The organism is Arthrobacter sp. E44 (genome assembly GCF_041877125.1).
In the GTDB taxonomy this organism is placed as follows: Bacteria; Actinomycetota; Actinomycetes; order Actinomycetales; family Micrococcaceae; genus Arthrobacter.
The window spans coordinates 342847-456928 of the sequence record NZ_JBHDJA010000001.1 but is presented as its reverse complement, the minus strand read 5'-3'; the positions used below and the strand labels follow the sequence as shown (position 1 = coordinate 456928).

At 66.9% G+C, this 114082-nt stretch carries 99 protein-coding genes, 4 tRNA genes and 2 pseudogenes (2 of these 105 running past the window's edge); 32 read left to right on the top strand and 73 right to left on the bottom strand.

The window, feature by feature from the left end:
- The 4 genes from rnc to coaD all read right to left on the bottom strand — a co-directional run.
- Window positions 1-267: the 5' end (the start) of a ribonuclease III gene (gene rnc, locus ACETK3_RS02040; protein ID WP_236798669.1), read on the bottom strand. The gene continues 462 nt to the left of window position 1, outside the view; only the first 267 of its 729 coding nucleotides appear in the window; its start codon is at window positions 265-267; its stop codon lies beyond the left edge, outside the window.
- Between the two features lie 20 nt (window positions 268-287).
- On the bottom strand, window positions 288-491 hold the full coding sequence (gene rpmF / locus ACETK3_RS02035) for a 50S ribosomal protein L32 (protein WP_009356569.1): 204 nt from the start codon (window positions 489-491) through the stop codon (window positions 288-290).
- Between the two features lie 36 nt (window positions 492-527).
- Window positions 528-1010, bottom strand: coding sequence for a DUF177 domain-containing protein (locus ACETK3_RS02030; protein WP_236798670.1), 483 nt, complete (start codon window positions 1008-1010; stop codon window positions 528-530).
- Between the two features lie 164 nt (window positions 1011-1174).
- Window positions 1175-1675: a pantetheine-phosphate adenylyltransferase gene (gene coaD / locus ACETK3_RS02025; protein WP_236798671.1), complete on the bottom strand. Its 501-nt coding sequence runs from the start codon at window positions 1673-1675 to the stop codon at window positions 1175-1177.
- Window positions 1676-1718: 43 nt separating this feature from the next.
- On the opposite strand from coaD, the gene ACETK3_RS02020 reads away from it, so the two are divergent.
- Window positions 1719-2948, top strand: coding sequence for an aminotransferase class I/II-fold pyridoxal phosphate-dependent enzyme (locus tag ACETK3_RS02020; protein WP_237428449.1), 1230 nt, complete (start codon window positions 1719-1721; stop codon window positions 2946-2948).
- Entirely contained in the window at window positions 2948-3736 is a 789-nt protein-coding gene (locus ACETK3_RS02015) for a spermidine synthase (protein WP_237428450.1), read from the top strand. The genes ACETK3_RS02020 and ACETK3_RS02015 overlap by 1 nt, the downstream gene beginning before the upstream one ends.
- Here ACETK3_RS02015 and rsmD read toward each other — a convergent pair.
- The 4 genes from rsmD to thiL are packed head-to-tail and all read right to left on the bottom strand — an operon-like array spanning window position 3733 to window position 8717.
- Window positions 3733-4362 carry a 16S rRNA (guanine(966)-N(2))-methyltransferase RsmD gene (gene rsmD, locus ACETK3_RS02010; RefSeq protein WP_237430515.1) on the bottom strand — a complete coding sequence of 210 codons (630 nt, stop codon included), beginning with the start codon at window positions 4360-4362 and terminating at the stop codon, window positions 3733-3735. The genes ACETK3_RS02015 and rsmD overlap by 4 nt on opposite strands.
- Window positions 4363-4404: 42 nt before the next feature.
- Complete coding sequence (locus ACETK3_RS02005; protein WP_237428451.1) at window positions 4405-6672, bottom strand: ATP-dependent DNA helicase RecG; 2268 nt, start codon at window positions 6670-6672, stop codon at window positions 4405-4407.
- Window positions 6662-7648, bottom strand: coding sequence for a DAK2 domain-containing protein (locus tag ACETK3_RS02000; RefSeq protein ID WP_237430516.1), 987 nt, complete (start codon window positions 7646-7648; stop codon window positions 6662-6664). Before ACETK3_RS02000 ends, ACETK3_RS02005 begins: the two co-directional genes overlap by 11 nt.
- Window positions 7649-7670: 22 nt before the next feature.
- Window positions 7671-8717 carry a thiamine-phosphate kinase gene (thiL, locus tag ACETK3_RS01995; RefSeq protein WP_373992413.1) on the bottom strand — a complete coding sequence of 349 codons (1047 nt, stop codon included), beginning with the start codon at window positions 8715-8717 and terminating at the stop codon, window positions 7671-7673.
- 69 nt (window positions 8718-8786) lie between these two features.
- Here thiL and ACETK3_RS01990 point away from each other — a divergent pair, with 69 nt between their 5' ends.
- A complete protein-coding gene (locus ACETK3_RS01990) occupies window positions 8787-9290 on the top strand; it encodes a DUF3515 domain-containing protein (RefSeq protein ID WP_237428453.1) in 504 nt (167 codons plus the stop codon).
- A 49-nt stretch (window positions 9291-9339) separates the two neighbouring features.
- Here ACETK3_RS01990 and ACETK3_RS01985 read toward each other — a convergent pair whose 3' ends face one another.
- From ACETK3_RS01985 to leuC, 6 genes are all read right to left on the bottom strand, one after another.
- Entirely contained in the window at window positions 9340-10488 is a 1149-nt protein-coding gene (locus ACETK3_RS01985; RefSeq protein WP_373992412.1) for a D-alanine--D-alanine ligase family protein, read from the bottom strand.
- 2 nt (window positions 10489-10490) lie between these two features.
- Window positions 10491-11540 carry an NAD(P)H-dependent glycerol-3-phosphate dehydrogenase gene (locus ACETK3_RS01980; protein WP_237428454.1) on the bottom strand — a complete coding sequence of 350 codons (1050 nt, stop codon included), beginning with the start codon at window positions 11538-11540 and terminating at the stop codon, window positions 10491-10493.
- On the bottom strand, window positions 11537-12307 hold the full coding sequence (locus ACETK3_RS01975; RefSeq protein ID WP_236819897.1) for a 1-acyl-sn-glycerol-3-phosphate acyltransferase: 771 nt from the start codon (window positions 12305-12307) through the stop codon (window positions 11537-11539). The genes ACETK3_RS01980 and ACETK3_RS01975 overlap by 4 nt, the downstream gene beginning before the upstream one ends.
- Window positions 12308-12316: 9 nt before the next feature.
- The gene (murA, locus tag ACETK3_RS01970; RefSeq protein WP_236798680.1) at window positions 12317-13642 is read right to left on the bottom strand and encodes a UDP-N-acetylglucosamine 1-carboxyvinyltransferase; all 1326 of its coding nucleotides are present in this window, start codon (window positions 13640-13642) and stop codon (window positions 12317-12319) included.
- A gap of 146 nt (window positions 13643-13788) precedes the next feature.
- Complete coding sequence (gene leuD, locus ACETK3_RS01965; protein ID WP_142133504.1) at window positions 13789-14391, bottom strand: 3-isopropylmalate dehydratase small subunit; 603 nt, start codon at window positions 14389-14391, stop codon at window positions 13789-13791.
- A gap of 10 nt (window positions 14392-14401) precedes the next feature.
- A complete protein-coding gene (gene leuC, locus ACETK3_RS01960) occupies window positions 14402-15856 on the bottom strand; it encodes a 3-isopropylmalate dehydratase large subunit (protein WP_236798681.1) in 1455 nt (484 codons plus the stop codon).
- A 113-nt stretch (window positions 15857-15969) separates the two neighbouring features.
- On the opposite strand from leuC, the gene ACETK3_RS01955 reads away from it, so the two are divergent.
- On the top strand, window positions 15970-16689 hold the full coding sequence (locus tag ACETK3_RS01955; RefSeq protein WP_009356552.1) for an IclR family transcriptional regulator: 720 nt from the start codon (window positions 15970-15972) through the stop codon (window positions 16687-16689).
- A gap of 43 nt (window positions 16690-16732) precedes the next feature.
- On the top strand, window positions 16733-17293 hold the full coding sequence (locus ACETK3_RS01950; protein WP_306967444.1) for a DUF1697 domain-containing protein: 561 nt from the start codon (window positions 16733-16735) through the stop codon (window positions 17291-17293).
- On the opposite strand, the gene ACETK3_RS01945 is transcribed toward ACETK3_RS01950, so the two are convergent.
- The 4 genes from ACETK3_RS01945 to ACETK3_RS01930 form a co-directional block, all read right to left on the bottom strand.
- Window positions 17290-18906 (bottom strand): GTPase, encoded by a 1617-nt coding sequence (locus tag ACETK3_RS01945; RefSeq protein ID WP_306967446.1) that lies wholly within the window; start codon window positions 18904-18906, stop codon window positions 17290-17292. The two genes, ACETK3_RS01950 and ACETK3_RS01945, sit on opposite strands and share 4 nt — an antisense overlap.
- Window positions 18903-20690 carry a dynamin family protein gene (locus ACETK3_RS01940; RefSeq protein ID WP_373462113.1) on the bottom strand — a complete coding sequence of 596 codons (1788 nt, stop codon included), beginning with the start codon at window positions 20688-20690 and terminating at the stop codon, window positions 18903-18905. Before ACETK3_RS01940 ends, ACETK3_RS01945 begins: the two co-directional genes overlap by 4 nt.
- A gap of 171 nt (window positions 20691-20861) precedes the next feature.
- Window positions 20862-20937, bottom strand: a tRNA-Glu gene (locus ACETK3_RS01935).
- A 127-nt stretch (window positions 20938-21064) separates the two neighbouring features.
- Window positions 21065-21136: transfer RNA gene (locus ACETK3_RS01930), tRNA-Gln, on the bottom strand.
- 302 nt (window positions 21137-21438) lie between these two features.
- On the opposite strand from ACETK3_RS01930, the gene ACETK3_RS01925 reads away from it, so the two are divergent.
- The gene (locus ACETK3_RS01925; RefSeq protein ID WP_373992411.1) at window positions 21439-23001 is read left to right on the top strand and encodes a hypothetical protein; all 1563 of its coding nucleotides are present in this window, start codon (window positions 21439-21441) and stop codon (window positions 22999-23001) included.
- An 80-nt stretch (window positions 23002-23081) separates the two neighbouring features.
- Here ACETK3_RS01925 and ACETK3_RS01920 read toward each other — a convergent pair whose 3' ends face one another.
- From ACETK3_RS01920 to ACETK3_RS01905, 4 genes are all read right to left on the bottom strand, one after another.
- A complete protein-coding gene (locus ACETK3_RS01920) occupies window positions 23082-23819 on the bottom strand; it encodes an HAD family hydrolase (RefSeq protein ID WP_373992410.1) in 738 nt (245 codons plus the stop codon).
- On the bottom strand, window positions 23819-25333 hold the full coding sequence (gene gltX / locus ACETK3_RS01915; RefSeq protein ID WP_236798686.1) for a glutamate--tRNA ligase: 1515 nt from the start codon (window positions 25331-25333) through the stop codon (window positions 23819-23821). Before gltX ends, ACETK3_RS01920 begins: the two co-directional genes overlap by 1 nt.
- Window positions 25334-25413: 80 nt before the next feature.
- A complete protein-coding gene (locus ACETK3_RS01910) occupies window positions 25414-26190 on the bottom strand; it encodes a fumarylacetoacetate hydrolase family protein (RefSeq protein WP_236798687.1) in 777 nt (258 codons plus the stop codon).
- A 5-nt stretch (window positions 26191-26195) separates the two neighbouring features.
- Complete coding sequence (locus tag ACETK3_RS01905; protein WP_306967452.1) at window positions 26196-27020, bottom strand: MBL fold metallo-hydrolase; 825 nt, start codon at window positions 27018-27020, stop codon at window positions 26196-26198.
- Between the two features lie 149 nt (window positions 27021-27169).
- On the opposite strand from ACETK3_RS01905, the gene ACETK3_RS01900 reads away from it, so the two are divergent.
- A complete protein-coding gene (locus ACETK3_RS01900) occupies window positions 27170-27763 on the top strand; it encodes a hypothetical protein (protein WP_236798689.1) in 594 nt (197 codons plus the stop codon).
- Window positions 27764-27844: 81 nt separating this feature from the next.
- Here ACETK3_RS01900 and ACETK3_RS01895 read toward each other — a convergent pair whose 3' ends face one another.
- From ACETK3_RS01895 to ilvD, 10 genes are all read right to left on the bottom strand, one after another.
- Window positions 27845-28957, bottom strand: coding sequence for a branched-chain amino acid aminotransferase (locus ACETK3_RS01895; protein WP_236798690.1), 1113 nt, complete (start codon window positions 28955-28957; stop codon window positions 27845-27847).
- Between the two features lie 112 nt (window positions 28958-29069).
- The gene (locus ACETK3_RS01890; RefSeq protein ID WP_306967455.1) at window positions 29070-30122 is read right to left on the bottom strand and encodes a 3-isopropylmalate dehydrogenase; all 1053 of its coding nucleotides are present in this window, start codon (window positions 30120-30122) and stop codon (window positions 29070-29072) included.
- 80 nt (window positions 30123-30202) lie between these two features.
- The gene (gene metG / locus ACETK3_RS01885) at window positions 30203-31759 is read right to left on the bottom strand and encodes a methionine--tRNA ligase (RefSeq protein ID WP_236798692.1); all 1557 of its coding nucleotides are present in this window, start codon (window positions 31757-31759) and stop codon (window positions 30203-30205) included.
- Between the two features lie 34 nt (window positions 31760-31793).
- On the bottom strand, window positions 31794-32549 hold the full coding sequence (locus ACETK3_RS01880) for an ABC transporter ATP-binding protein (RefSeq protein ID WP_373992409.1): 756 nt from the start codon (window positions 32547-32549) through the stop codon (window positions 31794-31796).
- Window positions 32546-35344, bottom strand: coding sequence for an FtsX-like permease family protein (locus ACETK3_RS01875; protein ID WP_373992408.1), 2799 nt, complete (start codon window positions 35342-35344; stop codon window positions 32546-32548). Before ACETK3_RS01875 ends, ACETK3_RS01880 begins: the two co-directional genes overlap by 4 nt.
- A gap of 234 nt (window positions 35345-35578) precedes the next feature.
- Window positions 35579-37168 carry a phosphoglycerate dehydrogenase gene (gene serA / locus ACETK3_RS01870; protein WP_236798694.1) on the bottom strand — a complete coding sequence of 530 codons (1590 nt, stop codon included), beginning with the start codon at window positions 37166-37168 and terminating at the stop codon, window positions 35579-35581.
- A 126-nt stretch (window positions 37169-37294) separates the two neighbouring features.
- Window positions 37295-38320: a ketol-acid reductoisomerase gene (gene ilvC, locus ACETK3_RS01865; protein WP_373992407.1), complete on the bottom strand. Its 1026-nt coding sequence runs from the start codon at window positions 38318-38320 to the stop codon at window positions 37295-37297.
- Between the two features lie 85 nt (window positions 38321-38405).
- Window positions 38406-38918, bottom strand: coding sequence for an acetolactate synthase small subunit (ilvN, locus tag ACETK3_RS01860; protein ID WP_141160110.1), 513 nt, complete (start codon window positions 38916-38918; stop codon window positions 38406-38408).
- A 2-nt stretch (window positions 38919-38920) separates the two neighbouring features.
- Entirely contained in the window at window positions 38921-40828 is a 1908-nt protein-coding gene (locus ACETK3_RS01855) for an acetolactate synthase large subunit (protein ID WP_236798696.1), read from the bottom strand.
- A 377-nt stretch (window positions 40829-41205) separates the two neighbouring features.
- Window positions 41206-42924, bottom strand: coding sequence for a dihydroxy-acid dehydratase (gene ilvD / locus ACETK3_RS01850; protein WP_236798697.1), 1719 nt, complete (start codon window positions 42922-42924; stop codon window positions 41206-41208).
- A 261-nt stretch (window positions 42925-43185) separates the two neighbouring features.
- Here ilvD and ACETK3_RS01845 point away from each other — a divergent pair, with 261 nt between their 5' ends.
- The 3 genes from ACETK3_RS01845 to ACETK3_RS01835 all read left to right on the top strand — a co-directional run bounded on the left by ACETK3_RS01845 (window position 43186) and on the right by ACETK3_RS01835 (window position 45659).
- Complete coding sequence (locus ACETK3_RS01845; RefSeq protein ID WP_236798698.1) at window positions 43186-44343, top strand: hypothetical protein; 1158 nt, start codon at window positions 43186-43188, stop codon at window positions 44341-44343.
- 40 nt (window positions 44344-44383) lie between these two features.
- Window positions 44384-45469: a PQQ-dependent sugar dehydrogenase gene (locus tag ACETK3_RS01840; RefSeq protein ID WP_373462121.1), complete on the top strand. Its 1086-nt coding sequence runs from the start codon at window positions 44384-44386 to the stop codon at window positions 45467-45469.
- A gap of 114 nt (window positions 45470-45583) precedes the next feature.
- Window positions 45584-45659: transfer RNA gene (locus ACETK3_RS01835), tRNA-Lys, on the top strand.
- A 227-nt stretch (window positions 45660-45886) separates the two neighbouring features.
- Here the strand turns inward: ACETK3_RS01835 and ACETK3_RS01830 are convergent.
- Window positions 45887-46345, bottom strand: a complete 459-nt coding sequence (locus ACETK3_RS01830; RefSeq protein ID WP_236802884.1) for a MarR family winged helix-turn-helix transcriptional regulator — start codon at window positions 46343-46345, stop codon at window positions 45887-45889.
- 96 nt (window positions 46346-46441) lie between these two features.
- On the opposite strand from ACETK3_RS01830, the gene bcp reads away from it, so the two are divergent.
- The 8 genes from bcp to ACETK3_RS01790 all read left to right on the top strand — a co-directional run bounded on the left by bcp (window position 46442) and on the right by ACETK3_RS01790 (window position 56520).
- On the top strand, window positions 46442-46915 hold the full coding sequence (gene bcp, locus ACETK3_RS01825) for a thioredoxin-dependent thiol peroxidase (protein WP_237428468.1): 474 nt from the start codon (window positions 46442-46444) through the stop codon (window positions 46913-46915).
- An 89-nt stretch (window positions 46916-47004) separates the two neighbouring features.
- Window positions 47005-47086 (top strand) — tRNA-Leu (locus ACETK3_RS01820).
- Window positions 47087-47317: 231 nt separating this feature from the next.
- Entirely contained in the window at window positions 47318-48022 is a 705-nt protein-coding gene (locus tag ACETK3_RS01815; protein ID WP_236798701.1) for a fasciclin domain-containing protein, read from the top strand.
- A gap of 162 nt (window positions 48023-48184) precedes the next feature.
- Entirely contained in the window at window positions 48185-49852 is a 1668-nt protein-coding gene (locus ACETK3_RS01810) for an ABC transporter substrate-binding protein (RefSeq protein ID WP_237428469.1), read from the top strand.
- 79 nt (window positions 49853-49931) lie between these two features.
- Window positions 49932-51434 carry a malate:quinone oxidoreductase gene (locus tag ACETK3_RS01805; RefSeq protein WP_236798703.1) on the top strand — a complete coding sequence of 501 codons (1503 nt, stop codon included), beginning with the start codon at window positions 49932-49934 and terminating at the stop codon, window positions 51432-51434.
- Between the two features lie 69 nt (window positions 51435-51503).
- Window positions 51504-54743, top strand: a complete 3240-nt coding sequence (locus tag ACETK3_RS01800; RefSeq protein ID WP_373992406.1) for an efflux RND transporter permease subunit — start codon at window positions 51504-51506, stop codon at window positions 54741-54743.
- Window positions 54744-54937: 194 nt separating this feature from the next.
- Window positions 54938-56047, top strand: a complete 1110-nt coding sequence (locus ACETK3_RS01795) for an LLM class flavin-dependent oxidoreductase (RefSeq protein WP_142133480.1) — start codon at window positions 54938-54940, stop codon at window positions 56045-56047.
- On the top strand, window positions 56047-56520 hold the full coding sequence (locus ACETK3_RS01790; RefSeq protein ID WP_237428472.1) for a MarR family winged helix-turn-helix transcriptional regulator: 474 nt from the start codon (window positions 56047-56049) through the stop codon (window positions 56518-56520). The genes ACETK3_RS01795 and ACETK3_RS01790 overlap by 1 nt, the downstream gene beginning before the upstream one ends.
- On the opposite strand, the gene ACETK3_RS01785 is transcribed toward ACETK3_RS01790, so the two are convergent.
- Complete coding sequence (locus tag ACETK3_RS01785) at window positions 56517-57323, bottom strand: transglutaminase family protein (protein WP_236798707.1); 807 nt, start codon at window positions 57321-57323, stop codon at window positions 56517-56519. The two genes, ACETK3_RS01790 and ACETK3_RS01785, sit on opposite strands and share 4 nt — an antisense overlap.
- 71 nt (window positions 57324-57394) lie before the next feature.
- Window positions 57395-58219 carry a hypothetical protein gene (locus tag ACETK3_RS01780; RefSeq protein WP_373992405.1) on the bottom strand — a complete coding sequence of 275 codons (825 nt, stop codon included), beginning with the start codon at window positions 58217-58219 and terminating at the stop codon, window positions 57395-57397.
- Window positions 58220-58388: 169 nt separating this feature from the next.
- Here ACETK3_RS01780 and ACETK3_RS01775 point away from each other — a divergent pair, with 169 nt between their 5' ends.
- Together ACETK3_RS01775 and ACETK3_RS01770 are read left to right on the top strand one after the other, a co-directional pair.
- Window positions 58389-59066, top strand: coding sequence for a DUF1684 domain-containing protein (locus ACETK3_RS01775; protein ID WP_373992404.1), 678 nt, complete (start codon window positions 58389-58391; stop codon window positions 59064-59066).
- Window positions 59067-59152: 86 nt separating this feature from the next.
- The gene (locus ACETK3_RS01770; protein ID WP_236798712.1) at window positions 59153-59641 is read left to right on the top strand and encodes a GtrA family protein; all 489 of its coding nucleotides are present in this window, start codon (window positions 59153-59155) and stop codon (window positions 59639-59641) included.
- Window positions 59642-59675: 34 nt separating this feature from the next.
- Here ACETK3_RS01770 and ACETK3_RS01765 read toward each other — a convergent pair whose 3' ends face one another.
- From ACETK3_RS01765 to ACETK3_RS01745, 5 genes are read right to left on the bottom strand one after another with little or no spacing between them, the layout of a single operon-like run.
- The gene (locus ACETK3_RS01765) at window positions 59676-60842 is read right to left on the bottom strand and encodes a cysteine desulfurase family protein (protein WP_373992403.1); all 1167 of its coding nucleotides are present in this window, start codon (window positions 60840-60842) and stop codon (window positions 59676-59678) included.
- 7 nt (window positions 60843-60849) lie between these two features.
- Window positions 60850-61767, bottom strand: a complete 918-nt coding sequence (gene nadC / locus ACETK3_RS01760; protein ID WP_373992402.1) for a carboxylating nicotinate-nucleotide diphosphorylase — start codon at window positions 61765-61767, stop codon at window positions 60850-60852.
- Window positions 61760-63550, bottom strand: a complete 1791-nt coding sequence (locus ACETK3_RS01755; RefSeq protein ID WP_373992401.1) for an L-aspartate oxidase — start codon at window positions 63548-63550, stop codon at window positions 61760-61762. Before ACETK3_RS01755 ends, nadC begins: the two co-directional genes overlap by 8 nt.
- Window positions 63550-64854, bottom strand: a complete 1305-nt coding sequence (nadA, locus tag ACETK3_RS01750) for a quinolinate synthase NadA (RefSeq protein WP_373992400.1) — start codon at window positions 64852-64854, stop codon at window positions 63550-63552. Before nadA ends, ACETK3_RS01755 begins: the two co-directional genes overlap by 1 nt.
- On the bottom strand, window positions 64851-65561 hold the full coding sequence (locus ACETK3_RS01745) for an NUDIX domain-containing protein (RefSeq protein ID WP_236798721.1): 711 nt from the start codon (window positions 65559-65561) through the stop codon (window positions 64851-64853). Before ACETK3_RS01745 ends, nadA begins: the two co-directional genes overlap by 4 nt.
- 326 nt (window positions 65562-65887) lie before the next feature.
- Here ACETK3_RS01745 and ACETK3_RS01740 point away from each other — a divergent pair, with 326 nt between their 5' ends.
- From ACETK3_RS01740 to ACETK3_RS01730, 3 genes are all read left to right on the top strand, one after another.
- Window positions 65888-67294 (top strand): amino acid permease, encoded by a 1407-nt coding sequence (locus ACETK3_RS01740; RefSeq protein WP_373462114.1) that lies wholly within the window; start codon window positions 65888-65890, stop codon window positions 67292-67294.
- Between the two features lie 81 nt (window positions 67295-67375).
- The gene (locus ACETK3_RS01735; RefSeq protein ID WP_237428481.1) at window positions 67376-68203 is read left to right on the top strand and encodes an alpha/beta fold hydrolase; all 828 of its coding nucleotides are present in this window, start codon (window positions 67376-67378) and stop codon (window positions 68201-68203) included.
- Between the two features lie 88 nt (window positions 68204-68291).
- Entirely contained in the window at window positions 68292-68939 is a 648-nt protein-coding gene (locus ACETK3_RS01730) for a phosphoribosyltransferase (RefSeq protein ID WP_236798725.1), read from the top strand.
- A 69-nt stretch (window positions 68940-69008) separates the two neighbouring features.
- Here the strand turns inward: ACETK3_RS01730 and ACETK3_RS01725 are convergent, their stop codons facing one another.
- On the bottom strand, window positions 69009-70343 hold the full coding sequence (locus ACETK3_RS01725) for an MFS transporter (RefSeq protein ID WP_236819917.1): 1335 nt from the start codon (window positions 70341-70343) through the stop codon (window positions 69009-69011).
- Window positions 70344-70591: 248 nt separating this feature from the next.
- Between ACETK3_RS01725 and ACETK3_RS01720 the strand changes: the two genes are divergently transcribed.
- Window positions 70592-71326, top strand: coding sequence for an IclR family transcriptional regulator (locus ACETK3_RS01720; protein WP_236798729.1), 735 nt, complete (start codon window positions 70592-70594; stop codon window positions 71324-71326).
- A 57-nt stretch (window positions 71327-71383) separates the two neighbouring features.
- On the opposite strand, the gene ACETK3_RS01715 is transcribed toward ACETK3_RS01720, so the two are convergent.
- From ACETK3_RS01715 to ACETK3_RS01700, 4 genes are all read right to left on the bottom strand, one after another.
- Window positions 71384-72709: an MFS transporter gene (locus ACETK3_RS01715; RefSeq protein ID WP_237428482.1), complete on the bottom strand. Its 1326-nt coding sequence runs from the start codon at window positions 72707-72709 to the stop codon at window positions 71384-71386.
- An 83-nt stretch (window positions 72710-72792) separates the two neighbouring features.
- On the bottom strand, window positions 72793-75918 hold the full coding sequence (locus ACETK3_RS01710) for an AAA family ATPase (protein WP_237428483.1): 3126 nt from the start codon (window positions 75916-75918) through the stop codon (window positions 72793-72795).
- Window positions 75915-77093 (bottom strand): exonuclease SbcCD subunit D, encoded by a 1179-nt coding sequence (locus ACETK3_RS01705; protein WP_237428484.1) that lies wholly within the window; start codon window positions 77091-77093, stop codon window positions 75915-75917. Before ACETK3_RS01705 ends, ACETK3_RS01710 begins: the two co-directional genes overlap by 4 nt.
- Before the next feature lie 68 nt (window positions 77094-77161).
- Window positions 77162-78199, bottom strand: coding sequence for an aquaporin (locus tag ACETK3_RS01700; RefSeq protein ID WP_237428485.1), 1038 nt, complete (start codon window positions 78197-78199; stop codon window positions 77162-77164).
- 166 nt (window positions 78200-78365) lie between these two features.
- On the opposite strand from ACETK3_RS01700, the gene ACETK3_RS01695 reads away from it, so the two are divergent.
- Complete coding sequence (locus ACETK3_RS01695; RefSeq protein ID WP_237428486.1) at window positions 78366-79469, top strand: ADP-ribosylglycohydrolase family protein; 1104 nt, start codon at window positions 78366-78368, stop codon at window positions 79467-79469.
- Here the strand turns inward: ACETK3_RS01695 and ACETK3_RS01690 are convergent.
- Both ACETK3_RS01690 and ACETK3_RS01685 read right to left on the bottom strand, forming a co-directional pair.
- Window positions 79450-79929 carry a DUF4395 domain-containing protein gene (locus ACETK3_RS01690; RefSeq protein WP_236798736.1) on the bottom strand — a complete coding sequence of 160 codons (480 nt, stop codon included), beginning with the start codon at window positions 79927-79929 and terminating at the stop codon, window positions 79450-79452. The genes ACETK3_RS01695 and ACETK3_RS01690 overlap by 20 nt on opposite strands.
- A gap of 122 nt (window positions 79930-80051) precedes the next feature.
- On the bottom strand, window positions 80052-81113 hold the full coding sequence (locus tag ACETK3_RS01685) for an exonuclease domain-containing protein (RefSeq protein WP_237428487.1): 1062 nt from the start codon (window positions 81111-81113) through the stop codon (window positions 80052-80054).
- A gap of 82 nt (window positions 81114-81195) precedes the next feature.
- On the opposite strand from ACETK3_RS01685, the gene ACETK3_RS01680 reads away from it, so the two are divergent.
- Entirely contained in the window at window positions 81196-81990 is a 795-nt protein-coding gene (locus tag ACETK3_RS01680; protein WP_236802886.1) for a DedA family protein, read from the top strand.
- A gap of 74 nt (window positions 81991-82064) precedes the next feature.
- Here the strand turns inward: ACETK3_RS01680 and rdgB are convergent, their stop codons facing one another.
- The 6 genes from rdgB to clpS all read right to left on the bottom strand — a co-directional run bounded on the left by rdgB (window position 82065) and on the right by clpS (window position 86401).
- Window positions 82065-82712, bottom strand: coding sequence for an RdgB/HAM1 family non-canonical purine NTP pyrophosphatase (gene rdgB / locus ACETK3_RS01675; RefSeq protein ID WP_237428488.1), 648 nt, complete (start codon window positions 82710-82712; stop codon window positions 82065-82067).
- The gene (rph, locus tag ACETK3_RS01670) at window positions 82709-83467 is read right to left on the bottom strand and encodes a ribonuclease PH (protein ID WP_272910796.1); all 759 of its coding nucleotides are present in this window, start codon (window positions 83465-83467) and stop codon (window positions 82709-82711) included. Before rph ends, rdgB begins: the two co-directional genes overlap by 4 nt.
- A 61-nt stretch (window positions 83468-83528) precedes the next feature.
- Entirely contained in the window at window positions 83529-84326 is a 798-nt protein-coding gene (locus ACETK3_RS01665; RefSeq protein WP_236819928.1) for an MBL fold metallo-hydrolase, read from the bottom strand.
- The gene (murI, locus tag ACETK3_RS01660; RefSeq protein WP_373462122.1) at window positions 84323-85393 is read right to left on the bottom strand and encodes a glutamate racemase; all 1071 of its coding nucleotides are present in this window, start codon (window positions 85391-85393) and stop codon (window positions 84323-84325) included. The genes ACETK3_RS01665 and murI overlap by 4 nt, the downstream gene beginning before the upstream one ends.
- 65 nt (window positions 85394-85458) lie before the next feature.
- A complete protein-coding gene (locus ACETK3_RS01655; protein WP_236798746.1) occupies window positions 85459-86025 on the bottom strand; it encodes a DUF2017 domain-containing protein in 567 nt (188 codons plus the stop codon).
- Complete coding sequence (clpS, locus tag ACETK3_RS01650) at window positions 86018-86401, bottom strand: ATP-dependent Clp protease adapter ClpS (RefSeq protein ID WP_236798747.1); 384 nt, start codon at window positions 86399-86401, stop codon at window positions 86018-86020. Before clpS ends, ACETK3_RS01655 begins: the two co-directional genes overlap by 8 nt.
- A 38-nt stretch (window positions 86402-86439) precedes the next feature.
- Between clpS and ACETK3_RS01645 the strand changes: the two are divergent.
- Both ACETK3_RS01645 and ACETK3_RS01640 read left to right on the top strand, forming a co-directional pair.
- Window positions 86440-87765, top strand: a pseudogene (locus tag ACETK3_RS01645) (nicotinate phosphoribosyltransferase); the annotation flags it as partial.
- 12 nt (window positions 87766-87777) lie between these two features.
- Complete coding sequence (locus ACETK3_RS01640; protein WP_236798749.1) at window positions 87778-88413, top strand: isochorismatase family protein; 636 nt, start codon at window positions 87778-87780, stop codon at window positions 88411-88413.
- A gap of 4 nt (window positions 88414-88417) precedes the next feature.
- On the opposite strand, the gene ACETK3_RS01635 is transcribed toward ACETK3_RS01640, so the two are convergent.
- From ACETK3_RS01635 to ACETK3_RS01615, 5 genes and pseudogenes are all read right to left on the bottom strand, one after another.
- Entirely contained in the window at window positions 88418-90202 is a 1785-nt protein-coding gene (locus tag ACETK3_RS01635) for a DEAD/DEAH box helicase (RefSeq protein ID WP_237428489.1), read from the bottom strand.
- Window positions 90202-90540, bottom strand: coding sequence for a DUF3039 domain-containing protein (locus ACETK3_RS01630; protein WP_236798752.1), 339 nt, complete (start codon window positions 90538-90540; stop codon window positions 90202-90204). The genes ACETK3_RS01635 and ACETK3_RS01630 overlap by 1 nt, the downstream gene beginning before the upstream one ends.
- Window positions 90541-90648: 108 nt before the next feature.
- A complete protein-coding gene (gene nagB / locus ACETK3_RS01625) occupies window positions 90649-91428 on the bottom strand; it encodes a glucosamine-6-phosphate deaminase (RefSeq protein ID WP_237428490.1) in 780 nt (259 codons plus the stop codon).
- A gap of 18 nt (window positions 91429-91446) precedes the next feature.
- A pseudogene (locus ACETK3_RS01620) lies at window positions 91447-93017 on the bottom strand (transporter).
- Window positions 92999-93793, bottom strand: a complete 795-nt coding sequence (locus tag ACETK3_RS01615) for an ABC transporter ATP-binding protein (protein WP_237428491.1) — start codon at window positions 93791-93793, stop codon at window positions 92999-93001. Before ACETK3_RS01615 ends, ACETK3_RS01620 begins: the two are co-directional and overlap by 19 nt.
- A gap of 50 nt (window positions 93794-93843) precedes the next feature.
- Between ACETK3_RS01615 and ACETK3_RS01610 the strand changes: the two genes are divergently transcribed.
- Window positions 93844-95721 carry a Na+/H+ antiporter gene (locus tag ACETK3_RS01610; protein WP_236798756.1) on the top strand — a complete coding sequence of 626 codons (1878 nt, stop codon included), beginning with the start codon at window positions 93844-93846 and terminating at the stop codon, window positions 95719-95721.
- A 12-nt stretch (window positions 95722-95733) separates the two neighbouring features.
- On the opposite strand, the gene ACETK3_RS01605 is transcribed toward ACETK3_RS01610, so the two are convergent.
- From ACETK3_RS01605 to ACETK3_RS01590, 4 genes are read right to left on the bottom strand one after another with little or no spacing between them, the layout of a single operon-like run.
- The gene (locus ACETK3_RS01605; RefSeq protein WP_306967775.1) at window positions 95734-96012 is read right to left on the bottom strand and encodes a DUF3253 domain-containing protein; all 279 of its coding nucleotides are present in this window, start codon (window positions 96010-96012) and stop codon (window positions 95734-95736) included.
- 28 nt (window positions 96013-96040) lie between these two features.
- Window positions 96041-97138: an NADH:flavin oxidoreductase/NADH oxidase gene (locus ACETK3_RS01600; RefSeq protein WP_237428492.1), complete on the bottom strand. Its 1098-nt coding sequence runs from the start codon at window positions 97136-97138 to the stop codon at window positions 96041-96043.
- Window positions 97138-98130 (bottom strand): tetratricopeptide repeat protein, encoded by a 993-nt coding sequence (locus ACETK3_RS01595; RefSeq protein WP_237428493.1) that lies wholly within the window; start codon window positions 98128-98130, stop codon window positions 97138-97140. Before ACETK3_RS01595 ends, ACETK3_RS01600 begins: the two co-directional genes overlap by 1 nt.
- Before the next feature lie 51 nt (window positions 98131-98181).
- The gene (locus ACETK3_RS01590) at window positions 98182-99948 is read right to left on the bottom strand and encodes a hypothetical protein (protein WP_236802888.1); all 1767 of its coding nucleotides are present in this window, start codon (window positions 99946-99948) and stop codon (window positions 98182-98184) included.
- A gap of 234 nt (window positions 99949-100182) precedes the next feature.
- On the opposite strand from ACETK3_RS01590, the gene ACETK3_RS01585 reads away from it, so the two are divergent.
- Window positions 100183-101502, top strand: a complete 1320-nt coding sequence (locus ACETK3_RS01585; protein ID WP_373462115.1) for an AI-2E family transporter — start codon at window positions 100183-100185, stop codon at window positions 101500-101502.
- Between the two features lie 75 nt (window positions 101503-101577).
- On the opposite strand, the gene ACETK3_RS01580 is transcribed toward ACETK3_RS01585, so the two are convergent.
- Window positions 101578-102375: an alpha/beta hydrolase gene (locus ACETK3_RS01580; protein ID WP_237428494.1), complete on the bottom strand. Its 798-nt coding sequence runs from the start codon at window positions 102373-102375 to the stop codon at window positions 101578-101580.
- A 46-nt stretch (window positions 102376-102421) separates the two neighbouring features.
- Window positions 102422-102775 carry an ATP/GTP-binding protein gene (locus ACETK3_RS01575; protein WP_236798761.1) on the bottom strand — a complete coding sequence of 118 codons (354 nt, stop codon included), beginning with the start codon at window positions 102773-102775 and terminating at the stop codon, window positions 102422-102424.
- Between the two features lie 105 nt (window positions 102776-102880).
- On the opposite strand from ACETK3_RS01575, the gene nucS reads away from it, so the two are divergent.
- A complete protein-coding gene (nucS, locus tag ACETK3_RS01570; RefSeq protein ID WP_236798762.1) occupies window positions 102881-103576 on the top strand; it encodes an endonuclease NucS in 696 nt (231 codons plus the stop codon).
- 307 nt (window positions 103577-103883) lie between these two features.
- Window positions 103884-104087 carry a cold-shock protein gene (locus tag ACETK3_RS01565; RefSeq protein WP_003804766.1) on the top strand — a complete coding sequence of 68 codons (204 nt, stop codon included), beginning with the start codon at window positions 103884-103886 and terminating at the stop codon, window positions 104085-104087.
- A gap of 157 nt (window positions 104088-104244) precedes the next feature.
- Here ACETK3_RS01565 and ACETK3_RS01560 read toward each other — a convergent pair whose 3' ends face one another.
- From ACETK3_RS01560 to ACETK3_RS01520, 9 genes are all read right to left on the bottom strand, one after another.
- Window positions 104245-106803, bottom strand: a complete 2559-nt coding sequence (locus tag ACETK3_RS01560) for a bifunctional lysylphosphatidylglycerol flippase/synthetase MprF (RefSeq protein WP_236802890.1) — start codon at window positions 106801-106803, stop codon at window positions 104245-104247.
- A gap of 32 nt (window positions 106804-106835) precedes the next feature.
- The gene (locus tag ACETK3_RS01555; RefSeq protein ID WP_236798763.1) at window positions 106836-108164 is read right to left on the bottom strand and encodes an esterase family protein; all 1329 of its coding nucleotides are present in this window, start codon (window positions 108162-108164) and stop codon (window positions 106836-106838) included.
- Window positions 108165-108169: 5 nt separating this feature from the next.
- Complete coding sequence (locus ACETK3_RS01550; RefSeq protein ID WP_236798765.1) at window positions 108170-108601, bottom strand: DUF2550 domain-containing protein; 432 nt, start codon at window positions 108599-108601, stop codon at window positions 108170-108172.
- Window positions 108602-108611: 10 nt separating this feature from the next.
- Window positions 108612-108896 carry a F0F1 ATP synthase subunit epsilon gene (locus ACETK3_RS01545; RefSeq protein WP_018760117.1) on the bottom strand — a complete coding sequence of 95 codons (285 nt, stop codon included), beginning with the start codon at window positions 108894-108896 and terminating at the stop codon, window positions 108612-108614.
- 1 nt (window position 108897) lies between these two features.
- The gene (gene atpD / locus ACETK3_RS01540; protein WP_236798766.1) at window positions 108898-110352 is read right to left on the bottom strand and encodes a F0F1 ATP synthase subunit beta; all 1455 of its coding nucleotides are present in this window, start codon (window positions 110350-110352) and stop codon (window positions 108898-108900) included.
- An 83-nt stretch (window positions 110353-110435) separates the two neighbouring features.
- Window positions 110436-111326 (bottom strand): F0F1 ATP synthase subunit gamma, encoded by an 891-nt coding sequence (locus ACETK3_RS01535; protein ID WP_236798768.1) that lies wholly within the window; start codon window positions 111324-111326, stop codon window positions 110436-110438.
- 72 nt (window positions 111327-111398) lie between these two features.
- Window positions 111399-113036: a F0F1 ATP synthase subunit alpha gene (atpA, locus tag ACETK3_RS01530; RefSeq protein WP_018768403.1), complete on the bottom strand. Its 1638-nt coding sequence runs from the start codon at window positions 113034-113036 to the stop codon at window positions 111399-111401.
- Between the two features lie 78 nt (window positions 113037-113114).
- On the bottom strand, window positions 113115-113942 hold the full coding sequence (locus tag ACETK3_RS01525; protein ID WP_236798769.1) for a F0F1 ATP synthase subunit delta: 828 nt from the start codon (window positions 113940-113942) through the stop codon (window positions 113115-113117).
- Window positions 113942-114082: the 3' portion of a F0F1 ATP synthase subunit B gene (locus ACETK3_RS01520; protein WP_142133430.1), read on the bottom strand. Its footprint extends 411 nt past the window's final position; 141 of the gene's 552 nt are visible here — the last part of the coding sequence; the start codon falls outside the window, past its right edge; its stop codon occupies window positions 113942-113944. The genes ACETK3_RS01525 and ACETK3_RS01520 overlap by 1 nt, the downstream gene beginning before the upstream one ends.

Genomic DNA, 114082 nt, shown 5'->3' with positions numbered 1-114082 from the left:
GCTGCGGCCGATGCCGGCAAGCGCACGGGTACTGACGACGGCGGAGCGGCGCTTGGCGAGTTCGCCCTCGGGCAGGTTCGGGTTGTCCCGGTAGAGGGCGTCGGTCACGGAGAACCCCAGGATGGAGTCGCCCAGGAACTCGAGCCGCTCGTTGGTGGGGATGCCGCCGTTCTCGTAGGCGTACGAACGGTGCGTGAGCGCAAGACGAAGCGTCCCGGCGTCAATAGAGACACCGAGACGCTTCAGAAGCTCTTCAGTTGAAGACATCAGTCAGCCTGTTGGGCCGATTAGACGTCAGCGACCTTGCGGCCCTTGTACTCAAGGAACAGCGCGGTGCCAGCAGAGTCGGTAACGACCTTTGCCTGGTGCGGCAGGCTGTAGGTGACCTGGCCGTTCTCAACGGTCTTCACCAGGTGAGGGGCGGTCGCCTTCCACTGCGAGCGGCGGGCGCGGGTATTCGAGCGAGACATTTTCCGCTTGGGAACAGCCACGGCTAACTCATTTCTCTCTAGACAAACACGTACAAATCAATTTTGCCGGTCAGGCTTAGCCATATCAGCTAGGGCAGCCCAGCGAGGATCCAGGACCTCGTGGTGGTGCCCCGGCTCGTCTTCCAGGCGAGCTCCGCATTCGGAGCAAAGGCCCTGGCAGTCTTCCCGGCACACCGGCTGGAACGGCAGATTGGTGACAACCGCGTCCCGCAACACCGGTTCAAGATCGATTACATCGTGCTCGACTCGACGTTGCTCTTCATCTTCTTCTCCGTCCGAGAACTCAGCGCCCTCGTAGAAGAAAAGTTCTTGCACATTGACCTCAAGGTCATACGCAAGGGGATCCAGGCATCGGCCGCACTCGCCGGTTACTTCAGCGACAACGGTTCCTGATACCAGAATTCCTTCGTGTACGGCCTCAAGCCTCAGGTCGAGCTCGACATCCGAGCCTTCCTGAACACCAATAAGCGCCACACCAAGATCACCCGGTGCGGGTACATGTTCCTTCAGCGTCCGCATGCTTCCCGGGCTGCGCCCGAGGTCCTTGACGTCGAACGCCAGGGGCGAACCAGCATCTCTGTTAATGAGAACTCCTGTTGAACATATGACCGACGTACCATCTTAGCCTGAAGAGCCATGGTGACTCAAACCGGCAGGAGGCAGCGCCGAAGTACCGATCCAGCCTACCGCCTTGGCTGCTGATCCGCCGAAGGCTCGCCGGCAACCATACGGCGGTGCACCGACCGGGGCACGTAGTCCGTGACGCTGCCGCCCAGGACCGCCACCTCTTTGATCAGCGTGGAGGACAGGTGGACGTAGCTTGCTTCGGCCGGGAGGAAAACTGTCTCCACTCCGCTCAACTGGCGGTTCATGGTGGCCATCGGAAGCTCGTAGTCGAAGTCCGACGATGACCTCAGTCCCTTGACGATGGCGGACACACCCCGCTGGCGGCAATACTCGGCCAGGAGGCCCTCGCCCACCGGCTCCACCACGATGCCCTTGAGGGACGCGAGGGTTTCGCGCGCCATCTCCAGCCGTTCCTCGAGGCTGAACATGTACTTTTTCGCGTAGTTGGTGGAGATGGCCACGATGACCTCGTCGAAAAGACCCGCAGCCCTTGCAATGACTTCAAGATGGCCGTTGTGGATGGGGTCGAAGGATCCGGGGCACACAGCGCGTCGCATGCTTCGAACCTACCCCATGGAAAGGCCGGGATAACATGACTGAATGCATCCACCACGGGAACTTTCCACCCCCCTGGCACCTGCTCCCTGGCAGCGGACAGCGCTCGGAGCCAACCTCCTCGCTCCGGACGGCGGCCTGGGCGTCACCATCTTCGAGGAGATGACCACCCTGGCCGTCCAGACCGGCGCCATTAACCTGGGTCAGGGCTTCCCGGATGAAGACGGGCCGGCAGAAATCAGGGAGGCCGCCCGGGCAGCCATCGCTGCAGGGGCCAACCAGTACGCACCCGGCAAGGGGCTGCCCCCACTTCGGGAGGCGGTGTCCGCGCACCAGGAACGCTTCTATGGGCTGGCGCCGGACCCCGCAACCGAGGTCATTATCACCACCGGTGCCACCGAAGGGATCGCTGCGTCCCTCCTGGCGTTTGCCGGACCCGGCGACGAGGTCCTGACCTTTGAGCCGTTCTACGACTCCTACGGCGCGGTCATCGGCCTCTCGGGCGCCACGCACGCCACCGTGCCCCTGGCCGCGCCCGACTTCCTGCCCGACCCTGCGGCACTGGAAGCTGCCTTTAATGAGCGGACGCGGGTGGTCCTGCTGAACAATCCGCACAATCCCACGGGCGCCGTTTTCCCTGCGGAGATCCTGCAGCGCGTGGTGGACCTTGCGCAGAAGCACGACACCATCATCATCAGCGACGAGGTGTACGAGCACCTCACCTTCGGCGTCCGCCACACGCCGGTGGCGGCGCTTCCGGGAGCCGCAGGCCGGACCATCACCATTTCCTCCGCCGGCAAGACCTTTTCCCTGACCGGCTGGAAAATCGGCTGGTTGAGCGGTCCCGAGGAACTGGTCTCGGCCGTCCGCACGGTGAAGCAGTTCCTCACCTACAGTTCGGGCACTCCGTTCCAGGCCGCGATCGCCACGGGCCTGGCCCTGCCGGACGATTTCTACACCGGCATCGCCGCCGCCCTGGAACAGAAGCGCGATATCCTCAGCGCCGGGCTCCGGGCCGCGGGCTTTGACGTCTTCACCCCCAAGGGCACCTACTTCGTCAACGTGGACACGGCGCCGCTGGGCATCACGGACGCCCTGGACCTCGCCCGGCGGCTGCCCGCACTGGTGGGGGTGGCCGCCATCCCCGTTCCGGTGTTCTGCCATCCGGAGGGAGCCGAACGCACGCGAAGCCTGCTCCGGTTTGCCTTCTGCAAAAAGACGGAGGTCCTGGAGGAGGCTGCCGCCCGGCTGGCAACGCTGCGCGGCAGGCTCTGATGCCCGGCGGCAGTGGCGGGGCCATCAGCAGGTTCCTCCGGACAACAGGCCAGCATGCCACCATCGAACCTGACGCGTTTACTGATGGCGCTTATGTCCTCGCCATCGGCGGAGCCGAACAGTCCCACGTGAACCTGGACCGCCCGGCGGAGATCTTCTATGAGTACCTCCGCAGGATCGGGCATCTGGTGGATCTCGCGGCACCGCCGGGAGAACCCATCAGGGCCCTGCACCTGGGAGCAGGGGCGCTGACCCTGGCACGGTACATCCAGGCCACCCGCCCCGGTTCCATCCAGTATGCAGTTGAGCTGGAACGTGAACTGCTCGACTTTGTCCTCAGGCACCTGCCCATGCCTGAGGGAACGGACCTCACCACGATCATCGGCGACGCCCGCGAGGCACTCGCCGCGCTTGCTCCGGACCTTACGTTCGACGTCGTCATTTTGGACATCTTTTCCGGTCCTGAAGCACCGGGCCACATCGCCACCAGCGGCTTCTACCGGGAGGCCAGACACCGCTTGCGCCCGGACGGGCTGCTTATTGTCAACGTCGGCGACGAAGCGGCCCTCACGCTGGTCAGGAGCCAGGTGGCCGCGATGCGTGAGGCCATGGCCGATGTCGGCGCCTTCGCCGAAGCGGGGATGTTTGAGGGCCGGTACCCGGGCAACATTATCCTGGCGGGCACGCAGGGCCCCTGGCCGGAAGCCTGGACGGCCGAACTGACCGCGCGGGGCCCGCACCCGGCGCGGGTCCTGGCCGGGGTGGACCTGGACCCCTTCTCGGGCTAGGCCCGCAGGGAATCCGGCCCGTCCGTCCCGGGCAGGTCCTCGGCGGCGATTGCATCGGGCACGAACGGCTCCGCGTACCACAGCCGGGTCTCCCCGTACTTCTTCTCGGCGAACCTGGTCAGGCCCTGCGGCCACCCCGGTTCAGGGGAGCGGGAGGAGCGTTCCACTACGACGACGGCGCCCGGGGCCAGGTGCCCGGCGAGTTTCTCCAGCACCCCGGACAGCCCGGCCTCCTCCAGCGGGTACGGCGGGTCCAGGAACACCAGGTCCCATGCCGTGGCCTCGGGGGCGCGGTCGAGGAAGGGCTCCACCCGGGCGCGGTGCACGGTCACCGCCTTGCGGCCCAGAACACCGTTGATCAGGTCCGCGTTCCGCTGGCACACGCCGCTTGCCTTGGCATCGGATTCCACCAGGTCCACCGTCAGGGCTCCCCGGCTGCCGCTTTCCACACCCAGCGCGCCAGAGCCCGCATACAGATCCAGCACGCGGGAACCCGCGATCACATCGAAGGCATCGAGGCGGGAAAACAATGCTTCCTTAACGCGGTCAGTGGTAGGCCTGGTCAGGGATCCCGGGACCGCTGTCAGCGGAGTGCCGCCCGCCGCACCTGAAATGATCCGGGTCACCGCGACCACCGCGATCCGCCGGCGCCCTGCAGGCATTGGTTGCTAACCGCGTTCAAGGAACGCCTCCTTCTCGGGGTTGAGGTACTTCTCGATGGCATCGGCAAGTTCGGGGTGGGCGGACAGCAGCGGATCCTGGCCGACGATGGCCTGGGCGTCTTCCCTGGCGCGGGCAATGATGTCCTCATGCTCAAGGACCCGCAGCAGCTTCAGAGTTGACCGCCCGCCTGACTGGGAAGCGCCCAGGATGTCGCCTTCGCGCCGGAGCTTGAGGTCCTCCTGCGACAAGACGAAGCCGTCCGTGGTGGCGGCGACGGCTTCGAGCCGTCTCCTGCTGGGGTGGCCCGGTTCCAGGGCAGTGACCAGCAGGCAGGTCCCGGGCAGGCCGCCGCGGCCAACGCGGCCGCGGAGCTGGTGCAACTGCGAGATTCCGAACCTGTCGGCGTCCAGGATGACCATCAGGGTGGCGTTGTGCACATCCACGCCTACCTCGATCACCGTCGTGGAGACCAGCAGCTTGATGCGGTTGGCAGTGAACCCGGCCATGGTGTCCGTTTTCAGCTCCGGGTCCTGGCGCCCGTGGAGCGGGGCCAGGGCAACCCCTGCCAGTGAGGGTTCGGCCAGCAAATAGTCCACGACGCCGGTGACCGATGCGAGCTCCCGTCCCTCCTCCGCCTCCAGGCCCGGAGGCGCAGCCTCCCCCGGGCTGAAGTCGCCGTCGTCGTCCGTTCCGATCTTGGGACAGACCACGTACACCTGGTGGCCGGCGTCGATCTCCTCCCGCGCGCGGGCCCAGATCCGTCCCGCCCAGGCGGGGTTCTCCGCAAGGCCCACGAGGTGGGTAGCGATGGGGGCCCTGCCCTTGGGCAGTTCATCGAGGGTGGAGGTTTCGAGGTCGCCGAACACGGTCATGGCCACGGTCCGGGGAATGGGTGTGGCGGTCATGACCAGCAGGTGCGGCGGCTTCCGGGCCTTGGCCCGCAGGGCGTCGCGCTGTTCCACGCCGAAGCGGTGCTGTTCGTCCACGACGATCAGGCCGAGGTCGTAGAAGGACACGTTGTCGCTGAGCAGGGCGTGGGTTCCGACGATGATTCCCGCCGTCCCTGAGGCGGCATCCAGCAGGGCCTGCTTCCGGGCCGCGGTGGGCATGGAGCCCGTCAGTAGAGTGACCTGCACGGAAGACCCGCCGCCGGCCAGCCCACCCAGGAGTCCGTCGCTGGACAGCGGGCCAAGGGTGCGGCGGATGGAGTCGTAGTGCTGGGCGGCGAGCACCTCGGTGGGTGCCAGCAGCGCGGCCTGTCCCCCGCTGTCCACCACCTGGAGCATGGCCCGGAGTGCCACGACGGTCTTGCCGGAGCCCACCTCGCCCTGCAGCAGCCGGTTCATGGGCGCGTCCTGTGCCAGTTCCGTTGCCAGCGTCTTCCCGACGGCGGCCTGGCCGGCTGTGAGGGTGAACGGCAGGTTTTGGTCGAACGCGGACAGGATCCCGTCGTTGACGGGGCGCCGCGCGGTGGCTTCCTCGGCGGCGAGTTGGGCACGGCGGCGGGCCAGTGCGGACTGCAAAACCAGGGCCTCCTGGTAGCGGAGCCGGTCCCTGGCGCGTTTCCAGTCAGACGCTGTTTCAGGCGCATGGATAAGCCGGTAGGCGTCGGCCACGGGAAGGAAGCCCTCCCGGTCTGCCACTGCGGGGGGAAGCGGGTCCGCCAGAGAGCCGAGGTCAGCGGTCTCCAACAGCGTGGCGATCACCTTCTGGATCTTCCAGCTGGGGAGCTTGGCGGTAGCCGGATACACCGGAATCGGCATGGCTGCGAGTTTCTCCGGATCATCACTGCCCGGCGCGAAGGGGTCCTCGTCCAGGATGAGGAAGTCCGGGTTGGTGAGGCCCAGTTGCCCTTTGAACCGGGTGACTTTTCCTGAGAACAGGGCGCGCCGGCCCTGAAGGAGTTCAGCTTTTGCCTTGTAACCGTTGAAGAAGCTGATCTTCAGCGTTCCCGGCACCTTGCCGTGGTAGTCCTGGCCTCCCACCAGCCGCAGCCCCTGCTGCCCGTCGTCGTCGGAAACTATGACGTCCGTGATGGTTCCGCGGCGTGCCTGCATGTGCCGGGTGCTGCTGGACAATACCCGGGCGATGAGGGTGACTTCCTCGTCAAGCGGAAGCCCGCTGATGGGTGTCAGTTCACCGCGGGTCAGGTAGCGGCGGGGAAAGTAGTTAAGCAGGCCTTCGACGGTGGTGATGCCGAGGTGTTTCTCGATGACCGCGGCGGACCGCTTTCCGATCCGCCGTTCAAGGGCCAGGTCCAGCTCAGCGTTCATGCCCGCCGGTATTCACCGCATCCACGGCAGCGTCCCGGGGAAGCGCCAGCTCGCTGATGCTGATCTGGGATGGTTCACCGAGGGACCGGATGATGTCCACGGCGGGGTTTGGTTCCGGGACGTGGACGTGGACCCGCCACCGGTAGTTGCCGTCGGTGTCCGGGCCGCTGCCCACCTGGCTCATGATGACGGACTCGCCGATCTCGTCGAGCCGCTGCCGCAGGGTGGCGGCGTTCAGGGGCGAAAGGGTGATGGTGCACATGACTTCCACGCCGTCGTCGTCCGGCATGGAAGCGTGGATGTGGGGATCGGAGACGTCGTAGCCGTGCAGTCCGTCGAGGAGTTCGTCCTGCAGTTCCTGGCCCATCACGGCGGAGCGAAGGCAGTCGAGGATCAGCAGCATGCCCACGCCGCCGGCATCCACCACCCGGGCGGACTGCAGCGCATCGAGCTGCTCCTCCGTGTGGACCACCGCGGCCAGCGCTCCCTCCACCGCGGCGTCGAGGGTGAGGCCCAGGGCATGGTTGCTGTCATCGCCGTCCTGGCCGGCGTCGACGGCTGCTGCAGCGCGGGCTGCCGCTTCCATGACCGACAGCATGGTTCCGGGAACGGGGTCGCTCAGGGCGGACCAGGCGCGGATCTGGGCACGGTTGAGGGCCGCGGCGAGGAGCGTGGACGTCATCCTGGTGTGTCCGGCCAACGGCTCGGCCGCGGCGCAGAGGAACACCGAAAAGAGCGTTCCGGAGTTTCCGCGTGCCTCCTCCATGGCTGCCTGCCCTGCGGTGGCGAGGACTTCCCCGACGTCAACCGGGGCGGGCTGGTCTTCGCCAAGCACCAGGGAACGGGCCGCAGCGCGGACGGTGAGGTACAGGTTGGTGCCCGTATCGCCGTCAGCTACCGGGAAGATGTTGATGGCGTTCAGCCGGTCGCTGTGGTTGCCGAGGGCAGTTTCAGCCTTGCCCAGCCACCTCTTCATCGCCAGCGCGTTGGCGGCAACCTTAGTGTGCAAAGTGATCCCATCCCCCGGTGCCCGCGGCCGGACCCGCTGTCAAGACGCCCGGGCCATCGTCGGTACCGAGTGCATGTATCGAGCCTAGCGCAGTGAATCCGGGTGGCAGCTGAACATCGGCAGGGAATGTGGCCAGCAGCCCGTGGTCCTCACCGCCACCCAGCACCCACTGCTCAGGATCGGCTCCCAGCAGGGCGGCCGCAGGAACCAGGACCTCCGCCAGTTCGGCCAGGCGCGCGGGATCCAGGGCGACGGCAACGCTGCTGGCTGCAGCCAGCCTCCTGCCGTCGCGCAGGAGCCCGTCCGAGATGTCGAGCATTGCCGTGGCCCCTGCGGCGCGGGCTGCCGGACCCGCCGCGAGCGGCGGACGCGGGCGGCACTGCAGGTCCAGGAAGACTCTTTCCGCCGGGCCCAGTGTGTCCGCCGGAATATCCGCTTCCAGCAGGGCCAGCCCCGCAGCCGCATGGCCAACCGTGCCGGCCAACGCCAGGACGTCCCCTGGCTGGGCGCCTGACCGGAGGACTGGCCGCCCGCCGTCGAGCGTTCCCAGCACCGCCACCGTCACCGATATTTCACGACCGCGGCCCAGGTCCCCGCCGGCCACGGAACAACGGACTGCTCCGAGCTCCCGGATTCCGGCCGTGAGGCCGTCCGCCAGGTCCTCCACCCAGCTCACGGGCGTGTCGACGGGAAGCGTGAGGCTGACAACCATGGACGTGGCTTGTGCGCCCATGGCATTGATGTCGCTGAGGTTTTGCGCGGCTGCTTTCCATCCGACGTCGAATCCGGTGGTGCGGTAGCCGTTGGGCCACAGGAGCCGGAAATCCTGGTCCTGGACCTGGGTATCGATGCTGATGACCGTTTTGCCGTCCGTGGCGGCGACGATGGCGGCGTCATCCCCAGGTCCCAGCAGTGTGCTGGCGGTGTGCCCGGCCTCCATGCGCAGGCGCGGAAAGATCCGGGCCAGCAGGTCGGCTTCGGAAAGGCCCTCGACGGTGGGCTGGCGGTCAACGCGGTTACGGAGGTCTTCAGGCACGCCACTACGCTACCGCGCCGGACTGACATTGTGTCCGGGCGGGCACTGCGGCGGCGATAGGCTGGAAGCATGCACCACCACCACCTGCCCCTGTCCGCCCGCGCCGCCAGGATGGCGATGGTTGGAGCGGTGGCCGCCCTTTCCCTGACCGCCTGCTCACCGCCAGTGGACGTCACTGCCGCCAAGGACGCGGCCAACCCGGCGTGTGCGCCGATGATGCTGGCGCTGCCTGATTCCATTGGCGATTCAAAGCTGCGGAAGACCAACAGCCAGGCCACCGCGGCGTGGGGGGATCCTTCGCTGGTCATCCTGCGGTGCGGAGTCAACGTGCCGGGGCCCACCACCGACCGCTGCGTGACCGTTAACGGCGTCGACTGGGTCATCAAGGAAGGCGACCCGGTGTGGACGCTGACCACCTACGGCCGGGAGCCTGCCACGGAAATCCTGATGGACCCGGACAAGATCAGCTCCGCGACTGTGCTCGCGGACCTGGCGGCAGCGGCAGCGAAGGTCCCTTCCGTCCGGAACTGCGTGGGCCAGGAAGACCTGCAGAACCTGCCAAAGAGCCAGTAGGTTCCGGCAGGCCACCCACCGTGGGCCCACGCCGGCAGGGTCCCCGGGATCAGCGGAGTCCGGTCTTGCGGTTCAGGGCCAGGTAGATGAGTTCATCGATCAGGTCGGCGTAGCCCAGGCCTGAAGCCGCCCACATCTGCGGGTACATGCTCTTGGGCGTGAAGCCGGGCATGGTGTTGATCTCGTTGATGATCAACTCACCCTCGGGCGTGTAGAAGAAGTCCACCCGGCTCAGGCCCTCGGCACCGACGGCATCGAATGCGGCGGCAGCGAGCTCACGGACCCGGGAGATCGCTTCGGCAGGGATGTCGGCCGGGCAGCTCAGGGCCGCGGCGTCATCCTCGACGTACTTGGCGTTGAAGTCGTAGAACTCGTGCGTTCCCCCGGATACGGAGATCTCCCCCGGCATGGAGGTCCGGGGCGCGTCGGTGCCCCTGCCTTCCAGGACGGCGCACTCGATTTCGCGTCCCACGATCCCGGCTTCGATCACGAGCTTCAGGTCGTGGCGGCGGGCTTCTTCGATGGCGGCATCCAGGTCGTCCAGGGAGTCAACCTTCGAAATGCCCATCGAGGAGCCCGCACGGGCCGGCTTGACGAACACGGGGAACCCGAGCCGGTCCACCTGCTTGCGGACGGACTCGGGGTCCCGGCGCCACTGCCTGTCGGTGACCACGACATAGGGGCCGACGCGGAGTCCGGCAGCTTCGAAAACCACCTTCATGTAGTGCTTGTCCATGCCGACCGCCGAGGCAAGGACCCCCGCGCCGACATACCGGGTGTCGGAAAGCTCAAGGAGTCCCTGGATGGTGCCGTCTTCGCCGAACGGGCCGTGCAGCAGCGGGAAGACCACATCCACGGCGCCCAGTTCCTGCGGCACCTGGTTGGGCGACGCCACAATCAGCTGGTGTTCCCCGCCGATCTCGGCCAGGGTGACGGTCTCCGACGAGGGCACGACCTCGGGGAGGGCTGAGGCCGACAGGGACCACTGGGCCGTTTCCGCCGGGGCCAGGACCCATTGGCCGGTCTTGGCAATCCCGATGGGAATTACCTCGTACTTGTCCTTGTTAATCTCGCCCAGGACACCGGCGGCAGTCACACAGCTCACCGCATGCTCGCTGGAGCGGCCGCCGAAGAGCACCGCAACGCGCGGTTTCCTGTTGGGTGCCGTTTCCCCGGGGGTGTTTGTGTCGTGGGACATGGTCAGTAATCGCCTTCAGGTTTCAATTCCCGGGACAGCAGAACCGGCCCCAGTTGGTCAACGGACAGCTTGCCTGCCAGCACCGCAACCACGGCGGCAGTAATGGGCATTTCGACGCCGAGCTTGCCGGCGAGTTCGTGGACGGCCTGGCCCGACTTGATACCTTCGGCGGTCTGGGTCATCTTGCGGCCCACCTCCTCCAGCGTCAGTCCCTGGCCGAGCAGCCTGCCGGCGGTATGGTTCCGGGACAGTGCGGACGAACAGGTTGCGACGAGGTCGCCCAGCCCGGCGAGCCCGGCCATGGTCTTGGCCTCTCCACCCAGCGCCAGCGCGAGGCGGGATGTTTCCGCCAGCCCCCGGGTGATCACCGAGGCCTTGGTGTTGTCCCCCATCTGCCTGCCCTCGCAGATGCCCACGGCAAGTGCGATCACGTTCTTGACGATGCCGCCGATTTCGACGCCGACGACGTCCGAAGTGGTGTAGGGCCGGAAGTACGGAGCGGTGCAGGTCCTGGCCAGCCAGCCGGCGGTGGCGGAGTCCGTGCAGGCAACGACGGACGCCGTGGGCTCCTCCCGGGCAATTTCCATGGCGAGGTTGGGTCCGGAGACGACGGCGATGCGTTCCAGCGGCAGGTCCAGTTCCTGGCTGATGACCTCACTCATCCGGGCGTCGGTTCCCAGCTCAAGGCCTTTCATGAGGGAGACGACGACGGCACCCGGGGCGATCATGGCCTTCCACTCCCGCAACTGCGGACGCAGTGACTGGGCCGGAACGGCGATCACCACAAGTTCGGCTCCCGCCAACACCTCGCTGACGTCGGTAGACGCTGTGATGTTTTCTGGCAGGACGATGTCCTTGAGGTAGTCGCTGTTGCGGTGGCTGGTGTTGATCTCCTCCACCACTTCGGCGCGCCGGCCCCACAGCTTGATGGCACGAGGCGTTCCCGTGGCGATGGCTGCATCTGCGAGGATTTTCGCGAACGTGGTCCCCCAGGACCCCGCGCCAAGAACGGCGACCGTGCGGGCCGCTCCCGGCTTTGCGTCAGCGGTCACGGAGCTTCCGTTCCTGCACCGTGCTGCTGTCCGCGTTCCACGAACCGCCCCTGCTTGGCCTGCTGTTGCTTGGCCGGGTCCCACCGTTCCGCCGGCGGCTGCTCACCGCGCAGGCTCGCAAGGAGCCCCGTGATCGCAGCCATGATGACTTCCGTGGCCTCCGCCAGCGTTGCCTTGTCCAAGGGACGTCCGTCGAACGCGCTCAGGTCCACAGGGTCCCCCACCAGTACCCGTGATCGCTTCCGCGGGAACAGGTGGAAACGCTTGCCGTACCTGGGGAACACCTCGTGGGCACCCCAGTGGGCGATGGGCACCACGGGGATTCCGCCTTCGAGGGCCAGACGTGCAGCGCCGGTATGCCCCTTCATGGGCCACAGGTCGGGATCACGCGTCAGCGTGCCCTCGGGGTAGATGATGATGGCACCGCCCTCAGCCACGATCTCCTGGGCCACCTGCAGCGAACGGTTCGCTCCCGCCGTCGAACGCTCCACCGGCACCTGCTTGGTGGCTCTCAGCAGCGGGCCCAGGCCGGGGACCTTGAACAGGGACGCCTTGGCGAGGAAGTGCGGGGCCCGTCCCTGGTTGTACAGCATGTGGCCCACCACCAGGGGGTCAATCTCCGTGCAGTGGTTGGGCGCGGCGATGAAGCCGCCCGCGGGAAGTTTTTCGGTTCCCTCCCACGTCTTGGACATCATGAGGTTCAGCAGCGGCCGGGCGATGCCGGCGATGAACACAAATGTGGCCCTGCTCTTGGCAGATTCCTTCACAGTTCCGCTCTACTTCGTGGTGGTGATGTCGAAATCGGCACCGAGGCCGGCAAGCTTCTCGGTGAAACGCTCGTAGCCGCGGTTGATGATGTCGATGCCGGTGACCCGCGAGGTTCCTGTGGCGGCCAGGGCGGCGATCAGGTGGCTGAAGCCGCCGCGGAGGTCCGGAACGTCGATGTCCGTTCCCTTGAGCTGGGTGGGGCCGGAGATGACGGCGGAGTGCAGGAAGTTCCGCTGGCCGAACCGGCACGGAACGCTGCCAAGGCACTCGCGGTGCACCTGGATGCTGGCACCCATGCGGATCAGGGCATCGGTGAAGCCGAAGCGGTTCTCGTAGACCGTTTCGTGGACGATCGAGACACCCTCGGCCTGGGTCAGCGCCACCACAAGGGGCTGCTGCCAGTCAGTCATGAATCCGGGGTGGACGTCCGTCTCGAGGACCAGCGGGCTCAGCTTTCCGCCCTTGTGGTAGAAGCGGATGCCGTCCTCGCCGATGTCCATGCCGCCGCCCACCTTGCGGTAGGTGTTCAGGAAGGTCATCATGTCGCGCTGCGAAGCACCCTCGACGAAGATGTCTCCGCGGGTCACCAGCGCTGCCGAAGCCCAGGACGCGGATTCGTTGCGGTCCGAGAGGGCCCGGTGGTTATAGCCGCCCAGGTCGCGGACGCCCTCAATGCGGATGGTGCGGTCCGTCTGGACGCTGATGATGGCGCCCATCTTCTGCAGGACGGCGATGAGGTCGATGATTTCCGGCTCGGTGGCTGCACCGGAAAGCTCCGTGATGCCCTCGGCGCGGGTGGCGCTGAGGAGGACCTGTTCGGTGGCGCCGACGGACGGGTACGGCAGCGAGATCTTGGCGCCATGCAGGCCCTTGGGCGCGGAGATGTGGATGCCGCCGGGGCGCTTCTCCACCACGGCGCCGAACTGCCGCAGGACGTCCAGGTGGTAGTCGATGGGCCGGTCGCCGATCTTGCAGCCGCCCAGGTCCGGGATGAAGGCTTCGCCGATGGCGTGGATCAGTGGCCCGCACAGCAGGATGGGGATGCGGGAATCCCCGGCATGCGCATCGATGGCGGTGCTGGATGCCGTCTTCGCGGCCTTGGGGTCGAGGGTGAGGTCACCGTTGACCGGATCCTTCTCCACGGTCACGCCGTGCAGCTGCAACAGGGAGGTAACCACCTCCACGTCCTTGATTTCCGGCACGTTCCGCAACACCGACGGTTCGTTGCCCAGCAAGGCCGCAACCATTGCCTTCGGGACAAGGTTCTTTGCCCCACGGACGCTGACGCGGCCTGTAAGCGGGACACCGCCGCGGATTGTCAGAACACTACTCATATACCGGTTTCCTCACGATCACTAGCCCCCAAAACCTTGCAAAGGCTCCAACCAAGCATAGGAGGTCGCGTTACCGAACCGAAATAAGGGGGCACCGGCGGCGGGGCGTGGCGGACCCGCCCCTGCCGCCGGAATGGTCCGGGCAGCTAGGAGAGCTTTGCCGGCAGGGTCTTGGGCTTGAACGCCGGGCGGGTCGCCTCGTAGGCGGTGATGTCGGCTTCGTGCTGGAGGGTCAGCCCGATGTCGTCCAGCCCCTCCAGGAGCCGCCAGCGGGTGTAGTCGTCGATCTCGAACGGCGCCACGATGTTGCCGCACACCACGGTCTTGGACTCGAGATCCACGGTGACCTGGGTCCCCGGAGCGTTCTCGAGTTCCTTCCAGATGAGCTCGATGTCGTCCTGCGCCACCTGCGCGGCCAGCAGCCCCTGCTTGCCGGAGTTGCCGCGGAAGATGTCGGCGAAGCGGGAGGATAGCACTGCCTTGAAGCCGTAGTCCTTCAAGGCCCACACGGCGTGCTCGCGGGAGGAACCGGTGCCGAAGTCCGGCCCGGCCACCAGCACGGAGCCGGCATTGTAGGGCTCCTGGTTGAGGATGAAGGACGGGTCCTTGCGCCAGGCGGAGAACAGGGCATCCTCAAAGCCGGTCCGGGTGATGCGCTTGAGGTACACCGCCGGGATGATCTGGTCGGTGTCAACATTGCTCTGGCGCAGCGGGACGCCGATGCCGGTGTGCTTGGTGAACTTTTCCATGATGTCTGTCCTAGGCTGCGTCGATGCGGATGGCGGCGGGTTCGGGGGCCGGCTCAAGGTCCGACGGCGAGCTGAGCGTGCCGCGCACCGCCGTGGCTGCAGCCACCACCGGGGAGACCAGGTGCGTGCGGCCGCCCTTGCCCTGGCGTCCTTCAAAGTTGCGGTTGGACGTGGAGGCGCAGCGCTCCCCCGGCTCCAGCTGGTCCGGGTTCATGCCCAGGCACATGGAGCAGCCGGCAAAGCGCCATTCGGCGCCGAAGTCCTTGAACACACGGTCCAGTCCCTCGGCCTCGGCCTCAAGCCGGACACGGGCCGAACCCGGTACCACCAGCATCCGCACATTCGGGTCCTTTTCGCGCCCGCGGATGATGTCCGCCGCAGCGCGCAGGTCCTCGATGCGCGAGTTGGTGCAGGAGCCCAGGAAGACGGTGTCAACGCGAATGTCCTTCATGGGGGTGCCGGCTTCCAGGCCCATGTACTGCAGGGCCCGCTCCGCGGCGGCCTTGGCATTTTCGTCGCCGAAGTCCGCCGGGTTCGGGACGGCCTGGGACAGGGAGACGCCCTGCCCTGGGTTGGTGCCCCAGGTGACGAAGGGCTCCAGCGTGTCGGCATCCAGGTCCACCTCGACGTCGAAGGTGGCGTCGTCGTCGGTCCGCAGCGTGTTCCAATATTCGACGGCGGCATCCCAGTCAGCGCCTTCCGGAGCGTGCGGGCGGCCCTTCATGTAGGCGTACGTGGTCTCGTCCGGGGCCACCATGCCGGCGCGGGCGCCGGCCTCGATGGACATGTTGCAGATGGTCATGCGGGCTTCCATGGACAAGGCACGAATCGCGGAGCCGCGGTATTCCAGGACGTAGCCCTGCCCGCCGCCGGTGCCGATCTTGGCGATGACCGCCAGGATGATGTCCTTGGCCGTGACACCGGGACGCAGGGTGCCCTCGACGTTGATGGCCATGGTCTTGAACGCCTTGAGCGACAGGGTCTGGGTGGCCATGACATGCTCCACCTCGGAGGTGCCGATGCCCATGGCCAGGGCACCGAAGGCGCCGTGGGTGGAAGTGTGCGAGTCGCCGCAGACAACCGTCATGCCCGGCTGGGTGAGGCCCAGCTGCGGACCGACCACGTGGACAATGCCCTGTTCTGCGTCGCCCAGGCTGTGCAGCCGGACACCGAACTCCGCGCAGTTGTGGCGCAGGGTCTCGATCTGAGTGCGGCTGGTCAAATCAGCAATGGGCTTGTCGATGTCCAGCGTGGGGGTGTTGTGATCCTCGGTGGCAATGGTCAGGTCCGGCCGGCGCAGCTTGCGGCCGGCCAGCCGCAGGCCTTCAAAGGCCTGCGGGGACGTGACTTCGTGGACCAGGTGGAGGTCGATGAACAGAAGGTCTGGCTGGGCGTTGGCTCCTTCGCCGTCACCTTTGCGCACCACGTGCGCGTCCCAGACTTTCTCGGCCAATGTCTTTGCCATGGCCATCTCCCTTCACTGCTGTTTGGCTGATTAGTCCAACTGAATCAGGACGGCTCCGCGCTGCGCCAGCCGAAAGATTTGCATCTCAGATACTGAGACGGCAATATCATTACATGGACAATTCTAGTGGAGTCGGTGTCATTGATAAAGCGGCCCAGGTGCTCGACGCACTCGAGGCAGGTCCCACCACGCTGGCGCAGCTGGTGGCCGCTACCGGACTGGCCCGGCCCACTGTCCACCGCCTCGCTTTGGCGCTGGTGCACCACCGGCTGGTCAGCCGCGACATCCAGGGCCGGTTCGTCCTCGGCAGCCGGCTCGTTGAGCTCGCCTCGGCAGCCGGCGAGGACCGCCTGATCGCCTCCGCCGGGCCCGTGCTGATGCAGTTGCGCGACGCCACCGGCGAGAGCGCGCAGATCTTCCGCCGACAGGGCGACTGGCGCGTCTGCGTCGCCTCCGCCGAACGCCCCATCGGTTTGCGCGACACCATCCCCGTCGGCACGCAATTGTCCATGAAAGCCGGCTCCGCCGCCCAGGTCCTGCTCGCCTGGGAGGACCACGACCGGCTCCTTGAGGGCCTGCAGTCAGCCCGCTTCACGCCCACCGTCCTGGCAGGGGTACGACGGCGGGGCTGGGGACAGAGCCTTGGCGAACGCGAGCCGGGAGTCGCCTCCGTCTCGGCCCCCGTCCGCGGTCCGTCCGGCAGGGTGATTGCCGCCGTCTCCATTTCCGGACCCATCGAGCGGCTGACCCGCCAACCGGGGCGCCTGCACGCGGAAGTGGTGTGCAACGCCGGCCGGATCCTCACCGAGGCGCTGCGGAAAAACAACGACTAGCAAAGTCCGCTCTCCCGCCCGTTCACGCCGCTAGGCTGTGGCCATGGGCAGCTATGCAGTGTTCCTCCGCGGCATCAATGTGGGCGGAATCAATATCAAGATGGCCGATCTTCGGGACGCACTGAAGAACCGCGGCTTCACCGATGCCAAGACCCTTTTGGCCAGCGGAAACGTGGTGCTCTCCAGTACCCTGGACGCGGCCGCCGTCAAACAGGAATGCGAGCAGTGCCTGCGTGCAGCGTTTGGCTATGAGGCGTGGGTGGTGGTCCTGGATGCCCGGAGGGTGGCCCAGCTGGTGGAAGCCTGCCCCTTCCCCGAAGACGACAAGTCCACCCACACCTACATCACCCTCTCGTCGGATGCCAAGGTGCTGGATGAGCTGGAAGCAGCAGGGTCCGCACTGGAAAAGCATGACCAGCAGCGGCTGGGGCCGGAAGCCCTTGCCTGGCTGGCCCCGGTGGGTGGAACACTGGACAGCCCGTTCAGCAAGATCAGTGCCAAGGCAAAGTTCAAGGCCGCCACTACCACCCGCAACCTGCGCACCCTGATTAAGATCCGCGATGCCGCGGCTGCCCTCGCCACCGCCCAGGCAACAAGCTCCTAGCCTGGCCCTGCCTTCTTCAGGGCCTTGTTGAAGGCTGCAAGCCGGGCAATCCCGGCCTCCACTGGGGCCACCACCAGCTCCTGGGCTGCACCTGCAACGGCACTGTTGAGCCGGCGTCGTGCCCTTGCAGCACGCGCGCGGGCAGCACCTGCCGCAATAAAGCGGCCGGTGACGGCCAGGAAGATCCCCAACACCACGCCCAGCGCAATCATCAGCGTTGGCACCGGCCATCCCTCCACTCGGGGTACCTCCGGTACCGGCAACTGGAGGTACGCCAGCCCGGCCAGCACGCCGAGCCAGCCCAGGCCGCCCAGGACCGTCAGCAGCGCGAGCCACTGCAGGATGTTGAAGAGCCCCCACCACCAGGCTTTGCGGTTGGCTCCCAGGTCGGTTCCGGCGATGGCCTGGTCCAGAGCGTCGGGCAGCCTGTCCCTTCCTGCCCTCGCTGTTCCCCGGATTGCGGCCCGCCAGGGTCCCGGTGCGCCCGCGCTGGCCGAATCCGCAAATTCCCTGACCGCCGCATCCGTCCTGGCCCGTTCCGGAGCACCGGCGGGCGGCAGCGATGTCCTGTTCAGCTCGGCAGGCGTTTCCCGCCGCAGGTTGAGCCGCCGCAGTGGGTCCGGCCGGAAGCGGGAGAGCCAGCGGGTTACAGGCCAGCCCGTCCTGCGCACGGATTCCAGACGGTAGGACTGGCCTACCGCCCGCACCACGGCAGGGACGTTTGCCGCCAGGGCCAGTTCCTCAGCCAGTCTCGTCTTTGCCACGGTCCGCACCCCGGCAGCTTCCCCTTCGCCGGAAACGCGCCGCAGGTCCTCCGCTGCCTTGGTCACATCGGCCTCCAGGCGCCGGGACTGGGCCTGGCGCTGGATGGCAGCCTTGCGGATGGCGGCACGCAGTTCCGGGATTCCCGCTCCCGTCACTGCCGACGAGGCAAGCACCTGCACCTGTCCCAGCCCTTCCCCTGCAAGGATCGCGTGCAGCGAGTCGAGCACCGGTTGCACATCATGGGCAGGCAGCCGGTCCACCTGGTTCAGGACCACGAGCGTGACGGCGCCGTGGGTGGCAAGGGGTGCCAGGAATCCGTTGTGCACGGCGGCGTCGGCATATTTTTGCGGGTCGAGCACCCAGACCAGGACGTCCACCATTCCCACCATCCGCTGCACGATCTCGCGGTTCGCGGCACGGGTCGAATCGAAGTCCGGCAAATCCAGCAGGATCAGCCCGGTCTGTTCATCGGCGAAGCCCTCCACCGGTGCGGCGTGGTGCCGGTTTCCAACCTCCAGCCAGTCCAGCAGCGCCTCGCTCCCCTTTGCTCCCCACACCCCCGCCAGTGGTTCCGATGTGGTGGGACGGCGGGCGGCCGCCGTTGCGATTTCCGCGCCGCTGACGGCATTGAAAAGGGAGGACTTGCCGCTGCCTGTCGCTCCGAAAAACCCCACCACGGTGTGGTCGGCGGACAATGAGCGGCGTGAACTGGCGCGTTCCAGGACGTCGAATGCTTCCTGCAGCGCCTCGTCCGGGACCACGCCCTCCCCCAGTTCGTGGGCGTCCTGGAGGGCCTGGAGCCGGCTGTCCAGCCGCGTTGACCCGCGTGCCCCGCTGTGGCGGCTCACGCCTTTCCCGCCAGCCGCGCGAGTTCCCCGGCCTGGCCGGCAAGCCGCTGCGCGAGGTTGGGATTGTCCTCCGGCAGCCGCTGCAGGAACTTCTGCTGTTCATCCGTCAGCAGTTGTTGGCAGCGAGCCGCCAGGTCCTCACGGGCCTTGTCCGCCATGCGGCGCACCGCGTCCTCGCCGAACACGGCCTCGAGCAGGCGCTGGCCCACGACGGCGGTGCCGCCCGCGACACCGATCTCAAGACCAGTCAGTCCGGCCGTCATCGAAAACACCACGATCATCAGCGCGGCACCGAGCCCGTTGATGCCGAAGGACAACCACCGTGCCTGCGTGCGCCTGCCCTGCCCTTCCGTGCGGATCAGCTCCATTAACGCTTCCTGCCAGGCGCGGATTTCGGCTGCCGCGCGGTCGGCGAAGCCTGGGGCCGTGCCGGACAAATCCTCCCGGCCCAACAGCTGGCGGCCTGCCGGATCTGAACGCCAACGCTGGTCCGTGTCCTCTGCGGCATTGGCTGCTTCGTCGACGATCACCGCCTGCAGCCCGGTCTCAATGGCTGCTTCAACCCGGACCGCGGGCGCCGGTTCACCCCTAAAGAAGGCGCCCATGCGGTCCCTGAACCGGCCCACGTTCTGCTCAAGTGTCCGGAAGAATTCACCGGTGCCCACAAAGTCCTGCCAGCGCGCCAGCACTTCGCCGCGCAGCAGCGCTCCGTCCCTGGTGGCGTCGAGGATCCGGGTGGCCGCATCACCGTAGGCTGCCACGGCGTCCGCTTCGAGCCGTGCAGCTGCCCGTTCCTGTTCGCGGACTGCCTCCGCGATCTCCGTCATGCGCTGGGCCAGGGCGCGGACGGTGCCGTTCAGGGTCCGCCGGGCGACGTCGGCCCTGCCGGCGGCGTCAGCGGCCAGCGACGACAGCCATCCGCGCAGCTCGTCGACTGTTCCCGCGGGCAGCATGCCGCCCTGGTCCAGGGCGGTTTCCCGGATGACGAAGAGGCGGCTTCCGGAGAGTCCTTCGCGGTCGAGGAGTCCGCGAAGGTCCTGGCTCACTTCGGCCTCAGCGCCCTGGGGCACGCGGTCCAGCACCACCGCCACGGTGATGTCCCGGGAGGCGGCGTCCAGGAGGAGCTTCCAGGGAACGGCGTCCGCGTACCGATTGGCGGTGGTAACAAACACCCACAGGTCCGCCGCCGCCAGCAGCTGCCCTGCCAGCAGGCGGTTCTGGTCGGAAATGGAGTCGACATCCGGTGCGTCAAGGAGCGCGATGCCCGCCGGCACCGCCGGATCGGCCAGCAGGACCAGCGAGTCGACCGCGTTGTCCGGAGCGCCGGCCGGAGCCATGGGCACTGGACCGGCCGCCAGGGTGCCCCGGATCCGGCTCAGTCCCGGCAGGACGCGCTGGCCATCAAACCAGCTTGCCTCAGCGGGGTTGTGCAGCAGGATGGGTTGGCGGGTGGTAGGACGGATGGCGCCGGCGCGGGTCACAGGGTGGCCCACGAGGCCATTCACCAGGGTGGACTTTCCCGCTCCGGTGGAACCGCCGACGACGGCGAGCAGCGGGGCGTCCAGGCTGCGGTACCGGGGAAGGATGTAGTCATCCAGCTGGGCTCTCGCCGCGGACGTCTCCCGCCGCGCCTGCTCGGCACCCGGCAGGGCCAGCGGCAGCGCGACATCCTCCAGGCCGGCACGGACCTCTTCCAGCAGCGTCACCGCCGCCGCGGCCTGCGGCGCCGTCTGGGGGGCGCGGTCCGTCTGTGCGGACCGGTGGTAATCGTTGTGGGAGGTCACAGCAACATCATGCCAGTTCAGTCCATTTGCCTGGCCTGCCGCGGCGCGTCGGCCAACCTTGATCCGCGGCGGCGTGCGCCGTTTTACCGCAGACGTGATGGCGCGCCTTGGCCGTGCAGCCATAGTGGGGAAACAAAAATGGTCCCGGGCTGATGCCCGGGACCATTTCGATGGTGACCCCAGCGGGATTCGAACCCGCGTTACCGCCGTGAGAGGGCGGCGTACTAGGCCGCTATACGATGGGGCCGCGTACTTCCGGCAGCGTTTCCGCTGCTCAAGCTCAGTGAGTATTTCACACACTTCGCTCAGGTTTCAAATCGGCGAACCGGGTGGAAACCTTCTGTTTGCGGCTGAAATCAGCCCTCAAACCAGAGCTGGGATACCAGGACTCGAACCTAGAATGACGGTACCAGAAACCGTAGTGTTGCCAATTACACCATATCCCAATGATACTTTCGGGCCGGTTTTCAGGGCGTTTTCCCTGCTCCGTGCGCCTCAGCACGAGAAATTACTTTACCTGAGACTTTCAGCTCGCACAAATCGACATCCCAAGTGCGCCCAGCCTCCCGCCAAAAGCATTCCGACAAAACCCTTGCCCACAATCCAGCCCTGTGGTTACTCTCGAGTAAGTTACCCATCGGTAACAACCTCCCCGCCCTACCCATCGGGCACCCATGAGGAAAACGGGAACGCCTTACCAACCACGGTTCACACCGCCGGGCAGCGTCGTCCGGCGGAGAGATAGGAAGTGTCAGCGTTGACAACCCGCACAGCATCCATCGCAGCAGCCAGACCCAGACTCCGCTCCCAGTCCATCGCGATCATCGCCCTGTCCCTTTTGTTGGCACTCTTTCTTGCCTTCTACACCTATCTCACAGGCCAGATCTCCAACGGTGCCGCCCAGCTCATGGATGGAGCGGAGCAGGCCGCTGCCGGAGCTGCCCAGCTCAAGGACGGTTCGGGCCAGTTGGCCACAGGCGCGGGCGCAGCCAACAAGGGAGCGGCGCAGGTGAAGGACGGCGCCGGCAAAGTAAAGGACGGCAGCGCCGCGTTGAACGCGGGCGCGGCGGAACTGCAGACCGGCGCCGGGAAAATCTACTCCGGAGTCCGCGACCAGCTGGCGCCGGGGGTGGACAAGCTCCATGCCGGTACCACCAAACTGCAGAATGATGTCCTGAACAAACTCGTACCGGGCGTCTACCAGGTGGACGACGGCGCAAAGAAACTCCAGGCCGGCGCCGTGGCCCTTTCAGCGGCCCTGACCCCGACGGCCGCCGGAAACGCGCCGAACAATCTCGCCGACGGCGCCGGGCAGTTGGCTGCAGGCACGGACCAGCTGGCGGCGGGAGCCGGCCAACTGGATGCCGGCGCCGGCCGCCTCAGCGCCGGAACTGCGGCCCTGAAGAGCGGAACAGCCCAGTTGAAGGGTTACCCGGGTGCAGGCAACGATCCCACCAAGGGTGATGGGCTCGCTGCGCTCAGCCAGGGCCTCGACCAGCTTGAGGCGGCGGCGAACGGTCCTCAGGGCCTGGTGCCGCTGGCAGTGATCAAGGACCAGATTGCCAAGCTGGCCGACGGCGGGCGCCGGGCCTACGCAGGGGCGGGCCAGCTCGATGCGGGTGCGGCGAAGCTGAACGACGGCGCCGCGCAGCTGAAGGCCGGAACGGACAAGCTGGGCACGGGAGCCGGCCAGTTGAACGACGGCGCGGGCCGGCTGAAGGCAGGCTTTGCCACCTTGGCCGAGAAACTCAATGCGACGGACCCGCAGAACCCGGGAGTGGTGCTGGGCACCACCATGCTGGCGGAGGGCACCACAAAAATCCGGGTTGGCATGGACGGGGTTCCGGGCGACCCGGACCGCCCCGGCCTGATCTACGCCGCCAACAGCCTGCAGGACGGCACCACCAAACTCAGCGCAGGAGTCAACGGCGATGGGGACCCCGCCAACCCTGGCCTGCTGGCCGGGACGCAGGCGCTCTCCGACGGCACGGTCACCCTAAGCAAGGGCACGGGCCAGCTGCAGTCCGGCTCCGCCCAGCTGGCCGACGGCACGGGAAAACTGGCTGACGGCAACGGCAAACTGGACGATGGATCGGGCAAACTCGCCGATGGCGCCGGCAAGCTGGCGGACGGCAACTCGAGGATCGCGGCCGGGACCGAGGAACTGCATACGAAGGTGGCGGCCGTATCGCCGTCGTCGTGGCTCAACAGCCCCGCGGTCGCGCTGCTGCTCGTGGCACTGCTGGTGGCTGCCGCCGTCGCCGCCTACCTGGTCCTTCGCCGACGGGCTGTCGGCCTGGAAACCGGCTGACGGCGGCCGGAACCGCACCTGCGGCGGCCGCAGTCCTTCGCGAAGGGCTGCGGCCGCCGCACAGGCCCTGTGCAGCAGGCCTACTGCAACAGCTGGTTCAGGGAAGCCACCATGCCACCGTCGAAATCCTCTACGACCTCGCCCGAGCGGTTGAGCCACACGCCCATCAACCCTGCCGCCGTGGAGCCCTCCGCGTCCAGCAGCCGGTTGTCGCCCACGTAAAGCGTCTCAGCGGGGGCGGTTCCCAGCAGCCGGACGCCTTCCAGGTACATTGCCGGATGCGGCTTGGCCACGCCAAGGGTGTCGGTACCCACCAGATGGGTGACCCGTTCAAGTCCGGCCCCGTCCAGCTTGGCCCGCTGGTAGTCGTGCACGTTGTTGCTCACGGCACCGTAAGGAATGCCCGCCGCGTCCAGGACATCCAGCAGCGGCAGCACGTCCGGAAACGGTTTGACGTACGCAGGCTGCTTCTCCATATAGGCACTCAGCCATCGGTGCGATTCCTCGCCATCGGCAAGTTCCACTCCGAAGTGCCCCAACGCGGCCCGCCCCCGGAGCAGGCGCTGTTCATTGAACGTCAGCTCCCCCGCAAGGTAGCGGTCGTAGTAGTGCGTGGTTTCGTGGGTGAAGATACGCCCGAAGCGTTCCCATCCGGCCTGGTCCAGGCCTGGCAGGAGGTGTTCACTGACCTCCCGCAGGGCGGTGGTCATGGAGTACTCAAGGTCCACCAGGGTGTCATCAATGTCGAACAGGACGCCCCGGATAACCCCGAACGGTGTGGTCAGCGCGGCGGCATGTGCCTGGCTGGGAGCGGACATCAGCCGCGGAAGGCGCGGAGCCGGCGCAGCGAAGACTCCTTGCCCAGGATCACCATGGACTCAAACAGCGGCGGCGACACGCGGCGGCCGGAAACAGCCGTCCGCACGGGGCCGAAGGCCAGCCGCGGCTTGATGCCCATGTCCTCCACCAAGGCCTGCTTGAGGGCAGCCTGGATGTCCTCCGCCGTCCAGTCAGCCAGCGGTTCGAGGGCGGCGATGGCGGCATCCAGCACCTCGGGAAGGTTGGCCGGAAGGCCCTTGCGCGCGTCATCGGCGATATCGATGGCGTCGTCCGCCTTGAACAGGAACGCCAGCATCTCCGGCGCCTCGCCCAGCAGGGTGATGCGCTCCTGGATCAGGGGTGCGGCTTCGGTGAGGATCTCTTCCTCGCGGTCGGTCAGGATCTCCCCCACCAGGCCTGCTTCGCGCAGGTAGTGCGCCACGCGGTCTCGGAACACCTTGGGCTCAAGCATGCGGACGTGGGTGCCGTTGATGGCTTCGGCCTTCTTCAGGTCGAAGCGCGCGGGGTTGCCCAGGACGTCGTGGATGTCGAAGTGCTCAACGAGCTGCTCCACCGTGAAGATGTCCTCGTCGGCGCTGAGCGACCAGCCCAGCAGGGACAGGTAGTTCAGCAGCCCTTCGGGGATGAAGCCCCGCTCGCGGTGCAGGAAGAGGCTGGACTCGGGGTCGCGTTTGGAGAGCTTCTTGTTGCCCTGTCCCATGACGTAGGGCAGGTGGCCGAACTCCGGCATGTACTCGGCAACGCCAATGGCGTACAGCGCCCGGTAGAGAGCCACCTGGCGCGGCGTGGAGCTGAGCAGGTCCTCGCCCCGCAGCACGTGGGTGATGCCCATCAGCGCGTCATCCACGGGGTTGACCAGGGTGTACAGCGGCGCGCCGTTGGCCCGCACCACCGCGAAGTCGGGCACGGATCCGGCCTTGAAGGTGATCTCGCCGCGCACCAGGTCATTGAACGTAATGTCCTCATCCGGCATGCGCAGGCGGAGGACAGCCTGCCGGCCTTCCGCCCGGTACTGGGCCAGCTGCTCCTCGGTCAGGTGCCGGTCAAAGCCGTCGTAGCCAAGCTTCGGGTCCCGGCCCGCGGCACGGTGGCGTGCCTCGATCTCCTCCGGAGTGGAGAAGGACTCGTAGATGAACCCGCCCTCATGCAGCCGCTTGATGACGTCCTGGTAGATGTCGCCGCGCTGGGACTGACGGTAGGGCTCGTGCGGGCCGCCCACCTCAACGCCCTCGTCCCAGTCGATGCCAAGCCACTTCAGTGCATCCAGCAGCTGGTGGTAGCTTTCCTCGCTGTCCCGTGCCGCGTCAGTATCCTCGATCCGGAAGACCAGCGTGCCCTTGGTGTGGCGAGCGTAGGCCCAGTTGAACAGGGCAGTGCGGATCAGTCCGACGTGCGGGGTTCCCGTGGGTGAAGGGCAGAAACGGACCCGGACGGGCGTTTCGGCGGTGACGGGCGGGATGGAGGCGGCAGGTGACGAAGAAGCGATACTCATAGTGGCTTCAACTTTACCCGCCTGGCTGGGCCCGGCCTTCCGCCCGGCCAGACCCTGGCAGGCCGGGGCCCGGGAGGGCGCTAGCGGCGGACGATGGGGTTGGACAGGCGCCCGATGCCCTCGATTTCCACCTCGAACCGGTCACCTTCCTTGACCAGGCCCACGCCCGCGGGCGTCCCGGTCATAATGACATCGCCAGGCAGCAGGGTGAAGGCCTGCGACACGAGCGACACCAGCTCGCGCACGCCGCGGATCATCTGGCTGGTGCTGCCATCCTGGCGCACCTCGCCGTTCAGCCTGCCAGTAATCTGCAGGTCCTCCGTGTCCAGGTCGGTCTCGATCCACGGTCCCAGCGGGGCTGAGGTGTCGAAGCCCTTGGCACGGGTCCACTGCAGGTCGGTCTTCTGGACGTCACGGGCAGTGAGGTCGTTGCCGCAGGTGTAACCAAAGATGACGTCATCCACGCGCTCTTCCGGCACGTCCTTGCAGATGCGGCCGATGACCACGCAGAGTTCGGCTTCGAACGAGACCTCTTCGGAGAACTCGGGCAGCACCACGGGATCATTCGGGCCCACGACGGCCGTGTTCGGCTTGAGGAACAACAGCGGCTGCGCCGGTACTTCGTTGCCCAGCTCCTTGGCGTGCTCCACGAAGTTCCGGCCCACCCCGATCACCTTGCTGCGCGGAATGATCGGCGCCAGCAGCCGGACGTCCTCCAGCTTGTGGCGCACGGAAGTGCGCTCCACGCCGTTGAAGAAGGGGTCGCCGTGGATGACAGTGATTTCCTCACTGCCGGGTTCACCTTCCACGACGCCGTACAGGGGATCGGAATCGACTACAAACCTGGCAATACGCATGGGTCCTACCCTACCGTCCCGCCGCCGTCGTCCTGCCCGCCATTGCTGCCGCGCAGGTAGGAAAGCTGCGCCGCCACGGACAGTTCCGCAGCGCGGCGGACGGAAGGGCCGACGTCGGCATAAACGGCGTCAGCCACCTCCCCGACGGTCGCGTCCCGGCCCAGCCGGTGCAACGCCGCGCGGATCTGCGCCAGCCGTTCCTCCCGGTGGGTCCGGTAGCCATGGACGATGGCTTCGAGGGACGGCAGCACCGGCCCGTGCGCCGGCAGGACGGTTGCAGGACCCAGCGCCGCCAACCGGTCCAGGGACGCGAGGTAGTCACCCAGCGTGCCGTCCGGGTAGTCCAGGACGGTGGTCCCCCGCCCGAGCACGGTATCGCCGGTCAGCACTGCACCGGACTCTCCGTCTGCCGGGAGGTGGAAGCAGACGGAGTCCGAGGTGTGCCCGGGCGTGGCCAGCACGGTGATCTCCAGCCCTGCCGCCCGGATGATTTCTCCGTCCAAGAGCGGCGCTCCCCCACCATGGCAATGGAGCAGGTCCGCGGCGCGGACCGGTGCCCCCGTCAGCTGATGCAGGCGGGCAGAACCGGCCGTGTGGTCCGCGTGGCGGTGGGTTACCAGGACGAGCTCGACGGCGCCGGCACCGGCGAGTGCCGCCAGGTGCGTTTCGTCGTGGGGTCCCGGGTCCACCACCACCGTGCTCGAGTGGCCGGAGGCGCGCAGGATGTAGGAATTGGTGCCGTCCAGGCTCATGGGTCCGGGGTTGGGGGCCAGGATGAACTGGGTGAGGCCGGAGCTGCGTTGCATGGTGGGGCCGGAATCAGTGGTCACGAACCCATCCTTGCACGCGGGCCTCTTTCCAATTGGGCAGCCGTTCCCCAGTCGGCGCCCGTCACCACCGGCGGAATAGAACGTCCGCAGCCCGGAGTTGGCACACAGTGACAGCACTACGATCACCACCAGGAAGCCGGATACCTCCCATGAGCACAGCAACACTTGCAGACCTTCTCGCCCAAGCGGACGCGGACGGCCACGACCACTCGGCAACCGAGAAGGCCACCGGCCTCCTGCACATCCACAACCACGCCACCGGCAGCATCGTCTGGTTTCCCACCTGGAAGAAATTCCGTGACACGGCGGACTGGACGGAAGCCGTTTCCGGGATCACGGCGGAACTGGATGCGGCCCCCGCACCTGCGGAGCAGGCCGGCGCTGCCATTCTCGCCGCAGACCTGGAAGCCCTGCTGGACCAGGCATCCCGGTCCAGCGACGCCAACGTGTTCGTCCAGGAAAACCTGACCCGCCACCTGACCCGTGCCTGGGCAGTGGCTGACGCCGTGGCCAAGGCCAACAGCCAGGACCTGTTCACTGGCGGCGCTACGCCCTCCGTCTACGCCGGCTACCCCTATGACGTCTACGCCCAGGACGGCGGCGTTTTTGCCACCACGCTCTGGAACGACATCATCGACGCCCGCCGCAACCGGGCTCTCGCCGAGGAAGCTGCCCGCAAGGCACTCAAGCCGGTCTCGCGCAAGGCGATGAAGAACGCCGCCCGGAAGGCAGCGCGGCGCTGACCGCCCGCCGTCGGCTGGAAGGCAGAACGGCGCCTGCCGGACCAAAGTCCGGCAGGCGCCGTCGTACTTGAAGACTCCCGGCTATGCCAGGCGGGTCAGCCAGCCGTGGGTGTCCGGTTCCACGCCGGTCTGGATGCCCAGGAGCCTTTCGCGGATGGCCATGGTCACCTCGCCGGCCTTGGCGTCCTCGGAGCCGATGAACTCGGTGTCGTCCTTGAGGACCCCGATGGGGGTGATGACCGCGGCCGTGCCGCAGGCGAACACCTCGGTGATCTCGCCGGAGGCTACGCCGTCGCGCCATTCGTCCAGGGTGATCTTGCGCTCGGCCACTTCGCGGCCCATGTCCTTGGCCACCTGGATCACGGACATGCGGGTGACGCCCTCCAGGATGGTGCCGGTGAGCGCGGGCGTGGCCAGGGAACCGTCCTTCAGGACGAAGAACACGTTCATGCCGCCCAGTTCTTCGACGGCGTTGTCGTTGGCCTGGTCGAGGAACAGCACCTGCTTGCAGCCGTTGGCTTCCGCTTCCTGCTGTGCAATGAGCGAGGCTGCATAGTTGCCGCCGCACTTTGCATCACCGGTGCCGCCGCGGCCGGCGCGCGCGTACTGGCGGGAGATCCAGATCGAAACCGGCTTCAGCTCGCCGCCGAAGTAGTTGCCGGCAGGCGAAGCGATGACCCGGAAGGACACCTCACGGGCAGCCCGGACACCCAGGAAAGCCTCGGTGGCGATCATGAAGGGCCGCAGGTACAGGGCTTCGCCGTCGCCGGAGGGCACCCATTCCTTGTCGACGGCCACCAGTTCACGGATGGCGGTGAGGAAGTATTCGGCCGGCAGTTCGGGCAGGGCCAGGCGGCGGGCGGACTTGTTCAGGCGTGCCGCGTTGGCCTCCGGGCGGAAGGTCCAGATTGAGCCGTCCGCGTGCCGGTAGGCCTTGAGGCCCTCGAAGATCTCCTGGCCGTAGTGGAAGACGGCGGCCGAGGGGTCCAGGACGATCGGACCGTAAGGTTCGATCCGGGCATCGTGCCAGCCGCCGTTGCCGTCCGCGTCCACGCTGTAATCGACGATGGCGGTGTGGTCGGTGAAGTAGTTGCCGAATCCCGGGTTCGCCAGGATGGCTGCACGCTCTTCGGCGGACTTCGGGTTCTCCGAGGGCTGCCGGGTGAATTCGACGCCATGGGCGGTCTGAGTCATGGTTCCTCCACGATCGGCCGCCCGGGGCTCAGCGCTGAACAACGAGGCGGCATTTGGTGATTCGAGACAAGCTTACGCCCGAAGCCGGCGGCAACCCGCCGGGGCAGTACAGCTACAGGCCGGCGGTGATGGCGTCGCCCACGGCGCTGGTGCTGCGTGCGGTGCCGTCGCGCTTTTCGACGTCGGCAACCACCGCCGCTTCGATCTTCCGGGCGGCATCGGTGTAGCCCAGGTGGTCCAGCAGGAGTGCCGCGGAGAGGATGGCCGCGGTGGGATCCGCCTTGCCCTGGCCCGCGATGTCCGGTGCGGAACCATGGACCGGCTCGAACATCGACGGTGCGGTGCGGTCCATATTGATGTTGCCTGATGCCGCCAGGCCGATGCCGCCGGTGACGGCTGCGGCAAGGTCGGTGATGATATCGCCGAAGAGGTTGTCGGTGACAATCACGTCGAAGCGGGACGGGTCCGTGACCATGAAGATGGTGGCGGCATCGATGTGCAGGTAGTCGTGGGTGACCTCGGGGAATTCCCGGGCGACGGCTTCGACGGTGCGCTTCCACAGGTGCCCGGCGTAGACCAGGACGTTGTGCTTGTGCACCAGGGTGACGTGCTTGCGCTCCCGTGCACTGGCGCGGCGGAACGCGTCGCGGACCACGCGCTCCACGCCGTGGGCGGTGTTCATCGAGACCTCGGTGGCTACCTCATGCGGCGTGCCGGCCCGCAGCGTGCCGCCGTTGCCGACGTAGGGGCCTTCGGTGCCTTCGCGCACCACGATGAAGTCGATTGTCCCGGGGTTGGCCAACGGGCTGCCCACTGTGCCGTAAAGGCGTGACGGCCGCAGGTTGACGTAGTGGTCCAGGCTGAAACGGAGCTTGAGCAGCAGTTCGCGCTCGATGAGACCGGACGGGATGCGGGTGTCGCCCGGGGCGGCCCCCACGGCGCCGAAGAGGATCGCGTCGCGCTTTTTCAGGTCTTCCAGGACATGCTCGGGGAGGGTCTCCCCCGTGGCAAGCCAGTGTCCGGCGCCGAGTTCGTAGTGCGTCGGCTTGAGCTGCACGCCCTCGGCGGCCACCGCCTTTTCCAGGACTTTGAGGGCCTCGGCGATGACCTCGGGGCCGATGCCGTCGCCGGGAATTACTGCCAGATCGATGGAGGATGCGCTCATGTTTTCAGGGTAGCCAAGACATCCATATGGTGGTCAAGCTGTCTCAGCTTTTGGACACGAGCGCATCGCTCCTGCTTTTGCTACTCCGCGGGTTCCTCGAACTTGGGGAACACGGGGGTGGGAGCGGGCAGCCCAGTTCCCGGCACGATTGGGGTGGCAATTGCTCTGAACAGCCGCGCGTCGCCTTCCGGCTGGCCGAGCGCGTCCAGGAGCTTGGCCGTGGCGTTCGGCATCACCGGCTGGGCCAGGATGGCCACAATCCGCAGCACCTCCAGCGTCACGTACAGCACGGTGTTCATGCGTTCGACGTCGGTCTTCCGCAGCACCCAGGGCGCCTGCTCGGCGAAGTAGGCGTTGGTGTGGTGCAGCACACCCCAGAGGGCTTCGAGGGCGCGGCTGAATTCCTGCTTGTCGAAGGCGGCGCGGGCCGCCTCCAGCAGCCCATTGGCCTGGGCCAGGATGGCGTCGTCCTCCGCGGTGAACGCACCGGGCGTGGGCACGGAGGCGGCGCAGTTCTTGGCCACCATGGACAGCGAACGCTGGGCCAGGTTGCCGAAGTTGTTGGCCAGGTCGGAGTTCATCCGGCCCACGATGGCCTCGTGGTTGTAGCTGCCGTCCGCCCCGAACGGGACCTCGCGCAGGAAGAAGAACCGCACCTGGTCCAGGCCGTAGCGGGCAACGAAGTCCGCCGGGGCCACTACGTTGCCCAGGGACTTGGACATCTTGACCCCGTTGTTGTGCAGGAACCCGTGGATCATGACGCGCTTGGGCAGTTCAAGCCCGGCGCTCATCAGGAAGGCGGGCCAGTAGATGGCGTGGAACCGTGAAATGTCCTTGCCGATGATGTGGACGTCGGCAGGCCAGTACTTCCGGAACTTCTCCGAGTCCACGTCCGGGTAGCCCACACCGGTGAGGTAGTTGGTCAGCGCATCCACCCAGACGTACATCACGTGCTTGTCGTTGCCCGGGACAGGGACGCCCCAGTCGAAGGTGGTGCGGCTGATGGACAGGTCCTCCAGGCCACGCTTGACGAAGCTGATCACCTCGTTGAACCGGTACTGCGGGGCGCCGAACTCGGGGTGGGACTCGTAGAGGGCCAGCAGCTTGTCCTGGTAGGCGGACAGCCGGAAGAAGTAGCTCTCCTCCGCCGTCCAAGTCACCTCGGTGTCCGTCTCTTTCGAGTAGCGCACGCCGTCGTCCTTCACCACCGTCTCGTCCTCGGCGTAGAACGCCTCGTCCCGGACGGAATACCAGCCCTCGTACTTGTCGAGGTAGATGTCGCCGTTGGCTTCCATCTTCTTCCAGATGGCCTGCGACGCAGCGTAGTGGTCGGCGTCCGTGGTGCGGATGAACCGGTCGTAGCTGATGCCCAGGGCGGAGTGCGCCGCCTGGTAAATTCCGGCGTTCCGGTCCACCAACTCCTTGGGCGTGATGCCTTCCTTTTCCGCCGTCTGGGCAATCTTCATGCCGTGCTCGTCGGTGCCGGTCAGGAACATCACGTCATAGCCGTCCAGCCGCTTGAAGCGCGCCATGGCGTCGGTGGCAATGTACTCGTAAGCGTGTCCAATGTGCGGCACGCCGTTGGGGTAGGTGATGGCCGTGGTGATGTAGAACGGCGTTTTCTCTGGAGCAGTCACGGTTGGACGGTTACCTTCGGTGCGGTGGAGTGGGCTAGATCAGTTCTGTCAGGGTATCGCTCAGGCGGACCAGTTCGTGGTCGTGTGAGGCCACCAGGACGGCGATCCCGTCCGAGGTGGTGTCCTTCAGGATGCTGATGATGCGGTTGGCGGAGGCACGGTCCAGCGAGGCGGTGGGCTCGTCCACCACCAGCACCCTGGTGCCCAGGATCAGTGCGCGGGCGATGGCCACGCGCTGCCGTTCGCCGCCGGACAGCTGGGCAGGACGGTGCCGCATGCGCCGGCCCAGGCCCACCAGGTCCAGCAGGTCCTTGGCCATGTCGCGCCGCTGGTCCACCTCGCCGTCGGGGACGGCGGGCAGGAGCACGTTCTCCAACGCGCTCATTCCGTCGATCAGGGCGCCGCCCTGGTCGACGTAGCCAATGAGGGCGCGACGGCGGTCGGCGATTTCGTCGTCACCCATGCTTTCGAGCGAATCGCCTTCCCAGAAGACGCGGCCCGACGTCGGCAGGGTGAGTCCCGCGCCGACGGTCAGGATGCTGGTCTTGCCGGAGCCGCTTCGGCCGGCGACGCAGTGCATCTCCCCCGCGTGCAGGGTCAGGTCGAAGCCCTCCACCACGCTCACCGCTTCGGCGCCGCCCTTGCCGCCGCCGTAGCGGATGGTGATGTCGCGCATCTCCAGCGGGGTGGCGTGGTCTGCCGACTTGACGATGGTGTTGGCCCGGGTCTGCAGGGGGACCTCATTGGCGCCGCTCCTGCGGCTGCGCTGGACGTTCGTCGGGTTTGTCATTGGACCACTTTCGTTGCAATCGGTATCCAGCAAATTACAGCCACAAGCCCGGCCACGGCAGCCCAGATGGCTGCATAGGGGGCCAGCAGCAGGCCAATGCCAAGGGCGCCCAGCACGCCCAGCGGCAGGGCCACGGTTCCCACCAGCGCGTTTTCGAACAGCCGGACCTGGCGGAGCATATCGGGGTTCCAGCCCATGGCCTGGAGGATGCCAAGGTACTGCCGCTTGGCGTTGAGCTCGAACCGGCCGGTGACCAGGGTCAGCACCAGGCCCACGGCCACGCCCGCAAGCGCCAGCAGGATGCTGGGCAGCGTCACGCTGGCTGCGGCCAGGCCGCTGAGGGCGCTGGCGCCGGCTGCCCGCGGAATGTCGATCAGCAGTGCGATCAGCCCGCCGACTGCGGCACCGAAGACGCCGACGGCGACAGCCAGGGACAGGGTGTTGAACTTGTTGGTGCTCAGCTGCCGGTTGGCGAAAGTCAGCGGGGAATCGACCTGGATGAGCCGTTCGTCATGCTGCGGCTCCTGGTCGATCACATCGCGGTGGCGCAGCTGCTGGGCGGCAAAGAAGGCCGCGCCGCAGTAAAGCACCAGGACGGCGGCACACACCAAAGCGGTGGCAAGGCTCCAGCTCAGCAGGCTGAGCACGAGCCCGGCGGCGGCGAGCAGCACGGCCCCCACGCCGAATTCCTCAAGCACCCAGCTGCGGATCCGCCGCTGTGTCCAGCCCATGGCCCGCAAAGTGCCCGCTTCGCTGCGGCGCTTCCGGATGTAGCTGACGGTCGATGCACCGGTCAGCAGGGCTGCCCCGCACAGTGTCAGGAAGAGCAGGGTGGTGTTGGTCCCGGACAATGCTCCGGTGACGGCCTCGGCCGCGTTCTGCCGGACCCAGGACTGCTGGACGGTGCCCAGCGCCGATTCCTTGCCCGCTCCGTCCTTGGAGTAGCCGGGGACGAAGATGCTGGTGTCCTCGCGGGCCGAACCGGCCACTACGGTGGCGTCCAGGCCCATGTCCCGGATCTCGGCGGCGAGCTTCTCCACCTCGGGCTGGGCGTCCTTCCAGCTGCCCGGTGCCTTGGCCCGGACGCGGACGGCGTCGATGACGGCCGCGTTCTGCTTGTAGCCACGTGCTGCGGCGAGTCCGTAGTAGTCGGTGATGGCACCGGCGGACTGGCTGGCGAGTCCCGTCGCGCTAAGTGAAGGCTTCAGCTGTGCTTCGGGAACGTCCTTCCCGGCAGCGTCCTTGACCAGGGTGAACGGGGTGGGGTCGTACCCGCCCAGCGGAAGTTTGTTGACATCGCCCGAGGCCGCCTCTACGGCAGCGGGGTCGAATGTGCCGTAGACCATGGGCAGCGGCTGCGCAGCCTGCTGCTGGCCGGTGGGCAGGTTGTCACGGTAGGACCGCTCGTCCACCGGGTTGCGCTGGGTCTGGTCCACAGGTGCGCCGTTGGACGCCTTGTCCGGCAGGCGGTTGACCGTGACCCATTCGCCCGGCACGGCCGTCTTGTCCACGGCCCCGTTGGAGGCGGTGCCGCCGTCGGTGTACTTCGGGGCGCCGGCGAAATTGGTGCTCCACTTGGCCGGCGTGTAGAGGCCCGGGTTGAAGTTGCCGTTGGCGCCCAGCAGCGAGGAATGGTCGGTCGAACCCGGCCACGACAGCGTGAACGGATCCTTGGAGACGAACGGCAGGTAATCCTTGCCCAGGGACTTCGAAACGGTCCCGACGTCCTTGACCACCTTGCCGGCGTCGTCAATTTCCTCGATCTTGACGTTGTACTTCAGGTCCAGCGAAGTACCGGAACGGACGATCAGCGGGACGGCCTGGGAGGCGCTGGTCAGCTGTCCGGTGCGCTTTGCCTGCTGGTACTGGGTCATCAGGGGCGCCCAGTACTTGAGCTTGACGCCCAGGAAGTCGGGGCCTTCCTTGAGCTGGTCCATGCTGATGCCGCTGGTGAAGAGGCCTTCCAGGTAGCGGCCCACGCCGCTGGCGCCGCGGGCGTCGGCGGGCGGCGCCTTTTCCAGCGGAGCCAGGAAGTCGCCGGCCGAGCCAAGCAGGGACCGTTCGGCGGCGGGGTCAACGGCCACCACGGATTCAGTGACCTCAGGGGCAAGCGGGAGTGCCACCGAGAGGTTGAAGAGGTTGTGCTCCGAGCCGCCGGCCGGGGCGGGGAACTTGATGCCGGTCTCCCCCGCGGGTGCGGCGATGCGGATGCTGCTGCCGCCGGCCGCCTTCTCCTCCACGAGCTTGGCCTTGCCCAGCGTTCCTTCGGCGGTGGTCTTGAACAGCGTCTGTTCGGAGCTGCCGTCGGAACTGACGGCGCTGGCCGTGAGACGGTACTTCTTTGCCGAGTCCGTCAGCACGGATTCGGCTGCGGGCCACTTGTCCGGGGCGGTGGCGCCGGCGGCCTGGTCGGACGTGGCGGTGCCGGCCAGGCCGGCGTTGTAGCCCAGGTAGTCCATGGCGTCCAACCGGGGTGTCTCAAGGTTCTGGGTGACGCGCGAGACCAGGCTGATCGGGGCGGCGACAGAGGTGCCGGACAGCTTCCGGATGGAGTCCAGCTGGTCGAAGCCGATGCCGCCGGCGCCGTTGGCGATCTCCGGCTGCAGGAGTGCCCCGGAGGGAGCCTTGGCCTGGACCAGGATGTCGTAGAGCCCCCTTGAGTTTTCATCGACCGTCCGGTGGAGCGCAGCCTGTGACTGGCTTTGGACGAGGACCGACAAGCACATGGCTGCGATCAAGATGGCCGCGGTCAACAGCAGCACCCTGCTTCTGATGAACCTCTGGACGGCGTTCATGGAACTCCCTGAAACCTGGATTGCGTGCGCACACGTCCATCCGCCCGGGCAGACGTGGACAATGACGGACGGATGTGCAAAAGGTATTGGCCGGTCTGCCGGCTACGGTCCTGAATCAGGACCTAGCCATTGTAAGCAGACCGGCCAATCATATGTGGCTCCGTTTGGGCGTGCCCTTGCGGAGGAGGAGCGGCTTCGGCGTTTCGGCCGGTGTGTCGCGCTGGTCCTGCGGCGCTAGTCTTCCAGATCCACTTCCCGGACCATTTCAGCGCCGATCCCGGCCTTGATGGCGTCCAGCACCTGCTGGGGCACGGAGCTGTCGATGGTCAGCAGCGCCAGGACCTGGCCGCCCTCGTTGGAGCGCGCCACCTGCATGCCGGCAATGTTGATGTTGTTCATGCCCAGGATGTGGCCGATGGTTCCGATGACGCCGGGACGGTCGGTGTAGGCAACCACCACCAGGTGCTCGCTGATGGGGATCTCGACCTCGAAGCCGTTGATGCCCACCAGCTTCTCGATCTGCTTGGGTCCGGTCAGGGTGCCGGACACGGAGATCTGGCTGCCGTCGCTGAGGGCGCCGCGCAGGGTCAGCACGTTGCGGTAGGACTCGGTGTCCGGGGTGGTGATCAGGCGGACGTTGATGCCGCGCTGCTCGGCGATGACCGGAGCGTTGACGTAGGACACCTGCTCGGTCACGACGTCGGCGAAAATGCCCTTCAGCGCCGCCAGCTCCAGGACTTTGACGTCGAGGGTGGAAATCTCTCCCGCCACTTCCACGTCGAACTGGGTCAGGGATGCGTGGGTAAGCGCGGTGAAGATGCGCCCCAGCTTCTCGATCAGGGGGATGCCCGGGCGGACGTCCGGGGCAATGACGCCGCCGGCGACGTTGACCGCGTCCGGGACCAGCTCGCCGGCGAGGGCCAGGCGGACCGATTTGGCCACGGAGACGCCGGCCTTTTCCTGGGCTTCGTCCGTGGAGGCGCCCAGGTGCGGGGTGACCACGACGTTGTCGAGCTTGAAGAACGGCAGGTCGGTGCTGGGCTCCTTGGCAAAGACGTCAACGCCGGCACCGGCGATTTCGCCGTCCTGCAGTGCGGTGAAGAGTGCTTCCTCGTCCACCAGGCCGCCGCGGGCCACGTTCACCACATAGGCGGTCTTCTTCATCTTCTTGAAGGCGTCGGCGCCCAGCATGCCCACCGTCTCCGGTGTCTTGGGCATGTGGATGGTGATGAAGTCGGACTGGGCCAGCAGCTCGTCCAGGGTGACCAGCTGAACGCCCAGCTGCGCTGCGCGGGCCGAAGTGATGTAGGGGTCGTAGGCCAGGATCTTGGTGTCGAAGCCCTTGAGCCGGGCCGCCACCAGGGCGCCGATGCGGCCAAGGCCGATGATGCCGATCTTCTTTTCGAACAGTTCAATGCCGGTGTACTTGGAGCGCTTCCATTCGCCGTCCTTGAGGGCGGCGCTGGCCTGCGGGATGTGGCGGGCCAGGCTGAGGATGTGGCCCACAGTGAGCTCCGCGGCGGAAACGATGTTGGACGTCGGGGCGTTGACCACCATCACGCCGGCCTGGGTGGCGGCCTTGATGTCCACGTTGTCCAGGCCGACGCCGGCGCGGGCGATGACCTTGAGGTTCTTGGCCGCGGCAATCGCTTCGGCGTCCACCTGGGTGGCGGAGCGGACCAGGATGGCGTCTACGTCACTGATCGCCGAGAGCAGCTGGGAACGGTCGGCGCCGTCGGTCTGGCGGATTTCAAAGTCCGGGCCGAGGGCCTCGACGGTGGCGGGGGAAAGTTCTTCGGCGAGCAGTACTACGGGTTTTGACACGGCTGATCCTCTGCGTTGCAGTCCTGGGGATGGAAACAAGTCTAGGCCGACGGAAAGGCCGGGCTCACATTGTTAAGTGTGAGCCCGGCCTCACCGGTGGCGTTCTATATGGTTGGGCGGCCAGCTTTAGCGGGCAGCGGAACCTTCCACGTAGTCGACGTCCTGCTGCTGCCAGGAGAACAGGGAGCGCAGTTCGCGGCCCACAGCCTCGATGGGGTGCTGCTCTGCCTTGGCGCGCAGTTCCTTGAACTCCACGCCGCCGTTGTCCTGGTCCTCGATGAAGCGCTTGGCGAAAGCGCCGGACTGGATGTCGGCCAGGACGGCCTTCATGTTTTCCTTCACCTCGGGGGTGATGACGCGCGGACCGGAGACGTAGTCGCCGTACTCGGCGGTGTCGGAAACACTCCAGCGCTGCTTGGCAATGCCGCCTTCCCACATGAGGTCGACGATGAGCTTGAGCTCGTGGAGGACCTCGAAGTAGGCGATCTGCGGCTGGTAGCCGGCTTCGGTCAGGGTTTCGAAGCCGTACTGGACCAGCTGGGACACGCCACCGCAGAGGACAGCCTGCTCGCCGAAGAGGTCGGTTTCGGTCTCTTCGGTGAAGGTGGTCTTGATGACGCCGGCGCGGGTGCCGCCGATGGCCTTGGCGTAGGACTTGGCCAGGTCCCAGGCGGAACCGGTGGCGTCCTGCTCGACGGCGATGATGTCCGGGATGCCGCGGCCGGCTTCGAATTCGCGGCGCACGGTGTGGCCGGGAGCCTTCGGCGCGACGAGGATGACGTCAACGCCTTCCGGCGCCTGGATGTAGCCGAAGCGGATGTTGAAGCCGTGGGCGAATGCGAGGGCCTTGCCCGGCTTCAGGTTGTCCTTGATGGAGTCGTTGTAGATCGAGCGCTGGTGCTGGTCCGGCGCGAGGATCATGATGACGTCGGCCCATTCGGCGGCGTCGGCAACGTTCTTGACCTGGAAGCCGGCGTCCTCTGCCTTGGCGATGGACTTGGAGCCTTCCTTCAGGGCGATGACGACCTCGACGCCGGAATCGCGCAGGTTGAGCGCGTGGGCGTGGCCCTGGGAACCGTAGCCAACAATGGCAACCTTGCGGCCCTGGATGATCGAGAGATCGGCGTCGTCGTCGTAGAACATTTCAGTCACTTGCGTAACTCCTCTTGAGTGGTGTGTAGATAGTGGTCTTGCGGTGCTGCGGTTACGGGCGCGGGTGCCGCCGCGGGCTTGACGCCTAGGCGGAGCGGAGCGCCCGGTCACTCATGGAGCGGGATCCCCGTCCAACGGCCAGGGTGCCGGACTGCACAATTTCGCGGATGCCGAAGGGCTCCAGCACTGAAAGCAGGGCTGTGAGTTTTTCGGGATGGCCGGTGGCCTCAATGACGACGGAGTCGGTGGATACGTCAACCACTGAGGCGCGGAACAGGTCTGCGGCCTGGGTTACCTGCAGGCGTGTTGCGGCATCCGCACGTACCTTGACCAGGATGTGGTCGCGCTGTACGGAAGATTCGGGGGTGAGCTCAACGATCTTGATGACGTTGACCAACTTGTTGAGCTGCTTGGTGACCTGCTCGATGAGGTCGCCGTCGGCGTCGACCACCACGGTCATGCGGGAAACACCCGGAACTTCGGTGGGGCCAACGGCCAGGGAGTTGATGTTGAAGGCGCGGCGGGCGAACAGGCTGGCCACGCGGGTCAGGACGCCGGGCTTGTCCTCAACCAGGACGGAAAGTGTATGGCGGGTCATGCTCAGTCTTCCTCTTCCCATTCCGGGGTCATGTTGCGGGCAACCTGGATCTGGTCGTTGCTCACGCCGGCGGGCACCATCGGCCACACCATGGAGTTGGGGCTCACCACGAAATCGATGACCACGGGACGGTCGTTGATCTCGAGGGCCTTCTGGATGGTGGCGTCGATGTCTTCTTCGCGTTCAACGCGGAAGGAAGCGCAGCCGTAGGCCTCCCCCAGCTTGACGAAGTCCGGGATGCGGACGGTGTCATGGCCGGTGTTGAGGTCGGTGTTGGAGTAGCGGCCCTCGTAGAACAGGGTCTGCCACTGCCGCACCATGCCCAGGGAGGAGTTGTTGATAACAGCAACCTTGATGGGGATGTTGTTGATGGCGCAGGTGGCCAGCTCCTGGTTGGTCATCTGGAAGCAGCCGTCGCCATCGATGGCCCAGACCACACGGTCCGGCTCGCCCACCTTGGCGCCCATGGCCGCCGGGACGGCGTAGCCCATGGTTCCGGCGCCACCGGAGTTCAGCCAGGCGTGCGGGCGCTCGTACTTGATGAACTGCGCGGCCCACATCTGGTGCTGGCCAACGCCCGCCACGTACACGCCCTCGGGACCGGTCAGCTCGCCGATCCGCTTGATGACCTTCTGCGGGGCGATCAGGCCGTCGTCCGGCTCGGTCCAGCCCAGCGGGTAGGTTTCCTTGAGGTTGTTGAGGAACGCCCACCACGTGGTGAGGTCCGGGGTGCCCGATGCCTCGAATTGGCTGCGCACGGCCTCGGTCAGCTCCGGGATGATCTCCTTGACGGACCCCACGATGGGCACATCAGCGGTGCGGTTCTTGGAGATTTCGGCGGGGTCGATGTCAGCGTGGATGACCTTGGCATTCGGCGCAAAGGTCTTCAGCACGCCGGTGACGCGGTCGTCGAAGCGGGCACCGAGGGTGATCAGCAGGTCGGACTGCTGCAGGGCCGTGACGGCGGAAACGCTGCCGTGCATGCCGGGCATGCCCACGTGCTGCGGGTGCGAATCCGGGAACGCGCCCTTGGCCATCAGGGTGGTCACCACGGGTGCGCCGGTTGCTTCGGCGAGGGCGAACAGTTCGGCCGAGGCGTGGGCTTTGACCACGCCGCCGCCCACGTACAGGACCGGTTTGGTCGAAGCGGCAATGAGCTTCGCAGCTTCCCGCACCTGCTTGTTGTGGCCGCGGGTCACCGGGCGGTAGCCGGGCAGGTCGATCTTTGGCGGCCAGGAAAAGGTCATCTGGCCCACCTGGGCGTCCTTTGCGACGTCCACGAGAACGGGGCCGGGACGGCCCGTGGAGGCCAGGTGGAAGGCTTCGGCCATCACGTGCGGGATGTCGTTGGGGTCGGTCACCAGGAAGGAGTGCTTGGTGATGGGCATCGTGATGCCCACGATGTCTGCTTCCTGGAAGGCATCGGTGCCGATGACGCCGCTGGATACCTGGCCGGTGATGGCCACCAGGGGAACGGAGTCCATATGGGCATCCATGATGGCGGTGACGAGGTTGGTGGCACCGGGTCCGGAGGTGGCGATGCAGACGCCCACCCGCCCGGTGACCATGGCGTAGCCTTGCGCGGCGTGGCCGGCTCCCTGTTCGTGACGGACCAGCACGTGGTTCATGGTGGAGGCCATCAAGGGGTCGTAGGTGGGCAGGATCGCGCCACCAGGCAAACCGAAAATGTCGTCGACGCCGAGTTCTTCGAGCGAGCGGACGATTGCTTGCGAGCCGGTCATCACCGTCGGGGGTACGACGTTGTTCGGCCCAAGGACAGGAGAGACGGCAGCAAGGTCGGCGACGACGGCGGCATGGTCAGCCGTCCGGTCGGCGCGTTCCGGAGCCTTGGCGGCTCCAGCGGACTTGGTGGCCATCAGCGAGGGGCTGATGGGCGATCCTTTGCTCATCGGACTCTTCCTTGTGGATCTTCTCTGGTTTTGGAACTGGTAAAGCGGTGGGAATAAAAAAACCCCTCGGCCTGGCGGCGTTTGAGGGGTTTGCGCGTGACGGTTCGTTACCAGGGGGCTAATGTGCCACGCGCTTGCTAAGGACGACGACGGTGCCGGCGGTAACGAAAGTCATGCGTTCAGTTTTCCCTCTTGGCAAGATGGGTGTCAACGAGAGACAACCCTATCTCACCATGTGGACGTCATTGTCCACGGAATGACCCTACCCCAAACTTCCGGCGCGAGCGCCGTTAGCCCGGGGCCCCTCGGGTCACCCCTTATTAAGCCCTGCCGCCTCAAGCGGGCAAGTTCCCGACGGGCGGCCTGAGGACCTAAAATCAGCCGGTCCAGGCGCCCTGGCTCGCGCTGTGCACCAGCTTGGCGTACTTTGCGAGCACGCCCTTGGTGTACCTGGCAGGCAGCGGCTCCCAGCCCACCTTGCGGGCCTCGAGCTCCGCTTCGTCCACCAGCAGGTCGAAGGTGCGTGCGGCGATGTCCACCCGGATCCTGTCCCCGTCCTTCACGAAGGCGATAGGGCCGCCGTCGACCGCTTCCGGCGCAACGTGCCCGATGCACAGGCCCGTGGTGCCGCCGGAGAACCGACCGTCGGTGAGGAGCAGGACGTCCTTGCCCAGGCCGGCACCCTTGATGGCGCCGGTAATCGCAAGCATTTCGCGCATGCCCGGGCCGCCCTTGGGACCTTCATAACGGATCACCACGACATCACCGGCGTGGATCTGGCCGTTGTCGAGGGCGTCCAGCGCGCCCTGTTCGCGCTCGAAGACCCGGGCTGTTCCTTCGAAGACATCAGCGTCGAATCCGGCGCTCTTGACCACGGCGCCTTCGGGAGCCATGGAACCGTGCAGGATGGTGATGCCGCCCGTCTTGTGGATGGGGTTGTCCAGGGCGCGCAGGATCTTGCCGTCGACGTCCGGCGGGTTGATGGCGGCGAGGTTTTCCGCGACCGTCTTGCCCGTGACGGTGAGGCAGTCGCCGTGCAGCAGGCCGGCGTCGAGCAGTGCCTTCATGATCACCGGCACGCCGCCGATGCGGTCCACGTCGGTCATGACGTACCGTCCGAAGGGCTTGAGGTCGCCCAGGTGCGGAATCCTGTCCCCGACGCGGTTGAAGTCGTCGAGGGTCAGTTCCACCTCGGCTTCGCGGGCGATGGCCAGCAGGTGCAGGACGGCATTGGTGGAGCCGCCGAAGGCCATGGTGACGGCAATGGCGTTCTCAAAGGCTTCCCGCGTCATGATGTCGCGGGCGGTGATGCCCAGACGCAGCAGGTTAACCACCGCTTCGCCGGACTTGCGGGCGAATTCATCACGACGGCGGTCTGCCGAGGGAGGGGCTGCGGAGCCGGGGAGGGACATGCCCAGGGCCTCGCCGATGCACGCCATCGTATTGGCCGTGTACATGCCGCCGCAGGCGCCTTCGCCCGGGCAGATGGCCTTTTCAATGCGGGTCAGGTCCTCCATGCTCATCTTGCCCGCCGCGCAGGCGCCGACGGCTTCGAATGCGTCGATGAGGGTGACTTCCTTTTCGGAACCGTCCTCGAGCTTGACCCAGCCGGGCATGATGGACCCCGCGTAGAGGAAGACGCTGGCAAGGTTTAGCCGGGCCGCAGCCATCAGCATGCCTGGCAGGGACTTGTCACAGCCGGCCAGCAGGACGGAACCGTCGATCCGCTCGGCCTGCATCACGGTCTCGACGGAGTCGGCGATGACTTCGCGCGAGACCAGGGAGAAGTGCATGCCTTCGTGGCCCATGGAGATGCCGTCGGACACGGAAATCGTGCCGAACTGCATGGGAAAGCCACCGCCTGCGTGGACGCCTTCCTTGGCGCCCTGGGCAAGCCGGTTAAGGGAAAGGTTGCAGGGGGTGATCTCATTCCACGAGCTCGCGACACCCACCTGGGGCTTGGCGAAGTCGTCATCACCCATGCCGACGGCCCGGAACATGCCCCGCGCGGGGGCTGCGTGGATTCCGTCAGTTACGACGCGGCTGCGGGGCTTGATGTCAGGCTTGGTATCGGTTGCGAACCGGCTCTCACTCATACGGGAAAGTCTAGGGCTCGGGCAGTGGCGGAAACGACAGCGGCGGCCACATTTTCGCGAAAACGCGGCGGATCGGTGCCCAACTAGTGGACGTTCGTCTCATATTTCGAGACGAAGGTTGTTTCCAGCCCGCCCGCTTGCCCGGCGGCAGCGGCGGCCGGCACGTGTATCACTGCTCCGCGCGGCGTCTCTGGACAGCGGTGGTGACCCGACGTAGCGTCGGGGCAGGACACCCATACACCTTGGACCGAAAGGCCTGCAATGGACATTATTTTCTGGATCATCCTCATCGTCATCGTCGCCGCCATCATTCTGTGGCTGCTGAACCGCAACAGAAAAGCCAACCCGCCCGGCGGACCGTCAGCCGGAGCCGGGACAGGCGGGACCCGGACCGACGGGGCCCTTGGGGGCGGCAGCGCCGCGGCGTCCGCCCAGGCCGCTGGAACCACCGGCATCCCCACTGCAGCGGGATTCGGCCGGCCGGCTGAACCGGCAGCCCCTACAACAGCCCAGGAGCCGGCGGACTCCGCGGCCACGTCCACGCCTGAAACGGCGGCAGGCGCCGCAGGATCCGCGGACCGCGCCACGGCCAGCGAGGGCACTTCGGGCAGCAGCGCCGGGCGGGAAGAACACCGGCGCCAGGACGAGGCCGCTGACCTTGCCGCCGACAAGGCGGAGTGGGAAACCCAGTGGTCCGAGGCCGGGACCGGATCCCGCTCCGGCTCCTCCACCACAAGCGGGACGGCAACGCCGCCCTCCTCCCCAGGTACCACCGGCCCGGAAACGCCCGCACGTCAGGGTGCAGCGGCAGAGGCTCCCGCAGCCCAGCCCTCCCCCGCCACGGCACGCCCCGTGCACCATGACGAATACACGGCGCCCCACGCCCCCACGCTTCCGGGCGCGGAAACGGCAGCTGTGGAAAGCGTGGACGACGGCGGCACACCGGCTGCCGGACCCGCCGGCGGGCAGGCACCCCAGCACCGGGCAGACACCTCCGGCTCAGCAGGCCCACAGGGCGGGGCTGCTGAGCCAACCTCCTCCGGCGCGGCCCCAGGCGGCACCGGCGCGGCGGAAACGCTGGAACGAGCACATTCTTCCGCACTGGTAGAGAACGGGGCCGACCACCACCAGCCCTCCGGCCAGGGGCAGGAATCGACAAGCACCCCAGGGCAGTACACGGCCGTCCCGGAACCTTCCGGACACCTCGCAGCCGACGAGCCCTACGGTGCCGGCTCAGCAGCACCGGGTCCCGACGGGAGCGGCCCCGAGGACTACACGGTCAAGGGTGACGCCTCCGCGATGGTCTACTACGAAGAAGGACACCCCGACTATGAGCAGGCCACGGCGGAAGTCTGGTTTGAATCCGCTGCCCACGCCGAGGCCGCGGGCTTCCGCACTCCCCGGCGCAAGCGGCTCTAGCAGGACAAAGGCCCGTCGCTTTGCGGCGGGCCTTTCCTGGCTGGTCACCTGCCTTGTGGTGGCTGCCTGTACAGGAACCCCGGCGCCGGCACCTGCCACAAGCCCCGCCGGCTCCGGCACTCCGGCGGGAACCGGCGTCGTCCCCATTCCACCTGGTGCGCCCGCTCCTGTGCCCGAAGTCCAAGAGCGCCTTGACGTGCAGCTGGACACACCCTGGGCTGCCGTCTTCCTCCCGGACGGCACAGCCGTCGTCTCCGAGCGCGGTACAGCACTGCTGAAAGCCGTTCGGGACGGGAAGGCCACCACCACCGGGAAGGTTCCTGGCGTGGTGGCCGGCGGCGAAGGCGGCCTCCTGGGCCTGGCGCTCTCCCCGCGGTTTGCCTCGGACCGCTACCTGTACGCATACCTGACCGGCCAGGAGGACAACCGAATTGTCCGGCTTGTCCTCGACAGTGCTCCCGACGGCTCCCTGGTACTTGGCCAACCCCAAACGGTGTTCCCGGGAATACCCAAAGCCAGCACCCACAACGGCGGCAGGATCCGCTTCGGTCCAGACGGGTTCCTCTATGTGGGCACCGGCGACGCCCAGCGCCGCGACCAACCCCAGGACCGCAATGCCCTGGGCGGGAAGATACTTCGGCTCACGCCCGAGGGTGGTCCCGCACCGGGCAATCCGTTCGGCAACGCCGTCTACAGCCTGGGCCACCGCAACGTGCAGGGCCTGGCCTGGGACAGCGCCGGCAGGCTGTGGGCCAGCGAGTTCGGACCGGATGTGGACGACGAACTGAACCTGATCCTGCCGGGTGCCAACTACGGCTGGCCTGAAGTCACCGGCGCACCTCACCGCTCCGGCTTCCAGGACGCAAAGGTCGTATGGCCCTCCACCCGCGAGTCCTCCCCCAGTGGGCTGGAAATCGTTGATGGCGTCGCCTACCTGGGAGCCCTCCGTGGCGAGAGGTTATGGGTGGTGCCGCTGTCGGGGACAGAAGCAGGAGTTCCTGTGGCCTATTTCACAGGGCAGTACGGGCGGATCCGGGACGTAGTCCGCACTCCGGAGGGTGGCTTTTGGTTGCTGACGAACAACGAAAACCCTGATTTCGTGCTGGTTTTGCGGCCTTCGAGGTGACACGGAGACCTCCGGCGGGGCCGATTTCACTTGCACCAAAAGTTCGTGTAGAGTTTCATGTCGTTGCGGAGATCAACGGGAAAGAAAAAGCCCGAAGATGGAAGCAAAGAAGATGCACCTCTAGCTCAATTGGCAGAGCAATTGACTCTTAATCAATGGGTTCCGGGTTCAAGTCCCGGGGGGTGCACCACTGGGAAAACAGCCCCGGTTTGTGGAAACACAAACCGGGGCTGTTTTGTTTTGCCCGCCCCCCTATCGATTGCTGAGTACCTGTCGTTTTCACGCCTCAGAACGACAGGTACGGAGCAATCGATGGTGGGGTGGAAAAGTACGACGGCGGGCGGCTGCGGGGCACAAAAAAGCGCGGCCCGGTCTGTGAGACCAGGCCCGCGCTTAGGCTGCCGAATGCGGCAGCGGCTACTTTGCCATGTTGTCCATCAGGGCTCCGGCGTTGCTGGGGGTGGTGGAGAACTGGCTGGCGAGTTCACGCACAACGGCTTTGAGTTCCTGGCGCAGCAGCTCAGGGTCGATCGACGCCGATGCCAGCACCGAACGCTCCATCTCCACGGCCTGGGCAACCGCTTCCTTGCCCTGCTCGGTCAGCGACACCACATGGCTCCTGCGGTCCGAGGTGCTGCGAACCCTGGCGATGTGGCCGTGGGACTCAAGCCGGCTGAGCGTCTTGCCCATGGTCTGGGCCTGGACGCGGACGTATTGGGCTAGTTGGGCCTGGGTCATGGGTCCCTGCGCGGCAAGGACTTCGATGGCGATAACACCGGCGTGGGTGAGTCCGATGGCGCCAAGTTTTTCGTTCCATGAGTGTTCGACGAGGCGCGCAGCAGTGGACAGAAGGCGCCCTGTGGGCCAGTGATCCATATCAGGCATAGCAGCAAGTATAACCAAGTGCCGATTAGCACTCGCTCCACCTGCTTACTAGGCTGTTGTGTCCCGCCCGCAACAAGGAGAAAAACAATGGCTGAAAGACTCGTTACCGGCGACAATGCACCCGCTTTCACCCTGCAGGATTCAACCGGCAAGGACGTCAGCCTGGCCCCCCGGCCGGGACGCTCCACCATTGTCTACTTCTACCCGGCCGCCTCCACCCCCGGCTGCACCAAGGAGGCCTGCGATTTCCGCGACAGCCTGGCTTCCCTGCAGGCCGCCGGCTTCGATGTCCTGGGTATCTCACCCGACCCCGTTGAAAAGCTCGCAAAGTTTGCTGAGAAAGAGTCCCTGACGTTTCCGCTGCTCTCCGATGCGGACCACGCGGTGGCCGAGGCATACGGCGCCTGGGGCGAAAAGAAGAACTACGGCAAGACCTACGAGGGCCTGATCCGGTCCACCATCGTGGTGGACCCGGAAGGAAAGGTGGCACTGGCCCAGTACAACGTGCGGGCCACGGGCCACGTGGCGAAGCTAAGGCGGGACCTCAACCTGGACGCCTGACCCGGCCCCGGCTGCCCCGGCCACCGCCGGGGCGACGCTACAATGGGATCTGTCATCCGCCGTCGTACTTTTGTCACGACCGATGACGCGCGCGAGTGGTGAAATTGGCAGACACGCAGGATTTAGGTTCCTGTGCCTTCGGGCGTGGGGGTTCAAGTCCCCCCTTGCGCACCCGAGGAATCCCCCGGCCCCGGCCGGGGGATTCCTGCGTTAAGCAGCCGCCGGTTTTGCGCCGGTTCCTGCTTCGATTCGAAAAACTCCAAAGATCCACCCATCCGCCGCTGCCCATCGGCCGAATAGCCATTGAGACACCAGCCAAGGGCAGGTGCTTACCGCAAGGCAGACCGCACGCCGACAGCACGATGTCGGACCGCGGCAGGCAAACGATCAAGGAGAACTGAAATGCAGACCTTTAAGCGCACCACTTTCACCGTCGCAGGCGTTGCAGCGGCCGCTCTGCTCAGCCTCACCGCATGCGGCGGCTCGGGCAGCACCTCAGGATCCTCGGCGTCGTCGGCGCCGATGTCATCCGCCCCCAGCTCCAGCATGGCATCCCCGTCCAGCTCCGCCATGGCGTCCCCCTCCGCCAGCTCCTCGGCCGGCATGATGGACCCGGCAGCCAACCTGGTTGGGCCCGGCTGCGCCGCCTATGCCAAGCAGGTTCCCACCGGTGCAGGCTCGGTGGAGGGCATGGCCCTTGACCCGGTGGCCGTGGCAGCGTCCAACAACCCCATCCTGACCACCCTGACTGCGGCGGTCTCCGGCAAGCTGAACCCGAAGGTCAACCTGGTGGACACCCTCAACGGTGGCGAATTCACCGTCTTCGCTCCGGTGGACGACGCCTTCAAGAAGATCGATCCCGCCACCATCGAGACCCTGAAGACGGACGATGCCCTGCTGAGCAAGATCCTGACCTACCACGTGGTCCCCGGCCAGATCACCCCTGACAAGATCGCCGGCACCCATGCCACGGTCCAGGGTGGTTCAGTGACTGTGACCGGCAGCGGTGACAACCTCAAGGTGGACAACGCCAACGTGATCTGCGGTGGCGTCAAGACCAAGAACGCAACGGTCTACCTGGTCGACTCGGTCCTCATGCCCAAGTAAGCCCCCTTACGGCCCCCCAACACCAGGCCGGGTCCGCTGGCAACAGCGGACCCGGCTTTGGCGCGCCGGGTGTCCTTCCGGGACCGGCTCCGGCTCGTGTCCCCTAGACTGGATCCCGGCCCGCACGCGGCGGAGCCGGCAGCATCCAGAGGTGATAAACGAGTGCCCAGCAGTACTTCGCGGCGTACGGTCATCAAGGCCGGTGCCGTCCTCATGGCGCTGGGCGTGACGTCATGCACAGGCATGCCGTCGCCCTCCCCCACCTCCGGCACCCCCAGCACCAAGGCAGCAGAACCTGCAGCGACCTTCAACTTCGGTACGGCCGCCCAGCCCCTGGGCCTGGACCCGGCGCTGTCCAACGACGTGGAGTCGCAGCGGATCACCCGGCAGATCCTCGAAGGCCTGGTGGGCGTGGACCAGACCACCGGCAAGCCCACCCCGCTGCTGGCCACCGAATGGAATGAGTCCAACGACGGCCGGACCTACACGTTCAAACTCCGCACGGGAGTCACCTTCCAGGACGGCACCCCCTTCAACGCCGACGCCGTCTGCACCAACTTCAACCGCTGGTTCAATTTCCCCGTTGCACTGCGGAAGCAGGCACCGGGCAGTTCCTTCAAGGGCGTGTTCAAGGCACACTCGGACGAGCCCGGCCTCTCCATCTTCAAGAGCTGCACGGCGCCTGCCCCGGACACCGTGCAGATCGACCTCACCCAGCGCTTCACCGCGTTCCTCCAGGCACTGACACTGCCGGCTTTTGCCATCGCATCGCCTGCGGCCCTTGCGTCCGGAAAGGCCGATGTCCTGGACCAGAACCGCGGCGGCCAGGCCATGTCAGCATTCGCCACAACCCCCGTGGGCACGGGCCCCTTCACCCTCGCTGCCTGGGGCAATGACAACGTGACCCTGTCCAGCAACCGGAACTACTGGGGCGACCGCGGGCAGATCGCCACCATCAACTTCCTGGCCTACAACCACCCGCAGACCCGGCTCCAGGCGCTGCTGGATGGCACGATCGACGGCTACGACGCCGTGACCGTCGGCAACTTCGACCAGCTGGTGAAGCGCGGCAAGCAAATTGTCCAGCGCGACCCGTTCTCGGTGATGTATGTGGGCATGAACCAGGACATCCCGGTACTCCAGAACCAGAAGATCCGGCAGGCGGTGGAGCTTGCCATCGACAAGGAAACCCTGATCCGGAAGTTCTTCATCGACAACACCGCCAAGGCCACACAGTTCGTCCCGCCCAAGATCAGCGGCTTCAACAACGAAGCTCCGGCACTGGGCCACGACCCGGTAAGGGCCAAGGACTATCTGAAGGAAGGGGGGTACGCGGGCGAGGAACTGAAGTTCTACTACCCCCTGAACGTCACCCGGCCGTACCTGCCCACCCCCGAGAAGGTCTACGCCGAACTCAGCCGCCAGCTCACCGCCGTAGGCTTCAACATCCGGCCCGTCCCGGTGGACTGGTCCGACGGGTACCTGCAGAAGGTCCAGTCCGCCGGCGACCACGCATTCCACATCCTCGGCTGGAACGGCTCCTACTCGGACGCGGACAACTTCGTGGGCCCGCTTTTCGGGGAGAAAAACGGCGAGTTCGGGTACCAGGATCCACAGGTCTTTTCCAAGATCAACCGCGCCCGTGGACTGCCCGACGGCAAGGAGCGGGATGACCTTTATCACACCATCAATGCCCAGATAGCGGCGACCGTACCGGCCGTTCCCGTCGCCTTCCCCATTTCCGCGCTGGCCCTCTCGGACCGGGTGCAGAGCTACCCGGCATCCCCGGTCTTAAACGAAGTTTTTACCAAGGTCCAGCTGAAGTCTTGACGGGCCGGGCCAATTTCAGTATGCGGCCCGCGCGGGGATATTCTGTGACAGCCAGAGCCGCTGCAATCGGAGACTGATCGTGACCTTCATTTCCAAGACCCCACACGCCGACGTTGTCCTTATAGGCGGCGGCATCATGAGCGCCACGCTGGGGGCATTCCTCAAGCAGCTGGAGCCGGACTGGACCATCTCCCTGTTCGAGCGGCTGGACCAGCCGGGGCTCGAAAGCTCGGATCCCTGGAACAACGCAGGAACGGGCCACGCCGCCCTCTGCGAGCTCAACTACTCCCCCGCAGCCAAGGACGGCTCGGTCAACCCCGCCAAGGCACTGCTCATCAACGAACAGTTCCAGCTCTCCCGCCAGTTCTGGTCCCACCTGGTGGACAACAACCTCATCGGGTCACCCAAGGGCTTCATCAACACGGTCCCGCACATGAGCTTCGTGATCGGCGAGGACCACAGCCGGTTCCTGAAGACCCGCTACGAGGCACTGAAGCCGCACACCCTGTTCCGGAGCATGGAGTTCTCCGAGGACCACGCGCAGATCGCCAAGTGGGCCCCGCTGATCGTCAAGGGGCGCGACCCCCAGCAGCGCATCGCCGCCACCCGCGCTGCCGAGGGTACCGACGTGGACTTCGGTGCGCTGACCCGCGAACTGATCACCTACATGGGGAACAACGGCGTCGAGATCAACTACGGCCACGACGTCACCGGCATCACCCGCGCGTCCGACGGCGGCTGGGACCTGACGCTGAAGCACCCCAAGTCCGGAGAACACGGCAAGATCCACGCCAAGTTCGTCTTCGTCGGCGCCGGCGGCGGTGCCCTGCACCTGCTCCAGGCCTCCGGCATCCCCGAGAGCAAAGGCTACGGTGGATTCCCCGTCTCCGGCCAGTTCTTCCGCTGCACCGATGAGGCCATCGCCGCCCAGCACAGCGCCAAGGTGTACGGCCAGGCATCGGTGGGCGCTCCCCCCATGTCCGTTCCGCACCTGGACACCCGCTATGTCAACGGCAAGCGCTCCCTCCTGTTCGGACCGTACGCGGGCTTCTCCACCAACTTCCTCAAGAACGGCTCCTACCTGGACCTGCCCCTGTCCATCCGCCCGGGCAACATCATCCCGATGCTTGCCGTGGCGAAGGACAACATGGACCTCACCGCGTACCTGGTGAAGGAAGTGGTTAAGAAGCACGACCAGAAGGTCGAAGCGCTTCGCGAGTACTACCCGGAGGCAAAGGGCGGGGATTGGGAACTCATCACCGCCGGCCAGCGTGTACAGATCATCAAGAAAGACCCGCAAAAGGGCGGCATCCTTCAGTTCGGAACCGAAGTGATCGCCGGCCGCGACGGCTCCATCGGCGCGCTCCTGGGCGCTTCGCCCGGAGCCTCGACCGCTGTCCCCATCATGATCGAGCTGCTCCAGAAGACGTTCCCCCGGAACTTCAAGGGCTGGCAGTCCAAGCTCAAGGACATGATGCCCGGCTACGGGGTGAAGCTGGATGAGAATCCGGACCTCGCCGCGGAGCTGGAACGGGCCACGGCCAAGTCCCTCCAGCTGGAGAGCGTTTCCGCCAGCCACTGACCCTGCCGGGGCCAGTGGCTGGCACCCCCAGGGCATGTACCAGTCACTTAGACCCCCAGGAGACCACCCATGTTCCGGCTGGCACACCTTTCCCTGGCGAACCGGGCCCTGATCGCGCTGATCACCGTCTTCGCCTCGGTCTTCGGCGTGATCACGATGTCATCGCTGAAGCAGGAGCTCATCCCCTCCATTGAGTTCCCGCAGATCACGGTGCTCAGCTCCATGCCCGGCGCATCGCCCGAGGTGGTGGACAAGCAGGTCAGCGGCCCGCTCGAGAAGGCGCTGAACGGTGTGGAGGGGCTGGAATCCACCTCCTCCACGTCGCGCACCGGCGTTTCCCAGATCACCATGGTGTTCACCTACGGATCGAACCTGGACCGGGCCCGGAACCAGATCGACCGGGCCATCTCGAACGCAAAGCGGACCCTGCCCAGCGACGTCCAGCCGCAGGCCATCGCCGGCAGCATCAGCGACTTCCCCATCGTCTTCCTGGCCGTCTCCTCGGACAAGCCGCTCAGCGACCTGAACGCGGACCTGCAGCGCCTCAGCGTGCCCCGGCTGCAGAAAATTGACGGTGTCCGCAGCGCCGATGTGACCGGTGGCGCCACCCAGCACATCGAGATCCTCCCCCGGGCTGACGCCATGGCGGCGGCAGGGACAACCCTCACCGCCATCCGGGATGCCCTGTCCAACAACGGCGCGCTGATTCCTGCGGGCACCCTCGAGGACCAGGGCAAGACCCTCTCGCTGCAGATCGGCAGCCCGGTGGATTCCCTGGATGCCATCAAGGCGCTGCCCTTGGCCGGCGCCAAAAATGCCGCGACCATCGGCTCGGTGGCCGACGTCTCGATCAAGGACGACGAACGCACCTCCATCACCCGCACCAACGGGGCAGAGACCCTGGCTGTCTCCGTGACCAAGAAGCCCGAGGGCGACACGGTGGCAATTTCGCACGCGGTGCGTAACTCGCTGAACGAGCTGGAAGCGGAACTGGGCTCCAACGCCAAGTTCACCCCCGTCTTCGACCAGGCACCCTTCATCGAAAAGTCCATCAAGGACCTCACCACCGAAGGCCTGCTGGGTCTCGGGTTCGCCGTCGCCGTCATCCTGCTGTTCCTGATGTCCGCCCGCTCCACGCTGGTCACGGCGGTGTCCATCCCGTTGTCCCTGCTGATCACCTTTATCGGGCTGTCGGGCACAGGCTACTCCCTGAACATCCTGACGCTGGGCGCGCTGACCATCGCGATCGGCCGCGTGGTGGACGACTCGATCGTGGTCATCGAAAATATCAAGCGGCACCTTAGCTACGGTGAGGAAAAGTCGACGGCGATCCTCACCGCCATCCGGGAGGTGGCCGGCGCCATCACGGCGTCCACCCTGACCACGGTGGCGGTCTTCCTGCCCATCGCCTTCGTCGGCGAGCTTGCCGGCGAGCTGTTCCGGCCGTTTGCCCTGACGGTGACCATGGCGCTGCTGGCCTCGCTGCTGGTTTCCCTCACCATCGTTCCGGTGCTCGCCTACTGGTTCCTCAAAAACCCCAAGACCGGCTGGGCGCCCGCAGGTTCCGCGGATGCCCGGCGGATCGCGGAAGAGGCGAAGGCAAAGGCCCACGACGCCGAACAGCGCAGCCGCCTGCAGCGCGGCTACCTTCCCATCCTTCGGTCAACCCAGAAGCACCCGGTCATCACCCTGGTTGCCGCTGTCCTGGTACTCGGTGCCACCGCTGCCATGACCCCGCTGCTGGCCACAAACCTGCTGGGCAGTTCCGGGCAGAACAGCCTGACGGTCCGCCAGGTGCTGCCGGCCGGAACGAGCCTCGGGGACACGAGTGCCGCCGCCATCCGCCTTGAGGAGGTGCTGCGCGGCATCGACGGCATCAAGGACGTCCAGGTGACCTCGGGCAACGCGCAGGCCGGCTTCGCTGCCCTCACCTCCACCGGATCCTCCAACTCCACCTTCACCGTGGTCACGGATGAAAAGGCCGACCAGGAACGGCTCCAGGACACCGTGCGCTCGGAGCTTGCCAAGGTGCCCGACGCCGGCAAGGTTTCCGTAGGCACCCAGCAGGGCGGCTTCGGCACCTCCTCCACCGTGGACATCACCCTGAAGGCTGCCACCAGCGGCGACCTGCGGGCCGCCAGCGACACCATGGTCGCCGCCATGACCGGTGTGCCCGGCACCAGCGAAGTGGCCAGCAACCTTGCCGCCAGCAACCCCGTGGTGCAGGTCAAGGTAGACCGGGCCAAAGCCACGGCCGCCGGCCTGAATGAGGAACAGGTCGCCGGGGTCCTGGCATCCACCATCAGCCCCATCCCGGCCGGGACCGTGCGGATCGACACCAACGACTTCCCCGTCCGGATCGGCCAGGGCACCAAGTTCACCAGCATTGACGCGGTCCGGAACATCCCGTTGCCTGCCGCCGGCCGTCCGGTGACGCTGGGCAGCATCGCCACCGTGGAGCAGGTGGACGTCCCCGTCTCCATCACCGCCAGCAACGGTGAGCGCACCGCCAAGGTGTCCATCACGCCGTCGGGCTCCAACCTGGGCGCGGTGAACGGCGAAGTCCAGAAGCGCCTGGCCGATGTCCAGCTGCCGCCGGGGGTCACCGCCACGATCGGAGGCGCCACCACCCAGCAGGCCGAATCCTTCCGGCAGCTGGGCCTGGCCCTGCTGGCCGCCATCGCCATTGTGTACGTGATCATGGTGGCCACCTTCAAGTCCCTCATCCAGCCGCTGATCCTGCTGGTCTCGGTTCCGTTCGCGGCCACCGGTGCCGTGGCCCTGCTCCTGCTCACCGGAGTGCCCCTGGGACTGCCGTCGCTGATCGGCATGCTGATGCTGGTGGGCATCGTGGTCACCAACGCGATCGTGCTGATCGACCTGATCAACCAGTACCGGCAGCCGCGCGACGGCCGGCCCGGCATGAACGTGGAGGATGCCATCACCAACGGAGCAAGGCAACGCCTGCGGCCCATCCTGATGACGGCGCTGGCCACCGTGTTCGCCCTGACCCCCATGGCCTTGGGCCTCACCGGCGGTGGCGGCTTCATCTCGCAGCCGCTGGCGGTGGTGGTCATCGGCGGCCTGGTGTCCTCCACCGCCCTGACCCTGATCCTGGTCCCCGTGCTGTACCGCCTGGTGGAGGGGCGGCGGGAGAAGAAGGCACTGCTGAAGGACCTGCAGGCCCGTCCGGAGGCCAGCGTGAAGACGGGCCCGGGTTCCGACGTCGACGCGGAGTTCCGGGACTGGACCACCGGCCAGGTTCCCAAGGTCAGCGGCCGCCGCGCGGCCCCCGGCGGCGCCGAATAGGGCCCGTCCCGCCAAAGCATGCCCGTACCGCCCTGCGGTGCGGGCATCGCTCTTTAACAAAGGATCCGATGCTGGACTTGGGCCGGGAATAATCACCGCGGCCTGACGTTACAGAAGGCGATAGATGCAAATGCATCTAAATTGGTCTAGAGTGGAACCAAGCCCAGCAAGTCCAGGAACGGAAAGGCATTGTCATGCAGATCGGTGTTTTCAGCGTCAGCGACATCACCACGGACCCCACCACGGGCCGCACCCCCACCGAGCACGAACGCATCAAGGCCTCGGTGGCCATCGCCAAAAAGGTCGAGGAAATAGGCATGGATGTCTACGCCCTGGGCGAGCACCATAACCGGCCCTTCTTCTCCTCCTCCCCCACCACCACCCTGGCGTATATCGCAGCACAGACCGAGCGGATCATCCTCTCCACGGCCACCACGCTGATCACCACGAACGACCCCGTGAAGATCGCCGAGGACTTCGCCATGCTCCAGCACCTCGCGGACGGGCGCGTGGACCTGGTCCTGGGCCGCGGCAACACCGCCCCCGTGTACCCCTGGTTCGGCAAGAACATCCAGGACGGCGTGGAGCTGGCCATCGAAAACTACAGCCTCCTGCGCAAGCTCTGGGATGAGGACACCGTCAACTGGTCCGGCAAGTTCCGCACCCCGCTGCAGAACTTCACCTCCACGCCCCGGCCGCTGGACGGCGTGGCGCCCTTCGTATGGCACGGTTCCATCCGTACCCCGCAGATCGCCGAGGTTGCGGCCTACTTTGGTGACGGTTTCTTCGCCAACAACATCTTCTGGCCCAAGGAGCACTACCAGCAGCTGATCGGCCTGTACCGCGAGCGGTACGAACACTACGGCCACGGCAAGGCGGACCAGGCGATTGTGGGCCTCGGGGGCCAGTTCTTTATGCGGAAGAACTCCCAGGACGCCGTGAAGGAATTCCGGCCGTACTTCGACAACGCCCCCGTCTACGGCCACGGGCCGTCCCTGGAGGACTTCACCTCGCAGACCCCGCTGACCGTGGGCAGCCCCCAGGAGGTCATCGAAAAGACCCTGACGTTCCGCGAGTACTTCGGTGACTACCAGCGCCAGCTGTTCCTGATCGACCATGCCGGCCTGCCCCTGAAGACCGTACTGGAACAGCTGGACCTGTTCGGCGAGGAAGTCCTGCCCGTCCTGCGCAAGGAGTACGCGGCCCTCAAGCCCGCACACGTCCCGGAGCCGCCCACCCACGCCGGCCGCGTGGCGGCCCTGCTGGCATCGCAGGATGCCGCAGAAGCCACCTCGGAGGCGTAATGGCCGCGGGAGGATCGGAATCGCCGGTGCGGCTTGCGGCCGAAGCCTGGGAATCACTGTTCCGGGCCCAGGTTGCCGTGATGCGGAAGCTGCAGTCCGCGCCGGCATTCCGGAAGGTGGCACTCAATGAGTACGACGTCCTGTTCACGCTCTCCCGCTGCCCGTCCGGCTGGCTGCGGCTCAACGAGCTCAACGACAACGTCCTGTTGAGCCAGTCCAGCCTGAGCAGGCTGGTGGAGCGGCTCGAAAAGCGGGGGCTGGTAGCCAGGATGCCCGCGCCGGAGGACGGCCGGGGCGTACTGCTGAAGCTGACCGACGAAGGGCGGGAGCTGCAGAAGGAGATCGGCCGCGAGCACGTGCGGGACATCTCGGCGCTGGTGGGTCCCGCCCTGACGGCCGCCGAGCAAAAGGAACTGATGCGGCTTACGGACAAACTGCGGAACTCGCTGGGGCCCCTGCCGCGGAAGCGCTAGCCGAGCTGGACCAGCCGGGCGGGATCCTCGGCCGGCAGGTCACCGTTGACCACCGCGGTGACGCGCAGCTGGTTCAGCACCAGGCTGCCGCCCACCGTGGACAGGAAGGCCGTGTCCGACGAGTCGCGGCCGGCAGTGATGCGCAGCATCGACTCCCGCGGGGCCAGCCCCGTGGGGTCGATGATGTGCCAGGCGCCCTCCACATAGGCTTCCGCCACGGCATGGAAATCCATGGGATTCAGGCCGGGGGCGTAGACGGCCGCCAGGCGGGCGGGGATGTCCTTGGAACGGAGCAGCGCGATGGCGAGGTGGGCGAAGTCCCGGCAGACACCACGCCTGCTGAGCAGGGTTTCCACCGCACCGTCGGTGCCGCGGGAGGAGCCGCTGATGTACCGCAGTTCACCGTTGACCCAGTTGCGGACGGCGTGGACCAGGTCCGCGCCCTGAACGCCCTCGAACTCGGCGTACGACGTGGGCAGGAGCCGGTCCGATTCGGCGTAGCGGCTTGGCCGCACGTACCGGATCCGGTCTGCCAGGCTGGCCTCTTCCGGCACGCCCCGCCCGGTCACCGTGGCGGAGTATTCCACGGTGACATCGGTGGGCTCGGCGAACTCCATGTAGTGAAACCGGCCGCCGTGGTGGTCCGAAACATCCGTGAGCGGAACGTCCGCTCCGCCTGCAGTCACGGACAGTGATTCCTCGAATGACGAGTAGCCGCTGTTCCTCGCTACGGCGATGGCCATGGCCACCTTGGTGTTGGCGATGGTCCTGAAAACCAGGCGTGCGGAAACAGAGCGTTCCATGTCTCTCCAGGGGTGTTGGGGGCGGACGGAAAGTCGCCTGCCCCGGCACCTGGTAAGTGCGGGCAGCGGGACTAGTTCTTGACCTTCAGCGACATTAGCATCCGCTGCACGTTGGCGAAGTCACTGCTCTCGTTGACGTACTGTGCGGCCTGGCCCAGGGTGTCGAAGGCCTTGGCCGGAGCCACCTTCTCGTCCGGAGCGAAGGCCCTAAGCGCCACCAGGTCGCCGAAGGAGTAGTCTCCCTTGCCTGCGGGGCCGCGCACCACATTCCGCAGCTCGCAGGCCTTCCCGTCCGCTCCGCCCACCAGGTTGGTGATGCCATAGGAACCGAAGTAGCGGTAGCCCTGGATCACCCGGTAGACCATCCGCGGCGGGATGGTTCCCTCCCCGCCCTGCGCGGCGAACTCGAAGGGTACGCTGCTGATCACCGTATACGAGTGCTTTGCGCTGTCCGGGCAGTCACCGGACGACGGCGGGAGTCCCGTCCTGAGCGCGGCAACGAATGATCCGTCGGGCTTCTTCACGTCAACCTTCAGGCCGCCGGGAAGGACGCCCTCCTCCGGTGCTACGGACTGGGCGATCCAGTCCGCCGGCAGGTCGAAGCTGACCGTCTTGGCGGAATCGGAGAACGTCTTCCAGGCAGCGGCGGTGGCAGCGCCCTGCGGCCCGGCAGGCGTTGTGGAGGTGGACGCGGGGCTGCTGCCGCTGTCTCCTGGTGCCGCTTCCTGCGTTGGGCTGCCCGGCGTCGCCGCCCCGTTCGCAGCCGCTCCCGATGATGCCGGCTGCGCTGTCCAGCCAGGACTTCCGGCCGGTGTCCCGGAGCAGGCCGCCAGCAGGATTGCGGCGGCAACAAGTGATGCGCCGGAAAGAAGGGTGGACGCTGCCTTGCCTGTCATGGAAGCCAGCCTAGCGGCGCTCCGTCCGCTTCCCTGCGCATACGCGGGGGTGTTTTTCGCATTGCTGGCGCCCCTCCGCCAACCACCTGGGCAGCCCCAAGCCCTGGCACCTGCCCGGCGTGCCGCCGTCGGACATTTACCACCCCGGGCTGGGACTAGGCTGGAAGCTATGGCGGAAGAGCAGAACGGCGCAGCTGAAGACAATCCCGCGGACACCTCCGCCCTGAACATGTCCGCCGTGGACGTCGCCGACTGGCGCCTGCGGACCTTTGCGCTGTACGACGCCGTCCGCCGGATCTCCGCGGAGAGCCCGTCCGAGGCGCACTCATACTGGCGCCACCAACGGGACCTGATGTTCGCCACGCACCCCGCATCCGCGCTGACCGCCGCGGACAAGGCGCACTTCTCCGGCCTGAAGACTGCCGACTACGATCCCATCTACCGATTCCACGTCCCGTTGACCAAGGAAGGCACCGGCCGGGAATTGAGCGTAGACACGGGGACCGACGGCGTGGTCCACCTTGTCCGTCTGGGCACCTTCGATCTTCCGGAAATGGGCCAGCTGGGGGTATGGAAGATCCACGGCTACGGCGGCGGCATCTTCGTCCCGTTCCGGGATGCCACGGCCGGGCAGCCGGGTGGAAGTTACGGGGCCGGCCGCTACCTGCTGGACACCATCAAGGGTGCCTTCCACGGTGTCAACGGCAGCGGTCCCGACGCCACCTTCGTCCTGGACTTCAATTTCGCCTACAACCCATCCTGCGCCTACAACGAGGCATGGGCCTGTCCCCTGCCCGGACCGTCCAACCGGCTGGCAGTGGACATCCCCGTGGGCGAGCTGTACTGACCTGTGGCGGGTCTTTCCCTGCGCCCTGCGCGCCATCCGTCCGCGTTCAAGGCCTGCTGCACTGACCATGCTGCGGGTGCGGCCGCGTGAGGGAGGAAACGTCAGCACCCCCAGGACCGGAGACCACCACCCGGCGCCTTCCCGCCACCAGGCACTACCGGGGGATCCTGCGCTTTCCGGTCGTCCGCCAGCTGATCCGGTTCTCCGGTGTAGGCGTCATCTGCACGGCCGCATCCCTGGGGATCTACGCGCTGCTGCGGCCCTGGCTTGGCGCCCAGCTGGCCAACGCGGTGGCGCTGATCCTCACATCCCTGCTGAACACGGCACTGAACCGGCGGCTGACCTTCAAGATCGCGGGCCAGCAACGCCGCACGCGGGACCACCTCAACGGCCTGGTGGTGATCGGCGTGGCCCTGGTAATCACCGGCAGCAGCCTGGGCGTACTGCACTGGTTCAACCCGGCCGCCACGGTAGGGGACGAACTCGTGGCCACCACGCTGTCCGGGTTCCTGGCCACGGCGGTGCGGTTCAGCATGCTGCGGCACTGGATCTTCCGCCGGGCACGGCACCGCTGATTGCACGGCACCGCTAACCCGGAGGCCGGGACGGTCAGGAGCGCTGGCCCGTGCCCAGGGTCTTGACGCTGCCGACTGCCGCCTGGACGGCAACCGCTGCAGCGTCCAGGTCCTCCTGCGTCACTGAAGCATCGAAACTGAATCGGACAGCGGTCTGGGCCACCTCGGCGGAAATCCCCATGGCGGTGAGTACGGGCGACGGCGCATCGGACCCGGCAGCGCAGGCCGAGCCGCTGGAGCAGACCACGCCGCGCCGTTCCAGTTCCAGGAGAACCGACTCACCGCTGGTTCCGGGAAAGCAGAACGAGGCCACCGACGGGAGGCGTTCCGAGGGGTGGCCGGTGAGGACGGCGTCGGGCACTCCTGCCAGCACGGCGCCGATGAACCCGTCACGCAGTGCTTCCACCCGTGCCTGCTGCTCCGCTTGGCGGTCCTGGGCAAGAGTGAGGGCAGTAGCCAGCCCCACCGCCCCTGCCACATTTGCGGTGCCGGAACGGCGGCCCCGCTCCTGGCCGCCGCCGTGGATGACCGGTTCCAGCCGGGTGCGGCTTCGGACGAACAGTGCGCCGCAGCCTTTCGGTGCGCCGAGTTTGTGCCCGGAGATGCTCATGGCGTCCACGCCCAGGAATCTGGTGTCCAGCGGCAGCCAGCCGGCGGCCTGGACGGCGTCGGTATGGAACGGGATGCCCCGGACATGGGCGAGTTCCTTTAGCGCGGGGATGGGCTGGACGGTTCCCACCTCGTTGTTGGCGTACATGATGCTCACCAAGGCGGTTTCCGGACGCAACACGGCTGCCAAGGCCTCCGGCGTGACCCAGCCGGCGGCGTCCACCGGCACCACGTCCACGGTAAAGCCGTGGAAGCGTTCCAGGTACCGCGCGGATTCCTCCACGGCAGGATGCTCGACGGCGCTGATCACCACCCGGTCCAGCTGCGGGTTTTTCGCCTGCCGGGCCAGGGCGATTCCCTTGACGGCCAGGTTGTCCGCCTCGGTACCGCCGGAGGTAAACACCACCTCGCCCTGCCGGCAGCCAAGGACCCCCGCCACGGTTGACCGCGCCCCCGCAAGCGCCGCGGCGGCCGACTCACCGAGGGTGTGGTGGCTGGACGGGTTCCCGAACCCGCCGGTGAGGTGGGGCCACATGGCGTCCAGCACTTCCCGGCGGACGGGGGTGGTGGCGGCGGCGTCAAGGAAAATCACGGCAGCCTCACCCAGCGGTCAATTCAACGTCAAGGCCCAGATCGAGGGCGGCCACAGTGTGGGTGAGCGCGCCCACGGAGATGACATCCACGCCTGCCGCGGCAATGGCGGCAACCGTGTTCAGGTTGACGTTGCCGCTGGCTTCCACGCGGGCACGTCCGGCCACGAGCGCAACGCCGTCCTTCAGCTCCGGCACCGAAAAGTTGTCCAGCATGATGGTGTCCACTCCCGCGGCCAGCACGGGTTCGATCTGGTCCATGCGGTCCACTTCCACCTCAAAGTGCGTGGTGTGGCCCAGCTGCGCCTTGGCCGCCAGCAGAAGCTCCGTGAGCTTTGCAGGGTCTCCCCCGGTCATCACAGCGAGGTGGTTGTCCTTGGCCAGGACGGCGTCGGAGAGGCTGTAGCGGTGGTTTGCTCCGCCGCCGCACCTGACCGCGAAGCGTTCCAGGATGCGCAGGCCGGGGGTAGTTTTCCGGGTGTCGGTGATGCGGGCCCTTGTGCCCTCGGTGAGCCGCACGAATTCTGCAGTCTTCGTGGCGATGGCGGACATCCGCTGGACCAGGTTCAGCGCCACCCGTTCTGCCATCAGCACCGAGCGCGCGGCGCCGCTGACCCGCGCGAGATGCGTGCCGGCGTCGAACCTTTCTCCGTCCGCCACCAGGAGCTCCACCCGGGTGTCGGGGTCCACCAGCTGCATGGCGTCGCGGAACACGGTGGCGCCACTAAGGACACCGGGGACGCGGGCGTTGAGGACGGCGATGGCACGGGCATGCGTCGGTATGAGCAACTGCGAGGTGATGTCGCCGCCTGGCGCATCCTCGGCGAAGGCCCGTTCGAGGATCTCCCGGACGGGGGCCGAGGGGAGCGTGAGGTCCAGTGCCGGACGCGCGGCGGGAGCGAGGTCGATCACGGCGGATTCAGTCATGGAGCAGGCTCGCTTTCAGGCGCGGTGGGTAGGAAGGTTCTGTCTGGTCGGGGCCGTCATCGCGGTAGTGCGCCCCCAGGGATTCACGGCGGTTGAGGGCAGCGGCCACAAGCAGCCGCGCAGCCAGCAAAAGGTTTCGGTCCTCAAGAACCCCAGGGTCAACAGGGGAGGGGTCAGCAGAGGAGAGCGGACGGACGACGCCAGCCCACCGGTCAAGCGTGCGGCCGGCCTCAGCCAACAATTCCCCGGAGCGCAGCACCCCGGCGTGCGAGGTCATAAGGCGCCGAAGTGCATCGCGCGAGAACGGCTCCCCGGACTCCTCTCCCCCACCGGAGCTGAACAGCCGACTCCCGGCTGACGCACCTGAGCGGTCCGCCGCGCCTTCTAACACAGCCGGGACGGTGACGTAGGCACTTGCGTTTCGCGGCAGGGGTGCGGAAGCGTGCGTCAAGGGGAGGCCGCCCGCGGCCGAGCCAGCACGCGGAGCATCGCTGACGCGGCGCGCATCCCAGCCCCGGTCACCACAGAGGAAGTCTTCTACAGCGCGGCGGCCGAAGACGAGTCCCTCAAGGAGGGAGTTGCTGGCCAGCCGGTTTGCCCCTTGCACGCCCGTGCAGGCAACTTCCCCGGCGGCGTAGAGGCCGGGAACGGTGGTGCGGGCGGAGAGGTCGGTGCGTACCCCGCCCATCCAGTAGTGGGCGGCGGGGGCGACGGGGACCAGTTCGCGGGTCCAGTCGATGCCGGCGTTGAGGGTCTTGCGGGTGAGGGTGGGGAACCGCTGCTGCAGGAAGCCTTCCCCCCTGGCCTGCTCGATGACGCGGGCGTCGAGGTAGACGTGGCCTGTGGGGTCGCCGAGCTTGGCCAGGTGGAGGGCGATGCTGCGGGAGACGACATCGCGGGGCGCCAGCTCGGCATCGGGGTGGTAGGCCTGCATGAAGCGGCGGCCGCCGGAGTCACGCAGGATGGCGCCTTCGCCGCGCACCGCTTCGGAGATGAGCAGCGGGCCGTCCAACCGGTCAGGGAGGGCGGTGGCGGAGCTGACCAGGCAGGTGGGGTGGAACTGGAAGAATTCCAGGTCTGCGGTGGCTGCCCCGGCGCGGACGGCGAGCGCCAGTCCGTCGGCGGTGGCCACGGCGGGGTTGGTGGTTTGGGCGAACAGCTGGCCCGCTCCCCCGGTGGCGAGCAGGACGGCGTCCGCGTCCAGCCTGCTGGTCCGGCCGTCCTTCAGGTACTCCAGTCCGGTCACCCTTCCGCGGTGGGTGACGAGGGAGGTGGCGCGGGCATGCGCGAGGAGGGTGAGCTTTCCTTCGTCCCGCCGGGACAGCACTGCCTGGATCAGCGCGCCGGCGACCCGCGCACCCGTGGCGTCTCCCCCTGCATGCAGGATGCGCGGGGCACTGTGGGCCGCTTCGAGCCCAAGGGCCGGGCCGCCGTCGTACGTTGCTTCAGCCTGCGTTGCCCCCGCCTGCCCTGCATCGAAGGCGACCCCGTAGCGCTGGACGCCCTCGATATCGCGGCGTGCTTCCGTGCACATCAGCCGGACGGCGGCTTCGTTGCAGTGCCCGGCACCGGCACGGAGCGTGTCCGCGATGTGCGCAGCCACGGTGTCCCCGGGCGCGGGCGTGGCCAGTACAGCGGAAATGCCTCCCTGCGCGTACCAGGTGTTGCTCTGGTCCAGCGCGCCTTTGGTCAGGAGCACCACGTCAGCGCCGGCATCGGCGGCGAGGAGCGCTGCGTACAGGCCGGCGATGCCGCTTCCGATGACAGCGAGGCGGCTTGCCATCAGGGCCTCGCCGCGAGCATGCGTTCGAGCGCAATCCTGGCGTTGGCCTGTACCTCGTCGTCAACTGTGATGCGGTTGACCACGCGGCCGGCCACCAGTTCCTCCAGCACCCAGGCCAGGTAGCCGGGGTGGATGCGGTACATGGTGGAGCATGGGCAGATCACCGGGTCCAGGCAGAAAATGGTGTGCTGCGGGTACTCGGCGGCAAGCCGGTTCACCATGTTGATCTCGGTGCCGATGGCGAACGTGGTGGGCTCAGTGGCGGCGGCGATGGCCTTCTTGATGAAGTCCGTGGAACCCGAGGAATCCGCTGCGTCCACCACCTCCATGGGGCACTCGGGGTGGACGATGACCTGGACGCCGGGGAACTCCGCCCGGGCCTTCTGGATCTGCGCCACGCTGAAGCGCTTGTGCACGGAGCAGAACCCGTGCCAGAGGATCACCCGGGAGTCCAACAGCGCCTGTTCGTCGTTGCCGCCCAGGTCCTTGCGCGGGTTCCACATGGGCATCTGCTCCAGCGGCACACCCATGGCCTTGGCGGTATTGCGTCCAAGGTGCTGGTCCGGGAAGAACAGCACGCGCTGGGCCCGCTGGAAGGCCCACTCCAGCACCGTTTTCGCGTTGGAGGAGGTACAGACAATGCCGCCGTGTTCGCCGCAGAACGCCTTGAGGGCTGCGGAGGAATTCATGTAGGTGACGGGGATGACCGGAACCCGGCCTTCGGCGTCGGGCTCTGTCCCGAAGATGTCTTCGAGCTGCTCCCAGCATTCCTCCACCGAGTCCGCGTCCGCCATGTCGGCCATGGAACAGCCGGCGGCGAGGTTGGGCAGGATCACGGCCTGCTCCGGTGTGGAGAGAATGTCTGCCGTTTCAGCCATGAAGTGGACGCCGCAGAAGATGATCGCCTCCGCGTCCGGGCGGGTGAGCGCGGCGTTGGCCAGCTGGAAGGAGTCGCCCACGAAGTCCGCGTACTGGATGACTTCATCCCGCTGGTAGAAGTGGCCCAGGATCACCGCCCGGTCTCCCAGGGCGGCCTTGGCAGCTTTGATGCGCTCCCCGAGCTCGGCGTCGCTGGCCAGCTTGTACTCTTCCGGCAGCTGGCCCTGGCGCGGTGTGGTGGCCGGTGCCGGGTCGGCGCTGGATGCACCCGGGCCATAGGCCGGGACCCCTGCGAGCGCCTCGGCCAGGTCGTAATCCCACGGGCCCTTGGCCAGCGCCGGGCTGCAGGTGCTGCGTTCAGCGGCTGCGCCTTTTTCGGCCTGTTCGCGCGTGATCAGCTGGATTGCCGTGTTGACGCTGCTCATGGTGTGCTCCTGTTGTCTGGGTCAAGGCCTGGCCGGCCGGTAAAGCGGTAGAGGCGTGGCGGGCGGTGCTTGCCGCCCTGGAGGTATTCCCCGGTTTCTTCGATTTCCGGGGTGGCTTTGAGTTGCCGCCGGAAGTTGGCGGGATCCAGTTGGCGGTCGAGGACGGCTTCGTAGACTTCGCGGACCTGGGCCAGTGTGAAGTATTCCCCCAGCAGGTGGTACGCCACCGAGCCGTACGCCAGCTTGTTGCGCAGGCGCCAGAGCGCGTAGTCCACGATGGCGTTGTGGTCGAAGGCCAGCTCGCCCAGGCGGTCCGCGCGGAACCACTTCACGTTTTCGGACTCGTCCGCGAGCGCTGCTTCCGTGGGCTGGACCAGGGCCCAGTAGACGATGGAGACCACGCGCTGGGTGGGTGAACGGTGGAGGCCGCCGAAGGCGTACAGCTGCTCAAGGTAGCTCGGTGCAAGCCCAGTGGTTTCCCGCAGGTTCCTGGCGGCGGCGTCCTGGAGTGACTCGTCGTGGCTGAGCGGGCCTCCCGGGAGGGCCCACAACCCCTTGAACGGTTCCCGGATGCGGCGCACCAGGGGAAGCCACAGGGTGGGACGGCCGGAGGTGGCGCTGGGCCGGAGGGCGAAGATCACCGTGGAGATGGCCAACGACGGCGGCGCGGCCTGCCGCTCGGAAACATTAGCCGAGCTGTAGTACACCCGTCCCACCGCCTTCCGTCATCCTCGACTGCCCGCTTTGGGGGTGGGCATCGCTAGTTATGGTCATCTTGACCAAAACTAATTCTACGGCCGGGCGTCCCGAAAGGGAAATGTTTCTGCCCGCACATTTCCAGGCCACCCCGGGCATAGAGCCTTCACATCAGGTGCCGGTTGCGCTTGGACTGCTGCAACGGGCGCGGGCAGCCAGCTGCGGACTTCGCCCTCCGGTTTCCGGGCAGCCTTTCAGAAGCGGTAAATTCAATAGGTCCCAAAAGGACCCCCGGGCCTCCCCCCGGACCCAACCACCCCAGAAGGTGCACCTGCCCATGACGATGAAGTCTGCCCACACGCCATCGACCACCACGTCCAGCCCCCCATCCAAGGCCTCGGCCGTCCACAGCATGAAGCCCCGCCAGCTGACCATGATGGGGCTCGGCAGTGCCATCGGGGCCGGGTTGTTCCTGGGGTCGGGCGCGGGTGTCCAGGCGGCAGGGCCGGCAGTCCTCATCTCCTACCTGGTGGCCGGAACGCTGATCATCCTGGTCATGTGGGCCCTCGGCGAGATGGCGGCGGCACATCCGAACAGCGGAGCCTTCTCCGTCTATGCGCAGCGCGCGCTGGGCCGCACGGCAGGCGCCACCATCGGCTGGCTGTGGTGGCTGCAGCTGGTGGTGGTGATCGCAGCCGAGGCCCTGGGCGCAGCCGGGCTGCTGTTCTCCGTCTGGCCGGTGGTCCCGGTCTGGGCCCTGGCGCTGCTGTTCATGGTGGTCTTCACCGCCATCAACCTGGCCGGGGTCCGGAACTTTGGCGAGTTCGAGTTCTGGTTCGCCATCCTCAAGGTGGCCGCCATCGTCCTGTTCCTTGGAGTCGGTGCAGCGCTGCTCCTGGGCCTGCTCCCCGGCGTCGACTCCCCTGGCCCGCAAAACCTCACCGGCAACTTCGCGCCGCAAGGCCTGGGCGGCGTTGCTGCGGCCCTGTTCGTGGTGATCTTCGCATTTGGCGGCACGGAGATTGTCTCGGTGGCGGCAGCCGAGACCGAGGACCCGGAACGCAGCGTGGGCAAGGCCATCCGCACGGTGGTGTGGCGGATCCTGGTCTTCTACATCGGCTCCGTCTTCGTCATCGCCGCCGTCCTTCCCGCCACTTCCAAAAGCCTTGCTTCCCCCTTCGCCGGCGTTCTGGATGCCGCCCGGATCCCTGGCGCCTCCACCGCCATCACCCTGGTGGCCGTCGTCGCACTTCTCTCGGCGCTGAACGCGAACCTTTACGGCGCCTCCCGCATGGTTTACTCCCTGTCCCAGCGGGGCGAGGCCCCCCGCGTCCTGACCCGGCTCAACCGTGCCGGCGTGCCCGTGCCCGCGGTGGCGGTCTCCGTGGCCTTCGGCTTCGTGGCCACCGTCCTGGAACTCCTGTTCCCGGACCGTATCCTGCCCGCACTGTTCCAGCTGGTGGGATCGACGTGCCTGGTGGTCTGGGGCAGCGCCCTGGTGTCCCAGCTGGTCCTCCGGCGGCGGGCGGACCGGGACGGGACCCCGCTGCCCTTGCGGATGAAGGGCTTTCCCGGCCTGACCATCCTGGGGCTGGTGCTGCTGGGACTCATCTTCGCCGTCGGGTTCAGTGCTGACGCCAGCCGCGTGCAGCTCTTCAGCACCTTCGCCCTGATCGCCGGCATCGCACTGGCCTGCGCCGCAGGCGCCCGCCTGACCGGCAGGAAGCAGGCCGTCAACAGGTAGAGTGGTGCCTACCTTTCCACAAAAGACGCACCGATGCGCCGGGCCCGCCCAGGCGCCGTACCTGATTGGGGAACTGACACCATGACCGGCAGGCACAGCGGCCAGCAGCAGGCGCACACCGTCGAAGGCACCGACCCGCAATTGTATGTGGCGGTCCATGAACCCGCGGCTGACGCAGGCCTCCGGCCGGTCCTGCTGCTGCACGGCTTTTCCTCCTCGTCCAAGCTCAACTGGGAGGACACGGGATGGGTCTCTGCCCTGCTCGACGCCGGACGCCGCGTGATCACCGTCGACCTGCCGGGCCACGGCCGCAGCGGTGCCCCCGAGGACATGGATTCCTACTCCCCCAGCCGGATCCGCGCGGACCTGTTGCAGGCAGCCTTCGACGCCGGCGCGCGCCCCTTGCAGGACGGGGATCCTTCCAGCGGGCTGGACGTGGTGGGCTATTCCCTGGGTTCCCGGCTCGCCTGGGAGTTCGCGGCAACCCAGCCCGAACTGGTGCACCGGCTGGTGCTCGGCGGCCCCAACGATTCTGATCCGCTGGCGGCCTTCGACCTGGTAGCCGCCCAGGACTACCTCGCCGACGGCACTCCAATCAAGGACGAGTCCACCGCCCAGCTGCTCAAGATGGCGCTGCTGCTGCCCAGCAACAACGTCTTCGCGCTCCTGTCCCTCGTGGAGGCCATCAAGGCCGAACCCTATGACCCGGCCGAAGCGGTCCCCCGCGTTCCGATGCTGCTGGTTGCGGGAGACAAGGACGAACGCGCTGCCACGTTGCCCAAGCTTGCCGAACTGGCCCGCGGCGCAGGGGCGACGGCTGAGCAAGTGATCCTCCCGGGCCGGAACCACACCAACGCCATCACCAGCCGGGCCTTCAAGCAGGCCGCGATTTCGTTCCTGGCTGCCTAAGCGGCACGCGGGCTGCCGACGGCGGCCTTGGGAACGGTACGCCGACGGCAGGCCGCAGCGGTGAGGGACAGAGCGCCGGAAAGGACACATGGGGACGCGTTTCGAAGACCGTACGGAGGCCGGACAACGCCTTGCCGCTGCCCTGGCCCAGTTCCGGGAACGCCCTGACACCGTGGTCCTGGGCCTGGCCCGCGGGGGCATTGCCGTCGCGGCGGCCGCGGCAACGGAGCTGCGCCTGCCCCAGGGCACCGTCCTGGTGCGGAAGCTGGGGATCCCCGGGCACGAGGAGACCGCGTACGGTGCCTTGGCCCTGGCTCGAGGCCGCACGGTCCGGCTGATCAACAAGCCGCTGCTGGAGCGGGTCCTTGAACACGGGGTTCGCCAGGAAGCGCTGGACGCCGTGGAAGACCGCGAGCGGGCCGAACTGCTTCGCCGGGCGGAGCTGTACCCGAGAGCCGGCATGGACGTGGCGGGCAAGACCGTGCTCCTGGTGGATGACGGCCTGGCCACTGGCGCTACGATGCGCGCCGCCGTCGAGGCCCTGCGGGAAGGCGGTGCTGCTGCGGTGGTTGCTGCCGCCCCCGTGGGTTCGGTTGACGCACAGGCATCGCTTGAGCGGGTGTGCGACGCGGTGATCTGCCTGCACCTGCCCGGCAAGTTCCGGGCCGTGGGCAGCTACTACCGGCACTTTCCGCAACTGAGCGACGCCGACGCGGTCAGGCTGCTGGCTACCTGACCGATCAGGATACGAAGCAGGCCCGGACCCAAAGGGGTCCGGGTCTGCTTCAGTTGGGGACGGCGGGGACTAGTGGTGGCTGCTGACCCCCAGCGGACGGCCCTTGGTTTCCTTGGCCAGCACCACGCCGACGGCGGAGATGACGCAGAGGATCATGATGTAGATGCCGATCGAGCCGGTCCACCTGGTGGCCTGCAGCAGCGATTCCGCGATGGTGGCCGCGAAGGCTCCGCCCAGGATGGCGCCGAAGGCGTACCCGATGGAGATGCCGGAGTAGCGCACGTTGGCGGGGAACATCTCTGCGTACATGGCGGACATGGGTCCGTAGGAAAGGCCCAGGCCCACGGTCAGGACGAACAGGGCGATGCCGTAGAGCATGATGTTCTTGGTGTCGATCAAGGCGAACATCGGAATCATCCATGCGAAGACGATGGCGTAGCCGATCAGGAAGGTCTTGACGCGGCCAATGCGGTCGGACAGCCATCCGCCCACCAGCGTGAAGATCAGCCAACCGAAGGACGCCAGCGTGGTGGCCAGGAGGATCTGCGGGGTGGGCATCTTCAGGGTCTTGGTGGCGTAGGAGATGAAGAACGCAATAAGCAGGTAGCCTGCCGCGTTGTTGCCGATGAAGATCAGGGTGGAGTACAGCACCGGCAGCTTGTGGTTCCGGATCAGCTCGCCCAGGGGCGCCTTGCTCTCCTTCTTGCGCAGGGCCATTTCCTGGAAGACCGGGCTCTCTGCGACGGCCCGGCGGATCAGGTAGCCAACCACGATCAGGACGATGGAGAGCAGGAACGGCACCCGCCAACCCCAGGCCGCGAAGTCTTCCTTGGACATGCCCGTGTTGAGGAAGAACAGCAGGCCGGTGGCCAGGATCATGCCCACGGGCACGCCAATCTGCGGGTAGGCGCCAAACAGGCCACGACGGTTGATTGGTGCGTGCTCCACGGCCATGAGGGCTGCACCGCCCCATTCACCGCCGGCGGAGAAGCCCTGGATGACCCGCAGCAGGATCAGCAGCACAGGAGCCCAGGCGCCGATCTGCGCATAGGTGGGCAGCATGCCGATGAGGGCAGTGGCCGCGCCCATCATTACCAGGGTGAAGACCAGCATGGCCTTCCTGCCCAGGCGGTCGCCCAGGTGCCCTGCGATGACGGCGCCGAGGGGGCGGAACAGGAAGCTGATGCCGATGAGGGCGAAGGAGAGAATCTGGGCCAGGCCGGGGTTTGATTCGTTCAAGGGTGCGAGGAACAGCGGTGACAGCAGCGTTGCGGTCAGCTGGGCAAAGATGAAGAAGTCGTACCACTCGATAGTGGTGCCGACCAGGGTGCCGGCGAGGACCTTGCGCTCCTCACGCCGGCTGCTGGGACCAGCGAGGGTATCCACCTTGGAAGGTGTGGTCATTGAAACTCCATTGTTTATTGGGCAGCAATGCCACCCGGACGCCTTCAGAATTACCGACAGAACGGTCAGTTAGTTAGTAGGGTACTACGAGATTGTGATGCGGAACACGAACTCCGGGGATTTTAACGAGGCATGCGCACTCGAAATAGATGTTCTATATTTGAACTGCGAGTTCGTATACAGGACAATACCGCTTCACGCGAAGTGAGACAAGGGTCACCCGGTGGCCCGCAACCTAGGATGGACACATGACTCCTCCAGCAGCCGCAGCACAGGCCGGAGCGGTGCCGCAGGCTTCGCCCTCCCAGACTTTGTCGCGCGGCATCCGTGCGCTGGAAATCCTTGCAGCTGCCTCCGGACCGCTGACCATCGCCGAGCTGGCCGAGGCCATGGGCGTCCACCGTTCGGTGGCATACCGGATCCTGCGCACCCTCGAAGACCATTCCCTCCTGGTCCGCGACGACGCCGGCCGGGTCCAGCCTGGACCCGGCCTGGCGGTCCTGGCCCGCGGCGTCTCCCGCAACCTTCAGAGCGCCGCCCTCCCGGAGCTCACCCAGCTGGCAAACTCGCTGGACATGACGGCTTTCGTGGCGGTGTGGGACCACCACGATTGCATCACGCTCGTTACGGTCGAACCGAGGCACTCGGGGGCCAGCGTGGCCCAGCGTCCCGGCACGCGCCACCCCATCAACGCCGGGGCGCCCGGTATTGCCATACAATCGGCCCTTACCGAGCCGGAGTGGGACCGGCTGGACACGGGGATCCCGTACCGGCCGGAGGCGGTGGAAGCGCGGAGGAAGGGCTACTCGGCCAGCCACGACGAGGTCATTGCCGGGGTCTCCTCACTCGCAGCCCCGGTCCGGGTGCCCGGCGGACGTCCGGCCGCACTCGCCGTCGTCTATATCCGTTCCGCCCAGGACCCGGAAGCCGTGGGCGCGGCCATCGCCGAAAGCGCGGCACGGATCGAGAGCCAGCTCGCGTAGCAGAACAGGTCGAACCAGCGGCCGGACGGGCCGGGATGCGCCGTGCCGGGTGTGCTGTCAGGCCTTTCGGCGGAGCACGACGGCGGCTGCCGCACCCAGCAGCGCCAGCGCCAGCGCGGCGCCGACCGGGACAAGGAACGCGGCACCGTGTCCGTGCAGCTGCGCCAACTGCCCGCCAACAGAGGATCCAAGGGCGGTTCCGGCGACAATCCCGCTGGCCAGCGCGGTCATGACGGTGCCCAGCATGCCGGCGGGAGCCACCCTTCCGCCCACGGCAAAGACCGTGACCATCACCGGGCCCACGGGCAGCCCGAGAAGCAGCAGGACCGCCGCCATCATGGAAAGCGACGACGGCACCAGCAGCAGGACGGCCAGTCCCGCCATCAGGACAGCACAGAGCACCCAGCGCAGCGCGAGCCCGGCGCGGCGCGGCCAATAGGCAACCGAGAGTGCCGCGGCAGCCGAGCTGAGCCCCATGACGGCGTACAGCAGCCCCGCGATTTCGGTGCCGGCGAGCCCAGCGGAGAAGGCGCTGAGGGCAGTCTGGGTAGAGCCAAAGAAGGTCCCCATGCACACCATGGCAAAGACGGGCAGGGCCACCACCCACGGCAGCTTTGCTGCGCCCCGGCCCGTTTCAGCATGACGCTGCCCACGGCGGTACCGGCGGGCGGCCGGAACCGCGCGGTGGGTGGGATGGACTGCGAAGGCCGGTACAAGCGTGATGGTCATGGCCGCGGCCAGTGCCAGCGGAAGCCAGGGCGCAACGAGGCTGGCCAGGATTCCCACCAGTGCCGGTCCCAGGACGAACGTCACCTCGTCCGCGGTGCTTTCGTAGGAGAGGGCCGTATCCAGGTCACGGACAGGATCGGGGCGCGGAGCCGTAGCGTCCGCGGTGGCCGTCAGGGACATCCACCGCACCCGCGCCAGGGGGCCCACCTGGGGACTGGTGGCGCCGGCTGCGAAGGCAACTGCCAGCACAGCAAGCGGAAAACCTTCGGCTGCCGCAGAGGCATTGGCGGCGAGCACCAGGGCCAGTACCGCCAGGGTATTGAGCGCAGCTGCGAGCAACAGGACTGGACGCTGTCCCCTCGTGTCTGCCAAGGATCCCAGCAGCGGCGCGCCAAGCGCCGAGCCGATGCCCACCGCGCCCGCGGCTGTTCCGCCCGCGGCAACGGAGCCGCTGACGGAAGTGACGAGGGTGAGTGTGCCCATGGTGAGCATCGCCAGGGGAAGCCGGGCGAAGAGTCCCAGGGGGATGAAGCTCCGGCCTGCCAGCTGCGGGAGGCGCGAAAAGCGTCCGCGCGCTTTCCCTTCCGCCGGGTTCGCGGCGGTGACGCGGGCAGGGGTGTCGCTGGTGCTTGAAGGAGTAGATTGTGTAGTCAATTCCGGGCTCGTTCAGTCGGTGCGCACCGTCCCTCCTCCCGATGCGCGCAACCCGGTAACGCGTTATAGTATATCGGCCCCGGTCAGACGAGCGCGTCCAGGCTTTCGGAGATCCGGAGCGTGGAGCCGTTCCGGCTCTTGAGTACCTGCAGCTGCGTGCCGATCCGCTGTTTCATCTCGGCTACATGGCTGACAAGGCCCACTACCCTGCCGCCGTCGCGAAGCCCTTCAAGGGCATCCATCACCTGTTCCAGCGATTGTTCGTCCAGGCTTCCAAAGCCCTCATCCACGAACAGGGTCTCGATTTCAACTCCTCCGGCCTCTTGCTGGACAACGTCCGCCAGGCCCAGGGCCAGGGACAGCGACGCCATAAAGGACTCGCCGCCGGACAGGGTGGACGTATCCCGGCGGAAGCCCGTCCACTGGTCCACCACTTCAAGCCCCAGCCCTGACTTGGCACCGCGGGCGGCTTTGGCGTCTGTGTGCTGGAGCAGGTAGCGACCATCGCTCATGGCCACCAGCCGTTCCGACGCGGCGAGGGCCACCTGTTCCAGCCGGGCGGCCAGGACGTAGCTGTTGAGGCTCATACGGTAGGTGTTCTCGCCCCGACCGGACGCCGCATCAGCCAGTCCGGCGAGCATTTGTGCCTTCTCCGCGGGCTCCCGTGACGAGCAGACCAGCGTCTCGTATTCAGCAGCAATTGACGTCAGCGAGGCCAGGCAACGGTCCGCCAGACCCGCCGCCAAATCCGCCTCCCGTGCGTCGTTCTGGGCAGCCGCCGCTCCCGCACGCATTTCTGCCAGCCGTTCCTCGTCCATCTGGAAGCCCTCCGCGGCTTCAGCCATTGCCAACACGATGTCCTCGGACTCGAACAATCCGGCCACCCGGGCGGCTTCGTCCTGGAAAGCACGGATTGCGGCGTCCAGGGCCGCGGCTTCAGAGGCTCCGAGGAGCTGGCCACGGACGTCGGCGACTGTGGCGAAGCCGGCCTCCGGCAGGGCACGCTCAAGGTGTTCGCGCGCTTCAGCAGCCTGCAGCAGTGCAGCATCCAGCCGCGCCTGCGCTTCGACCGCTTTATCGAGGACCGCTACGGCTTCCTCAAGTACCCGCAACCGGCGGTCCAGGCTACGGTGGCCGCCGCGCAGCCCTGCCAGGCCTTTGTCCAATGAAGCAGCCTGTTCAGCCAGTTCGGCAAGGGAGGCAGCGACCCGGGAGAGGTCCGCCTCGGCTTCGGCCATGCCGGACCGGGCCTGACCAATGCCCGCATCCAGTACTTCGAGCCGTTGCCGCCTGCCCTGGAGTTCCTCCGTTGCCTGCTCGGCGTCGTTTGCCGCAGCGAGGGCACCGTCCGCGGCAGCGCGGGCTTCTGCCTCGGGGGTGTTTCCGCCTTGTCCGGCGAGGACAGCCACCGCCTGCTCAGCCTGGGTAAGTTCGGCGGTAACCGAGGCGTGGGCTGCCTCCGCAGCCTCGTAAATGTCGTGGGCTTTCTCCTCTTCCTGGGCCAGGCCGGGGCCTCCGCTGCCGGCATCTGCGGGGCTGGGATGGTGGCCGCTGCCGCAGACGGCGCAGGGTTCTCCATCAACCAGCTTCGCGGCCAGTTCGGATGCCGCATTGGCCAGGCGTGCCTCCCTCACGTCCAACCAGCGGCGCTTGGCCTCCAACAGGTTCTCCCGCGAGTCTCCGTGACGGCCCCTGACGAGGCCCAGGGCCCTAACGGCGGAACCGTGGCGCCGGACCACGTCCAGCAGTTCCGCGGCGGCGGCAGCTTCCTTGCGGCGAAGTGCGGCATCGGTGGACCGGGTTTCCAGCCGGTCCATGCCGTCCACCAGCTGTTCGCGTTCCACCAGCAGCTGCGAGACGGTGTTGCCCAGCGTCTCCGCGGCCTGCTGGAGTTCTGCCTGCTTCCCGGACAGTGCCTGGTGCCGCTTTCGGAGGTCCCGGAGCTTGTCCTCGTCCGGCAGCCGCGCCTCGACCACCGCCAGCAGCGAACGCAGCCGGCCGAGTTCTTCCGCGGCCCCGGGCATGCCGTCCTTGGCGGCATCGCCACATTCACCGGCTCCGGCGGTTTCGGCGGAAGTGAAGGACTCCAGCACCGCATCGGCAGCTTCCGCCGCCGTTTCCAGGCCGAGCTGGGCCAGTTCCCCGCCATCGCCAACGGCGAGCCGGAGCAGCGTCATGGCGGATTCGGCGCCGGCTGCAGCACTGCGCACCTTGGCCGATGCGGCGTCCACCACCTGCAGCTGTCCCTGGAGGACTTCGGCCTGGCGGTGGCGCCTGAGCCGGGACAGAAGCTCCTCCTGCCGTTGGGCCCCTTCCTTCACGGCCTCCTGCCGCTCCATGGCAGCTTGGAGTTTCCGGTTCCTCCCCTGCCGCGCGGCCTCCTGATCCGCCTGGTTGCGGCGGTCCTGGCTTGCGGCCTCCGCGGCAGCGGCGCGGTCCCTCAGTTCCTCAAGGCGCCGCGCGGCGGAAGCCTGCAGCCATGCAAGGCGGCGGGGAACATCTTCGGCGGGCGGTGCGTCGTCCTCCGGAAGCTGCAACGGGGCGGCTTCGGTTTCCGCCCGGGAGGCCAGGAGTCCGAGTTGCCCGGACAGTGCCGCCACGTCCTCGCGGGCGGCAGCGGACTGGCGGGACAGTTCCTGTTCCAGGGCCTCAAACCGCTGGGTACCAAAAAGCTTCTGCAGCAGGTCCAGTCGGTCGGCAGCCTTGGAGCGGAGGAAGGCAGCGAAGTCACCCTGGGGCAGCATTACCACGCGGGTGAACTGTTCACGGTCCATGCCCAGGAGCGCCATGATTTCGGCACCCGCTTCATCGTTGCGGGCCGACTTTTCCACCCACGTTCCGTCCACCCGCTCCCGGAGCAGTGTTTTGGCCTGTTGAACCGTGAAGCCGTTCTTACCCCTGGCACTGGGCTTCTCCCAGGCCGGGGAGCGTGTCACCTCGAAGCGGCGGCCCTGCGCGGAAAACTCACACGTGACGGCCGGTTCCTGCCCGGGCTCTGCGTGATCGCTGCGCAACCGCTTGCCGTCCTGCCGGGCCCCGGGAACAGACCCGTACAGTGCAAAGCAGATGGCATCCAGCACGCTGGTCTTTCCCGCACCCGTAGGCCCGTTCAGCAGGAAAAGACCATGGGCACTAAGCCGGTCGAAGTCGACGTCCTCGGTGCCCGCGAAAGGGCCGAACCCCGAAATGCGCAGATGGTGGATCCTCACCGCGATGCCTCCAGCAGCCTGACGTTTTCCAGGGCGGCGGCAAGCGCAGCCTTTTCCGCCTGGTCCGCGCTCCGTCCCCGTACGTGTTCAAGGAAGCCGCAGCAGAGAGACAGGTCATCCGGTGCCCCGGCAAGCCTGCTGCTATAGCTGGCCTGCGCGGTGGCCGCCCCGCCCTGCGGATCGAATGCCAGGACCAGCGTGTCCGGAAACCTGGTGCGGAGCCGTTCCATCGCGCGGGCGGGACGCTGGGCGTCGGTCAGGGTGATCTGGCAATAGGCGGCTTCGGCCCAGGTATGGGCGGGTTCAGCCAGGAGGTCCTCCAGCTCTCCCCGCAGTACAGCCAGGGCGCGCGGGGCTTCCCATTGGACCTCCGACACAGCGGCGACTCCTTCCGGACCGATGTCCACGAGCCATGCCCCCTTCCGGTGGGTGGACTCGGAGAAGGAATAGGCCAGCGGAGAGCCCGAATACCTGACGGAGCCGGACAGTTCCTGCCGGCCGTGCAGGTGACCCAGCGCCGTGTAGCTGAAGCCGTTAAACAGGTCCAGCGGCACTGCGCCGACCCCACCGATGCTGAGGTCCCGCTCGCTGTCCGAACTGATGCCTCCGCTGGCGAACGTGTGGGCCAGGACCACCGAGTGGACGGTGGCGGACTCCGACCGGCGGGCAATGTCCTCCCGGATCCGGGAGGTTGCTGCACGGGTGACCTCGAAATGGCTCGCCGTCTCCACCCCGAGCTGCTCACTGACGAGCCGGGGCTCCAGCCACGGAATACCGTAGAGCGCCAGCACGGCGTCCTTGCCGGCCGCATCGGTTCCCAGCGGAAGCAGGAGAGGCTGGGCCAAATCTTCCACCCTGGTGCGCAGGTGCACTCCCCCACGCTCCAGCAGCCGGGACGCGAAGCCGAGCCGGATGGCGGAGTCGTGGTTGCCGCTGGTGAGGACCACTTTGGCACCTGCGGCAGTGAGCCGGACCAGCGCGTCGTCAAGCAGGTGGACCACGTCCACGCCCGGGAGGGCGCGGTCGTATACGTCCCCGGCAATCAGGACGACGTCGACGCCGTCGCGCTGGACCGCTGCCACCAGCTGGTCAACAAAGGCACGCTGGGCGTCCAGCATGCCAACGCCGTGGAACGAACGGCCAAGATGCCAGTCCGAGGTGTGAAGTAACCGCATGTTCCTAAGCTATCGGCAGCCACTGACACTTCAGAAAATAGCCGCGACGCAGTGCCGCGGTGCAGCGTTCAGGACCGTTTGCCGTCAAAGAATTCCTGGGCCTCGCTGACGCGGATCCTTTCCTGCTGCCGGGCGCTGGCCTGGCGCTGGGCCGTGGCGGGCGTACCGGCACCTGTCCTGGGGGCCGCGGCGCCGTCGTCGTCATTGCCCGTGAGGTCCCCGTCCAGGCCGTCCGGGTTTACACCGTCGGCGTCGAGGCCACCGGCGTCGACGTCGCCCGCCTCTGTCACGTCGGTGCCTTTCCGGTTGCCACCGGCCTTGCCGTCGTCGGAGGCCTGGTGCGCAGCGGCCGCGGCAGGCTCAGCGCCCGTGGTGATCCGGAACGCCAGGCCGGCGATGGCAGCGCCGGCCAGCGGCGCCACCAGGAAGACCCACAGCTGCTCCATGGCCCAGCCCGAGCTGAATACGGCTGAGGCCACGGCACGGGCGGGGTTGTACGGCAGGTTTCCCACCGACTGGCCCACCTGGAGCAGGGCCGCGAAGGACAGGCCGACGGCGACGGCGGCCACGGTGCGGTTGCCGCTGCGGCCGGCTGCGCCGAGGAAGACTGCCACGATGATGGCGGCGCCCAGCAGTTCCAGGAGCACGACGGCGGCCAGCGGCGCCTGGATGATGGAGTGCGCAGCGAAACCGGCTGCCACGGTGTCGAAGGCCGTGCGGCTGTCCGGGATGCTGGGAAGCGTCCGGAGGATCCCGAACAGGGCAAGGGCGCCTACCAGGGCACCCACCACCTGGGCGGCGGCGTATGCCGCGGCGGCACCGGCACGGATCCGGCCGGCGAGGAGGTGCCCCAGGGTGATGGCCGGGTTGAAGTGGCCGCCGGAGACATGCCCGAAGGCGAGCATGGCGGCGGTGATGGCCAGGCCGGCAGCAAGCGCGGCAGGAACTGGGCTGGACTGCGGAATGCTGAACAACGGCACACCCAGCCCGGCCACGGCGAGGAAGAGGCTGCCGAAGGCCTCGGCCACCAGGCGGGGCAGCAAGCCGGGGGCGGTGTCAGTACCGCCGGGCTGCAGTGCGTCGCGGGCTGGGGCTGGGGTGCTCATGGGGAAACCTTACGTGTGGGAGGCAGGTGCGTGCCGGCGGTCTGGCCACGGCAACCCGAGCAGTATTCCAGCCCAGGCTGTACGTTTGCTGGGCACCAGCTGTTGGCGGCGCCCCGGGACCCCTTGGGTTGGGCGGAGTTTGTACGGGGGACGGTACATTGACAGCATGAGCACTGACCCCGGCATTCCCGCGCCCACCCTCAAGTCCCGGATCCACGGCTGCCTGCTGGGCGGGGCGCTGGGAGATGCGCTGGGCTACGCGGTGGAGTTTGATTCCATCGACGACATCCGGGAACGCTTCGGTGCCCGGGGGCTGACCGGGCTTGGCGAGCTGTCCGGCCCCCGCCACTTTTCGGATGACACGCAACTGACGCTCTACACCGTTGACGGCCTGGTGGAGGCACTGGAATGGGCCAACGCGGGGGTTGGCGCGGACGTGAACGCCTGCCTTTGGCTGGCCTACCTGCGCTGGCTGGCGACGCAGGGCGAGGACGCCGGGGCGTCTGCGCCGGCACCCCAGCCCCGCTGGATCGACGGCAACGAGGTGCTCCGGCAGCGCCGGCACCCCGATAGGGACTGCATCAGCGGGCTGGCCACCGGCGAAATGGGAACCGCGGTGCGCCCCGTTAATGCCGGCGCAAAGGGCCCCGGTACGGTGATGCGTTCAGCGCCCTTTGGGCTGATTCCCCACATCACGCCCGACGCCGTCTACAAACTGAGTGCCGATGCCGCCGCCCTGACGCACGGGCATCCCGCGGCCCACCAGAGCGCCGGAATCTTCAGCCTGCTGATCCACCGGCTGGTGACCGGGGAGCCGCTGCGGGGCGCTGCGGCCGCAGTCGCTGCCCACGCCGCCACCCTTCCGGAGGCCGCACCGGAACTGCCGGAGCGCCTGGAGGCCGCCATCCGCCTGGCGGAGAAGTCACCTGGTGCCCTGGGGAAACTGGCCGGCCCGGAGGAACTGGTCCAGGCACTGGGCGGGGGCCGGACCGCGGAGGAGGCCCTCGCCGTCGCGCTTTACGCCGTCCTTGCCACGCTCCCGGCCGGCGCTGCCGACGGGCAGCCGGACCAGCATTTCCGGGATGCCCTGGCAGTGGCCGTGAACCACAGCGGCGGAAGCGATACGGCAGGCTCCCTGGCGGGAAACATCCTGGGCGCCCTGTACGGGGAGGCCTGCCTGCCGGCGGAATGGCTTAATGGCCTCGAAGCACCGGAGGTCATCCGGGGCATGGCCGATCAGTTGGTAAAGGTTACGACCGGCGAAGGCTGATGTTGTTGCAGGCTTCGCAGACATCCTCCGGAATGAGTCCACGGCGCTGCAGGAACCCGAAGATGGTGCAGCCCAGGCAGAATCCGGCGAAGGCTTCCAGCGACGCTGCGACCACCAGGACGCCGAGGAGCGTCCAGGCTGCCGGTGCCGCGCCTGCAGCGAACAGGAGCAGGGCGGCGGTGGACACTGCCGCACCGATCCCCTGGGCAAAGCGCTTGGGCGGCCCGGGAACCAGCCGCACCTTTCCCAGCCGGGGAGTGATGACCTTCACTGACAGCAACGCCAGGGGTGAAATCCGCGGGCCGAAAAGCAGCCGGAGCCAGAACCCGATGGCAATGGCCAGCAGCCCCCACGCGGAACCTGCCACGGCGGTGACGACGGCGAGCAGCACCACCAGCGCGGCGGTGACCCTGGCGGCGTACTCATTGACGGGATTGGGAAAAGCGAACAGGGAGGACATGACGCAAGGTTAGGAGCCTGTTGCCCGGGCGGCCAAGCTTTGTTGCGCCGCGTGACTGCAGGCAACGGAGGGCATGACGGGTCAGGGCAGATGCTCAGGGGGCTGAGGTCAGGGCATGGGGCTCAGGCGCTGACCGCAGATGCCAACGCGCCCTTCCAGCTGTCCGCGCCGGCACCCTGCGGGCCGCCGGGAATGTCCCCGCCCACCATCTGGAGGAACTCGCCCTCGGAGAGCACCTCGATGGCCTGTCCCCGCTCGTGGAGTTCCAGGACGCGCCGCGCCTTGCCGGTGAGCCTGCCCGAGCGCAGGTCCGAGGCAACGAACCCGTCCCCCACCACCAGGACGGTAGTCCGGGCGGTGACGCGGCTTTCGGTGCGGGCGCCGCACCGGGCCGAGCGGAGCTTCGCCTCCGGGCGTTCGATGGAGAGTTGCCCGGTGAACACCACCGTCTGCGCGTACAGGGGGTGGCCGGGCTCGGCATCCGCGTTCGGCTCGGGGTTGGCCCCTTCCTCGGGCCAGCCGGACTGGAACCGGCGGACCAGCGCGGCGCCGTTCCCGGAAGCACCGGCCACGGCCGCGAGGCTGGGCTTGGACAGCTCGCCCGTGGCGGGATCGAAGGCCTGCTGGCGGGGCATGTCCAGGCCCAGGGAGAGATAGAGTTCGGCGATGCTGTTGGCGCCGTTGCGGGCGGCGATGTCAATGAGGATGCCGGCGCAGGCACGGGCGTCCTCCGTGGCGTCATGGTGGTTGACCAGCGGGACGCCCGCTTCCTCGGCGGCAAACGGGAGCGAATTGGAGACCAGCGAGTAGCAGCGGCGGGACAGCATGACGGTGCACACATAGTCGTAGGCTGGGCCGGGCAGGCCGGACACCTCCAGCGCCGAGCGGATCACGCCCAGGTCGAACGCGGCGTTGTGGGCTGCCAGTACATCCCCGCCGATGAAGGCACCGATCTCAGGAAACAGCTCACCGAAGCGGGGCATACCGGCAACGTGGGCAGGAGTGATCCCGTGGATCCTGACATTGTGATGGTCAAAGTGGTCGTACCCGGAGGGTGGGCGCATCAGCCAGGAGGCCTCCTCGACGATCCTGCCGCCCCTCACCTTCGTCAGTCCCACGGAGCAAGGGGAGCCGCGGAAGCCGTTGGCCGTTTCGAAGTCGATCGCCGTAAAGTCCAAACCCACGGCCCCTACCTTACCGCCGCACGCGCCCCACCCTGGGCGGGACAGGCCCGTCAAGTACCCTTGAGGGGTGAACTTTCCTGTGATGAATGACCTCGCTGTGTCCATGCTGGGCGGTGCGGGACCGGTCCAGCCGAAAATGGCGTCGTTCCTGCCCGATTGGCTGAACCCCCAGGTCTTCCTGGCCGATCCGGCCCTCGCCCCCTGGGTGGTCCTGCTGGTATGCGGAATCGTCTTCGCCGAGACCGGCCTGCTGGTGGGGTTCTTCCTGCCGGGCGATTCCATGCTGTTCACCGCCGGCCTGCTGGTGGCCACGGACACCATCAAGTTCAACATCTGGCTCCTGGCCCTGCTGATCGTGGTCTCGGCCATCATCGGCAACCAGACCGGTTACCTCATCGGGTCCAAGGCGGGCCCTGCCATCTTCAACAAGCCAAACTCCCGGCTGTTCAAGCGGGAGAACGTGGAGAACGCCCACGCCTTCTTTGAAAAGCACGGCGGCAAGGCGCTGATCCTGGCCCGGTTCGTGCCGATCATCCGCACCTTTGTTCCCGTGATCGTCGGTGTTGCCCAGATGAGCAAGCGGAAGTTCTTCGTGTTCAACGTCATCGGCGCGGTGCTGTGGGGCGGCGGCGTGACCCTCCTCGGCTACCTGCTGGGCGACAAGGTGCCGTGGGTCCGCGACAACCTGGACATTATCTTCATCGCCATCGTGCTGGTCTCGGTGATTCCCATCGGCATCGAAGTCCTGCGCGGCCTGTCCGCCAGGCGCCAGGCGCAGGCCTACGGCACCGATGCCGTGGATGAGTTCATCGAGGAACACGGCCCGGAAGAGGATCAGAAGACGCCCCGCAACATCCGCGGCAGCCGGCCGGAGTAGCAACGCTCCAGCCTCCAGCGGCAGCAAAAAAGGTGCGCACCCACGCGGGTGCGCACCTTTTTTGCGTGTTTCTCCTAGCCCGCCGCTTCCAAAGCTGCCACGATCGACGGCAGCAGCGCCCGGAACGCCTTGCCGCGGTGGCTGATGGCGTTCTTTTCCTCAGCAGACAGTTCGGCGCAGCTGCGGTCCTCGCCGGCCGGCTGCAGCACCGGATCGTAACCGAATCCGCCGCCTCCCCGCGGTTCGCGCAAGAGGATGCCTTCCAGCTGCCCGTACTCCACCACTTCCCGGCCGGGGCCATCCGCGTCCGCTGGCAGGGCCAGGGCGGCAGCGCACACGAACGCGGCCCCACGGTGTTCGTCCGGGACATCCGACAGCTGGTTCAACAGGAGTTCCAGGTTGGCGGCATCGTCACCGTGCCGTCCGGCCCACCGGGCGGAGAAGATGCCGGGGGCCCCGCCCATGACGTCCACGGCCAGCCCGGAGTCATCGGCGATGGCCACCAGGCCGGTGGCGCCGGCCACCGCCCGCGCCTTCAGCAGCGAATTCTCGGCGAACGTCACGCCGGTTTCGACGACGTCCGGCGCACCTGCCGCGGCGGCATCCACCACCTGGGTGTCGACGTCGAGCCCTGGCACCTGCCCGCGCAGCAGTTCGCGGAGCTCCCGGAGTTTGCCTTTGTTGTGCGTGGCGAGCACCAGGCGGGGCGCCACGCTGCTCACAGGGTGTCCGCCAGGGTTTCGCGCTGGATGGCAGCGAGCTGGGCCGTACCCAACAGCGCCAGGTCCAGGAGCTGGTTCAGCTCGTCACGGTCGAAGGGGGCGCCCTCCGCGGTTCCCTGCACCTCCACGAATTTGCCCGAGCCCGTGACCACCACGTTCATGTCGGTCTCGGCCCGGACATCCTCCACGTACGGCAGGTCCAGCATGGGGACGCCGTCGATGATGCCCACGGAAACGGCGGCGATGGTATCGATCAGCGGCTGCGCGTTCCGGGCGATGAGCTTGTTGTCGCGGGCAAACCGGATGGAATCCGCCAGGGCAACATAGGCGCCGGTGATCGCTGCGGTGCGGGTGCCGCCGTCGGCCTGCAGGACGTCGCAGTCCAGAACGATAGTGTTCTCGCCCAGGGCCTTGGTGTCGATGATGGAGCGCAGCGAACGGCCGATCAGCCGCGAGATCTCGTGCGTGCGGCCGCCGATCTTGCCCTTGACGGACTCGCGGTCGGAGCGGGTGTTGGTTGCGCGGGGCAGCATGGCATACTCCGCCGTGACCCAGCCTCTGCCCTCGCCCTTGAGCCAGCGCGGGACGCCTGGTGTCAGCGATGCCGTGCAGAGCACCCTGGTGTTGCCGAATTCGATCAGTGCCGAACCTTCAGCCTGGTTGGACCATCCGCGGGTGATGCTGATGGGCCGGAGCTGGTCGGGGGCACGGCCGTCGGCGCGCACGATGGGCACTGCAGTTGCTTCAGATGTCATGCCTTTAGCTTATCGAGTGCCGCTCCGCCGGACGTCCCCAGCACACAGACGGCAGGTGCAGCTAGATGGTGTAGTGCACGCCCGCCACGGCGACGGCAACGTCGCCCGGGAACACCGGGCGGGCTTCAGCCATGACGGTGGTCTGCGACGTCCATACCGGGATGTGGGTCAGCAGGAGCCGCCGCGCACCGGCAGCTGCTGCCGCCTCGCCGGCCCGCTTGCCGGTGAGGTGGACGTCGTTGATGCCGTCGTCCCGGCCCTCTTCGAAGGCTGCCTCGCACAGGAACAGGTCTGCGTCCTTGGCAGCTTCCTCAAGCCCCGCGCAGGAATCGGTATCGCCGGAATAGGTCAGGACGCGGGACACCGGGGTGCCGTCCTTGCCGGGTTCAACCACTTCCACCCGGAGGGCGTAGGCCTCCTCGATGGGATGGTTGACGGAGAATGGGGTGACGGTGAAGGGGCCCACGGTCACCGGTTCGCGTTCGGTCCAGTTAGTGAAGTCGAACTCTTCGTGCATGCCCGGGTCCAGCTCAAGCCCGTAGGCGGTGGCCATCCGGTCTGCCGTGGCGGCGGGGCCCCAGACGGGGATCCGGCCGCGGCCCCAGCCTCCGGGCTTCCAGCGGATGGCCACGTGCAGCCCGCAGAGGTCCATGCAGTGGTCCGGGTGCAAATGGGTGAGGAAGATCGCGTCGATGTCCTCCAGGTCCGTGTAGCGCTGGATCGCCCCCAGCGCACCGCTGCCGAGGTCCATCACCACCTTCCAGGTCCGGTCGCCGTCGGTGGCGGTCAGGAGGTAGCACGACGCCGGGGAGCCGGGCCCGGGGAACGAGCCCGTGCATCCCACGATGGTCAGCTTCACAGGCCGGGACCTCCGGTGCGCCGCGCGTTGGCAAATCCGCCGCCTACGAAGTTGGAGATCCTGGGCCGGTTCCGTGCGCTTTGCGCGGCGGCGATCATCTCCGGGGTGATGCGGGCCAGGCTGCCGGTGGGGTACTGCGCCGCGACGTGGTCCACGTGGCGTACGGACAGCACCTCCGGGCCCAGGAACCGCCGGGCGAGCGCCTCGAACTGCCCGGCGTCGCCGGTGGCCACGAAGTGGTGCTCGGGAGGGGTATCAGAGGTCCGCTGCAGGTTGTGGGTGGCCAGGGCGCGGTAGACGTCCTTGGCGGTTTCCTCTGCGCTGGAGACGAGGGTGACGTCGGCGCCCATGACGAAGGAGATAACGCCTGTCAGCAGGGGGTAGTGCGTGCAACCCAGCACCACGGTGTCCACGCCGGCCGCCTTCAGCGGCGCCAGGTATTCCTCCGCAACGGCGAGCAGCGCCGGTCCTGTGGTGATGCCGGCTTCCACGTAGCTGACGAACTCGGGGCAGGCCACCGAGGTGATGTCCAGGTCCGGAGCTGCTGCGAAGGTGTCCTCGTACGCCCGCGAGCCGACAGTTGCGGAGGTTCCGATCACGCCGACTTTCCCGCTGCGGGTGGCGGCAACGGCGCGCCGCACCGCGGGCTGGATGACCTCGATGACCGGAATGCCGTACTTGGCGGTGTACCGCTCACGGGCATCCCGCAGGACAGCGGCCGACGCCGAGTTGCAGGCGATGGTGAGCAACTTGACGCCGGAGTCCACGAGTTCGTCCATCACACCCAGGGCGTTGGCCCGCACCTCTGCGATGGGCAGCGGCCCGTAAGGGCCGTGCGCAGTGTCCCCCACGTAGAGGATCGACTCGTTTGGAAGCTGGTCGATGATGGAGCGCGCCACGGTGAGGCCGCCAACGCCGGAATCGAAGACGCCGATGGGCCGGGCTTCGGGGGCGGCGGCCGGCAGGTCACTTGCGGCGGCCGCGGGCTGTGTTTCCGCCGACGGGTCCGCGCTCGAGGCTGTTGTCATGGTTATTCGAGGATAGGCGGTGCCGGAAGCGTCAGTCATCATCTTGTGTCCAGCGACTCGTGTCTGCTCTGTCACAAGGACGGCCTCCCCCTGGCCGCCGTCGCTCACCGGCGGGATTCCATCGATTGCAGCATGGCCTGGACCAGGGACTCCTGCAGCCAGGTGGTGAAGTTGTACACCAGCGCCAGGTAGCTCTCCACGTCCTCGGCCTGGGACCAGTCCTGCATGCGGTGGACGTGCTCGGCGTCGGCCTCATCCCTGATATCCAGCCGCTCTGCCAGCACAAGGCGGACGTCATTCAGCGCCATGGACCAGTGCCTTGCGCCCTCGGGCGTCAGCACGATCTCGTCCTTGTCCAGGTCCAGCGCCGCCGCACGCAGCGCCCCGATCTTTGTTTCCCGCAGTGAACGCTCGGTGAGCTGGCGGAACTCAAGGGACGCACCGCCGTCGTCCTTCACCACGTTGGGCAGCAGCCGCTTGACGGCACGGTCGGTGGGCTCCGCGACGTCCATGTCGAGTCCGATCAGGGCCGCCAGCGGGTCCTGCCCGGCACGGTCCTCCGGCTGGAGCATGGAAATGACATCGTCAATCAGGCTGCGCAGCAGGTCCCGTTCGGCCGGTTCCAGGTAACCGGTGATGCCTTTGAGTCCGTACTTGAATGCCTTAGCCACGCTTCCCCTTACCCTGGCCCGAACCGCCGGACCTGCCCGAGTTGCCGCCGGAGCCTCCGCTGGCCTTTTCCACCGTGGCCCAAAGCCCAAACCCGTGCATGGCCACGGCGTGGCGCTCCACCTGTTCCTTGCTGCCCGAGGCGACGATGGACCTGCCCTTCTTGTGGACCTCCATCATCAGCTTGTTCGCCTTGGTCTCCGAGTAGCCAAAGTAGCTTTGGAACACGTAGCTGACGTAGCTCATGAGATTGACGGGATCGTTCCAGATCACCAGGTTCCAGGGGATGTCCGGCGCGGTCAGGGAGTCGGTGGACTCTGCTGTGCCGGTCCGGATGCCCTCCTGTGTATCAGGGCCGGGCGCAACGCTTATGGTCATCTGTCCATTCTATGGGGCTGGCTACTAGAGTGACTTTCGTGAGCACCTCAGCCGGCTGGGACCATCCCCGCACGTCCTTTTACACCGACCACTATGAGCTGACCATGCTGCAGGCAGCCCTCCACTCGGGGGCCGCGCACCGCAGGTCCGTGTTCGAGGCTTTCGCGCGGCGGCTGCCCGACGGCCGGCGCTACGGCATCGTCGCCGGCACCGGGCGGCTCCTGGAGGGCATCGCCAACTTCCGGTTCGGCGAGGCCGAACTGGAATTCCTGGAGCGTACGCACGTGGTCAACCGGGAGACGCTGGACTACCTGGCCAACTACAAATTCTCCGGCGACATCTGGGGCTATGCCGAAGGCGACGCGTACTTCCCCAACTCCCCCATCCTGATCGTGGAGGCGTCATTCGCGGAGGCCTGCATGCTGGAGACCTACCTGCTGTCCGTACTCAACCACGACACCGCCATCGCCTCCGCCGCTTCGCGGATGGTGAGCGCGGCGGGTGGCCGGCCCTGCATCGAAATGGGTTCACGGCGCACCCATGAGGAAGCCGCCACCGCATCGGCGCGGGCCGCCATCATCGCGGGCTTTGACAGCACCTCCAACCTTGAGGCGGGCATCCGCTACGGCGTGAAGACCGTGGGCACCGCCGCCCACTCCTTCACCCTGCTGCACGATACCGAGCGGGAGGCGTTCGAGGCCCAGATTGCCTCGCTGGGCGAGGGAACGTCCCTCCTGGTGGACACGTACGACGTCGAAAAGGCAGTCCGCACGGCCGTTGACCTGGCAGGGCCGCGGCTGGGCGCCGTCCGGCTGGACTCGGGCGACCTGGTGGCCCAGGCGCAATGGGTGCGCCGACTGCTGGACGACCTCGGCAACGAGCACACCAAGATCGTGGTCACCTCCGACCTGGATGAGTACGCCATCGCGGCGCTGCAGTCAGCCCCCGTGGACTCCTATGGGGTAGGCACCTCGCTGGTGACCGGTTCGGGCGCCCCCACGGCCAGCATGGTCTACAAACTTGTCAGCCGCACGGACGATGACGGCAACTTCGTGTCCGTGGCCAAAGCGGCCAAGAACAAGGCAAGCGTGGGCGGGCGCAAGTACGCACTGCGGAAGTTGGACGAACGCGGCAGGGCCACCGCCGAGGTGGTGGGCGTGGGCCACCGCCCGGAGGACGACGGCAACGACCGTCCACTGCTGCAGCAGTTCATGAAAAATGGCGAGCTGATTCCGGGCTGGACCGGGCACGAGGGCGTGCTCCGCGCGCGGCAGCGCCATGAGGACTCCATGGCGGAACTGCCGCCCGTGGTCAACCGCCTGCAGCGCGGCGAAGCCGCAATTCCCACTCTCTATGAAGACAACCGAGGAGCACTGATGGCCCGCGCTTTGATCATCGTGGATGTCCAGAACGATTTCTGCGAGGGTGGCTCGCTCGCCGTTCCGGGCGGGGCGGCCGTCGCCGGGGCCATCAGCGAGTACCTGGACGCCCACCACAGGGAATTCGACTATGTGGTGGCCACCCAGGACTGGCACATTGATCCCGGCAGCCACTTCTCGGAGACGCCGGACTACAAGGACAGCTGGCCACGGCACTGCGTGGCAGGCAGCCGCGGAGCGGAGCTCCACCCGGACCTGGACACCGAATATGTGGACGCGTACTTCCGGAAAGGCCAGTTCGCTGCCGCCTACTCAGGATTCGAGGGCCTGCTGGCTCCCGAAGACGCCGTCCCCACCGGGGAGCGCAAGGCCGGTGGCGCCGCTGACATGGACGCCGAGTCGCTGGAGCCGGATGACGACGCCGTCGGCCTTGATGACTGGCTCCAGAGCCACGACGTGGAGGACCTGGTGGTGGTTGGCATCGCCACCGACTACTGCGTCAAGGCCACCGCCCTTGACGCCGTCCAGGCAGGCTACGGCGTCACGGTGGTGCGGTCGCTGACCGCCGGCATCGCCGAGGACCTGGAGGACACCGTTGCCGAACTGGAACTCGGCGGGGCCGATATCGCCTGAGCCGCTACTTGCGGCCCACGAACCAGTCCTGAAGCTTGCGCAGCCGGGACTTCAGCTGTTCCTCGTTGGCCTGGGCCACGGGAGGGCCGCCGCAAACGGTCCGTAGCTTGGTATGCACCACGCCGTGTGGCGTTCCGGTCCGGGCAGACCAGGCGGCCACGTTCTTGGCCAACTCGTTGCGCAGGTCCATCAGCATCCTGTGGTCAGGCACGGCCGGCACCGAACTCTCGGCGGCCGCGGCAGGAGCCTTCCGGTTCCTCCGGTTCAACTGCTCGTGCTGGCGTTGGCGCAGGAGCATCCCCACCTGCTCCGCGTCCAGGAGCCCCGGGATGCCCAGGAAGTCCATCTCGTCGTCGGACCCCACCTCGCCGCCGGTGCCAAACTCGCCGCCGTCGAACAGGACCCGGTCAAAGGAGGCCTGCGAGTCGAGCGCCTCGAACTTGCCCTTGGTCAGGTTGTCCGAGGCCTTCTCCTCCCGGTTGGCCTCGTCCATCAGCGAGTCTTCCGGGTTGAACAGGCCGTCGCCGTCCTCCTTTTCCGGCCGGTCCAGCGCGTGGTCCCGCTCCATCTCCATGGAGTTGGCCAGCGCCATCAGCTGCGGGACAGAAGGCAGGAAGACCGACGCCGTCTCGCCCCTTTTGCGGGCACGCACGAAGCGGCCCACGGCCTGGGCGAAGAACAGCGGAGTGGACGTCGAGGTGGCGTAAACACCGACGGAGAGCCGGGGCACATCAACGCCTTCGGACACCATGCGCACGGCCACCATCCAGCGCTTGTCGCCGGCGGAAAATTCCTCGATCTTGCTGGACGCCTTGGCGTCGTCGGAGAGGATGACGGTGGGTGATTCGCCGGTGATCCTCTTCAGCTGCCCGGCATAGGCGCGGGCGTCCTCGTGGTCGGTGGCGATGACCAGGCCGCCGGCGTCGGGCACGGTCCGCCGTACCTCGCTGAGCCGTTTGTCGGCGCCGGCCAGGACGGCGGGAATCCACTCCCCCGCGGGGTTCAGCGCCGTCCGCCAGGCGTGGGACGTGATGTCCTTGGTTACCGCCGCCTCGCCAAGCGACGCCGCCATTTCCTCGCCGGCGCTGGTGCGCCAGCGCATCTGGCCCGAGTAGGCCATAAACATCACAGGACGCACCACGTGGTCCCGGAGGGCGTTGCCGTAACCATAGGTGTAGTCGGCCTTGGAGCGCCGGATGCCGTCCCGGTCCTCCGCATACTCCACGAACGGGATGGGCGAGGTGTCCGAGCGGAACGGCGTACCGGTCAGGGACAGCCGGCGCACGGCGGGATCGAACGCTTCGCGCAGTCCGTCACCCCAGGACAGGGCTTCGCCGCCATGGTGGATCTCGTCCAGGATCACCAGGGTGCGGGCAGCCTCTGTCTTGGCGCGGTGCAGCATTGGCTTGCTGGCTACCTGGGCATAGGTGACGGCGACGCCGATGAAGCCACGGCCGTGCTGGCCGTCGGAGTTCTTGAAGTTGGGGTCGATGGCGATACCCACCTTGGCGGCCGCGTCGGCCCACTGGCGCTTCAGGTGGTCCGTGGGCGCAACGATGGTCACGCGGTTCACGGCACCCGAATCGATCAGGGTGGAAGCGATCCGCAGCGCAAAGGTGGTTTTACCGGCACCGGGGGTTGCCACCGCGAGGAAGTCGCGGGGACTGTTCTTCAGGTAGACGTCGAGCGCTTCCTGCTGCCAGGCACGGAGTTTCGGGGCGGTTCCCCAGGCTGCACGTTCCGGGTAGGCCGGAGGCAGGGTGGGGCCGCCAAAGAGCGTCTCCGTCACTACTTGTCGTTGCCCGAGCCGCCCGGACCCTTTCCGCCGTCGTTGCCCGGCCGGAGGCCTTCATAGACTTCCTTGCACTCGGGGCAGACCGGGAACTTCTTCGGGTCCCGGCCCGGGGTCCAAACCTTGCCGCACAGCGCAATGACAGGTTCCCCGGTCATGGCGGACTCCATGATCTTTTCCTTCCGCACATAGTGTGCGAAGCGCTCCCGGTCGCCCGGCTCCACTTCCTGGCGCAGTTCCTCGCGCTCAATGGTGGCCGTGGACGTTCCAGCCCCGGAAAGCTCGCGCATCGGGTCGTTTTCGAGAGGGTCCGTCATGCTAGTCATGCCATCCATCTTAGCCGTTCCGTCGGCCGGACGTTCGACGGCGGCACGCCCGCAGCGGGGTCCGGCACCGGCCGCCGCCGTACTTTTTGCTCCCTGGCGGCGCACCCGCAGGCGTTGCTACAGTCCCTGCCAGGCGGGCTTGTTTTCGTAGGTGTGGCGGTAGAAATCCGCCAGTTTCAAGGCCGAGGCAGCGGCTTCGTCCAACAGGACCGTGGCATGCGGATGGAACTGGAGCACGGATGCCGGGCAGATGGCAGCCACCGGCCCCTCCACGAAGTCGCGGACGGCCTGGGCCTTCTGCGCGCCGGTGGCCACGAGGACCACGTGGCGCGCCGCCATGATGGTGGCCAGGCCCTGGGTGATGACGTGGTGGGGCACTTCGGCAAGGCTGTTGAAGAACCGGGCGTTGTCCCGGCGTGTCTGCTCGATCAGGCTTTTGATCCGCGTCCGGGAGGCGAAGGAAGAGGCCGGTTCGTTGAAGCCGATGTGCCCGTCGGTGCCCACGCCGAGCAACTGCAGGTCCACTCCGCCTGCCGAGATGATGGCCTGTTCATAGGCTTCGCAGGCAGCGGGGATGTCGGCCGCGGTTCCGTCGGGGCCATGGACGTTCTCCGGCGCGATATTCACCCGGTTGGTGAATTCCCGGCGGACCACCTCGCGGTAGGACTCGGGGTGGCCGGCGGGCAGGCCCACGTACTCGTCCAGCGCATATGCCGAGGCCCTGCTGAAGTCCAGGCCCTGGTCATGCCGCGCCGCGAGCTCGTTGTAGACGGGCAGCGGTGACGAGCCCGTGGCCAGGCCCAGGACAGCGTCGGGTTTTCTCCGGATCAGCTGTTCAATGGCGTCGGCAGCGAGCTTTCCGATCTGCCTGCTGCCGCCAAGGATCACAATCTCCATGGTGTTCCTTCCTTGAAGTCAGCGGTTGACGGTGACTTGTGCCAGAAGCTCGGGTCCGCGCGCGTCCAGCCACTTGCCGCCCAGCCGGACACCGGCCAGGAAGAGGACCAGGCCCAGGACGATGCCTGCCGCCAGGGTGAGCCAGCCGAACAGGATGTTCCCGGTCACTGCGTTTGCCACCAGCAGCGCGGCCTCGGGCAGGACCAAAACGATCAGGACCAGCATGCCGACGAACTGCACGGCCATGGTCTGCCCCACGTTTCCGGGAGGCTTCTTGAACGGGCTGTCCCCGGGCAGCGGGACGATGACTGCATAACGGGCAGAGACCACCGAGGACAGGCCCAGGCCGGTGAAGAGGATGCCCAGGCTGAGCCCAGCTGCCCGGGCAACGCCGCCCAATTGCCGGTGAACGCCGCGTAGCCCACCGAGAACACCAACACCACCGGCAGGGCGAACGCCAGGCACGCCAATGCCCTGCCCAGCCTGTCGGCCACGCCGCGGACGCCAGTGGCCAGGTGCAGCGCGAAAGCGGTGTTGTCGTAGGAGACGTCGGCGGAGATTGACCAGGCCAGGATGAAGGCGGCCAGCGGCGCCAGGAAGGCTAGGCTGCCGTAGCTTCCGGTTTGTGTCCCTTGGAACGCCAGCACCACGGGAAGCAGCGGGATTACCACCAGGGAACCTGAGTAGCGCGGGTCCCGGAACCAGTAGGTGAGCGACCTTGCCATCACGGCACCGGCAGGGGTGGCAGGCAGCACACCGAACAGCCCCAGCCTGCCGCTCCTGCGCTTCCCTGCACCGGCATAGGGCGGGGTGACCAGGGCGCGCTCAAGCAGCAGCTTCCAGCACCAGGCGAGGGCACCCAGGACAGCCACCGAAAGCAGCAGTTTCACCCCGGCCTCACCGGGCCGGGCCGACGCAATATCACCGCCGAGCGCCCACGGGGCGCCCAGCGGTGTCCAGGACAGGGTCCGGGCGAACTCCGGCAGGAACCCCGTGGATGCGGAGATGCCGCGCCCGACGCCGGCCACGATGGGGCCCAGCAGGACCAGGGGCACCATGAACGCGATGGCGCTGATGTCCTTGAACCGGCGGGAAGCAGCCAGGCTTGCCGTAGCTGTGGTCACCACCTTGGCGAGGACCACGCAGGTCATGACGCCAAGGCATGCGCCGAGCAGGGCTGCGAGCGCGGGCAGCACCCCGCGGGACCAGGTGACCACGGTGGACAAGGCCACGAGCGCGGTGGCCAGGCCGGGGATGCCAATCAGCCCGCCAAGTGCCAGGCCGGCGAGCAGCTGCTTCATGGGTATGGCGAAGGTGGTGAAGCGGGCCGGGTCGAGGGTCATGTCCGTGGCCGAGGCCACCACCGGAACCACACCCCAGCCCAGCACCGCTGCGGAACCGCCCAGGACCACCGCCGTATGGGCGGTCGCTGGTCCGGCGCCCCGGAGCAGGATGAGGGCAAGGACCAGCGTTGCCACGACTCCCAGCGCGTAGAGCCCGGCGATGGCCATGCCCACCAGCTGCCAGGGGCTGCGGCGCAGGCCGTTGCGCAGCAGCGTGAGCTTGAGCCTCAGAAGGTGCGCAACCATTCCAGCCCCTCCGTGTGGCTGTGTCCGCCGACCAGCTGCACGAACCGGTCCTCAAGGGACATGCCGGCCCGCACTTCGTCAACGGTTCCTGCGGCCAGGAGCCTGCCCCGGGCCACCACCGCGACGTGGTCGCACATGCGCTGCACCAGGTCCATCACGTGGCTGGAGACAATGACGGTTCCGCCGGAGGCCACATACCGGTCCAGGATGGAGCGGATGTTCGCGGCCGAAACCGGATCGACGGCTTCGAAGGGCTCGTCCAGCACCAGGAGCCGCGGCGCATGGATCAGGGCCGACGCCAGGGCAATCTTCTTGGTCATGCCTGCGGAGTAGTCCACCACCAGCGTGCCGGCATCCTGGGTAAGGTCCATGGCTGCCAGCAGCTCGCCCACCCGGGCCGCCACCACCGCCTTGTCCATGCCCCGCAGCAGCCCGGCATACGTGATCAGCTGCTCTCCGCTGAGCCGGTCGAACAGGCGGACGCCGTCAGGCAGGATGCCCATGAGCCGTTTGGCTTCCAGCGGGTGCTGCCACACGTCCACGCCGTGCACCACGGCGGTGCCGAAGTCCGGACGCAGGAGGCCCGTTGCCATGGAAAGCGTGGTGGTCTTGCCTGCACCGTTGGGTCCGACGATGCCGAAAAACGAACCGGCAGGCACCTCCAGGCTGATGCCGTCCACCGCGATTTTCCCGCCGAACCGTTTGGCCAGCCCACGGAGGGAAAGGGCCGCCGTTTGGCCGGAACTCGGCGCCGGGCCAGGTGTCGGAGCAGTCATGGTGCCAGCCTAGTCCGCGGGCCAGCTCCGCGGGGTGCGAGACTTACGGAATGGACATCGCGTTGGGTTTGCTGGTGATCGTTGCCGTGGTGTGCGCCGGCAGTGCCTTGGGCCGCAAACTGAATATCCCGGTTCCCCTGGTGTTGGTCCTGGCCGGGGTGGCGGGATCGTTCCTGCCGCTCATTCCGCCGGTTGTGCTGAACCCGGAGCTGGTGCTGGTTGGCCTGCTGCCGCCGTTGCTGTACGCGGCCGCCTTCCGCACGTCGCTGTTCGACTTCAAGACCAACCGCCGCTCCATTGGGCTGCTGTCCGTGGGATACGTCATTTTCGGCACCCTGGGCGTGGGGTTGGTGGTGTGGTGGCTGTTTCCGGAGATCCCGTTGGCGGCCGCCTTCGCCCTGGGCGCGGTGGTGGCGCCTCCGGATGCAGTGGCGGCCACCGCCATCGCCCGGAAAGTGGGAATGCCGCGCCGGATCGTCAACATCCTGGAAGGCGAATCGCTGGTCAACGACGCCACAGCGCTGGTGTGCCTGCGGGCGGCAGTGGCCGCCATCGCGGGCTCGGTGTCCGCGCTGGACGTGGCCGGCGGGTTCGTGGTGGCCGCGGGCGGCGGCCTGGCGGTGGGCCTCGCCGTGGCGTATGTCCTCACCGAAATCCGGAAACGGGTGCACAACGTGGCCATCAACACCTCCACATCGCTGATGGCACCCTTCGTTGCATACCTCCCGGCCGAGGCCATCCACGCCTCCGGTGTGCTCGCCGTCGTCGTCACCGGCCTGGTGATGGGCACCAAGGCGCCGTCCATGCCCAACGGCGCCGCGCGGCAAAGCGCCAGGAGCAACTGGGACACCATCCAGTTCCTGCTGGAGAACTCCGTGTTCCTGCTCATCGGTCTGCAGGTACGGACCATCGTCGAGAGCGTCCAGGACGATTCGCTCGGCGCGGGCCGCGTGTGGTTCGGCTGCGCGGTGGTCCTGCTGGCCGTGCTGGTACTGCGGCCGGTCTGGGTCTTCCCCGCGACCTACCTGCCCCGCCTGATCCCTTCGGTACGGCGGTCGGACCCGGCGCCGCCCTGGCAGTTCCCGGCCATCGTGTCGTGGGCAGGAATGCGGGGTGTGGTCACCCTGGCCGCGGTACTCACGCTGCCCGACGACCTGGAGCACCGCAACGTGTTGGTCCTGGCGGCCATGGTGGTGGTGGGCGGCACGCTGGTACTGCAGGGATTCACGCTGCCGGCCCTGGTCCGGGCACTGGGGCTGCCGGGGCCGGACCGGCGGGAGGACGCCCTGAACCAGGCCTCGCTGATGCAGCTGGCTACAGCTGCGGGGATGGAGCGGCTGGAGCAGCTGCGGCGCGAGAGCGACCCGCCGGAGGTCATGGACATGCTGCGGCGCCGGACGCAGGAACGCGGGTTGGCAGCCTGGGAGCGCCTGGGCAGGCCGACGGCCGAGGCGGCCACGCCCAGCCAGCGCTATGCCCAGCTGCGGATGGCGATGCTGGAGGCTGAGCGGGACAAGGTGCTGGAGCTCAGGCGCGGCGGGGAATTTGCCCATGAGGTCCTCAGCGAAGTCCTGGAACGGCTGGACGTGGAGGAGTCCATGCTCGACGCCTCCCTCAATGAGCTCGATTCCGCCGCCGACGGTGGCGGCGGCGAGGGGCTGTCCCAGCCGGGCGGTGTGTGCGACCACCTGACGGCTGCCATGCCGGCGCCGGTCCCCGACAACCCGGCCTGTTCCGGGTGCGAGCGGGAGGGCACCTCGCCGGTGCACCTGCGCATGTGCCTTGCCTGCGGGACCGTCGGCTGCTGCGACTCCTCCGCTGGGCGCCACGCCAGCCGGCACTTCAAGGACACGGGCCACCCCGTCATGCGCAGCGCAGAACCCGGCGAAGACTGGCGCTGGTGCTACGTGGACGAGCTGCTGGGCTGACAGGGTGGTGTCTCAGGGCGCCTTGCGGATGCGGATCGGTCCCTTTGCCGTGGCGGGATCGACGACGGATCCGCCCTGGGTGATGTGCACCTGACCGGCGTCCACCAGGCGCCGGGCAGCCTCCCGTGCCGGCTCCATGAGGTGGCGCCAGTCGTCGCCGCCTACGGCCCTGGCAGCATCGGACGGGCAGATGGTGGAGGTTGCCGCCCTTGCCGCCAGGAGTTCCAGGATCTTCGCTTCCAGCTGCCCTTCAACCGGGTTTTGCTGATCATGCCTGCTGCTGCCGGCCAGGCCGGTCTCCTCGGTCAAAAGACGAGGCTTAGAACGTGCGCCGCGGGACAGCCCGCTCGTACTGGGGCGGCCAGGGAAGGTCGTAGCCCAATTCGAAGGCGGCGCGAAGCCACCAGTGCGGATCGCGCAGCGCGGCCCGGGCGATGAAGACGCCGTCGGCCTGTCCGGTGGCAATGGCGTGCTCCGCCTGGCCGGGAGTGGTCACCAGCCCCACGGTGCCGGTGGCGACGCCGGCTTCGTCCCGGATGGCGGCCGAGAAACCGGTCTGGTAGCCCAGCCCCGGCTTGATCTGCTGGTGCGCCACGGCTCCCCCGCTGGAGACGTCCACCAGGTCCACACCGCGGGCGGCCGCTTCCCGGGCCAGCCGGACGGACGCCGCCTGGTCCACGCCGCCCGGTGCCCAGTCGGTGGCCGAGACCCGGAGCAGCAGCGGCATGGAATCCGGAATCACGGCCCTGACTGCATCTACAACGGACAACATCAGCCGGTTCCGTCCGGCTTCGTCCCCGCCCCATTCGTCCTCGCGCTGGTTGATCAGCGGGCTCTGGAACTGGTGCAGCAGGTAGCCGTGCGCCCCGTGGATTTCCATGGTGTCAAAACCCGCATCCACCGCGCGGACAGCGGCGGCGGCAAAGTCATCGATGACGCCCTGTATCTGCTCCACGGTCATGGCCGCAGGCGCCGCGTAGCCCTCAAAGGAAGTGGTGGACGGGCCCACAGTTTCCCAGCCGCCCTCGGACGCCGGAACGCTGCCGTGCTTGCCGGAAAAAGGCCAGTACGTGGAGGCCTTCCGGCCGGCGTGGGCCAGCTGGACACCGATCTTGGTGCCGGCCACGCCGTTCCGGTGGACGAAGGAAATGATCCGCTCCCACGCCGCCGCCTGCTCGTCGTTGTAGAGGCCTGCGTCGCGGGGGCTGATGCGGCCCTCGGCGTTCACTGCCGCGGCCTCGGTGAGGATCATCGCCGCGCCGCCCACGGCGAAGCCGCCCAGGTGCACCAGGTGCCAGTCGTGCGGGACGCCGGGGGCGTCGTCGGGATCGCAGCTGTACTGGCACATGGGCGACACCCAGCCCCGGTGCTGCAGCTCCATGGACCGCAGGGCCAGCGGCTGGAACAGGGCCGGCATTAGAACAGCACCCGCGCGAGCGCCTGGCGCGCCTTTGCCACACGCTCATCACCGGCGCCCACCACGTCGAAGAGTTCCAGCAGCCGGACGCGGGCGGTCTCGCGTTCGGGGCCGAAATTCCTGCCAATGAAGGCCACCAGGCGGTTCAGTGCGTCCTCCACGTGCCCGCCGGCCACGTCCAGGTCCGCCACGCCAAGCTGCGCGTCCAGGTTGTCCGGCTCATTGGCGGCAAGCCCACGCAGTGCGTCGCTGTCCTGGGCGGACAGCGACTGCAGCCGGTCCATCAACTCCACCTGCGCCAGCCCGGCCTTGGCTTCATGGTCCGACGGCATTTCCTTCAGGGCCTGGCGATAAGCTTCGGCGGCTGCGGCATAATCGCCGGCCTCGATGGCGTCGAACGCCGCCTGGTGCAGGGGCGGCAGCGGCGCAGTCTCCTGGGCACCGGCGGCACCGGCGTCCAGGCTGCCGGTGACCCCGTTGGCCGCGGCAACCTTGAGGAGTTCGTCGAAGAGGCTGCGCACCTGCTGCTCATCCGCCGCGCCTTGGAAGAGCGGCACCGGCTGTCCCTTGAGGACGGCAACGGCAGTGGGAACGGCCTGCACCTGGAAGGCCTGGGCAAGCTGCGGGAAGGCTTCGATGTCGGCTGCCCCAAGGACCAAACGGCCGCCGTAGGAGGCCACCACGCGGTCCAGGGTGTCAAGCATCCTGCTGGACTCCGGCGAGTAGGCGGCCCACAGGGCAAACACCACCGGCACCTGCGCGGACAACTCCACCAGCTGCTGGAAGTTCGCTTCAGTGACGTTGACCGTGAGTTCGGGTCCGCCGTCGGGTCCGCCGGGCTGCGCACCCTGGTCCGCCCCAGCGGCGGGACCGGAAGGAGCCGGGCCGGATGGGGATGCGGGGCGCTTCAGCGAGGAAAGGTCGACGGCGCCGCGCAGGTTAAGCAGGTTGGCAGCGGCAGGAGGGACTGGGCGGGAAGCTGGCGAACTCATGTTTCCCACTCTAGCCACTCCGGCCGCTGCCGGTGGTAATACAGCCAGGCGCTACTTGAAGCTGGCGCCGACCAGGCCGCGGGTGGCGGCAACGAGCTTCATCGGGTCCGTGGATCCTGCCGGGGGCACGTAGACCGCCATGGATTCGGCGAAGCTCAGGACCATTCCCGTGGTGGTTTCCTTGCCGCCGGCCAGGGCAGCGGCGTCGTCCCCGATGCTGAGCTTGTCGCCGGCCGCCTTCGGTGTGCCTTCGAAGCCGAAGTTGATCCGGCCCAGGACCAGCGCCCCGCCGTCAGCGGTGCGGAACACCACGGTGTTCTCCGGAACCACCTTGTGCGTGAAGGAGAAGTTGCCGTTCTGGCCGGACTTCACCACCTCCGCCTGGTAGGACAGGGTGTCGGCGATGTACGGCGAGGACTGGCCCTCGACGAGCTTGTCCTTGAAGGGCGAGTCCGCCGACGTAAGCCGGTCGGCGAGTCCGGACATCGCTTCCTCGCCGCTGTAGAGCAGGCCGGACTTGTCCGACGCGGCAAGGGTCTCAGTGCCCCCGCGGCTGATGTTGGGGAACGTGGTGCCCGGCTGGAGGGGCGTAGTTTCCGTCAGCTTGTAGTTTTCGCGCGGCGACTTCTGGACCAGCGTCAGGATCTGCGGAACCACGTTGCCTTCACCCTGGGTCACGGCCAGCACCGAACGCGGCCAGTTCCGGTCGCTGGTGACCACGTAAGTCAGCAGCTTGGTGGAGCGCACCGGCATCCGCGGTTCGTAGGAGCCGACCTGCGAGCGGATCTTGTAATTCTGCGTGCGGATCTCCAGTTCAGGTCCGCCCACCCGGCCGGCAAGTTTCGCCGCGTCCTTGGCTGCGTCTCCGGCATCGGTGGCGCTGGAGACCTGCTCCAGGATCCGCCGGAACTGGGCATCGAGCAGCACCGGCAGACCGGATGCTTCCTTGGCCGGTGACGAGGCACTGCCGGAAGGCTGCGGGCTGGGGGTGGCCGCCTGGGCGGCGGTGGCGGAACCAGCCAGCACGGCGGCAGCAACAGCCGCTGCCACCATGGTCACCTTGGAGGAGGACGACGACGGCGCCTGGTTTTGGTTGCCGGCGTTCGATGTGTCCGGGTTCAGTGAGCCTTCGTTCTGCGAGCCGGCATCCGCCGACTTGGCTTTGCGTGCACGGGCCCGGCGCGCATAGCTGCTGCTGCCGCCGTCGCTGATGTCACCGTCGGTGCTGTCACCGGCATCTTCTCCGTTCTTCCTGCGCGCGGCGAGCAACGCCAGGACGATTCCGGCGACGATCAGCAGGCTGCCCAGGACCATCAGCGGCACCGCCCAAGGCGTGGAAGTGTCGTTCGGGAACGTCATGGACACAGAGGCGGGTGCCGGCTTGGTGCCGTCGGAGGCCAGCAGGAGGGTCCACTCGCCGTCAGCCGGCGGGGTCCAGGTGTACTCAAGCTCGCCGCCCGCGTTCTCGCTGGACACCCACAGATCGGAGCCGGCCGGGTTGGGGGCGGCAGCATCGCCGTCAGTGTGGTCAACCTGGAGGGACTTTTCGTCCTCGGAAACCCCGCTGATGGTGTTGTGGGCCGTCTTGCCGACCCAGGCATTGACGTCGTCGGGGCGGCCCGATGCCAGCATGAAGTTGCCGTCACCCTGGATGTTGATCTTCACGGTTCCGCCGTGCAGGGTGCGCAGCTTCTGGTCAATGACCGTCAGCGGCGCCGCGGCGGCATCGGCCGGCGCGGAAGCGGTAAACGTCTCGGATGGAGCCCAGATGGTTCTCTGGCCGATGCCGGCCAAAAGTGTCAGGAGGCCGAGCAGCACAAGTGCGGCTGCAGTCTTTAAACGCAAGGGAAACACCTATCATCAGCGGGGGTTTACCTTCAATAGTAACCTTTCTGTTATCAGGGGCCCCTGTCAGGCGGTTCCCCGCCTTTCCCAGTGGGCACCCGGGCAGCGCCTTAGGCAGGCGGTGGCAAGCCTGCTGATAGTGTTTGCGATGATCATCACACCGGCCCGCGAAGGCGGAGCCACGCACGGAACAGGCCCCTAGAACCAGTGACAGACAAGACGGACCCGTCCTCGGCGGCAGCCGCAAATCCCGGGGATCCCAGGGACCCTGTCCCTGCTCCGGTGCCTCCCCTGGGCATGGCGGCAACCGCCCGCCGCAGGGGTACTGCCGCCGCCGCCCTTGGCCAGGTGGTCCGGCGGCTTCGCCAGCCCCTGCCCGGGGCGCAGCCCAGGCTCCGGTTCGAGATGCCACCCGAATACACGGGGCAGGCCCCGGAAACGGAGCACGGCGGTGACGAGGAGCCGCAGTTCGGCCACCCTGGTCCGCGCATGTCCCCGCAACACCCGCTGTACATGGGCTTCATGGGGACTGTGGGCGTGGGCCTGGCGCTGCTGGTCTACTGGATCGGCTCCCACACCACGCAGCTGCTGCTGTGGATCGTGGCGGCGCTGTTCATCGCCCTGGGCCTGGAGCCCGTGGTGGGCTGGCTGGAGAGCCGCAAAATTCCCCGGCCCGCCGGAATCCTGGTCTCTGTGGCGGTCCTGATGGGCGCCGTCGTCGGATTCTTCGCCACGCTCATTCCCACCATCGTGGAGCAGGTCTCCGAGATCGTGCGGCAGGCACCGGACTGGATGCGCAACTTCATGGACTCGGATTTCTTCCGCAGCCTTGACGACCAGTTCGGCGTGCGCGACCGCATCACGGAGGAGGTCAACAAGTTCGTCAACGACCCCGCCGCGATGGGCGGTATTTTCGGTGGCGTGCTGGGCTTCGGGTCCACCGTGGCCAACGGCCTCTTTGGCGCCCTCATCGTCCTGGTTCTGAGCCTGTACTTCCTGGCAGCGCTGCCGGCCATGAAGAAGTGGGGCTACCGCCTGGCGCCGCGCTCCCGCCGAAAGCGCGTGGCCGCCCTCTCGGAGGAAATCACCCGGTCGGTGGGAAACTACGTGATCGGCCAGGCGTGCGTGGCCCTGCTCAACGCCACCTTCGCCTTCGTGGTGATGTCCATCGTGGGCGTCCCCTTCGCGCTGCTCCTGGCGTTCGTGGTGGTCCTGCTGGCATTCATCCCTTTGGTTGGCGGGATGATCGCAGGCATTGTAGTAACGCTCGTGTCCCTTACCGAGGGCTGGCAGGTGGCGGCCATCTACGCCATCTGCTACTTCGCCTACCTGCAGTTCGAGGCCTACTTCATCTCACCGCGCATCATGCAGAAGGCAGTTGCCGTGCCCGGTGCGGTGGCCGTGATCTCGGTGATCGCCGGCGGCAGCCTCCTGGGCGTCCTGGGGGCCCTGATCGCCATCCCCACCGCCGCTGCCGTGCTGCTGCTGCTCCGGGAGATTTACATCGTTCGGCAGGACCAGCACTGAGGGTCCGGCAGGACCAGCACTGAAACGGGTCGTCCCTTGGCGCCTGCCTTTGGCGCTGCGCCCGGGGCTTGACCGCTAGGCCCCGGCAGTCGCCGTCGGACCGTCCCACTCCTGCGGCAGTTCCGCGTCGGCCTGGACGGGAGTGACCTGCGCCACGATGTCGTTCAGGACCCTGGCAGCATACTTCTCCCCCACCCACAGGTGCTTGGCCCCGGCCACGCCCACCACCCGGGCCTGCGGCACCACGCTGAACCGGGCGGTGGCCTCCGACGGCTGCAGGAAGTCGTCGTGCTCCGGTACCAGGACCGTGAGCGGCTTGCCCGATTCCGCCCACAGCTGCAGGTGCTTGTCCGTTGCGCGGTGCAGCGGTGGCGACAGCAGCACCGCGCCCTCGATCTGGGGCGCCACGGGCTCGATGGCGCCGTACATCAGCGCAAGTTCGGTGCCGAAGGACCAGCCCACCAGCCAACGGTTGGGCAGGTTCCGTTCCACGGCGAAACGGACGGCCGCCTCCACGTCATAGCGTTCGCCGATTCCTTCCTCGAAGCCGCCGCTGCTGGTGCCGCGCGGAGAGGCGGTACCGCGGGTGTTGAAGCGCAGAACGGCGATGCCCGCCAGCGCCGGCAGCCGGTATGAGGCCTTGCGGTAGATATGGGAGTCCATGAAGCCGCCGTGCGTCGGCAGCGGGTGGAGCGTGATCAATGTGGCCTTCACTGGCCCCGATTCAGGCAGTGCCAGCTCCCCCACCAGCGTGTGGCCGTCCTCCGTCTGCAGCTCGATGTTCTCCCGCCGGGCCGGCAGGACTGTGGAGGCACGGATGGGAACGGGGCCCTGGCCCTGGGTGAACTGGTACGACGCCGGATCAAAAGTCATGCCTGCCAGCTTAGCGACAGTGGGGGCATCCGCCGTTCCCGGCCGGTCAGCGGTAGCGGTAGCTGCGCGTCAGCCAGCAGTTGGTGTGCCAGTGCCGGCGTTCGGCAAGGCCGGCGGCGGCGCCAAAGAGGTGGTCGTCCTTCCATACCACCAGGTGTGCGACCCCGGGCAGCACCGCCGTGGAGCACTCCGGGCAGATGTAGGTCTTCTCGGCGTTTTTGGCAGTCATGGTCCGCACCATCCACTCACCATCGGGGGCGCTTTCCCGGCGGGCAATTCCGGCCCGCGCACGCTCCAGGTCCAGTTCGGGGACGTCCCCGTTCCTTTTCCGCCCTGCACCTTTGCCGGAAACGGGAGCCCTGCCGGAAACGGGACGGCGGGGACGGTTGGAGCGCGGCATGTATCCATTCTGCCCCAGCCTGCCCGCTGACCCGCGCCGCTTCCCCCAAGGTGCGTCCCGCCGTCGGGCATAACCTGCCGGAGCCCACGCGATAGTCTGTACGGCGTGCGACTTGTCATAGCCCATTGCTCCGTTGATTACGTTGGCCGGCTCAAAGCCCATCTCCCCCTCGCCACCCGGCTCCTGCTGGTCAAGGCGGACGGCTCCGTGCTGGTGCACTCCGATGGCGGTTCCTACAAGCCGTTGAACTGGATGAGCCCGCCGGCCACGCTCCGGGTTTCGTCCCCTGACGAGGTGGACCTGGAGCTTGGGGTGGTGGAGCAGTGGACCGTGCAGTCGGCCAAGACCGATGACCGGCTCATCATCAACATCCACGAGAAGATCAGTGAGTCCTCACACGACCTTGGGGTAGACCCCGGCCTGATCAAGGACGGCGTGGAAGCGGACCTGCAGCGACTGCTGGCCGAGCAGATCGAAACGCTGGGCGAGGGCTACTCGCTGATCAGGCGCGAGTACTTCACCGCTATTGGTCCCGTGGACATCCTGGCCCGGGACGCTGACGGCGCCACGGTGGCCATTGAGCTCAAGCGCCGGGGGGACATCGACGGCGTGGAGCAGCTCACGAGGTACCTGGAACTCCTTAACCGCGACCCGCTGCTGGCACCGGTGCGGGGCATCTTTGCGGCCCAGCAGATCAAGCCGCAGGCAAAGGTGCTGGCCAACGACCGCGGGATCGACTGCGTAACCCTTGATTACGACGCCATGCGCGGAGTTGACGACAGCGAATCGCGGCTCTTCTAAGCGACTTTCCTTTGTTGCTTCAGGCACCTAAATGGCTGCGTTCAGGCCAGACCTCTTCGTCACCTGTTTTTTACCTAAATTTTCGCTTTTTTGCTGTCCGGGCCGTTGACCTGCGGGAATGGGCATGAAATTCTTATCTCAGTCTTTGTGTAGGTGTTTTTCATGCTCGCAAGACATGTTGCGAGCGCGAAGCTCCTGCAGCGCCGGACCCCTCCCGGGGAAGGCAATCCAGGATTCTTCTCGCGGAGTGACCAAGGGCGGCACGAGGTGTGCCGTTCTTAAAAAGTTCCACAATGAGGAGAAATAAATGGCACAGGGAACCGTCAAGTGGTTCAACGCTGAAAAGGGCTTCGGCTTCATCACCCCGGACGACTCCGATGGCGATGTCTTCGTTCACTACTCCGAAATCCAGACCGGCGGCTTCAAGACCCTCGACGAGAACCAGCGCGTTCAGTTCGAAATCGGCCAGGGTGCCAAGGGCCCCCAGGCCACCGGCGTAACTGTCGTCTAAGTAAACCGCCCGGCCGCTTTCCGTGGCCGCCAGCGACAAATGGTCCCCGGCAATTTTCGCCGGGGACCATTTTGTTTTGTCCGGAATTACGCAGCCTAAATGCAGGATTTCTCCCGGGGTGCTTTACAGCGGCACAATTTTGGCAGCCTATCCGGCGTCAGGTGACCAATTTACGGACCAGCCGGGCGCCCTGCGCCAGGGATAGGCCGGGGAGGTAGGCCCGGGTCAGCGCCCGGCCGATGGCGGGCAGGTGCAGCGGGTCCTGGTAATACAGGTAGAGCGCCCGGTACTCCGGCTTGAACCGGGACTTGAAGGCCGCCAGGGAACGGAAGCCGTAGACAGGCTCCAGCGCGTGGCCTACCAGATCCAGGATCCTGACCAGGTTCTGCGCTCCCTCGTCGGTGGCACCCGCGTCCTCCTGGCCCTTAGCCGCGGCCGTATCCTCTGCAGCGGCTCCAGTCTCGGGCTCGATGTCCGGACGGCTGGCCAGCGGCGAGCCGGACAGGGAAATAACGTCCACGGAATCCCGCAGCTCAAGGACAGCCGAGGCGATCAGGAATTCCATTACCCCAGGGAATCCCTCGCTGCCCCGGCGCATGACGTCCAATGTCCGGCTGACCAGCCGCCCGCCGTCGTACACGGGCAACCAGCTTGTCACGCCGTGGACCGTGCCGTTACCGTCCACAGCCAAGCAGCAGAGGACTTCCTCGTCATCAAGTTCGTCCACTCCCCCAAGCGTGAAGCCCATTTCCGGCACCGACTTGGTGGCCGCCCACTCCTCGGACACTTCGTTCAACCGCGACCGCAGCGCCGGCGGCAGCGAGTGGTAGGAGCCCCAGACCGCGTGGACCCCCAGCTTGGCGGCGCGGTTCAGGGCTGTCCGGACGTTCTGCCATTCCTTGCCCTTGAACTCGAGCTCGTTCAGCGCCAGCCGGGTCTCCTGGGCAACGGCCACGCGGGAAAACCCGCGTTCCCTGAGCATCGGCCACATGGTGTCGTCGCAGGAATACAGCGCGGGGACCAGGGCCTGGCTGCGGCAGTAATCCAGGAACCCCTCGGTCACCCGCTGCTCAGCCGCCCGGTCACCGATGGCGCCGCCCAGGGTCAGCGCCACCGTCCCATGCTGCTGGAACGCCATGGCACCGGCACCGTCCGGGCTGAACCAGTAGGTGTTGGGCTCCCAGAGTGCCATCCAGGACAGGGGCCCGCCGCCCCGGTGGAGCAGCTCCCGGGCGCGGTCCCGGTCCTGCCGCCCGAAGTTGAGGCCGTGGTGCCGGCCCACCAGCACCCACCACACGGCCACCAGGGCTACAAGCCAGAACACCGGACCCGAGTAGGCGAACAGCATCGCCTCAGCGCTGTCCTGCTCAGGAAAGACCCGGCGGAAATGTTGTGGAATGGGCACCGGAACGTACTGCCGGGCCAGCTCGGCGAAAAGACCCAGCAGACCGCCGTCGCGGGCCAGTCCCCCGGACCAGAACCAGGCCACCGTGTAGGAGCTGGCCAGGGCAAGCCAGGTTCCGCAGACCACCGCACCGAGCACGCGCCGGGCGCCTGGCCGCGTCTGCACGCGGAACTGCCGCCGGTTCAGCCACAGGACGACCGCCAGCAGCAGCGGGACAACCACGAGCGGAAGCACGTGCGCGAAGGCCGAGGACAGCGGCGTGGCATGCGTGCCCTGCAGGCGGGACGGGACAAGGGCGAACAAGGCAAGGTAGACGGCGGCCAGCGCGGTAACAGCCAGCTGGATGGCCAGGGCGATGTTAAGGGCCAGCCGGCGGCCGCGCCGCATGCCGTCCGCGCAGATCAGCAGCAGGATGACCGGCACCACCGCCAGGGCCAAACCGAACGGCCCGGCAAATCCTGCCCTTCCGGTCTCCAGGCAGGACGCGTCCACCGTGGCGCCGCAGTTGAACACAAGCTGGCTGAGGGTGGGCATCGGGCTGAGCACGACGTCGCGCAGCAGGGCCAGCGGGCCCGTGGGCGCCCGCGTGATGCCGGTCAGTATAGGCCCCACGGCAAAGACGGCAACAGTGAGGGCCAGCAGGTTCCTGGTCTCGCGCCCCGTGGACCGGTGGCGGTGGAGGCGCCCCTGGTCCCCCTGGATCCACCAACCGGCCAACAGGCCAAGGAGCGCGCCGATAAGGCCGATGACCGTCTCTGCGTGCCCCACATAGAGAACCAGGAGCAGCGAGATGGACAACACCACCGTACGGAGCCGGCGCTGCCACAGGAGGGTGATCCGTGCGCTGGCGGCCAGCCCGGCCGTCAGCACCGGGGCGTAGGGTCCAATCAGGTTGTCGTCGGCCATGGTGTCCAACCAGCCGTCACCCACATATCCCGCCAACTGGGTCACCAGGAGGAACACGGTGACGGCCGCGAACTGGCCGCCGAAGAACAGTCCGACGGCGGCCCGGCGGCCCAGCCTTCGTTCGGCGAGTCCCAGCAGCAGGACAATCATCAGCGATGCGGTGATGTACGCAAGCGGGTTGGTGGCGAAGAAGAGGCTGGTAAACAGCGACCACCACTGCCCGCCCCGCAGGCCAGGGCCACTGACGGACGCAAGCCCCAGCAGCTGCTCCGGCGGGCCGTCCAGGAAGCTTCCGGTCAGGGCAGCGGTGGCGAGGAAGGCAACAACCACGCCGAGGGTGAACGGCATGGACTTCAGCGTGCGCAGGACCTGCTGCACTGCGGGGCGTCCGACGGAGGCCCACATCAGGGCGGCCGTGCGGTTGGGTTGCCTGGTGGTCACCACTGCAACCCCCACTGGTCGCCAAGGAACTGCAGCGCGTCGGCAAAACGCTTGGATGAGGTGTCCCAGGAATGGCCGGTGTGTTCCACCACGTGTGCCTGCACCGTAAAGCCGGCATTCTGCGCTGCCGCGGCAAGCGTCTGGAGGTTGGCCACGAACTCCGGATCGTTTTGCCCTGCGGTGAGGTACATGCCGTGGGTCTCGAACCGTTGGTGTTTCATAATCTCCAGTGGAGTCTGACGGGTGAATTCGTCGGGGTTCCCCGGGAACGCCGCGTCGATGGTCTTCTGCCGTTCCTTGGCAATTGCCGGTTCCGCTTCGCTGGAGAAAGCCAGCACGTCGGCGTAAATGTCGGGATGCCTGGTCCCCATTTGCACCGCACACGTGCCGCCGAAAGAGAAACCTCCGATGGCCCAGTGGCTGTGGTTGGTGTCCACCGCCAGGGTGGAACCGATCCATTGTGGAACGTCCTGGGAAAGGTACGTGTCCGCTTTGGCGATCCGGCTGTCCATGCACATGGTGTTGGCGGACTGCGAGCCGTTGGGATCGGGGATGACCACCACCGGAGACACCCCGCCGTGGGCAGCGGCGAAAGAATCCATATGGCCGCGGATGGCGCCGCCGGTAAGCCAGTCGGCAGGGCCGCCAGGCTGGCCCGCGACCAGGACCAGCACCGGCAGGGCGGGGCGGTTGGCTGCGAAGTAGGCGGGCGGAAGGTAAATGTAGGCGTCGCGGGTGTTCATCCCGGACAACGTTCCGGGGATCGCGGACTTGCGCAGGACACCTCCGGCAGGCAACTCCCCCTGCGGCTTCCAGCCCCGCAGGGGCAGGCCGTCGGGTTCCCCGGCATGGCGCATGAGGTCCTGCTCCAGCGCGGGAATGCGGGCCAGGGCCGTACCCAGCAGGTCACTGACGGTCCTGTTCAGGCCAAAGTAGGCGTTGATCTGGATCGCCGAGAGCAGCACCACCAGCAGCGCAGCGAGGATCCCTCCCCCGCGGCCGCTCCAACTCGTCCTGGGCAGCCGGAGCAGGCACAGGAGCAGGGCCGCCACACCCGGCACCAGCCACAGCAGGACGGGGTCGGGCAGGTCCTCGGGGAAGATGGTGAAGATGTTGATGAGCGCCCAGTGGACCGTGCCGACCAGGGCAAATGCGGCTGCTGTGGCCGTGAGGATACGGACCGCCCACGCCCGGACGCGATGGACCGGAACCATGGCGGCGCGCCAAGGCGGCACCAGGAGGTAGGCGGCGCCGCCCATTCCCAATACCAGCACGGTTCCATAGAGTGGACCGTCGGTGAGCCGGATGTCTAAAAGCCAGTCCACGTTGGCTAGCGCCAGGTCCCCACGCCAATGACAGGACCTGCTTCCAGCCAGGATGACAGTCCGGTATAGGCGTCGAACTTCATGGCCAGGTGCAGGTCCTGCCCCTCGTAGCGAAGTTCGACGATCACCACGTCCGGCTGTACCTTCACCGCCTCCGCTTCAGTAGGCTTCCGGCGGCCGAGCAGCTCAAGGGAGCTGCGTTTGAACGTGTACTTGGGGCGGACACTCAACGAGATGAGCTTGAACCATTCAAGGTCGTTGTCCTGATAACGACAAACCCCCATCTGCCAGCTGTTTCCAGCTACGCAAATGGAGGCGTCCACCGTGCCGAGGGCACGCCGCAGGTTGAAGCGGCGCACCCCCGAAAGGCACAGTGCAAAAATAAGCAATCCGAACACGACTGCCAGTGCGATGAACGTAATACCCGGTGCGTCCATCAAGGTCGTGCTAGCGGATCCCAGCGGTAGCCGAGCCGCCCAACTGGGCGTTGTCAGCAACGATCACCACGCGGTTGTTGTCGACGGAGAAGAACCCGCCGTCGACGTCCACCGCAATACGGTCTCCGGACACCGGCTGGATTGCCAGTTCACCCTCGGCCAGGATCGCCAGCAGGGGCGAGTGGCCGGGCAGGATTCCGATTTCACCATCGCTGGTGCGGGCCTTGACCATCTTGGCCGCTCCGGACCACACGAAGTGGTCCGCTGCGACAATCTCAACCTCAAGCTCAGCCATATTACTTGGTCTGTTCCTGGATCTTGGCCCACTGGCGCTCGACGTCATCAAGGCCACCGACGTTGAAGAACGCCTGCTCCGCGATGTGGTCGAGTTCACCGTCGCAGATCGCCGCGAAGCCTTCAACGGTGTCCTTGATGGAGACCGTGGAGCCTTCAACACCGGTGAACTGCTTGGCGGTGTAGGTGTTCTGCGAGAGGAACTGCTGGATGCGGCGTGCACGCGACACGACGATCTTGTCTTCCTCGGAGAGCTCATCGACACCGAGGATGGCGATGATGTCCTGGAGTTCCTTGTTCTTCTGCAGGATCTGCTTAACACGGACGGCCGTGTTGTAGTGGTCCTTGCCGATGTACTGGGGGTCCAGGATTCGGGAGGTGGACGTCAGCGGGTCCACGGCCGGGTACAGACCACGGGAGGCGATTTCACGGGAGAGTTCCGTGGTCGCATCGAGGTGCGCGAAGGTGGTGGCCGGTGCCGGGTCGGTGTAGTCATCCGCGGGAACGTAGATGGCCTGCATCGAGGTGATCGAGTGGCCCTTGGTGGAGGTGATGCGCTCCTGCAGGAGGCCCATCTCATCCGCAAGGTTGGGCTGGTAACCCACGGCCGAAGGCATGCGGCCGAGGAGGGTGGAAACCTCGGAACCTGCCTGGGTGAAGCGGAAGATGTTGTCGATGAAGAGCAGCACGTCCTGGTTCTGCACATCGCGGAAGTACTCCGCCATGGTCAGCGCGGACAGGGCCACGCGCAGGCGCGTTCCCGGCGGCTCATCCATCTGGCCGAACACAAGGGCGGTGTCCTTGAGGACGCCTGCCTCTTCCATTTCAACCCAGAGGTCGTTGCCCTCACGGGTACGCTCGCCAACACCGGCGAATACCGACGTACCACCGAAGTTGCGCGCAACACGGGTGATCATTTCCTGGATCAGCACGGTCTTGCCCACGCCGGCGCCACCGAAGAGGCCGATCTTTCCACCCTTGATGTACGGGGTGAGGAGGTCGATGACCTTGATGCCGGTCTCCAGCATCTCGGTGGAACCTTCGAGCGAAGCGAAGCTGGGAGCCTTGCGGTGGATGGGCCAGCGCTCGGTGATTTCCAACTCTGACTCGGCAACGTCCAGGGGCTGTCCCAGGACGTTGAAGATGTGGCCCTTGACGCCGTCACCGACGGGAACGGAGATGGGGGCACCAGTGTCCACCACGGACGTGCCGCGGACGAGTCCGTCGGTGGCCTGGAGGGAGATGGCGCGAACGAGGTTGTCACCCAGGTGCTGGGAGGTCTCGAACGTGATGGTCTTGGTGACACCGTTGAGGGTGATCTCGGTTGTCAGAGCGTTGTAAATGGACGGGATTGCGTCAGCCGGAAATTCGACGTCGACAACCGGGCCGATTACGCGCGCAATACGGCCGGATGCACCGGACGTTGCGGCTACGTGTTCGGTAGCAGTGGCAGTCATCTCTCTCACTTCATTCAGTAGATGGCGTGGGGTTAAGTGTATCTGTGGTGGTGCAGGTTCCGCGGGAACCGAGGCAGTGGAGGCTAGGACGCGAGGGCGTCGGCACCGGCAACAATCTCGGAGAGTTCCTGCGTGATTTCAGCCTGGCGGGCCGTGTTGCGCAGACGCGTGTACTTCTTGATCAGGTCTGTTGCGTTGTCGCCCGCGGACTTCATCGCCCGCTGGCGCGCGGCGAGCTCGGAGGCTGCTGCCTGCAACATGGCCGCGAAGATACGGGATTCGATGTAGCGCGGCAGGAGGGCGTCAAGGACCCGCTCCGCTTCCGGCTCGAACTCGTACAGCGGCAGAAGGTCAGACTCAGATTCGGCCTGCTCTTCCACGACCTCCAGCGGCAGCAGGCGGATGACCGTCGGCTCCTGGGTGACCATGGACTTGAAGCGGGTGTAAACAACGTGGATCTCCTCCACGCCGCCCTCTTCGAACTCAGTTGCGAATTCCGACAGCAGTGCTTCGCCGATCTCGCGTGCCGTGGCGAACTCAGGCGCATCGGTCCCTCCGGTCCAGACCCGCGCATACTCGCGGTTCCGGAAATCGAAGTAGGCCTGTGCCTTGCGTCCGACGACGTAGGTCTTGACTTCCTTGCCCTCTTCGTGAAGAAGCTCGATGAGACCTTCCGCCTGCTTGAGGACGCTGGCCGAGTAGGAGCCGGCAAGGCCGCGGTCCGAGGTGATTACCAGGACGGCGGCACGGCGGATCTGCTCGGGCTCAGTGGTCAGCGGGTGGTCGATCTCGCTCTGGCTGGCGACAGCAGAAACGGCGCGTGTGATCGCGTTCGCGTAAGGCAGTGAAGCTGCTACACGTGCACGGGCCTTGCCGATGCGCGAGGTAGCGATCAGTTCCATCGCCTTGAAGATCTTGCGCATCGACGTGGTCGAGCTGATCTTCTGGCGGTAGACCCGGATCTGGGCTCCCATACTTATCCTTTCCTAGCGTTCCGTGAACCGGGTGTGCCGGACCCGTGGGCCCGGCACACTCGGCCAGTGGAACTAGCGCTTCTGCCTGACGATTTTTTCCTGGTCAACCTGGGCCTCGTCGATGGGGGCATGCTCTTCATGCCCGGCACCGACCAGCAGGTTGTCGCCCTCGCCGAAGAAGCCCTTCTTGAAGTCCACAATCGAGGACTTCAAGGCTGCAACGGTGTCATCGTCCAGCACGTTGGTCTGGGCCAGCGTGGTGAGGATCGAGGACTTGTGGCGCAGGTGCTCAAGGAACTCAGACTCGAAGCGGCTGATGTCCTCGACCGGAACGTCGTCCAGGTAGCCGTTGGTACCGGCCCAGATGGAGACGACCTGGTCCTCGACCGGGAACGGCGAGTACTGGCCCTGCTTGAGCAGTTCCATCAGGCGGGCACCACGGGTCAGCTGCTGGCGGGACGCTGCATCCAGGTCGGATGCGAACATCGCGAACGCCTGCATGTCGCGGTACTGGGCCAGGTCCAGCTTCAAGGTACCGGAGACCTTCTTCATGGACTTCACCTGAGCGGCACCGCCAACGCGGGACACCGAGACACCCACGTCAACAGCGGGGCGCTGGTTGGCGTTGAAGAGGTCGGACTGCAGGAAGATCTGGCCGTCCGTGATGGAGATGACGTTGGTCGGGATGTAGGCGGACACGTCGTTCGCCTTGGTCTCGATCAGCGGCAGTCCGGTCATGGAGCCGGCGCCGAGCTCGTCGGAGAGCTTGGCACAACGCTCCAGCAGGCGGGAGTGCAGGTAGAAGACGTCGCCCGGGTAAGCCTCGCGTCCCGGCGGGCGGCGCAGCAGCAGCGACACGGCGCGGTAGGCTTCGGCCTGCTTGGACAGGTCATCGAACACGATGAGGACGTGCTTGCCGCCGTACATCCAGTGCTGGCCGATGGCCGAGCCGGCGTACGGTGCCAGGTACTTGAAGCCAGCGGGGTCAGAGGCGGGAGAAGCCACGATGGTGGTGTACTCCAATGCGCCGTTGTCCTCGAGGGTCTGGCGGATGGCGGCGATGGTGGACGCCTTCTGGCCGATGGCAACGTAGATGCAGCGGACCTGCTTGGTCACGTCACCGGAGGCCCAGTTGGCCTTCTGGTTGATGATGGTGTCGATGGCAATGGCGGACTTGCCGGTCTGGCGGTCGCCAATGATCAGCTGGCGCTGGCCGCGGCCGATCGGGATCATCGCGTCAATGGCCTTGAGGCCGGTCTGCATCGGCTCGTGGACCGACTTGCGCTGGGTTACGCCCGGGGCCTGAAGCTCCAGTGCGCGGGTGGTCTCGGCCTTGATCTCGCCGAGGTCGTCGATGGGCACGCCCAGCGGGTCGACAACGCGGCCAAGGAAGGCATCGCCCACGGGCACGGACAGAACCTGCCCGGTCCGGTGGACTTCCTGGCCTTCTTCGATGCCGGTGAAGTCGCCGAGGATGATGACGCCGATTTCGCGGACGTCAAGGTTCTGGGCCAGGCCCAGGGTGCCGTCCTCAAAGCGCAGCAGCTCGTTCGCCATGACCGAGGGAAGACCCTCAACACGGGCGATGCCGTCACTAGCGGTGGTTACGCGGCCGACCTCTACGCGCTCTGCGTTCCCGGGTTCGTAGGACGCCGCGAACTCGTTCAGCGCATTACGGACGTCGTCGGCGTTGATGGTCAATTCGGCCATCTGCAGTCCCTGCTCTCCTGTTTGTGATCACCGCAAGCGGTGACCGGGGTTTCTATCAGTTGTATTGTGCTTGTCCGGCTAGCCGGCCAGCTGGCGCTGCAGCTCACCCAGCTTGGTGAGGACCGAAGCGTCAAGCACTTCGTCACCAACCTGGACGCGGATGCCGCCAATGAGTGCCGGGTCAACATTGAGGTTGACCTTCAGTTCCCGCCCGTACATGGCATTCAGGCCAGCCTGCAAGCGGGCAAGCTGTGTCTGCGTCAAAGGACGGGTTACGCTGACCGTTGCAATCCAGCGCTGCTGCCGCTTGGCTGCCAATTCAGCGAACCGCTGCACCAACCGGGTGGGCTTGATACCGCGGGGCTGGGTCACAGCCTGGGCAATGAGGACTTTCGCTTCCTCACTGGCACCTGGCACAAGCTTCTCCGCGAGTGCAACCTTGGCTGCACTGCTGGCCTGTGGTTCGGACAGAGCACGTTGTACCTCGTGGCTGGAGGCAACAGCCTGGTTGAAGGAGAACAGGTCGTTCTCCAGCTCTTCCAGGCCAGTGATTCCGGAGGCAGAAACGGCCGACTTGTTTTCAGCAACGGAAATGACCACCGTTGCGGCAAGAGTCTCGAGTGCATCGCCGATATCACGTGCGTTGGCCCAGCGTAGGCTGGCCAGTCCGCCTGCGATGTCTGCAGCATCAGCGGAGACTTTTCCGCCAACCAGCTGCTTGACCAGCGCCGACTTTTCGTCACCGTTGCGGGACGGGTCAGTCAGGGCGCGGCGCAAGCCAGCCGAGCTGTCCACCATTCCCAGAATTCCGAAGAGTTCCTTTGCCAGCTGCAGCGACGCAGTCGGAAGCTTTGCTTCCAACTCTGCCAGCGCTGTTGCCAGCGATTCGCTCGATACGCCTGCCATTACTTTGCTGCACCTGCGTTCTGGGACTCCAGATCTGCCAGGAAGCGGTCCACTACCCGCGCTGCGCGTGCGTCGTCGTCGAGGGACTCGCCCACGATGCGGCCGGCAAGGGTGGTGGCCAGGGTGCCAACCTCAGAGCG

Coding starts and splice junctions, on each gene's coding strand:
- ACETK3_RS01610 (WP_236798756.1), top strand. CDS start 93,844: ATGGACATCGCGTTGGGTTTGCTGGTGATCGTTGCCGTGGTGTGCGCC.
- ACETK3_RS01600 (WP_237428492.1), bottom strand. CDS start 97,138: ATGCCGGCCCTGTTCCAGCCGCTGGCCCTGCGGTCCATGGAGCTGCAG.
- leuC (WP_236798681.1), bottom strand. CDS start 15,856: ATGGCAAAGACATTGGCCGAGAAAGTCTGGGACGCGCACGTGGTGCGC.
- ACETK3_RS01680 (WP_236802886.1), top strand. CDS start 81,196: ATGAATGACCTCGCTGTGTCCATGCTGGGCGGTGCGGGACCGGTCCAG.
- nagB (WP_237428490.1), bottom strand. CDS start 91,428: ATGGAGATTGTGATCCTTGGCGGCAGCAGGCAGATCGGAAAGCTCGCT.
- murI (WP_373462122.1), bottom strand. CDS start 85,393: ATGACTGACGCTTCCGGCACCGCCTATCCTCGAATAACCATGACAACA.
- ACETK3_RS01920 (WP_373992410.1), bottom strand. CDS start 23,819: ATGTCCGCTCCCAGCCAGGCACATGCCGCCGCGCTGACCACACCGTTC.
- ACETK3_RS01795 (WP_142133480.1), top strand. CDS start 54,938: ATGCAGATCGGTGTTTTCAGCGTCAGCGACATCACCACGGACCCCACC.
- rph (WP_272910796.1), bottom strand. CDS start 83,467: ATGACATCTGAAGCAACTGCAGTGCCCATCGTGCGCGCCGACGGCCGT.
- ACETK3_RS01575 (WP_236798761.1), bottom strand. CDS start 102,775: ATGCCGCGCTCCAACCGTCCCCGCCGTCCCGTTTCCGGCAGGGCTCCC.
- ACETK3_RS01735 (WP_237428481.1), top strand. CDS start 67,376: ATGACCGGCAGGCACAGCGGCCAGCAGCAGGCGCACACCGTCGAAGGC.
- atpD (WP_236798766.1), bottom strand. CDS start 110,352: ATGACTGCCACTGCTACCGAACACGTAGCCGCAACGTCCGGTGCATCC.
- ACETK3_RS01990 (WP_237428453.1), top strand. CDS start 8,787: ATGCACCACCACCACCTGCCCCTGTCCGCCCGCGCCGCCAGGATGGCG.
- ACETK3_RS01880 (WP_373992409.1), bottom strand. CDS start 32,549: ATGACAAACCCGACGAACGTCCAGCGCAGCCGCAGGAGCGGCGCCAAT.
- clpS (WP_236798747.1), bottom strand. CDS start 86,401: ATGACCATAAGCGTTGCGCCCGGCCCTGATACACAGGAGGGCATCCGG.
- ACETK3_RS01580 (WP_237428494.1), bottom strand. CDS start 102,375: ATGACTTTTGATCCGGCGTCGTACCAGTTCACCCAGGGCCAGGGCCCC.
- ACETK3_RS01690 (WP_236798736.1), bottom strand. CDS start 79,929: ATGTCCTCCCTGTTCGCTTTTCCCAATCCCGTCAATGAGTACGCCGCC.
- ACETK3_RS02005 (WP_237428451.1), bottom strand. CDS start 6,672: ATGAACGCTGAGCTGGACCTGGCCCTTGAACGGCGGATCGGAAAGCGG.
- ACETK3_RS01785 (WP_236798707.1), bottom strand. CDS start 57,323: ATGGAACGCTCTGTTTCCGCACGCCTGGTTTTCAGGACCATCGCCAAC.
- ACETK3_RS01790 (WP_237428472.1), top strand. CDS start 56,047: ATGGCCGCGGGAGGATCGGAATCGCCGGTGCGGCTTGCGGCCGAAGCC.
- coaD (WP_236798671.1), bottom strand. CDS start 1,675: ATGCGACGCGCTGTGTGCCCCGGATCCTTCGACCCCATCCACAACGGC.
- ACETK3_RS01725 (WP_236819917.1), bottom strand. CDS start 70,343: ATGACCACACCTTCCAAGGTGGATACCCTCGCTGGTCCCAGCAGCCGG.
- ACETK3_RS02030 (WP_236798670.1), bottom strand. CDS start 1,010: ATGCGGACGCTGAAGGAACATGTACCCGCACCGGGTGATCTTGGTGTG.
- murA (WP_236798680.1), bottom strand. CDS start 13,642: ATGAGTAGTGTTCTGACAATCCGCGGCGGTGTCCCGCTTACAGGCCGC.
- ACETK3_RS01815 (WP_236798701.1), top strand. CDS start 47,318: ATGCAGACCTTTAAGCGCACCACTTTCACCGTCGCAGGCGTTGCAGCG.
- ACETK3_RS01615 (WP_237428491.1), bottom strand. CDS start 93,793: ATGACTGCTCCGACACCTGGCCCGGCGCCGAGTTCCGGCCAAACGGCG.
- ACETK3_RS01525 (WP_236798769.1), bottom strand. CDS start 113,942: ATGGCAGGCGTATCGAGCGAATCGCTGGCAACAGCGCTGGCAGAGTTG.
- ACETK3_RS01535 (WP_236798768.1), bottom strand. CDS start 111,326: ATGGGAGCCCAGATCCGGGTCTACCGCCAGAAGATCAGCTCGACCACG.
- ACETK3_RS01730 (WP_236798725.1), top strand. CDS start 68,292: ATGGGGACGCGTTTCGAAGACCGTACGGAGGCCGGACAACGCCTTGCC.
- ACETK3_RS01755 (WP_373992401.1), bottom strand. CDS start 63,550: ATGGCAAGCCGCCTCGCTGTCATCGGAAGCGGCATCGCCGGCCTGTAC.
- ACETK3_RS01890 (WP_306967455.1), bottom strand. CDS start 30,122: ATGAGCGCATCCTCCATCGATCTGGCAGTAATTCCCGGCGACGGCATC.
- ACETK3_RS01705 (WP_237428484.1), bottom strand. CDS start 77,093: ATGCGGTTACTTCACACCTCGGACTGGCATCTTGGCCGTTCGTTCCAC.
- ACETK3_RS01560 (WP_236802890.1), bottom strand. CDS start 106,803: ATGTGGGCCTCCGTCGGACGCCCCGCAGTGCAGCAGGTCCTGCGCACG.
- ACETK3_RS01900 (WP_236798689.1), top strand. CDS start 27,170: ATGAGCACAGCAACACTTGCAGACCTTCTCGCCCAAGCGGACGCGGAC.
- nadC (WP_373992402.1), bottom strand. CDS start 61,767: ATGACTGAATCCGCCGTGATCGACCTCGCTCCCGCCGCGCGTCCGGCA.
- ilvD (WP_236798697.1), bottom strand. CDS start 42,924: ATGAGTGAGAGCCGGTTCGCAACCGATACCAAGCCTGACATCAAGCCC.
- ACETK3_RS01845 (WP_236798698.1), top strand. CDS start 43,186: ATGGACATTATTTTCTGGATCATCCTCATCGTCATCGTCGCCGCCATC.
- ACETK3_RS01550 (WP_236798765.1), bottom strand. CDS start 108,601: ATGGACGCACCGGGTATTACGTTCATCGCACTGGCAGTCGTGTTCGGA.
- atpA (WP_018768403.1), bottom strand. CDS start 113,036: ATGGCCGAATTGACCATCAACGCCGACGACGTCCGTAATGCGCTGAAC.
- ACETK3_RS01740 (WP_373462114.1), top strand. CDS start 65,888: ATGACGATGAAGTCTGCCCACACGCCATCGACCACCACGTCCAGCCCC.
- ACETK3_RS01780 (WP_373992405.1), bottom strand. CDS start 58,219: ATGACAGGCAAGGCAGCGTCCACCCTTCTTTCCGGCGCATCACTTGTT.
- ACETK3_RS01700 (WP_237428485.1), bottom strand. CDS start 78,199: ATGAGCACCCCAGCCCCAGCCCGCGACGCACTGCAGCCCGGCGGTACT.
- ACETK3_RS01695 (WP_237428486.1), top strand. CDS start 78,366: ATGAGCACTGACCCCGGCATTCCCGCGCCCACCCTCAAGTCCCGGATC.
- ilvN (WP_141160110.1), bottom strand. CDS start 38,918: ATGACCCGCCATACACTTTCCGTCCTGGTTGAGGACAAGCCCGGCGTC.
- ACETK3_RS01720 (WP_236798729.1), top strand. CDS start 70,592: ATGACTCCTCCAGCAGCCGCAGCACAGGCCGGAGCGGTGCCGCAGGCT.
- ACETK3_RS01910 (WP_236798687.1), bottom strand. CDS start 26,190: ATGCGTATTGCCAGGTTTGTAGTCGATTCCGATCCCCTGTACGGCGTC.
- bcp (WP_237428468.1), top strand. CDS start 46,442: ATGGCTGAAAGACTCGTTACCGGCGACAATGCACCCGCTTTCACCCTG.
- gltX (WP_236798686.1), bottom strand. CDS start 25,333: ATGAGTATCGCTTCTTCGTCACCTGCCGCCTCCATCCCGCCCGTCACC.
- ACETK3_RS01855 (WP_236798696.1), bottom strand. CDS start 40,828: ATGAGCAAAGGATCGCCCATCAGCCCCTCGCTGATGGCCACCAAGTCC.
- ACETK3_RS01545 (WP_018760117.1), bottom strand. CDS start 108,896: ATGGCTGAGCTTGAGGTTGAGATTGTCGCAGCGGACCACTTCGTGTGG.
- ACETK3_RS02015 (WP_237428450.1), top strand. CDS start 2,948: ATGCCCGGCGGCAGTGGCGGGGCCATCAGCAGGTTCCTCCGGACAACA.
- ACETK3_RS02020 (WP_237428449.1), top strand. CDS start 1,719: ATGCATCCACCACGGGAACTTTCCACCCCCCTGGCACCTGCTCCCTGG.
- ACETK3_RS01640 (WP_236798749.1), top strand. CDS start 87,778: ATGGCCCGCGCTTTGATCATCGTGGATGTCCAGAACGATTTCTGCGAG.
- ACETK3_RS01955 (WP_009356552.1), top strand. CDS start 15,970: ATGGACAATTCTAGTGGAGTCGGTGTCATTGATAAAGCGGCCCAGGTG.
- ACETK3_RS01985 (WP_373992412.1), bottom strand. CDS start 10,488: ATGTCCCACGACACAAACACCCCCGGGGAAACGGCACCCAACAGGAAA.
- ACETK3_RS01950 (WP_306967444.1), top strand. CDS start 16,733: ATGGGCAGCTATGCAGTGTTCCTCCGCGGCATCAATGTGGGCGGAATC.
- ACETK3_RS01830 (WP_236802884.1), bottom strand. CDS start 46,345: ATGGATCACTGGCCCACAGGGCGCCTTCTGTCCACTGCTGCGCGCCTC.
- ACETK3_RS01875 (WP_373992408.1), bottom strand. CDS start 35,344: ATGAACGCCGTCCAGAGGTTCATCAGAAGCAGGGTGCTGCTGTTGACC.
- ACETK3_RS01775 (WP_373992404.1), top strand. CDS start 58,389: ATGGCGGAAGAGCAGAACGGCGCAGCTGAAGACAATCCCGCGGACACC.
- ACETK3_RS01595 (WP_237428493.1), bottom strand. CDS start 98,130: ATGAGTTCGCCAGCTTCCCGCCCAGTCCCTCCTGCCGCTGCCAACCTG.
- ACETK3_RS02000 (WP_237430516.1), bottom strand. CDS start 7,648: ATGAAGAGGTGGCTGGGCAAGGCTGAAACTGCCCTCGGCAACCACAGC.
- nadA (WP_373992400.1), bottom strand. CDS start 64,854: ATGAGCAGCGTCAACACGGCAATCCAGCTGATCACGCGCGAACAGGCC.
- leuD (WP_142133504.1), bottom strand. CDS start 14,391: ATGGAAAAGTTCACCAAGCACACCGGCATCGGCGTCCCGCTGCGCCAG.
- ACETK3_RS01630 (WP_236798752.1), bottom strand. CDS start 90,540: ATGGATGGCATGACTAGCATGACGGACCCTCTCGAAAACGACCCGATG.
- ACETK3_RS01895 (WP_236798690.1), bottom strand. CDS start 28,957: ATGACTCAGACCGCCCATGGCGTCGAATTCACCCGGCAGCCCTCGGAG.
- ACETK3_RS01565 (WP_003804766.1), top strand. CDS start 103,884: ATGGCACAGGGAACCGTCAAGTGGTTCAACGCTGAAAAGGGCTTCGGC.
- ACETK3_RS01800 (WP_373992406.1), top strand. CDS start 51,504: ATGTTCCGGCTGGCACACCTTTCCCTGGCGAACCGGGCCCTGATCGCG.